The sequence below is a fragment of the Mesorhizobium waitakense genome (assembly GCF_056431085.1).
This window is the reverse complement of sequence record NZ_JBWKME010000069.1, coordinates 1-111637: the sequence shown is the minus strand read 5'-3', so window position 1 is coordinate 111637 and position 111637 is coordinate 1. Positions and strand designations below refer to the sequence as shown.

The 111637-nt window shown below is 60.8% G+C and carries 113 protein-coding genes, 2 tRNA genes, 1 pseudogene and 2 riboswitches (1 of these 118 cut by a window edge); of the genes and pseudogenes, 53 read left to right on the top strand and 63 right to left on the bottom strand.

The genetic code is table 11. The features are described from left to right. The 6 genes from mobB to moaA form a co-directional block, all read right to left on the bottom strand. Positions 1 to 154, bottom strand: partial view of a molybdopterin-guanine dinucleotide biosynthesis protein B gene (gene mobB, locus AC07FD_RS16520; RefSeq protein ID WP_478350707.1) — the beginning only. The gene continues 356 nt to the left of window position 1, outside the view; the window shows 154 of its 510 coding nt (coding positions 1-154); it begins with the start codon at positions 152 to 154; its stop codon lies beyond the left edge, outside the window. After that, the gene (gene mobA / locus AC07FD_RS16515) at positions 151 to 783 is read right to left on the bottom strand and encodes a molybdenum cofactor guanylyltransferase MobA (RefSeq protein ID WP_478350706.1); all 633 of its coding nucleotides are present in this window, start codon (positions 781 to 783) and stop codon (positions 151 to 153) included. Before mobA ends, mobB begins: the two co-directional genes overlap by 4 nt. Before the next feature lie 44 nt (positions 784 to 827). Continuing rightward, positions 828 to 1748 (bottom strand): DMT family transporter, encoded by a 921-nt coding sequence (locus AC07FD_RS16510; protein ID WP_457152140.1) that lies wholly within the window; start codon positions 1746 to 1748, stop codon positions 828 to 830. Between the two features lie 135 nt (positions 1749 to 1883). After that, positions 1884 to 2228, bottom strand: coding sequence for a hypothetical protein (locus AC07FD_RS16505; RefSeq protein ID WP_478350705.1), 345 nt, complete (start codon positions 2226 to 2228; stop codon positions 1884 to 1886). 118 nt (positions 2229 to 2346) lie between these two features. Beyond that, a complete protein-coding gene (locus AC07FD_RS16500) occupies positions 2347 to 2817 on the bottom strand; it encodes a hypothetical protein (protein ID WP_478350704.1) in 471 nt (156 codons plus the stop codon). Positions 2818 to 2873: 56 nt separating this feature from the next. Beyond that, positions 2874 to 3869, bottom strand: coding sequence for a GTP 3',8-cyclase MoaA (moaA, locus tag AC07FD_RS16495; protein WP_477396621.1), 996 nt, complete (start codon positions 3867 to 3869; stop codon positions 2874 to 2876). Positions 3870 to 4068: 199 nt separating this feature from the next. Here moaA and AC07FD_RS16490 point away from each other — a divergent pair, with 199 nt between their 5' ends. Both AC07FD_RS16490 and AC07FD_RS16485 read left to right on the top strand, forming a co-directional pair. Beyond that, positions 4069 to 4422, top strand: a complete 354-nt coding sequence (locus AC07FD_RS16490) for a gamma-butyrobetaine hydroxylase family protein (protein ID WP_095091538.1) — start codon at positions 4069 to 4071, stop codon at positions 4420 to 4422. Between the two features lie 66 nt (positions 4423 to 4488). Further along, entirely contained in the window at positions 4489 to 5100 is a 612-nt protein-coding gene (locus AC07FD_RS16485; protein WP_095091539.1) for a pyridoxamine 5'-phosphate oxidase family protein, read from the top strand. An 18-nt stretch (positions 5101 to 5118) separates the two neighbouring features. Here the strand turns inward: AC07FD_RS16485 and AC07FD_RS16480 are convergent, their stop codons facing one another. Then, a complete protein-coding gene (locus AC07FD_RS16480; protein WP_378916515.1) occupies positions 5119 to 5571 on the bottom strand; it encodes a MarR family winged helix-turn-helix transcriptional regulator in 453 nt (150 codons plus the stop codon). Positions 5572 to 5618: 47 nt separating this feature from the next. Between AC07FD_RS16480 and AC07FD_RS16475 the strand changes: the two genes are divergently transcribed. Beyond that, positions 5619 to 6530: an alpha/beta hydrolase gene (locus AC07FD_RS16475; protein ID WP_478350703.1), complete on the top strand. Its 912-nt coding sequence runs from the start codon at positions 5619 to 5621 to the stop codon at positions 6528 to 6530. Between the two features lie 13 nt (positions 6531 to 6543). Here the strand turns inward: AC07FD_RS16475 and AC07FD_RS16470 are convergent, their stop codons facing one another. Both AC07FD_RS16470 and AC07FD_RS16465 read right to left on the bottom strand, forming a co-directional pair. Beyond that, positions 6544 to 6939, bottom strand: a complete 396-nt coding sequence (locus AC07FD_RS16470) for a rhodanese-like domain-containing protein (protein WP_478350702.1) — start codon at positions 6937 to 6939, stop codon at positions 6544 to 6546. Positions 6940 to 6997: 58 nt separating this feature from the next. Beyond that, entirely contained in the window at positions 6998 to 7612 is a 615-nt protein-coding gene (locus tag AC07FD_RS16465; RefSeq protein WP_478350701.1) for a TetR/AcrR family transcriptional regulator, read from the bottom strand. A gap of 99 nt (positions 7613 to 7711) precedes the next feature. Between AC07FD_RS16465 and AC07FD_RS16460 the strand changes: the two genes are divergently transcribed. Together AC07FD_RS16460 and AC07FD_RS16455 are read left to right on the top strand one after the other, a co-directional pair. Beyond that, positions 7712 to 8458, top strand: coding sequence for a 3-oxoacyl-ACP reductase family protein (locus tag AC07FD_RS16460; RefSeq protein WP_478350700.1), 747 nt, complete (start codon positions 7712 to 7714; stop codon positions 8456 to 8458). A 212-nt stretch (positions 8459 to 8670) separates the two neighbouring features. After that, the gene (locus AC07FD_RS16455; RefSeq protein ID WP_478350699.1) at positions 8671 to 10548 is read left to right on the top strand and encodes a L,D-transpeptidase family protein; all 1878 of its coding nucleotides are present in this window, start codon (positions 8671 to 8673) and stop codon (positions 10546 to 10548) included. 123 nt (positions 10549 to 10671) lie between these two features. Here the strand turns inward: AC07FD_RS16455 and AC07FD_RS16450 are convergent, their stop codons facing one another. The 3 genes from AC07FD_RS16450 to AC07FD_RS16440 form a co-directional block, all read right to left on the bottom strand. Next, positions 10672 to 11154 (bottom strand): hypothetical protein, encoded by a 483-nt coding sequence (locus AC07FD_RS16450; RefSeq protein WP_478350698.1) that lies wholly within the window; start codon positions 11152 to 11154, stop codon positions 10672 to 10674. A gap of 101 nt (positions 11155 to 11255) precedes the next feature. Next, positions 11256 to 11996 carry a lysozyme inhibitor LprI family protein gene (locus AC07FD_RS16445; protein WP_478350697.1) on the bottom strand — a complete coding sequence of 247 codons (741 nt, stop codon included), beginning with the start codon at positions 11994 to 11996 and terminating at the stop codon, positions 11256 to 11258. A 383-nt stretch (positions 11997 to 12379) separates the two neighbouring features. Continuing rightward, positions 12380 to 12637 carry a PepSY domain-containing protein gene (locus AC07FD_RS16440; protein ID WP_457154209.1) on the bottom strand — a complete coding sequence of 86 codons (258 nt, stop codon included), beginning with the start codon at positions 12635 to 12637 and terminating at the stop codon, positions 12380 to 12382. A gap of 114 nt (positions 12638 to 12751) precedes the next feature. On the opposite strand from AC07FD_RS16440, the gene AC07FD_RS16435 reads away from it, so the two are divergent. Continuing rightward, a complete protein-coding gene (locus tag AC07FD_RS16435; protein WP_478350696.1) occupies positions 12752 to 13099 on the top strand; it encodes a hypothetical protein in 348 nt (115 codons plus the stop codon). A gap of 51 nt (positions 13100 to 13150) precedes the next feature. Here the strand turns inward: AC07FD_RS16435 and AC07FD_RS16430 are convergent, their stop codons facing one another. After that, positions 13151 to 14671, bottom strand: coding sequence for a winged helix-turn-helix domain-containing tetratricopeptide repeat protein (locus tag AC07FD_RS16430; RefSeq protein ID WP_478350695.1), 1521 nt, complete (start codon positions 14669 to 14671; stop codon positions 13151 to 13153). Between AC07FD_RS16430 and AC07FD_RS16425 the strand changes: the two genes are divergently transcribed. Next, entirely contained in the window at positions 14671 to 15006 is a 336-nt protein-coding gene (locus AC07FD_RS16425) for a hypothetical protein (RefSeq protein WP_478350694.1), read from the top strand. The genes AC07FD_RS16430 and AC07FD_RS16425 overlap by 1 nt on opposite strands. 48 nt (positions 15007 to 15054) lie before the next feature. On the opposite strand, the gene AC07FD_RS16420 is transcribed toward AC07FD_RS16425, so the two are convergent. Beyond that, on the bottom strand, positions 15055 to 15288 hold the full coding sequence (locus AC07FD_RS16420) for a hypothetical protein (RefSeq protein ID WP_478350693.1): 234 nt from the start codon (positions 15286 to 15288) through the stop codon (positions 15055 to 15057). 451 nt (positions 15289 to 15739) lie between these two features. Here AC07FD_RS16420 and AC07FD_RS16415 point away from each other — a divergent pair, with 451 nt between their 5' ends. Then, complete coding sequence (locus AC07FD_RS16415; protein WP_478350692.1) at positions 15740 to 16093, top strand: hypothetical protein; 354 nt, start codon at positions 15740 to 15742, stop codon at positions 16091 to 16093. Positions 16094 to 16269: 176 nt separating this feature from the next. On the opposite strand, the gene AC07FD_RS16410 is transcribed toward AC07FD_RS16415, so the two are convergent. The 3 genes from AC07FD_RS16410 to AC07FD_RS16400 all read right to left on the bottom strand — a co-directional run bounded on the left by AC07FD_RS16410 (position 16270) and on the right by AC07FD_RS16400 (position 18257). Next, positions 16270 to 16947 carry a peroxiredoxin-like family protein gene (locus AC07FD_RS16410; RefSeq protein WP_478350691.1) on the bottom strand — a complete coding sequence of 226 codons (678 nt, stop codon included), beginning with the start codon at positions 16945 to 16947 and terminating at the stop codon, positions 16270 to 16272. 413 nt (positions 16948 to 17360) lie between these two features. Then, positions 17361 to 17435 (bottom strand) — tRNA-Val (locus AC07FD_RS16405). A gap of 138 nt (positions 17436 to 17573) precedes the next feature. After that, positions 17574 to 18257, bottom strand: a complete 684-nt coding sequence (locus tag AC07FD_RS16400) for a phosphoglycolate phosphatase (protein ID WP_478350690.1) — start codon at positions 18255 to 18257, stop codon at positions 17574 to 17576. Between the two features lie 361 nt (positions 18258 to 18618). On the opposite strand from AC07FD_RS16400, the gene rpiA reads away from it, so the two are divergent. The 3 genes from rpiA to gor all read left to right on the top strand — a co-directional run bounded on the left by rpiA (position 18619) and on the right by gor (position 21453). Then, positions 18619 to 19350 carry a ribose-5-phosphate isomerase RpiA gene (gene rpiA / locus AC07FD_RS16395; protein ID WP_478350689.1) on the top strand — a complete coding sequence of 244 codons (732 nt, stop codon included), beginning with the start codon at positions 18619 to 18621 and terminating at the stop codon, positions 19348 to 19350. Continuing rightward, positions 19337 to 19945 carry a DUF2059 domain-containing protein gene (locus AC07FD_RS16390; protein ID WP_478350688.1) on the top strand — a complete coding sequence of 203 codons (609 nt, stop codon included), beginning with the start codon at positions 19337 to 19339 and terminating at the stop codon, positions 19943 to 19945. The genes rpiA and AC07FD_RS16390 overlap by 14 nt, the downstream gene beginning before the upstream one ends. A 116-nt stretch (positions 19946 to 20061) precedes the next feature. Then, on the top strand, positions 20062 to 21453 hold the full coding sequence (gene gor / locus AC07FD_RS16385) for a glutathione-disulfide reductase (RefSeq protein ID WP_478350687.1): 1392 nt from the start codon (positions 20062 to 20064) through the stop codon (positions 21451 to 21453). A 67-nt stretch (positions 21454 to 21520) separates the two neighbouring features. Here the strand turns inward: gor and mgtE are convergent, their stop codons facing one another. Both mgtE and AC07FD_RS16375 read right to left on the bottom strand, forming a co-directional pair. Beyond that, complete coding sequence (gene mgtE / locus AC07FD_RS16380) at positions 21521 to 22885, bottom strand: magnesium transporter (protein ID WP_478350686.1); 1365 nt, start codon at positions 22883 to 22885, stop codon at positions 21521 to 21523. A 271-nt stretch (positions 22886 to 23156) separates the two neighbouring features. Beyond that, on the bottom strand, positions 23157 to 25049 hold the full coding sequence (locus AC07FD_RS16375; protein WP_478350685.1) for an ABC transporter ATP-binding protein/permease: 1893 nt from the start codon (positions 25047 to 25049) through the stop codon (positions 23157 to 23159). A gap of 596 nt (positions 25050 to 25645) precedes the next feature. On the opposite strand from AC07FD_RS16375, the gene AC07FD_RS16370 reads away from it, so the two are divergent. Further along, the gene (locus AC07FD_RS16370) at positions 25646 to 26074 is read left to right on the top strand and encodes a hypothetical protein (RefSeq protein WP_478350684.1); all 429 of its coding nucleotides are present in this window, start codon (positions 25646 to 25648) and stop codon (positions 26072 to 26074) included. A 38-nt stretch (positions 26075 to 26112) separates the two neighbouring features. Here the strand turns inward: AC07FD_RS16370 and AC07FD_RS16365 are convergent, their stop codons facing one another. Both AC07FD_RS16365 and AC07FD_RS16360 read right to left on the bottom strand, forming a co-directional pair. After that, positions 26113 to 26793: a DsbA family oxidoreductase gene (locus AC07FD_RS16365; protein WP_478350683.1), complete on the bottom strand. Its 681-nt coding sequence runs from the start codon at positions 26791 to 26793 to the stop codon at positions 26113 to 26115. An 18-nt stretch (positions 26794 to 26811) separates the two neighbouring features. Next, positions 26812 to 28632 (bottom strand): extracellular solute-binding protein, encoded by a 1821-nt coding sequence (locus AC07FD_RS16360; RefSeq protein WP_478350682.1) that lies wholly within the window; start codon positions 28630 to 28632, stop codon positions 26812 to 26814. 232 nt (positions 28633 to 28864) lie between these two features. Here AC07FD_RS16360 and AC07FD_RS16355 point away from each other — a divergent pair, with 232 nt between their 5' ends. Next, positions 28865 to 29494: an invasion associated locus B family protein gene (locus AC07FD_RS16355; protein ID WP_095091562.1), complete on the top strand. Its 630-nt coding sequence runs from the start codon at positions 28865 to 28867 to the stop codon at positions 29492 to 29494. 73 nt (positions 29495 to 29567) lie between these two features. Here AC07FD_RS16355 and hspQ read toward each other — a convergent pair whose 3' ends face one another. Continuing rightward, positions 29568 to 29891, bottom strand: coding sequence for a heat shock protein HspQ (hspQ, locus tag AC07FD_RS16350; RefSeq protein ID WP_167392389.1), 324 nt, complete (start codon positions 29889 to 29891; stop codon positions 29568 to 29570). Between the two features lie 178 nt (positions 29892 to 30069). Then, positions 30070 to 31278 carry a UbiH/UbiF family hydroxylase gene (locus tag AC07FD_RS16345; RefSeq protein WP_478350681.1) on the bottom strand — a complete coding sequence of 403 codons (1209 nt, stop codon included), beginning with the start codon at positions 31276 to 31278 and terminating at the stop codon, positions 30070 to 30072. A gap of 113 nt (positions 31279 to 31391) precedes the next feature. On the opposite strand from AC07FD_RS16345, the gene AC07FD_RS16340 reads away from it, so the two are divergent. The 8 genes from AC07FD_RS16340 to AC07FD_RS16305 all read left to right on the top strand — a co-directional run bounded on the left by AC07FD_RS16340 (position 31392) and on the right by AC07FD_RS16305 (position 39598). Next, positions 31392 to 32288 carry a DUF2182 domain-containing protein gene (locus AC07FD_RS16340; protein ID WP_478350680.1) on the top strand — a complete coding sequence of 299 codons (897 nt, stop codon included), beginning with the start codon at positions 31392 to 31394 and terminating at the stop codon, positions 32286 to 32288. Between the two features lie 14 nt (positions 32289 to 32302). After that, positions 32303 to 32917: a DUF1326 domain-containing protein gene (locus AC07FD_RS16335; protein WP_095091806.1), complete on the top strand. Its 615-nt coding sequence runs from the start codon at positions 32303 to 32305 to the stop codon at positions 32915 to 32917. Continuing rightward, a complete protein-coding gene (gene pcsA / locus AC07FD_RS16330; protein ID WP_478350679.1) occupies positions 32914 to 33720 on the top strand; it encodes a phosphatidylcholine synthase in 807 nt (268 codons plus the stop codon). The genes AC07FD_RS16335 and pcsA overlap by 4 nt, the downstream gene beginning before the upstream one ends. 22 nt (positions 33721 to 33742) lie before the next feature. After that, the gene (locus AC07FD_RS16325; protein WP_478350678.1) at positions 33743 to 34723 is read left to right on the top strand and encodes a quinone oxidoreductase family protein; all 981 of its coding nucleotides are present in this window, start codon (positions 33743 to 33745) and stop codon (positions 34721 to 34723) included. Between the two features lie 132 nt (positions 34724 to 34855). Next, the gene (locus tag AC07FD_RS16320; protein WP_478350677.1) at positions 34856 to 36433 is read left to right on the top strand and encodes an ABC transporter ATP-binding protein; all 1578 of its coding nucleotides are present in this window, start codon (positions 34856 to 34858) and stop codon (positions 36431 to 36433) included. Beyond that, on the top strand, positions 36430 to 37560 hold the full coding sequence (locus AC07FD_RS16315) for an ABC transporter permease (protein ID WP_478350676.1): 1131 nt from the start codon (positions 36430 to 36432) through the stop codon (positions 37558 to 37560). Before AC07FD_RS16320 ends, AC07FD_RS16315 begins: the two co-directional genes overlap by 4 nt. Next, positions 37560 to 38480 (top strand): ABC transporter permease, encoded by a 921-nt coding sequence (locus tag AC07FD_RS16310; protein ID WP_095091569.1) that lies wholly within the window; start codon positions 37560 to 37562, stop codon positions 38478 to 38480. Before AC07FD_RS16315 ends, AC07FD_RS16310 begins: the two co-directional genes overlap by 1 nt. 50 nt (positions 38481 to 38530) lie before the next feature. Further along, positions 38531 to 39598 (top strand): BMP family ABC transporter substrate-binding protein, encoded by a 1068-nt coding sequence (locus AC07FD_RS16305; protein WP_457153392.1) that lies wholly within the window; start codon positions 38531 to 38533, stop codon positions 39596 to 39598. Positions 39599 to 39646: 48 nt separating this feature from the next. On the opposite strand, the pseudogene AC07FD_RS16300 reads toward AC07FD_RS16305, so the two are convergent. The 7 genes and pseudogenes from AC07FD_RS16300 to AC07FD_RS16270 form a co-directional block, all read right to left on the bottom strand. Further along, a pseudogene (locus AC07FD_RS16300) lies at positions 39647 to 40752 on the bottom strand (acyltransferase family protein). Between the two features lie 99 nt (positions 40753 to 40851). Further along, the gene (gene rimO, locus AC07FD_RS16295) at positions 40852 to 42165 is read right to left on the bottom strand and encodes a 30S ribosomal protein S12 methylthiotransferase RimO (protein ID WP_478350675.1); all 1314 of its coding nucleotides are present in this window, start codon (positions 42163 to 42165) and stop codon (positions 40852 to 40854) included. Positions 42166 to 42312: 147 nt separating this feature from the next. Further along, the gene (locus AC07FD_RS16290; protein ID WP_478350674.1) at positions 42313 to 42972 is read right to left on the bottom strand and encodes a TerC family protein; all 660 of its coding nucleotides are present in this window, start codon (positions 42970 to 42972) and stop codon (positions 42313 to 42315) included. 184 nt (positions 42973 to 43156) lie between these two features. Further along, on the bottom strand, positions 43157 to 43585 hold the full coding sequence (locus AC07FD_RS16285; protein WP_457154815.1) for a DUF930 domain-containing protein: 429 nt from the start codon (positions 43583 to 43585) through the stop codon (positions 43157 to 43159). A gap of 56 nt (positions 43586 to 43641) precedes the next feature. After that, positions 43642 to 44340, bottom strand: a complete 699-nt coding sequence (locus AC07FD_RS16280) for a DUF2161 domain-containing phosphodiesterase (protein ID WP_478350673.1) — start codon at positions 44338 to 44340, stop codon at positions 43642 to 43644. A gap of 356 nt (positions 44341 to 44696) precedes the next feature. Next, entirely contained in the window at positions 44697 to 45500 is an 804-nt protein-coding gene (locus tag AC07FD_RS16275; RefSeq protein ID WP_478350672.1) for a sterol desaturase family protein, read from the bottom strand. A gap of 59 nt (positions 45501 to 45559) precedes the next feature. Then, positions 45560 to 46483 carry a class I SAM-dependent methyltransferase gene (locus tag AC07FD_RS16270; RefSeq protein WP_478350671.1) on the bottom strand — a complete coding sequence of 308 codons (924 nt, stop codon included), beginning with the start codon at positions 46481 to 46483 and terminating at the stop codon, positions 45560 to 45562. A gap of 31 nt (positions 46484 to 46514) precedes the next feature. Between AC07FD_RS16270 and AC07FD_RS16265 the strand changes: the two genes are divergently transcribed. Genes AC07FD_RS16265 through AC07FD_RS16255 form a run of 3 tightly spaced genes read left to right on the top strand, consistent with a single transcriptional unit; the run spans position 46515 to position 50076 of the window. Next, positions 46515 to 47384, top strand: a complete 870-nt coding sequence (locus AC07FD_RS16265; RefSeq protein ID WP_478350670.1) for a TylF/MycF/NovP-related O-methyltransferase — start codon at positions 46515 to 46517, stop codon at positions 47382 to 47384. A gap of 14 nt (positions 47385 to 47398) precedes the next feature. After that, positions 47399 to 49426, top strand: coding sequence for a glycosyltransferase (locus AC07FD_RS16260; RefSeq protein ID WP_478350669.1), 2028 nt, complete (start codon positions 47399 to 47401; stop codon positions 49424 to 49426). Next, the gene (locus AC07FD_RS16255) at positions 49423 to 50076 is read left to right on the top strand and encodes a class I SAM-dependent methyltransferase (protein WP_478350668.1); all 654 of its coding nucleotides are present in this window, start codon (positions 49423 to 49425) and stop codon (positions 50074 to 50076) included. The genes AC07FD_RS16260 and AC07FD_RS16255 overlap by 4 nt, the downstream gene beginning before the upstream one ends. A 96-nt stretch (positions 50077 to 50172) precedes the next feature. Here the strand turns inward: AC07FD_RS16255 and AC07FD_RS16250 are convergent, their stop codons facing one another. The 10 genes from AC07FD_RS16250 to AC07FD_RS16205 form a co-directional block, all read right to left on the bottom strand. Continuing rightward, a complete protein-coding gene (locus AC07FD_RS16250) occupies positions 50173 to 51537 on the bottom strand; it encodes an HlyD family type I secretion periplasmic adaptor subunit (protein ID WP_478350667.1) in 1365 nt (454 codons plus the stop codon). Continuing rightward, on the bottom strand, positions 51537 to 53330 hold the full coding sequence (locus tag AC07FD_RS16245; protein WP_478350666.1) for a type I secretion system permease/ATPase: 1794 nt from the start codon (positions 53328 to 53330) through the stop codon (positions 51537 to 51539). The genes AC07FD_RS16250 and AC07FD_RS16245 overlap by 1 nt, the downstream gene beginning before the upstream one ends. 17 nt (positions 53331 to 53347) lie before the next feature. After that, the gene (locus AC07FD_RS16240) at positions 53348 to 54838 is read right to left on the bottom strand and encodes a beta strand repeat-containing protein (protein WP_478350665.1); all 1491 of its coding nucleotides are present in this window, start codon (positions 54836 to 54838) and stop codon (positions 53348 to 53350) included. Positions 54839 to 55011: 173 nt separating this feature from the next. Beyond that, positions 55012 to 57111, bottom strand: coding sequence for a CAP domain-containing protein (locus tag AC07FD_RS16235; RefSeq protein WP_478350664.1), 2100 nt, complete (start codon positions 57109 to 57111; stop codon positions 55012 to 55014). 196 nt (positions 57112 to 57307) lie between these two features. Further along, positions 57308 to 59941 carry a matrixin family metalloprotease gene (locus AC07FD_RS16230; protein ID WP_478350663.1) on the bottom strand — a complete coding sequence of 878 codons (2634 nt, stop codon included), beginning with the start codon at positions 59939 to 59941 and terminating at the stop codon, positions 57308 to 57310. Between the two features lie 180 nt (positions 59942 to 60121). Continuing rightward, entirely contained in the window at positions 60122 to 62818 is a 2697-nt protein-coding gene (locus tag AC07FD_RS16225) for a M10 family metallopeptidase C-terminal domain-containing protein (protein ID WP_478350662.1), read from the bottom strand. An 85-nt stretch (positions 62819 to 62903) separates the two neighbouring features. Further along, a complete protein-coding gene (locus AC07FD_RS16220) occupies positions 62904 to 63062 on the bottom strand; it encodes a hypothetical protein (protein WP_167392394.1) in 159 nt (52 codons plus the stop codon). 641 nt (positions 63063 to 63703) lie between these two features. Continuing rightward, positions 63704 to 64222: a hypothetical protein gene (locus AC07FD_RS16215; RefSeq protein WP_478350661.1), complete on the bottom strand. Its 519-nt coding sequence runs from the start codon at positions 64220 to 64222 to the stop codon at positions 63704 to 63706. 326 nt (positions 64223 to 64548) lie between these two features. Continuing rightward, complete coding sequence (locus tag AC07FD_RS16210; protein ID WP_478350660.1) at positions 64549 to 64728, bottom strand: hypothetical protein; 180 nt, start codon at positions 64726 to 64728, stop codon at positions 64549 to 64551. Between the two features lie 156 nt (positions 64729 to 64884). After that, entirely contained in the window at positions 64885 to 65040 is a 156-nt protein-coding gene (locus AC07FD_RS16205) for a hypothetical protein (RefSeq protein WP_478350659.1), read from the bottom strand. Between the two features lie 563 nt (positions 65041 to 65603). Between AC07FD_RS16205 and AC07FD_RS16200 the strand changes: the two genes are divergently transcribed. Next, positions 65604 to 65921: a terminase small subunit gene (locus tag AC07FD_RS16200; protein WP_478350658.1), complete on the top strand. Its 318-nt coding sequence runs from the start codon at positions 65604 to 65606 to the stop codon at positions 65919 to 65921. A gap of 308 nt (positions 65922 to 66229) precedes the next feature. Here the strand turns inward: AC07FD_RS16200 and AC07FD_RS16195 are convergent, their stop codons facing one another. Both AC07FD_RS16195 and AC07FD_RS16190 read right to left on the bottom strand, forming a co-directional pair. After that, entirely contained in the window at positions 66230 to 67444 is a 1215-nt protein-coding gene (locus tag AC07FD_RS16195) for a tyrosine-type recombinase/integrase (protein WP_478350657.1), read from the bottom strand. After that, positions 67444 to 68178: a hypothetical protein gene (locus tag AC07FD_RS16190; RefSeq protein WP_478350656.1), complete on the bottom strand. Its 735-nt coding sequence runs from the start codon at positions 68176 to 68178 to the stop codon at positions 67444 to 67446. The genes AC07FD_RS16195 and AC07FD_RS16190 overlap by 1 nt, the downstream gene beginning before the upstream one ends. 176 nt (positions 68179 to 68354) lie before the next feature. Here AC07FD_RS16190 and AC07FD_RS16185 point away from each other — a divergent pair, with 176 nt between their 5' ends. From AC07FD_RS16185 to AC07FD_RS16105, 17 genes are all read left to right on the top strand, one after another. Beyond that, positions 68355 to 68543 (top strand): hypothetical protein, encoded by a 189-nt coding sequence (locus AC07FD_RS16185; RefSeq protein WP_478350655.1) that lies wholly within the window; start codon positions 68355 to 68357, stop codon positions 68541 to 68543. A gap of 212 nt (positions 68544 to 68755) precedes the next feature. Continuing rightward, positions 68756 to 69304, top strand: coding sequence for a hypothetical protein (locus AC07FD_RS16180; RefSeq protein ID WP_478350654.1), 549 nt, complete (start codon positions 68756 to 68758; stop codon positions 69302 to 69304). Continuing rightward, complete coding sequence (locus AC07FD_RS16175) at positions 69301 to 69597, top strand: hypothetical protein (RefSeq protein WP_478350653.1); 297 nt, start codon at positions 69301 to 69303, stop codon at positions 69595 to 69597. The genes AC07FD_RS16180 and AC07FD_RS16175 overlap by 4 nt, the downstream gene beginning before the upstream one ends. Positions 69598 to 69601: 4 nt before the next feature. Then, the gene (locus AC07FD_RS16170) at positions 69602 to 71863 is read left to right on the top strand and encodes a YfjI family protein (RefSeq protein ID WP_478350652.1); all 2262 of its coding nucleotides are present in this window, start codon (positions 69602 to 69604) and stop codon (positions 71861 to 71863) included. 509 nt (positions 71864 to 72372) lie between these two features. Next, positions 72373 to 72741 carry a hypothetical protein gene (locus AC07FD_RS16165; RefSeq protein ID WP_478350651.1) on the top strand — a complete coding sequence of 123 codons (369 nt, stop codon included), beginning with the start codon at positions 72373 to 72375 and terminating at the stop codon, positions 72739 to 72741. 279 nt (positions 72742 to 73020) lie between these two features. Next, a complete protein-coding gene (locus AC07FD_RS16160; RefSeq protein WP_478350650.1) occupies positions 73021 to 73482 on the top strand; it encodes a GFA family protein in 462 nt (153 codons plus the stop codon). A gap of 241 nt (positions 73483 to 73723) precedes the next feature. Beyond that, positions 73724 to 74551: a recombinase family protein gene (locus AC07FD_RS16155; protein WP_478350649.1), complete on the top strand. Its 828-nt coding sequence runs from the start codon at positions 73724 to 73726 to the stop codon at positions 74549 to 74551. Between the two features lie 530 nt (positions 74552 to 75081). Next, complete coding sequence (locus AC07FD_RS16150; protein ID WP_478350648.1) at positions 75082 to 75447, top strand: hypothetical protein; 366 nt, start codon at positions 75082 to 75084, stop codon at positions 75445 to 75447. Between the two features lie 172 nt (positions 75448 to 75619). Next, on the top strand, positions 75620 to 76033 hold the full coding sequence (locus AC07FD_RS16145) for a hypothetical protein (RefSeq protein ID WP_478350647.1): 414 nt from the start codon (positions 75620 to 75622) through the stop codon (positions 76031 to 76033). A 296-nt stretch (positions 76034 to 76329) separates the two neighbouring features. Further along, positions 76330 to 76617 carry a hypothetical protein gene (locus tag AC07FD_RS16140; RefSeq protein WP_478350646.1) on the top strand — a complete coding sequence of 96 codons (288 nt, stop codon included), beginning with the start codon at positions 76330 to 76332 and terminating at the stop codon, positions 76615 to 76617. 157 nt (positions 76618 to 76774) lie between these two features. Further along, positions 76775 to 76874, top strand: a riboswitch (SAM-I-IV-variant riboswitch). Between the two features lie 31 nt (positions 76875 to 76905). Then, positions 76906 to 77478, top strand: a complete 573-nt coding sequence (locus AC07FD_RS16135) for a hypothetical protein (protein ID WP_478350645.1) — start codon at positions 76906 to 76908, stop codon at positions 77476 to 77478. 550 nt (positions 77479 to 78028) lie between these two features. After that, positions 78029 to 78934, top strand: a complete 906-nt coding sequence (locus AC07FD_RS16130) for an SMP-30/gluconolactonase/LRE family protein (protein ID WP_478350644.1) — start codon at positions 78029 to 78031, stop codon at positions 78932 to 78934. Next, the gene (locus AC07FD_RS16125) at positions 78931 to 80178 is read left to right on the top strand and encodes an alpha-hydroxy acid oxidase (protein WP_478350643.1); all 1248 of its coding nucleotides are present in this window, start codon (positions 78931 to 78933) and stop codon (positions 80176 to 80178) included. Before AC07FD_RS16130 ends, AC07FD_RS16125 begins: the two co-directional genes overlap by 4 nt. Next, entirely contained in the window at positions 80175 to 80864 is a 690-nt protein-coding gene (locus AC07FD_RS16120) for an RraA family protein (protein WP_478350642.1), read from the top strand. The genes AC07FD_RS16125 and AC07FD_RS16120 overlap by 4 nt, the downstream gene beginning before the upstream one ends. 914 nt (positions 80865 to 81778) lie before the next feature. After that, entirely contained in the window at positions 81779 to 83752 is a 1974-nt protein-coding gene (locus AC07FD_RS16115; RefSeq protein ID WP_478350641.1) for an AAA family ATPase, read from the top strand. Further along, positions 83752 to 84723 carry an HNH endonuclease family protein gene (locus AC07FD_RS16110; RefSeq protein WP_478350640.1) on the top strand — a complete coding sequence of 324 codons (972 nt, stop codon included), beginning with the start codon at positions 83752 to 83754 and terminating at the stop codon, positions 84721 to 84723. Before AC07FD_RS16115 ends, AC07FD_RS16110 begins: the two co-directional genes overlap by 1 nt. 12 nt (positions 84724 to 84735) lie before the next feature. Beyond that, entirely contained in the window at positions 84736 to 86442 is a 1707-nt protein-coding gene (locus AC07FD_RS16105) for a patatin-like phospholipase family protein (protein WP_478350639.1), read from the top strand. Positions 86443 to 87195: 753 nt separating this feature from the next. Here AC07FD_RS16105 and AC07FD_RS16100 read toward each other — a convergent pair. The 6 genes from AC07FD_RS16100 to hxsD form a co-directional block, all read right to left on the bottom strand. Continuing rightward, entirely contained in the window at positions 87196 to 88119 is a 924-nt protein-coding gene (locus AC07FD_RS16100; protein ID WP_478350719.1) for a DUF6615 family protein, read from the bottom strand. 626 nt (positions 88120 to 88745) lie between these two features. Next, complete coding sequence (locus tag AC07FD_RS16095; protein ID WP_478350638.1) at positions 88746 to 89558, bottom strand: hypothetical protein; 813 nt, start codon at positions 89556 to 89558, stop codon at positions 88746 to 88748. Positions 89559 to 89610: 52 nt separating this feature from the next. Beyond that, complete coding sequence (locus tag AC07FD_RS16090) at positions 89611 to 89967, bottom strand: hypothetical protein (protein WP_478350637.1); 357 nt, start codon at positions 89965 to 89967, stop codon at positions 89611 to 89613. Positions 89968 to 90047: 80 nt separating this feature from the next. Continuing rightward, positions 90048 to 91208: a His-Xaa-Ser system radical SAM maturase HxsC gene (gene hxsC, locus AC07FD_RS16085; protein WP_478350636.1), complete on the bottom strand. Its 1161-nt coding sequence runs from the start codon at positions 91206 to 91208 to the stop codon at positions 90048 to 90050. Between the two features lies 1 nt (position 91209). Further along, entirely contained in the window at positions 91210 to 92628 is a 1419-nt protein-coding gene (gene hxsB / locus AC07FD_RS16080; protein WP_478350635.1) for a His-Xaa-Ser system radical SAM maturase HxsB, read from the bottom strand. Between the two features lie 31 nt (positions 92629 to 92659). After that, positions 92660 to 92992, bottom strand: a complete 333-nt coding sequence (gene hxsD, locus AC07FD_RS16075) for a His-Xaa-Ser system protein HxsD (RefSeq protein ID WP_478350634.1) — start codon at positions 92990 to 92992, stop codon at positions 92660 to 92662. An 896-nt stretch (positions 92993 to 93888) separates the two neighbouring features. On the opposite strand from hxsD, the gene AC07FD_RS16070 reads away from it, so the two are divergent. Then, positions 93889 to 94065, top strand: a complete 177-nt coding sequence (locus tag AC07FD_RS16070) for a hypothetical protein (protein ID WP_478350633.1) — start codon at positions 93889 to 93891, stop codon at positions 94063 to 94065. 49 nt (positions 94066 to 94114) lie between these two features. Here AC07FD_RS16070 and AC07FD_RS16065 read toward each other — a convergent pair whose 3' ends face one another. From AC07FD_RS16065 to AC07FD_RS16005, 13 genes are all read right to left on the bottom strand, one after another. Further along, on the bottom strand, positions 94115 to 94462 hold the full coding sequence (locus tag AC07FD_RS16065; RefSeq protein ID WP_478350632.1) for a hypothetical protein: 348 nt from the start codon (positions 94460 to 94462) through the stop codon (positions 94115 to 94117). Continuing rightward, positions 94456 to 95211, bottom strand: coding sequence for a thermonuclease family protein (locus tag AC07FD_RS16060; RefSeq protein WP_478350631.1), 756 nt, complete (start codon positions 95209 to 95211; stop codon positions 94456 to 94458). The genes AC07FD_RS16065 and AC07FD_RS16060 overlap by 7 nt, the downstream gene beginning before the upstream one ends. An 88-nt stretch (positions 95212 to 95299) precedes the next feature. Further along, positions 95300 to 95629, bottom strand: a complete 330-nt coding sequence (locus AC07FD_RS16055; RefSeq protein ID WP_478350630.1) for a DUF4236 domain-containing protein — start codon at positions 95627 to 95629, stop codon at positions 95300 to 95302. 10 nt (positions 95630 to 95639) lie between these two features. Next, positions 95640 to 96140, bottom strand: a complete 501-nt coding sequence (locus AC07FD_RS16050; protein WP_478350629.1) for a hypothetical protein — start codon at positions 96138 to 96140, stop codon at positions 95640 to 95642. Between the two features lie 294 nt (positions 96141 to 96434). After that, positions 96435 to 96575 (bottom strand): hypothetical protein, encoded by a 141-nt coding sequence (locus AC07FD_RS16045; protein WP_478350628.1) that lies wholly within the window; start codon positions 96573 to 96575, stop codon positions 96435 to 96437. A gap of 71 nt (positions 96576 to 96646) precedes the next feature. Continuing rightward, on the bottom strand, positions 96647 to 96892 hold the full coding sequence (locus tag AC07FD_RS16040; protein ID WP_478350627.1) for a hypothetical protein: 246 nt from the start codon (positions 96890 to 96892) through the stop codon (positions 96647 to 96649). Between the two features lie 174 nt (positions 96893 to 97066). After that, the gene (locus AC07FD_RS16035) at positions 97067 to 97306 is read right to left on the bottom strand and encodes a hypothetical protein (RefSeq protein ID WP_478350626.1); all 240 of its coding nucleotides are present in this window, start codon (positions 97304 to 97306) and stop codon (positions 97067 to 97069) included. A 264-nt stretch (positions 97307 to 97570) separates the two neighbouring features. Further along, positions 97571 to 97972, bottom strand: coding sequence for a hypothetical protein (locus AC07FD_RS16030; protein ID WP_478350625.1), 402 nt, complete (start codon positions 97970 to 97972; stop codon positions 97571 to 97573). A 345-nt stretch (positions 97973 to 98317) separates the two neighbouring features. Then, the gene (locus AC07FD_RS16025; protein ID WP_478350624.1) at positions 98318 to 98737 is read right to left on the bottom strand and encodes a hypothetical protein; all 420 of its coding nucleotides are present in this window, start codon (positions 98735 to 98737) and stop codon (positions 98318 to 98320) included. A 17-nt stretch (positions 98738 to 98754) separates the two neighbouring features. Next, complete coding sequence (locus tag AC07FD_RS16020) at positions 98755 to 99369, bottom strand: excalibur calcium-binding domain-containing protein (RefSeq protein ID WP_478350623.1); 615 nt, start codon at positions 99367 to 99369, stop codon at positions 98755 to 98757. A gap of 289 nt (positions 99370 to 99658) precedes the next feature. Further along, complete coding sequence (locus AC07FD_RS16015; protein WP_478350622.1) at positions 99659 to 100645, bottom strand: AraC family transcriptional regulator; 987 nt, start codon at positions 100643 to 100645, stop codon at positions 99659 to 99661. 290 nt (positions 100646 to 100935) lie between these two features. Continuing rightward, positions 100936 to 101148, bottom strand: a complete 213-nt coding sequence (locus tag AC07FD_RS16010) for a helix-turn-helix domain-containing protein (protein WP_478350621.1) — start codon at positions 101146 to 101148, stop codon at positions 100936 to 100938. Between the two features lie 119 nt (positions 101149 to 101267). Continuing rightward, positions 101268 to 101831: a hypothetical protein gene (locus AC07FD_RS16005; protein WP_478350620.1), complete on the bottom strand. Its 564-nt coding sequence runs from the start codon at positions 101829 to 101831 to the stop codon at positions 101268 to 101270. 187 nt (positions 101832 to 102018) lie between these two features. After that, positions 102019 to 102116, top strand: a riboswitch (SAM-I-IV-variant riboswitch). Between the two features lie 35 nt (positions 102117 to 102151). Between AC07FD_RS16005 and AC07FD_RS16000 the strand changes: the two genes are divergently transcribed. Genes AC07FD_RS16000 through AC07FD_RS15985 form a run of 4 tightly spaced genes read left to right on the top strand, consistent with a single transcriptional unit; the run spans position 102152 to position 103990 of the window. Beyond that, complete coding sequence (locus tag AC07FD_RS16000) at positions 102152 to 102724, top strand: hypothetical protein (protein ID WP_478350619.1); 573 nt, start codon at positions 102152 to 102154, stop codon at positions 102722 to 102724. Beyond that, on the top strand, positions 102724 to 103167 hold the full coding sequence (locus tag AC07FD_RS15995; protein ID WP_478350618.1) for a hypothetical protein: 444 nt from the start codon (positions 102724 to 102726) through the stop codon (positions 103165 to 103167). The genes AC07FD_RS16000 and AC07FD_RS15995 overlap by 1 nt, the downstream gene beginning before the upstream one ends. Continuing rightward, the gene (locus tag AC07FD_RS15990) at positions 103164 to 103505 is read left to right on the top strand and encodes a hypothetical protein (protein ID WP_478350617.1); all 342 of its coding nucleotides are present in this window, start codon (positions 103164 to 103166) and stop codon (positions 103503 to 103505) included. The genes AC07FD_RS15995 and AC07FD_RS15990 overlap by 4 nt, the downstream gene beginning before the upstream one ends. Further along, entirely contained in the window at positions 103502 to 103990 is a 489-nt protein-coding gene (locus AC07FD_RS15985) for a hypothetical protein (RefSeq protein WP_478350616.1), read from the top strand. The genes AC07FD_RS15990 and AC07FD_RS15985 overlap by 4 nt, the downstream gene beginning before the upstream one ends. A gap of 323 nt (positions 103991 to 104313) precedes the next feature. Here the strand turns inward: AC07FD_RS15985 and AC07FD_RS15980 are convergent. Together AC07FD_RS15980 and AC07FD_RS15975 are read right to left on the bottom strand one after the other, a co-directional pair. Further along, positions 104314 to 104403, bottom strand: a tRNA-Ser gene (locus tag AC07FD_RS15980). Between the two features lie 222 nt (positions 104404 to 104625). Continuing rightward, positions 104626 to 104949 carry a site-specific integrase gene (locus tag AC07FD_RS15975; protein ID WP_478350615.1) on the bottom strand — a complete coding sequence of 108 codons (324 nt, stop codon included), beginning with the start codon at positions 104947 to 104949 and terminating at the stop codon, positions 104626 to 104628. 207 nt (positions 104950 to 105156) lie between these two features. On the opposite strand from AC07FD_RS15975, the gene AC07FD_RS15970 reads away from it, so the two are divergent. From AC07FD_RS15970 to AC07FD_RS15945, 6 genes are all read left to right on the top strand, one after another. Continuing rightward, positions 105157 to 105354, top strand: coding sequence for a hypothetical protein (locus AC07FD_RS15970; RefSeq protein WP_478350614.1), 198 nt, complete (start codon positions 105157 to 105159; stop codon positions 105352 to 105354). A gap of 60 nt (positions 105355 to 105414) precedes the next feature. Further along, entirely contained in the window at positions 105415 to 105639 is a 225-nt protein-coding gene (locus AC07FD_RS15965; RefSeq protein WP_478350613.1) for a hypothetical protein, read from the top strand. Positions 105640 to 105683: 44 nt separating this feature from the next. Beyond that, positions 105684 to 105959, top strand: a complete 276-nt coding sequence (locus AC07FD_RS15960; protein WP_478350612.1) for a DUF768 domain-containing protein — start codon at positions 105684 to 105686, stop codon at positions 105957 to 105959. Then, a complete protein-coding gene (locus AC07FD_RS15955) occupies positions 105956 to 106555 on the top strand; it encodes a c-type cytochrome (RefSeq protein WP_478350611.1) in 600 nt (199 codons plus the stop codon). Before AC07FD_RS15960 ends, AC07FD_RS15955 begins: the two co-directional genes overlap by 4 nt. Positions 106556 to 108800: 2245 nt before the next feature. Then, positions 108801 to 109007, top strand: a complete 207-nt coding sequence (locus AC07FD_RS15950) for a hypothetical protein (protein WP_478350610.1) — start codon at positions 108801 to 108803, stop codon at positions 109005 to 109007. 490 nt (positions 109008 to 109497) lie between these two features. Further along, the gene (locus tag AC07FD_RS15945) at positions 109498 to 109800 is read left to right on the top strand and encodes a DUF1330 domain-containing protein (RefSeq protein WP_478350609.1); all 303 of its coding nucleotides are present in this window, start codon (positions 109498 to 109500) and stop codon (positions 109798 to 109800) included. Positions 109801 to 111637 lie beyond the last annotated feature (1837 nt).

The window sequence follows — 111637 nt, the reverse complement described above, 5'->3', positions numbered from 1 at the left end:
CGGCGCCCGGCTTGTCGATGTCGAAGTCATGATGGGCGTGTTTTACCGTCGACACCTTCCAGCCGCGCCGGACAAGTTCGGTGACCAGCCTTTCGGTCAATGTCGTCTTACCGGAATTCTTCCAGCCGGTGATGCCGAAGACGCGTCTGTTCATGATTTCATGCTCCGCAACAAACGTTCGGCCTGAACAAGATCACCGGGCACATTGATGTTGAAGAAAGGGTCGACCGGTTGTCCTGCGGATTGCGGAACCGGGAATTCCACCTCGACAACTCCATGCCGGTCGATGAAGGCCGAAACCCGCCTGATATCCTCATCGACCAGAAAGTGCCGCAAGGCGTCGCGACAGTCCGTCGGCCACAGCGCGAAGGTCGGATGCCGCTTGCCGGCGGAGCATGCAACGGCAATCGAACCGGGACGCTGATCGGTGGCTGTCGCCAGTCGTTCGACAAGATCCAGCGGCAGGAAGGGCGTGTCGCCGGCAGCGGTGACGACAGTCTTGCAAGCCGTGTTGGCCGCGGCCCATTCGAGGCCGGTCAGGATTCCGGCAAGCGGTCCGGCAAAACCGGTCACAATGTCGGCAAGCACTGGCAGCTCGTAGCGTGAGAAGCGTGTGGCGTCGCCGTTGGCGCTGAGCGCCAGGGGGGCGACCTGCGGGCCAAGGCGCGACACGACCTGGTCAAGCACGCGACCGCTGCCAAGCGGCAACAGGCTCTTGTCGCCACCGCCCATTCGTCTTGATTGGCCGCCGGCCAGAATGACCCCTGCAACATCTCGCTTCATGCCACCGAGCCTGTACGCCAGCCGTCGGAAATCACAAGGGCCGACTAGATTCCATCCGGGACCATGCTTGGCCCGGTGCTCTCGGCAACGATCTTACGCCGGCCGACCACTCGCTCGCGGTAAAGCGCATAGAGGCCGGAGCCGATGATGATCGTGGCGCCGACGATCATCGGCAGATCGGGAATATCGGCGAAGACGAACAGGCCAAGCAGGATCGACCAGATCAGGGCCGTGTAGCGGAACGGCGCGATGAAGGAGATGTCGCCCGCCCGCATCGCCATGATGATGAACTGGTAGCCGATGAGCACCAGCACCGCGGCGAGCGCCAACAAGGCTGTGCTGTTTCCCGTCATCGGCGTCCAGCCCCCCATCGGCGAAAGCAACGCGGCTCCCAGGATCGTCATGGCAAACGCGGTGGCGGTCGACACCAGCAGCGTCGGAATGGCCTTGGGAATCCGCTTGGTGGCAAGATCGCGTACCGCACAACAGGCAACGCAGGCCAGCGCCACCAGCGAGTAGACGCTGAACCCCTCGAAACCTGGCCGCACGATGACCAGCACACCGGCAAATCCGATGGCGATGGCCAGCCAGCGCCGCCAACCGACGCCCTCGTTGAAGACCAGTGCCGCGCCCATCGTCACCGCCAGCGGTAGCGCCTGGAGGACAGCCGAGACACTGGCGATAGGCAAATGGGCGAGCGCGATCAGGAACGTCACCGTGCCGCCGGCTTCGCCGAGGACGCGCAGCGCCACCATTGGCTCGAGCATCGAGCGTAGTCGAACGAGGGCACCGCGCTGCCAGGCAAGCGAGCCGACGAACAGGGTGGCAAACGCTCCCCTGATCAGCATGACTTGCGCCATGTTCATCGATTGCGACGAGTATTTGGTGATGGCGTCGTTGAGGGTGAAGCCGGCCATCGCCACCACCATGAACAACGCGCCGCGAAGGTTTGGAGAAAGGGGCAAGATGACCACCGGCTCTGCTTTGCTTAAAGCCTGTAGCAGTCGGGCATGAAACAGCAACAGCAAAGGGCTGGGCCACAGGATTGTCCGGTGCCCAGAATATCGCCTGCCATGGCGGCGGACCTTATTTCTTCGGCGTCAGAATTTCGGTGCCGTTGCCTTCCTTGCCGGCGATCGTCCACAGGCCGTGCAGCGACCCGTCATCCTCGACCTTGAGACGACAAGGCCGATGTCCTTACCCATCACATAGCCGGCCGAGAAGGCGTCGTCGTTGCGCATGCAGATACCGTCCGAGGACGAGCCGCCCGTCTCCCAATGGATCGCGCAGGTTGTCCCGCTGGTCAGCGTGATGGTGGCTTCGCCACCATAGGCAGAGCCGTCGAAATTGGTGCCGGCGACCGTATACGTGCCGCCGATCGACTGGGCCGCAGCGGGCAAGGTGGCGAGGCCAAGCAATGCGAACGAAAGAAGAAGTTTGCGCATGGTGTATTCCCCCGGAGCGAAAGACCGCTACGAGACGGAGGCTAAGCGGGAAAACGCCACCGGTAAATCAGGCGAACATTCGCGTGCGGAGATTTGTCCACGGTGTGGCCGAAAATGCTCATGGTCCCTTGAGGCTGCCGGCGATGGCGCCGACCAGCGGATCGTATTTCGATTTCAGGGCCGGCGGGTAATCGATCCAGACCGTTCGGATGACGCCATCCCGGCCGAACAGACGTCGCTCGTAAAAGATCTTTCCATCCTTCAAGCCCGACAGCACGGCCCAGTCCTTGCCGGCCTTGCTGTAGGTGACCTTGTAGCCAGCTTCATCGCTGTTCTCCGCCGCCACGAAACCCTTCGGCGTGTCGTGGTCGATGTTGAGGATGCCCGAGCAGATCAGGCTGGCGCCGTCGCCACTCAGCCATGCCTGTCCGTCGCCATTGTCAGGCTCGGGCTGGCGGTCGGTGAAGATGTCGTCGGGAAAGGTGCAGACGGTGCCGAAGCGCTCATTGGTGTAAGTGAATGGCGCGGCAATGGCGTTTGTCGCTGCAATTGTTGCGATAACCGCCAGAAATGAGGAACGACTCAGCATATCCCGCCTCGAAGCCAATGACCCGGAGGCGATCCTGCATGAATTTCGCGAAAAGATCAGCCGCCGGTGACGCTCATGTGCCGGGAAACGGAGGGACGGCTGGTGCGGCGGTCGATGATGAAGTCATGGCCCTTCGGCTTGCGGCCGATCGCTTCGTCGATGGCCTCGGCAACCAGCTCATTGCCTTCGGACGCACGCAAGGGCGCGCGCAGGTCGGCGGCATCCTCCTGGCCGAGGCACATATAGAGCGTGCCGGTGCAGGTCAGCCGGACGCGGTTGCAGCTTTCGCAGAAATTATGCGTCATCGGCGTGATGAAGCCGAGCCGTCCGCCTGTCTCGGCGACATGCACGTAGCGGGCCGGGCCGCCGGTCTTGAAGGGAATATCGGCCAGCGTGAACTGGCGTTCCAGCGACGCGCGCAGCAGCGACAGCGGCAGGTACTGGTCGGTGCGGTCGGCGTCGATCTCGCCCATCGGCATGGTTTCGATGACCGTCAGGTCCATGCCGCGGCCATGCGCCCAACGCATCATGTCGGGCAGTTCGGCGTCGTTGAAATCGCGCAGCGCCACCGCGTTGAGCTTGACCTTCAGCCCGGCCGCAAGTGCTGCATCAATGCCTTGCATGACCTTGTCTAGATGGCCCCAGCGGGTGATCTTGTGGAACTTGTCGGCATCGAGCGTGTCGAGCGAAACGTTGATGCGCTTGACGCCGCAATCGGCGAGCTCGGCGGCGAAGCGCGACAGCTGCGAGCCGTTGGTGGTCAGCGTCAATTCTTCCAGCGCGCCGCTTTTGAGATGCCGCGACAGCTGGCGCACGAGGTGCATGATGTTCTTGCGAACCAGCGGCTCGCCGCCGGTGAGGCGCAGTTTCCTGACACCTTTTTCGATGAACACCGTACACAGCCGGTCGAGTTCTTCCAGCGACAGCAGGTCCTTCTTCGGCAGGAAGGCCATGTCCTCGGCCATGCAATAGGTGCAGCGGAAGTCGCAGCGGTCGGTGACCGACACCCTGAGATAGCTGATGGTGCGCCCAAAAGGATCGATCATGTCCATGCTTCAAGCAATTCCCGTGGCCGTGAGCGGCATCGTTATATACCGCTATGTGATACGATCCGGCCTGCCATTCAAGATACCGCTTCTCGATCTTTGGTAACATTCCCTGGCCGACATCGCATGTCGGCTCACCTCAACGGCCTTTTCCCTTCCGGCGAAGCAGCGTAGGGAAGGGTGGATTGCCACGGGATCGAACATCATGACCGCACCCAGGGAACTCCGGGTCTCGAAGGACCGCAAACTGCTGTCGGTCACCTTTCCCGATCATCGGCCGTTCGAACTGCCGGCGGAGCTGTTGCGTGTCGCTTCGCCATCGGCCGAAGTGCAGGGCCATTCGCCGGACCAGCGGGTGACGGTCCCCGGCAAGCGCAATGTGGCGATCCTGAAGATCGAGCCGGTCGGCAACTACGCGGTGCGCATCACCTTCGATGATTTCCACGACACCGGCATCTTCACCTGGAATTACCTGCACACGCTCGGCCACGAGAAGGACGAGCGCTGGAATGCCTATCTCGCCGAGCTTGCGGAAAAGGGCTTGAGCCGGGACCGCTAGGCCGTCGCTGTCGTCAAAACGTCATCGATGTGGGGTAGCGCCGGCAAAGGTTTGGAGACGAGGAAGATGTCGGTCATCACCACGGTCGAGCAGCTCGAGGCGCTCTATGGCGTTCCTGGCGAGGCGTCGTTGGTCAAGGAACTCGATCACGTCATTCCGGAATACGCAGCCTTCATCGAGGCCTCGCCGTTCGTTGCGCTGGCAACCAGCGGACCAGAGGGCCTGGACTGTTCGCCGCGCGGCGATCTCGCCGGTTTCGTGCGCATCGTTGATCCGAAAACGCTGATGATGCCGGACCGTCGCGGCAACAACCGCGCCGATTCGCTGAAAAACATCATCCGCGACCCGCGCGTCGGTCTTTTGTTTCTCGTGCCGGGCTCCGGCACGACGCTGCGCATCAACGGTCGGGCCCATATCACGACGGATACAGCGCTGTGCGCGTCGTTCACCGTGGACGGCAAGGCGGCGCGCTCGGTCACTGTCGTCGATATCGATACGGTCTACTTCCAATGCGCCCGCGCCATTGTCCGCTCCGAGCTGTGGAACCCGGCGAGGCATGTCGACCCGAAGTCGCTGCCGACGCCCGGACAGATCTTGGAAATCACCAGCCGCAGGAACATCGACGGCGAGACCTACGACAAGGAATGGCCGGAGCGGGCGAAGAAGACGATGTGGTAGGTTTCGGGGCTGAAAGGGCTAGGCGTCTTTCAGCACATCATAGATCTTGCGCATCTGCTCGCCGATCATGTCGCATTGTTCCGGTGTCGACTGGCTCATCGCCTTCTCGATCAGCGCCATGTGCACTTTCAGCGCCTGCATCAGCAGCGCCTCTCCGGCTTCGGTCAGTGCAAGCCGCAGGATGCGCTTGTCCTTCTCGTCGCCTTCGCGGCGCAGCAGGCCACGCGCCTCCAGCTGCGGCAAGAGCATTGTGATGTTGGAGCGGCCGACGAGCAGCTTGCGGGCAAGGTCGTGCTGCGACATGCCGGGGTGGCGATAGAGGTTCATCAGCACGTCGAGCTGCGCCGGCTTCAGGTCGAGCGGCGCCAGTTTCGTCGCCAGCGTGCGTTCAAGCACATGGCAGGCGCGCGCCACCGCGACCCAGTTGCGAAAACGCGGGTTGTCCCAAGGTAACTCTTGTTTATTGTTCATCTTTGAACTATTATGTTCATGCTTGAACGTATGGATGGATTCTCACTATGGCATCAATCGGGCTGAAGGTCATCCGGCGGGTGTTTGGTGCGGCCGAGCGTATTGCGCCGCGCCTGACCGGACGCGCGGCTTTCGAACTGTTCTGCCGCACGCCGAATGTGAAGGCGCTCAGCGATGGCGAACGCCGCGCCGTCGACCGAGCGGCTGCGTTCATGACCGAGGCACGCCATCACCGGCTGAAGACCGCGACCGGCTGCGTCATGGTGCACGAATTCCGGCCGGAGCCGGGCAGGGCGGCCGCCGGCACGGTGCTTGTCGTGCATGGCTGGCGTTCGCGCACCGAATATATGCGGGCGCTGATAGAAGGCTATCGCGCGGCCGGCTACAGGGTGGTTTCGCTTGACCTGCCTGGCCACGGCCAGTCGCAGGGCCGACGGCTGAACATGGTCAATGCCGTGGATGCGGTGCGGGTCGCCGGCGAATGGTTCGGCCCTTTCGTGGCTGTTGTCGGCCATTCCTTCGGTGGCGCCGTCGCCGCCAATGCCCTCGCCGGTTCGGTCAAGAACATCCCGCCGCTGGTGGCCGGACGCCTGGTGCTGATCGCGGCGCCCAGTTCCCTGCCGGCGATCTTCGCCGACTTCAGCCGCATGCTCAATGTCGGACCTCGCTCACAGGCCGCCATGGCGGACCGTGTCGAACATCTTTCCGGCCGGCCGCTGCACGAATTCACCGGCGACCGCCAGCTCGCCCACGCGCCGGTGCCGACCCTGGTCATCCACGCACCGGACGACCGTGAAGTTCCGGCCGACCATGCAACACGCTATGCCGGCGCCGGCGGCCATGTGCGGCTCTACTGGGCCGACGGGCTCGGCCACCGCCGCATCCTTGCCGACAAGGGCGTGGTCCGACGCGCGGTCGGTTTCGTCGGCGAGCATCGCGAGCCGTCGTTGCTGCACTGAACGGCCATCGAGGCTATTTCTTCTTCCCGCCGGGCTCGACCGGCAGTCCGGCCGCCTTCCAGGCGGTGTAGCCGCCAAGGATGTGCTTGACCGCCGATAGTCCCATGTCCTGCGCCGTCTTGGTGGCCAGCGCCGAGCGCCAGCCGCCGGCGCAGAAGAAGACGAAGCTCTTCCCCGAAGCGAAGAACGGTTTGTGATAGGGGCTTTCGGGGTCGATCCAGAATTCCAGCATGCCGCGGGTGACATGCTTGGCGCCGGGAATCCTGCCGTCGCGTTCGACCTCGCGCGGATCGCGCAGGTCGACGAAGATGGTGTCTTCATCGTCAAGCAGCCCGGCCGCTTCCTCCGGCGACACCACCTCGATCTCGGCATTCGCCTCATCCAGCAGTTCGCGATACCCTTTTTTCACAGGCTTGTCCTCCCGACCGGCTAGCTGTCTGGATTTGCAGCACAATAGCTGGCGTTTGTCACGCTCTGTCCGTGCCGGCCATCGTCTGCCACGCCGCCATCGCGCCGGCCACGGTTGCCAGAAGCGCCGAATGCGAGGCGCCGTCGCGGGCCTGGATCGACATGCCGTGCTGGACCGTGGCGTAGAAGGTGGCGGCAGCGCTGCAGTCGAATCCGACCGGCAGTTCGCCTTCGGCAACGCCGCGTTCGAGACGCGTGCGCAGGGCGGCATGATTTTCGGCGCGCCGACGGCGCAGATCGTCGCAGATCGCGCCGCGGCTGGAGTCCTGATGCAAAGCGCCGAGCGTTATCAGGCAGCCCTGCGGGCGATCGGTCTGCGCGTAGGCTTTCGCCGTGAGGCATAGAAATTGTTCGATCGCCTGCCGCGCGGTCGGTGCTTCCTCAAGCGCCAGCCAGATGTCGGCACCCTCGGTGCGCGAATAGAAATCGGTCGCCTCGAGGAACAGCGCCTCCTTGCTGCCGAAGGCGGCGTAGATGCTGGGCGAGTTGATGCCCATGGCGGCGGTCAGCTCACTCATCGATGCGCCTTCGTAACCGCGAGCCCAAAAAACCTCCATCGCGCGGTGCAGGGCTGCGGTTCGATCGAAGGTGCGGGGGCGGCCTCGTTCCGACATGACGCTCTTTTCTGTGTTGATCGATACATAATTCAGTTAACGCGGCCGGGCAAGACTGACAGTTATTTATGTATCGATCATTACAAAAAGGAGAATCAAATGTCATCCGACAGCTTGAACGGCAAGGCCGCGCTCGTCACCGGCGGCAGTCGCGGCATCGGTGCGGCGATTGCGCGACGGCTTGCCGCCGAGGGCGCCAGCGTCGCGCTGACCTATGTGCATGGCGAGGAGCAGGCCCGCTCGGTCGTTGCCGAAATAGAGGCCAAGGGTGGTCGCGCCATCGCCATCAAGGCCGACAACCGCGATGCGGTGGCCTTAGACAAGGCCGTCGATGACGCCGTGGCCGTATTCGGCCGGCTCGACATCCTGGTCAACAGCGCCGGCATCTGGCGTGCCGCACCCATCGATACCCTGTCGCTCGCCGATTTCGACGAGACCATGTCGGTCAATCTCAGGGCGCCGTTCATCGCCTCGAAGGCGGCGGCAGTGCACATGGGCGAGGGCGGCAGGATCATCTCTATCGGCAGCAATCTTGCCGAGCGGGTGACCGACACCAGTCTTGGCGCCTATTCGGCCAGCAAGGCCGCGCTCGTCGGCCTGACCAAGGCCTTGGCGCGCGACCTCGGCCCGCGCGGCATCACCGCCAATGTCGTCCACCCCGGTTCGACCGACACCGACATGAATCCGGCCGATGGCCCGCACGCCGAACACCAGCGCCAGAAGATGGCAACGCCGCGCTTTGGCAAAGCCGAGGACATTGCCGGCATGGTCGCCTGGCTCGCGGGACCGGAAGGCCGATTCGTCACCGGCGCGGCGCTGACCATCGACGGTGGCGCCAACGCCTGATCCCTGGAGGATTTCCCTCGGCCGGAGCGGAGACACTTCGCTCCGGCCGTCACGATGTTGTGAAACCGTTCTGCAACAAGCGTTCCAAAATTTATGGAAGCTTAACGAAATCAGTATGAATCAGTATAGTCGCGCCTTACATCCGCCATGCGGTGAGCGAGATCGTCTTAACGGTGCGGAACGGGAACCGGTTACAGCCGGGCGGGTGATTCATGAAATTCCTCCGAAACAAAGCAACCGTGATGCCGCTGGTGGCGATCTCGGCAACGCTGGCCTTCGGTGTGCCACAGGCAGGCGCGCAAGGGCTCTTCGACATGCTTTTCGGGGGTGGCGTCAGGCACGAGCCGCAGGGTGAATTTCCACCCGCGCCGCCCAAGCACAAGCCGAAAGTGCCGGGTGGCGGCGGCGTAAAAATCAGCAGCCCGTCCTACTACACCTACAAGGCCGATCGGCTGGTGCGCATCGACTTTTCGGCGCTGGCCGCGGCGCCAATGCCGGCGGCCCCGCAGGATGCCGCTTTCGTGCCGTCGGCCACGGGGGCTGCGTTCCACGACGCGATTGCCGGCTTGAGCGACTACGAACTCTATGCCGAGCCCGATATCGCCAAGGCGCTGATCGCCTACTACTCGGCCAATCCGGATTTCATCTGGGTGACGGGCACGGGCCTCAACAGCCGCGCGCAGGATGCGGTGCGGGTGCTGGGCGAGGCAGCGAGCTACGGCCTTGAACCGGCCGACTACACGGTCAACGTGCCTGCTGCCAGCGCCTCGCCGGCCGACGCCAATGCACAGCTGAAAGAGCTCGTCCGCTTCGAGATGGCGCTGTCGGCACGCGTGCTGCGCTATGCCCACGATGCCCAGAACGGCCGCGTCGAGCCCAACCGCATGACCGGCTACTATGATTTCCCGGCCAAGCCGCTCGACTTGCAAGGTGTATTGAAAACGCTGGCGCATACACAGGAGGTGCGCACCTATCTCGAATCGCGGCATCCTGAGAATGCGGAATACCAGGCGTTGCGCGTCGAGCTGGAAGCGCTGCAGGCCAGCGCCGAGAACGAGATCGTCGTCGATCCCAAGCTGTTGCTGAAGCCGGGCGAAACCAGCCCCGAACTGCCGAAGCTGCTGACCCTGATCGCCCGCAATCTCGATGACGAGATGGGTGGCGCCTATGGCGAGATCCTGGCGAGGCTGGCCACCAGCGACGTCTATGTCCCGGAACTGGTTCCGGTGATCGAGGCCGTGCAGAAGAAAGCCGGCATGAAGGGCGACGGCGTCATCGGACCGCGCACCGTCGCGACGCTGGCAGGAACGTCCAAGGCCGACAGGTTGCTGAAGGTTGAGGTGGCGCTGGAGGAACTGCGCTGGCTGCCTTCCGATCTCGGCAGCCCGCGTGTCTTCATCAACCAGCCGGCCTTCACCGCGAGCTACATCGACAATGGCGAGGAAAAGCTGAAGACGCGTGCCGTCATCGGCCGGACCACCAACCAGACCGCCTTCTTCTACAACCAGATCAAGCAGGTCGACTTCCATCCTTATTGGGGCGTGCCGCAGTCGATCATCGTCAACGAGATGCTGCCCAGGCTGCGCAGCGATCCCGGCTATCTCGACCGGGCCGGCTACGAGGTCACCGATTCGCGCGGCAAGCGCATCCCTTCGTCGGCGGTCGACTGGGGCGCGTATGGCGCCAACATTCCCTACAGCGTGCGCCAGCAGCCGAGCGAGGCCAATGCGCTCGGCGAGCTGAAGATCCTGTTCCCCAACAAGCACGCGATCTACATGCACGACACGCCGCAGAAATCGTTCTTCAACCAGGACATGCGTGCGCTCAGCCATGGCTGCGTGCGCCTGCAGGATCCGCGCGGCATGGCCGCCGCCGTGCTCGGCACCTCGGTCGACGATATCGTCGAGAAGCTGAAGCACGGACATTCGACCGAGGATGTGACGCGCAAGATCCCGGTCTATGTCGCCTATTTCACCGCCTGGCCGGATATGTCCGGCAAGGTCGAATATTTCGGCGACGTCTACGATCGCGACACACGGCTGAAGCAGGCATTGGACGCCACCGAGGCGGTGCGCTCGCCGTCGAGTTGAGCAACGGCCTTTCTCGGCTTCCGAAGCGTGTCGGCTGAAACGGATTCAGCCGACACGCCTTAAGTCTTTGTTCTTATGCATGTCGCTGTCCCAAACCCGCTGCGCAGTTTTGGGCGACATGCATCAACGCTCAAACAGGGGGCGGCGGAAACCCGCGTCGCGTCCGGCGATCAGCCAGTAGACCAATCCGGCGACAAGGCCGGCGGCGGCGATGATGCCGATGTCGGCCCAGCGCTCGGGGTCCATGTCCTCCGCTGAAATTGGCCAGATCAGGAAGAACCCGCCGGCGGCGGCCGCGGCGCCGAAAAACATGTGCAGCAGGAAATTGCGCAACGAGAAGCGTTCGGCAATCAGCGCGAAGATGAGCGTCTGCAGTGCGGTCACGACAATCGTCAGGAAATAGACGAACATGCCGAGCGGCGGAACCACAAGGACGGCGATCGGCGAGACGCCCATGACGTCGAAATAGGCGGGCGCGTTGGGTAGGGAACTGAGCGCGGCGTAGATCGCCACGACAGCGATCAAGCCGACCAGCACCGATACGAGGTAGCCGGCCAACATCATCAAAATGCGCTTCAGCACGTGCTTCGCCGTCGCCATGCCCATCCCCCATGCGGCGCCTATGGGCCGCAGTCAGCCATCAAAGCGAGACTGACGCAAGGGGAGGGGTAGAGGCACCTCTCCGCCAAGATTTCGTAAGCGGCAACTCAAGCGCCGCCGCACATATGCTCCGAGTCCGGCAGCGCCCATGACGCCTTGATGGCGAGATCGATGCCGTAGTAGGCGCGGCCGCGCTCATCGTGCTTGGGGCAGTCCCTGGGAATCGAGATCAGGCACATGACGGCCGCGTCGCCGACCTTCGAGGCGGCTAGGCCAGGGTCGCGATCATAGGAGACGGCGCCGCCGTCATTGGTGAATGTCGCGGCACTGCCGCCATCCGGGTTGGCCGTTTCCAGCGGATCGTCGCCAAGCCGCGTGGTCAGCGTCTTGATATGGGTGGAGGCGCATTGGCCGATTGCCGAGGGCAGCGGCTGATCGGTCTCTTTCGGGTTTCGCGCCGCGGCTTCCAGCGCCTTCTTGCCGACCAGCGCGATGTTGTAGTCCTGCACCCATGGCGGCGCGGCGCCATAGGTTTGCAGCGCGTTGTTCAGCGCGCTGACGATGCAGGCGGTGTCGCTCTTGCAGGCATTGCGGTCGGCAATCAGCCCTCGGGCGATCCTGCGCTTGTCGCCGCCGAACGCCGGCTCGAAATCCTTGAACGCCTTGGCGACCAGCAGGTCGATGGCCGACAGCTGCGGATCGGCGCAGATCACCTTTTCCGCCGGCCGGCTTGCCTTAGCACAGTCGAAGGATGGCCCATCGGCCCGCGCCGGAGCGGCCCCAAGGATGCCGCCGGCCAGAAGGGTGGCCAGCACGGCCAGAAGACGGGTTAGAACGGAAGATCGCATGATTGCCCCCAAGCCACGATTGCCCAAGGCGCGGCCCACGCCCTGGCATGCATGTCATACCTCAAGAATGGACAATTTTGGGCGGGGCCAGGGCAAAAGCCCTGACCAATGACAAGTTCGACTTGAGGCGAAGACCACCAATTGTCGAAGTCGGCGCCGCCCCTCATTGCCCTGCCGGGCATTTCTCCCCGTAGGACGGGGAGAAAGAGGCCGGCCGCACCGCTGGCGCTTTTTCTGCAACGCTGGAGATTGGCGAAATCGGCGATGAAGGCGTCCCTCTCCCCGTCACTATACGGGGAGAGGATGCCGGCAGGCAGGTGAGGGGCGGCGCCAGCGCCAGGAAAGGCCAATAGACCTAAATTCAAGGCGCGTGCCGACGCACTCTATTTTGGCTCGGCGGTCACGGGATCATAGGTGATTTCGACCTTGGCCTTGTCGGATGTGTAGTAGGTGACGACGTAGGCGCCGCTGTCCCAGTCGACTTCCTTGACATAGCGAAAGCCGTCGCGCTTCTCGACCTTGGCGAGGATCTCCGACAGTTTCTTGGCGTTGGGCGGCGGCAACAAGGGCTCATCCGCGGCAAAGGCCGGCCCGCCGGCGAGAAGAACGGCGACGCTTGTCGCCAACAGAAATCTGGACATGGCTTTCCCTCAAGTTCTCGTCGGACAGAAACTCGCTGCCAGGCCGGTTTGTTCCGCAGCTGAAGTGCGTGGCGATTGAGTTCACCGATTTACAGTTTTCGGAAGAAGAACCCCATGCGCCAAAAAAACCACGATGCGCCGCTTCAGTATTCATGGCCATATGATGTTGGCGGTTCATTGGGGGTCACTATGCGCGCGCGTCATGTCGTCTTGCTTGCACTGTCAGCACTTTCCATCCCGGCCGTATGCATGCCCGTGCAGAAAGCCAAAGCGCTGGAACCTGAACGCTACACGGTCTACTGCGCCGACGACCGCATCGAGGTTTCGTTCTGGGATCTCGACCAGATGAAAGTACGGAACGGCTCCGACGTCTGTCAGTTCCAGAGCTATACGAGCTACAGCAGCGCCCTGAATTTCGCCCAGAAGAATTTTGGCGGCGAAGGGGCGGACTGCAGCTGCTAGCTCTGTTGCATTGGATTGCGATGTTGAGGAAAGCAGGCCCGGGTGGCGGCCCTAGCCTTGGTCCTCATAGGCTGCGAGTGCCTTGGCGACGCCGGCAATGAGGTGTTCAGCATCACTCGCATGTTCGAAGGCGATTCCGGTTTGCGCAAATTCAAGTGGCGAGTAATCAGGCGCTATCCGCTTGACCTCTGCCATAATGCGCTGAGCTTCCTTCAGTTCGCCGAGTTGAGCGTGACACCCCGCCAGCCTTGCCAGTCGCCAGGGGGTCCTCGGGGGGACCTTGGACATGCTGACAAGCGCTGCCTTGTAATCTCCCGCCGAGTATTGGGCGATGGCGCGATCATAGTGGTACCAATCAGGATGGATCGGGTTGATCCGTATCGCACTGTCAATCGCCGCGAGTGCTTCAAGCGGCCTGCCTCTCATCGTGAGCAAGTACCCCATTTGCGCAATCGTATCGGCGTCATATGGATTGAGGTCGAACGCGCGTTGAAGGTGATGTTCGGCCGCTTCGAACCGACGGGCAGAGATCAAGGCCTGGGCAAGCACGCGATGGCAACGTGGCTCTTCCGGCGCAAGCGTCACCGCACACTCCGCACGGTCGATCAATGAACCAAGCAACGCCGGGGATGCCTCGGCATAGCCACCGATAATGAGATCGGCCAGCGCGGTGTAGGAATGCGCCAAAGCATAGGTCGGGTCCTTGTCGACCGCAGCCTGAAAGAGATCGCGCGCGGCCTGATTGTCGTCATCGCCATAACCGCGCAGCCGGGCCAGTCCACGCAGGACAAGCTCATATGCGGCCAGGCTATCGGGAGGCTTCGGAGTTGCCTGCTTGATACCCGCGTCGTCAAGCCGAGCGACCAGCCGGTTCACCACACGGCTGGCGATTTCTTCCTGCATGTCGAAGATCTGGCCGCCAGAAGCAGAAAACGTATCGCTCCAGAGGACTTCACCCGTCGAAGCGGTCATGAGACTGACGGTGACCCGCATGCCGCCTGCGCGGGTCGTCGCCCTGCCGCGGACCAGATAGGTTGCGCCGAGGCTGTCGCCAACAGCACGCCAATCGGAAGCGGAATCCGAGACAAATGCAAATCCGGAATTGCGCGCCAGCACAACGACCGTTCCGAAGCGAGCCAACGCATTGACAATGTCCTCGGCGAAACCGTCAACCAAAGGGGAGTCGTCCGGCGCACCTTCATTGCTGAAGCGCAGTACCGCAACGCTCGGCTGTCCAGAGCGCTCTTGTCTTGGCGTATCGGGAAGAGAGAGGACGTAGCCGCGTTTGGCAACCGTGCGGATAATGGTTTGGCTTTCGTCCTGCAGCGCCTTTCGCAACTCCCTGACCGCCTGCGTCAGTGAGTCCTCGGTCACGAACACATCGGGCCATACCGCTGACATCAGTTCAGACTTGGTCGCGACACGCCCGACATTCCTGCTGAGGTAAGTTAGCAGATCAAACGCCTTGCAGCGCAGAGCAACAGGTTTTCCATCGCGGACAAGCAGCCCGCGGGCAAGATCAAGCTCGCAACTGCCAAGTGCCAGTATGGGCCCACCGTTTTCTTGCGACATTGAATGCCGATCTGACCAGCTCGACCAAACGCAGCCTGATTGGGGTCTCAATCGGCTCGGACGTCAAGCGATCAGAGGAATTTGACCTGCCGTCACCTTGGTTGGAAGTCATCCGCCTCTCCACGGCGATGATCTCCAGCATTTCGAACATTGTTCCAGGCATGGGCGCACAAGGGGACCCAACCATGACGCTGGACGCAAATTCCAGCAGTTCCTGCCGGGCGGCTTGGCGCGTGTTCTCATTCAGCGACATCTTCGACCTCATCCGGTTCGTTCTTCAGAACAATGCAGCCTGGGAACGGCCGCGTACCGGAAGATTTCTGAAATTCTGCTGAATCTCTCCCCTTGTCGCGCTTGCGGTCGGGGAAGGCCGCCCGCTTAACTTACGCGGCGCGTCGTTGAGCGGGGTGGAGACCTGAACGGGTTCGACGAGGGTCGACGGCGGTCACGATGCTGTGGTGGTGATCGCAATAGACGCGATCCGGCGAAGTTGGCCCAGCACAAAAACGGTAACCGCCAGGTACTGACGCGTCTTCGCTCACCGGGAAGCGGCACTGATAGACGCCTAGCTGAATGAGAGGGACGTCTCTCGAAGTTGATCTGATATTTTCAGGCATGGTTTTCAGGTTCCTAGTTCATGGCCATCTCCGGCTGACGGCCGCAGTGCGATCGCGTCAGGGCGAGCTTCTCTCGTTTTGGAGGGCTGTGGATCACCATATGGTGTTGGTTGCAGCATCAATGAAGCCCGAGGCCCTGCTTTCGGAAGCCAGTTATTGCGACTTAAGGCCACACTTACCGCTAGGGTGCGGTTGACAGCGCGAAGGCATCCGGCGGGCGATGTTGTCGCCCCCGGGTTAATCGGCAGGCGGGGTGAGGGGTGGCTTGTGGCCCCCAAGCGCGCGGCGCTTTCGGTTTTCAGGGCCCTCAACCGGCCAGCCCGGGAGGGCGATCTGCGGGTGCGAAAACATTTTGTCAGCAGACAGGATGGTCGCGTCCCAGAGCATCTCTCCGAACCGTTGCGCCGGTGCTATAGTGTGCCCGCATGATCAGACAGCAGGGATATGAGGCATGCCCGAAGTCACCCGCCGTACACTTCTCGCGTTCGCCGCCGTGGCCTCGGTCGTTGAACCGACGCTTGCTGAAGGGGAAGGCGCCTCGCCCGAATTGCGGTCGCTGATCGGAGCCCATGAAGCCACCTATGCCGGGCTTTACAGGGTTGTTCATCAAGCGGGCAGTAGCAGCCACGAATGCAAGAGGGCAGACCGGATTGAACAGGACGCATTGCTGGCCATCTGCTCCTATCCGGCGATCAGCCGAGGCGACCTACGGGCTAAGGCCGAGTACCTGTTGACCGCTGAGGCTCGGGGCGAACTCGACCTGGAAGAGCACATGCAGGCCATCCTGCACTCGATGAAGCGCTGATCGCGGGCTCGACGCCATTGTCTTTCCGCGCTGGCGCGTGGTTGGTCGCTCATACTGGAATTTCCACCGCACTCAGCCCGTCGTCGAAGCGACTGCCCCAAGCGTCGCGAGCCCGGCTCGAACTGACGTTTGCAAAACACCTGCTGTCCGTGCAGCCGATGTCCGCAACCGCGCCGCTACTGACCAATATGCGACGCGACCGACATCATCGCCTCAGAATTCGGGTGGGCGCCCAAGCCGCCATCGAAAACTTCGGAGAACGTCCAGCGAACGACGCCGTTGCGGTCGAGCAGGAACTGGCCGGTGAGCTGGCCCACGCCGGTCGCCATCATTTGCTGGTCCGCTTCGGTGATATCGTAATTGTCTTTTTTGTTCAGATATTCGAGCGTGGCAAACGGATCCATCGGCTCAGGCATTTCGCCCGGCACGTTGAGCCGCATCGCCTTCACGTCGTTCATCGAGACCTTGTGCGGCAATGCGCTCTCGCCCTCAGTTACTATTTGCATATTGGGCAATCCAAAGGCGCGGTGTGAAACGCGCTCCGGATCGGATGCAGCAAGCAAACCAACCATCGGATGGTACCGGAGATAAAGGCGCGCCCGCTCGATGGGCGTGTTCACCACCGTGAGGCTTTCGATGCCCTTTGCGTTAAGGGCTGGTGTGAGCAGCGAAACCGTCGCGATATGACGCCTGCAAAACGGACAATGCAGACCTCGATACAGCCCAACCAGCACTGGCTTCTCGCCGCGGAAATCGTCGATAGCTATCTTGCCCTCGCGAGTAATTGCGTCGAGTACGAAGTTGGGCGCACGTTCGCCAAGTTGCAGAGGGCCTACGTCGGCGCGGTCAGACATGCTTGATCCTCCTCGCGGCTCAATCCAGTAACGAAAGCGCGGCGGTAGTTCCGGCTCCAGCCCGTGTTCGGCACACACTTGCTGAGCGTGTTGAAATTGCAATGTAGCACAGAGATGGGCGGACGTTGAGGCGCTACCTAAGGCTACGCCTTGCGGAGCCGCTCCTGGCGCGCAGAAGCAAACGGCTGGCAATCAAGGAATCGATTACACGTTGGAGCCTACAAACGAGCGGCGCATTTCGGGGCTTCGGGACGGAATACCGCCGTGAAAGAGGCGAAGCCAGCTGCTCAGTTCCCGAAGCCGGTGTCGAAAACAATCGTCGAATTGGTGGCGACTTAGTGGCGAAACGAAAAAGGCCTAGATCGACGATTTTGGCCAACACGCTAGTAAGCTGCTGACTTTCCTAGGGATATTGGTGGGCGATGCAGGGATTGAACCTGCGACCCCACCCGTGTGAAGGGTGTGCTCTCCCGCTGAGCTAATCGCCCGCTCGTTGCCCGAAGGCCAAGCGAGCCGCGATATAAGGGAGGCAGGTGCGGGAAGTCAAGGCGGTGTCAGGCGTTCCGGCAAGGATCGGATTGTTGTCCTGTGGACCCATCTCCGACGTGACGCCGGCTGCTTTCCGGTCAGTTCCCCGCGGCGGCGATCAGCCTTTGCGCCAGATCTAGCGTCAGGGCGTCGAAATGCGAGATCACCGCCGAGGGTTCGAATTCGCGCACATGGCGGTCGGTGTAACCGAAATCGACCGCCACGACAGGAATGCCGGCGGCCTTGGCGGTGTCGATGTCGGTCTGCGAATCGCCGACCATCAGCGCGCGATGCGGATCGCCGCCAGCCAGTTTGATGGTTTCGATGAGATGACGCGGGTCGGGCTTACGGAACGCGAACGTGTCCTGCCCGGCGATTGCGGCAAAATGCTTCGTCAGGCCAAGCGCCTCGATCAGCGCCAGCGAGTTGGCCTCGTATTTGTTGGTGCAGATGGCCAGGAGATAGCCGGCGTTCTCGAAGCGGGCGATGGCCTCGACGACGCCGGGGTAGGGGCGCGATTTGCCGGGGATGTTGAGGGTGTAGTGGTCGAGGAAGAGTTTCAGCAGCCGGTCGTGCTCCTCGACATCAAGCGATCGCTGCTGGGCGGCATGGGCCCGTTCGATCATCACGCGGCCGCCGTGACCGACAAAGCGCCTGAAGCCGGCCTCATCGACCGCCGCGATGTGGCTGGCAGCAAGGCTGTGGTTCAGGCTGTCGAGCAGGTCCGGCGCTGTATCGACCAGCGTACCGTCGAGGTCGAACACGATGATCGGGCGAGTCATGGTCAGTCCTGGGCCAAGTTCATGCAAGTGGCAGGCGATAGCGGCTGCGGCGCGTCAAGGCAAGCGGCGTGGGGCAAGCGGGGCGGGTCGTTCTGAGCGGCCTGCCACCGGACATGAAAAACCCGCCATGGCGGCGGGTCGTTGGCGCAAATCAGCACCATGGACAAATATGTAGCATAGCTGCCATCAGTAGGTCAAGAAAAAATTCCTATCGGAGATCCCTGACGCATTGCCCCTGACCGCGCGTTGCGCAGAACAGCCATGCTGCTCGTCACCAGGGCGTACGCCGCTGCCAAAGGCTTTGACCCGACCAGCAAAAATGCTAGGAGCCCAGCAGCGAATTTCCGAGGCAGCAAGCGGCATGGATGCAAGACAGTTGAAGGTCGAAGCCGCGCGGGCAGCGCTCGCTTATGTGAGCGACGGCATGCGGCTCGGCATCGGCACCGGCACCACCGCCGAAGAGTTCGTGCGGCTGCTGGCCGAGAAGGTCGCCACCGGCATGACCGTCATCGGCGTGCCGACTTCGGAGCGCACCGCGTCGCTCTGCCGCGAGCTTGGCGTGCCGCTGTCGACGCTGGAGGAAACGCCGCAGCTCGATCTCACAGTCGATGGCGCCGACGAGGTCGATCCGGCGCTGACCCTGATCAAGGGCGGCGGCGGCGCGCTGTTGCGCGAGAAGATCGTTGCCGCGGCTTCCCAGCGCATGATCGTCATTGCCGACCAGTCGAAGATGGTCGAGACGCTCGGCCGTTTTCCGCTGCCTATCGAAGTCAATCAGTTCGGCCTGCGCGCAACCGAAATCGCCATCGGCGCCGCAGCTGAAAAGCTCGGCCTTTCCGGTCCGGTTATATTGAGGATGACGGGGGGCCAGGCTTTTGTTACAGACGGCGGCCATTTTATCCTCGATGCATCTTTTGGCCGCATTCCGGATACAAGAGCGCTTTCGAATGCTCTCCACGCCATTCCGGGCGTGGTCGAGCATGGTCTTTTCATCGGGCTGGCGTCAGCGGCCATCATCGCCGGCGGCGACGGTATCCAAACTGTCCATGCCGCCCGAAAACCAGGGAGTTCTACCGATCATGATGTTGCATAACCGGGTTCGCAGCCTTTGCGCCGTTCTGGCGGCTACGGCCGTTTTCGCCCTCTCTTCGCCGGCGTTTTCGCAAGAAGTCACGGACTCGCACCTGAAGGCCGCCCGCGCGGCGGTCGCGGCGATCCACGCGACCGACCCGTTCGACAACATCCTGCCGCAGGCGGCAGCCGCGCTCGAATCGCAGCTCATCCAGAAGAACCCGGACATGCAGGAGCTGATCGGCAAGACCATCAACGAGAAGGCGCTGGCGCTGGCCTCGCGCCGCGCCGACCTCGAGAAGGAAGCCGCCCTCGCCTACGCAAAAGTGTTCTCCGAAAAAGAACTGACCGATATCGCCGCTTTCTACAGTTCCGATTCGGGCAAGAAGCTGCTGGATAGCGGCCCGACCGTGACCCGCGAACTGGTCAAGGCAGCCGACATCTGGCAGAACGGCCTTGCCCGTGATCTCGCCCAGCAGGTCGGCGAGACGCTAGCCGCGGCCGCCAAGGCCAAGGCGCCGGCAGCCCCTGCCGCAGCGCCCGCGGACGGAGCCGCGCCTGCGGATGGCGCCGCGCCCGCCGACGGTTCGGCTCCCGCAGACGACACGCAGAACTGATCTTGCGTTTCCAAATGGCCTTGCGGCCATCGATAAAGCCCGGCTTGTCCGGGCTTTTCTTTTGCTGCCTGGCGGCCTACCTGTCACTGGATTTCTGAAGCTTGAGGAGCCGCCAGATGGCCGGTTACGACTACGATCTTTTCGTCATCGGCGGCGGCTCGGGCGGGGTGAGGGCGGCGCGCGTCGCCGCCGCACTCGGCAAGCGCGTCGGCATCGCCGAGGAATACCGCTATGGCGGCACCTGCGTCATCAGGGGCTGCGTGCCGAAAAAGCTCTATGTCTATGCCTCGCAATTTCCCGAGCATTTCGCCGACGCCGCCGGCTATGGCTGGACGGTGCCGGAGGCAAGTTTCGACTGGAAGACGCTGGTCGCCAACAAGGATCGCGAAATCAGCCGGCTCGAGGCGATCTACCAGAGGAATGTCGAGGGCGCCGGCGGCGAGGCCTTTCACTCGCGCGCCATGATCGTCGATCCGCATGTCGTGCATCTTCTGGGCGACGATCGCACCGTCACCGCCGACCAGATCCTGATCGCCACCGGCGGCCGCCCGGCGCCGCATCCGGCGCTGCCCGGCCATGAGCATTGCATCTTCTCCAACGAGGCTTTCGATCTCAAGCAGCTACCCAAGGCGATCATGATCGAAGGCGGCGGCTACATCGCCGTCGAGTTCGCCAACATCTTCCACGGCCTCGGCGTCGACACCACGCTGGTCTACCGCGGCAAGGAGATCCTCAGCCGCTTCGACATGGACCTGCGGCGCATGCTGCACGAGACGATGGAAAAGAAGGGGATAACGATCCTCTGCCATTCCGTGTCCGAATGGATCCGCAAGCGACCGGACGGCCGGCTCGACGCAATCGTCACCGGCGGCAAGGTGCTGACGGTCGACCAGGTGATGCTGGCCATCGGCCGCATCCCCAACACCGAGAACATGGGCCTGGAAGGCATCGGCCTGGAGATGACCAAGATCGGTGCGATCGCCGTAGACAAATACTCGCGCACCAACATCGACAACATCTGGGCGATCGGCGACGTCACCAACCGCGTGCAGCTGACGCCGGTGGCGATCCATGAGGCGATGTGTTTCATCGAGACCGCCTTCAAGGGAAATCCGACGGCGCCCGACCACGACACGATTGCGACCGCCGTCTTTTCACAGCCCGAAATCGGCACGGTCGGCCTGTCGGAGGATGATGCCGTCAAACGCTTCCCCGACATCGAGATCTACCGCGCCACATTCCGGCCGATGCGGCACACGCTGTCCGGCCGCGACGAGAAGATGCTGACCAAGCTGGTGGTCGACGGCGCGTCGAAGCGGGTGCTCGGCGCGCACATCCTGGGACCGGATGCCGGCGAGATGGCGCAGCTTCTCGGCATTCCGCTGAAGGCCGGGCTGACCAAGGATGATTTCGACCGCACGATGGCGGTGCATCCGACCGCCGCGGAAGAGCTCGTCACCATGTACAAGCCGACCTATCGGGTGAAGGACGGCAAGCGGGTGGATTGACCTGGCAAATGCCGGGATGTAGCTCCACCGCGGCAAGGTTCTTGCCACGGCGGAGATCTGGGAATTGCTACAGCAGGGTGCCGCGCAGGATCACCAGTGCCACCGAGAAATAGATCACCAGCCCGGTGACATCGACCAGCGTGGCGACAAACGGGGCCGATGCGCTGGCCGGATCGAAGCCGATGCGTTTCAGGGCGAACGGCAGCATCGACCCCGACAGCGAGCCGAAGGTGACGATGCCGACCAGTGCCGCGCCGACCGTCGTGGCGATCAGCGGCCAATGCGGCCCATAGTCGTAGAAGCCCATATATTGCCAGAGCGCGATACGGCCGATGCCGACCACGCCGAGCATGGCGCCGAGCACGAGGCCGGTGGGCAGTTCACGCAGCGCCACCCGCCACCAGTCGCGCAGCCCAATCTCGCGCAGCGCCAGCGCCCGGATGACCAGCGAGGTCGCCTGCGAGCCGGAATTGCCACCTGAGCTCATGATCAGCGGGATGAACAGCGTCAGCACGATCGCCTTTTCCAACTCGCCCTCATAGCTCTGCATGGCGTTGGCCGTCAGCATCTCTGAGATGAACAGCGCGCACAGCCAGCCGCCCCGCTTCTTGATCATGGCGAGGAAGCTCATCTTCATGTACGGCTCGTCGAGCGCCTCCATGCCGCCGAAACGGTGCACGTCCTCGGTCGTCTCCTCGATCATCGCGTCGATGATGTCGTCGATGGTGACGATGCCGAGGATCTTGCCGTGGTCGACGACCGGGACAGCCATCAGGTCGTATTTCGAGATCGTTTGCGCCAGGGTTTCGCGATCGGTCAGCGGGCTGACGGTCACCGGCGCGCGATCCGGCGCCACCGTCATGATCGAGTCCTCCGGCTCCCCGGTGATCAGCCGGCGCAGGCCGGTCGAACGCATCAGGAGATGCGTTTGCGGATCGACGATGTAGATCGCGTAGACGGTTTCGCGCGTCCGCTCGACCTTGCGGATGTAGTCGAGCGTGCGGCCTACGGTCCAGTCCGAAGGCACGCTGACGAACTCCGTCGTCATGATCGATGCGGCACTGCCTTCGGGATAACCCAGAATGGCAAGCAGCGTCGCGCGCAGCGACGGCGCAAGCCCGCCGAGCAGCTCAGAACGAGCCGGCTCGTCCAGCTCGCGCAGGATGTCGGCGGCGCGGTCTTCCGACATGGCGGTGAGCAGCTTGCCCGCCTTGGCGCGCGGCAGCGCCTCCATGAGTTCGGACGCGCGGTCGAGTTCAGGCTGGTCGAAGATCTCGACCAGCCGCTCGAACGTCACTTCACAAAGCAGTTCCGTCGCGCTTCCTCGCGGCTCCCTGTTCAGGGCCTCGACAATGTCGGCGACGTGATCGTTGGCTAGGATACGGGCGATCGCGACGGCCTCGTCGCTCGCTACGGGGGTAAATTCGTTCATGGCTCACTCCTTGCCGTCCGGCAGGACATGAACCATTCAGGTCACGTCTAGGCGGACGGCTGTTGCGTTCGACTGTGACTGTCGCCAGGCATGGCGCTGTGACCTTTCCGCTTGCGGGTTCGCGTTTGACTGTCTGCAAGCCGGCGCAACGTAGGTGCGCGCCTTGCCGAGTCAATCGTGGTGAGGATGAAAAACGGTGCCGAATGGCACCACTCGCGAGACTGTGATCAGCGGCCGCCGCATGGCGCGGCCGGCCGAGATCCAACTGCCGCTATTTCTGCTTCAGCCGGCGCGAGAAGCGCAGCCACTTGTCCTCGACTGGCCTTGGCTGGACAAGAATCGTGGTGAGTTCGACAGGCAGGGTCGGAACCAGGGGCTTCTTGGTGGCGACGCCATCGGCGATCGCCACGATGCTGTGGTAGAATTCGGCGCCGGTCAGCGATCTCGGCGCCACCGCCTCGTGCATGACGCTGATGACGGTGACATCGGGGCAGTTGTCCTTGATGGCCTGGTGGAAGGCAATCTTGCCCTCGGGGTCGAGTGCGCCCGTCGCCTCGTCGAGGAACAGCAGCCCCGGCTGCTGCAGCACGATGCGCGCCACCACCAGCTTCTGCTTCTGGCCGCCCGACAGAACCTGGTCCCAGCTTTTGCCTTCGCGGCTTGCGTCGGCCAGATGCGAGATGAAGTCGCCAAGGCCGGCCTTGTACAGCGCCGCCGCGACATCCGCGTCGCTATGATTGTGCTCGGAGCCCGGCAGGCAGACCAGCTGTTTCAGCGTCACCTGCTGCAGCTTGACCTCCTGGGCGGCATAGAAACTCTTCACGCCCTCGGGGAAGACGATGGTGCCATGGCCATAGGGCCACAGGCCGTTGATCGCCTTGATCAGCGAGGTCTTGCCGCAACCGGATTCGCCTTTCAGGAACGTCCACTCGCCGCGCCGGAAGCGCAAATTGGCGGCGCTGAGGAACGGGGTTGCGTCCTCGCCCTGATGCGCCAGTTCGAGCTTCTGGATGGTCAGGCCGAAAACCGGGTTCTGGCTGGCGTAGTGGAAGTCGGAACGGCCGGTCTGACTGTAGAATTCCTGCGGATGCTGGACGTTCTCAATCGCATTGGCCAGTTCGGTCACGCGCTGGCTGTTGGCGCGCAGCGTGGCGATGGCGGGCATGACGTGGATGAACCACGAACATTGGCCGATCAGCGAATTGACCAGTTCGGAGCCGGTTATGTAGCCCTTGAGATCGAGACCATTGTGAATGAACGGCACAAGGCCCGGTCCGTAGGCGACGATGCGGGCGCCGATGAAATTGTAGATCAGTTCGAACGACATGTAGACGGTGTTGACGATGTTCAGCCGCGTCCATGTGCCGTCGATGTCGACATAGAGCCGGCCATGCATCGTCCTCTGCACGCCTTCGCCCTGGGAAGCCGCGACATGGAAGCTGCGGCGCAGGAACGTCGTCAGCTCGCCGCGATAGCTGCCTTCGGCCTGCTGCATCCTGACGTTGAGGCGCTCGAGCAGGCCGCCGAGCTTGACCGCGATCCAGGTGTTTAGCGGCACATAGGTGGCGACGGCCAGGAAGGCGAGGACGGCGCTGCCATAGCTGCCGAGGAACTCCAGCCCCTTCACCTCGACGGAGTTTTCGAGCAGCTTCTGGCCGACGAAATAGAGCGAGGTGGCGACGCCCAGCACGCCCATGGCGAGCCCGATGGCGCCGCCGGTCATGTCCTTGATGGACTCCTGGACGCGCTGGTCGATGTTGTCAGGCGCCGGTGCGCCGCTGCCGGTCGACGCATGCTGGGCATGAAAATGCGTGTGATTGTTGTCCAGCAATGCTTCGTTGAAGCGGCTGTCCAGCCAACCGCGCCATTTGCGGTGCAAGGTCGCCGAGACAAGATTGCGGATGCCGGTAAAGCCGGCGTCCTTGAGCAGGACCAGCAGCACGAGGATGCCGGCATTGACCAACAGCGTGCGAAGCGGCGTGGTGTTGGCGGCGTCGTGGAAGAAGGCGATCGAGTTGACCAACTCGCCGGAGGCTTCGGCGAACCAGACACCGGCCTTGCTCGACAGCGCCGTGAGCAGCGCGATCACCAGCGTCAGGGTCCAGGCTTCCTTCCACCGGTCCGAGAACCAGTAGGCCCGCATCAGGCCCCAGAAGGTACGCATCGACGATACCGGCGTCAGAAGCGATGGCCGTGCGGCATCGCGAGGTGTTTTTTCCGGTACTGACTCTTGCGTTGGTCTACCGACCCGAATCACGATCCCGCCCAAACCTTTTTTGTTTTGTTACGGATGGTAACACCAATTGATCATTTTCTATTAATTTTTAAAGCTGGCCAAAGGGATTACCCGGCGGACCGTTGCCATGAGGCAACAGATTGCAGGACTGAACCGCTGTCAAATCGATTGAAGAAAACAGAATATCGCTATTGATTTCAAATTGTTGATGGACGCGGGAGGGCCATCGGCGAAGTTTCCCTTAGGGAAGGTTTTCACACGGGTTTGTGAACTCGAAAATCTAATTGACTGGTAAATTTCCTGACTGCGGACTGACAGAATCTTCGGAAATCTTCCGTTCGTGACCTCGCCAGAGGCAGAAAAGTGACCCGAAACGGTCGTTGCGGCAGGCGTGCCGGGCGGCACATCCGAGCCCGTTGGGTGAGGTCAGGAACCGCGTTTGACAATTGCTTCGTTCGGGATTGAACCTTGCCGGGCACTGTCGGCACCCATGCATGTCCGGTTCTCCAACGAGGAAGCTTCCAATGCTTGTACGCGCAGCCGCAGCCCTGTTCCTCCTTGCCTGGCACCCCCTGGCGCAGGCCGCCGAGCAGAGCATTCCGGCGGGCGCCGAGGGCCAGATCGAGTTCAACACGCCGTCCGGCAACATTGGCTGCATCTACACCCCGAAGGGCGGCACCAGCACCTATGAGCCGCAGGACGGTGGCCCGGAACTCAGCTGCTCCCGCGTCGCGCCGAGCTATGTCACCATCATCCTGGGACCCAAGGGGCCGGCGACTTTGATCAAGAACCCCGGCGAGCAGTCATGCTGCAGCGATGTCACCAAGCTCGCTTACGGCAAAAGCTGGAGCGCAGGGCCATTCTCGTGCGAATCGTCAACCAAGGGACTGACCTGCACGGCCACGAATGGCCACGGATTTTTCATCAGCAAGGCCAAGGTGACCGTGAAGTGACGCCGGCTCCCGCCGCATAAGGGCAGGGGCAGCCGGTCTCAGCCGGCCTTTTCCAATTCGCCGCGCGCCTTGGCGGCGGCCACCTGACGGATGGCATCGGCCAGGGTATCGGCATCCTGTGCGCCCATGACCGCGTATTTGCCCTCGATCAGGAAGCACGGCACGCCTGTTATGCCCATGCGCGAGGCGGTGGCGATCTCGGTGCGAACCGCCTCGACGTCGGCCTCGGTCGGCAAAAGAGTCGCAACCACGGATGCGTCCATGCCGGCCTCGCGCGCCGCTTCGACCAGCACGGCATGGTCGCCGATGTCAGCGCCTTCTTCGAAATTCAGCTGGAACAGGCGGCGCACCAGCCGGTTCTGCACGGCTTCGCCGGCGGCGCCGGCCCAGCGGATCAGGCGGTGCGCATCGAGCGTGTTCGGCGCCACCTTGATGGCGTCGAACGCAAACGAAATGCCTTCTGCTTCGCCCAGCGGCTCGATGCGGGCATGAATTTCGCGGATGCGCTCGTCGCTGCCGAACTTGGCCAGCATATAGTCGCGGCGATCCTTGCCTTGCGGCGGAATGGTCGGATCGAGCTGGAACGGCCGCCAGCGGACATGCACCTCGGTGTCGCCGACAGCTGATATCGCCCTGTCGAGCCGCTTCTGGCCGATGAAGCACCATGGGCAGACGACGTCGGACACCACGTCGACGGTGACGGCGTTCAGCTCACTCATCTCGATCTCCCGAAATCCTCAGTTCGGCTTGCGCCACCAGCTTGGCAGTTGATACCCAAATATGGGCGTCTTTTGCGGATGTTCCAGATAGTTCCAGTAGGCGATCCATTGCTGCGTGTTGTACTGCGTCGGCACCATGTAGTTGCCGGAGATCAGCAGCCGGTCGAGAACCCTGACAGCCGCGACATAGTCTTCCTTTGAACGCGCGCGCAGCATCGCGTCGATCGCCGCATCAACCGCCGGATCGGCGACACCGGCCAGATTGAACGAGCCTTCGGCCTTGGCCGCTTCGGATCCCCATCGGCCAAGCTGTTCAATGCCGGGCGACAATGAATTGTTGAAGCCGCTCGATCCGATCAGCGCCTCGAAATCGAAGCGCTGCTTGCGCGACTGGATCTGATCGCCGTCGAGGCTGCGAATGGTGACGTCGATGCCGATCTTCTCAAGCGTGCGCTGATAGATGCCGGCAAGGCGCTCCTCATCCTGCGAAGCAACAAGAATCTCGAAGCCAAAGGGTTTGCCGTCGGGATCGAGCATTGTCCCGACCTGCACGTGATAGCCGATGCTTTTCAAGAGATCGAAGGCCGCTTTCAGCACCTTGCGATCCTGCCCTGAACCATCGGTGACCGGTGGCCGGTACGTGCCATCCATGACATCGGCCGGCACGCGGCCGGGGTAGGGCGCCAGCAGCGCCTTTTCCCTCTCGTCAGCCGGATGACCAAGCGCGGAAAGCTCCGAATTCTGCCAATAGCTCATCGCGCGCGCGTACTTGCCGCCAAACAGGTTCTTGTTGGCCCATTCGAAGTCGTAGAGCATGCCGAGCGCACGCCGCACGACCGGGTTGGCGAACTTCTGCAGCCGCATGTTGAACAGGAAACCGGTCACCACGGGCGGAATGCCGGTGTCGAAGGTTTCGGCGACCACCTCGCCCTTGTGGAAGGCCGGAAAATCGAGGTCGCGCTCGCGCTTGACCGGATCGCTGTCGTCGTCGATGGCGCAAAGGCCCTTCTTGAAAGCTTCGAGCTTGGCGTTGGCGTTGAGGAAATACTCGATGGTGATCTGGTCGTAATTGTCGAAGCCGCGCTTGGCCGGGATGTCCTTGCCCCAATAGTCCGGGTTGCGCTTGAAAACGATGCGTTGGCCAGGCTGTACCTGTGCAACGGTGTAGGGGCCACTGCCGATCAGTGGCTTCAGCGTCGTCTTGTCGAACGTGTCCTTGTCGAAGGCATGCTTGGGTATGATCGGCGTCAGCGCGATGATCAGGGGCGTCTCGCGATTGGCCTTGTCGTTGAATGTGAAGCGCACGCTGTGGTCACCGGTCTTTTCGAGCTTGGCGATCAGGCTCATGCGGGCGCTGTAGGGTGGACGGCCCTTGTCGGTATAGACATCGTAGGTGAACAGCACATCCTCCGGCGTCACCGGCTGGCCGTCGGACCATTTGGCCTTCGGGTTGAGATGGAACTCGATGCTCTTGCGCTCGGGATCCATCTCGGCGGTGTCGGCGAGCAAGCCGTACAGGCTGAAGGGCTCATCGTAGTTGCGCTGCATCAGCGGCTCAAAGACGAGATTGCCGTAAGTCTGGTCCATCATGCCGCGCGCCGTCGTGCGCAGGCTCTTGAGGATGAACGGATTGAGATTGTCGAAGCTGCCGACGACGCAATAGGTGATCGAGCCGCCCTTCGGCGCGTCCGGATTGACGTAGTCGAAATGCGTGTAGTCGGGCGGCAAAGCCGGTTCGCCCTGCATGGCGATGGCGTGCTTCGGCTCCGACGCGGCCGGCTGATGCGAAAGGGCGAGAAGCGATATCGCGGTGATCAGCCAAACAAGAACGCGGCCCATGACCGTCTCCTTACTGGGTCAACTTGATGATTCGGTGCGCACCCTAGCATGAGGCAACTGCGTGCCGGCCAATGGCGTCATCAAGAATTACAGGTGGCGGGCTGGATTCGACATCGCTTGCAGTGTAACACGCCCCCCGAAGTCATTCTGTTGCCTCATTTTGGCAACAGGTAGCTGGACCACACGGCACGAAGAAGCCGGTCCCGGGATCATTTGAGAGGAAGTGCACGACATGACGAGCCTGAACAGCAACGCGTACCGCCTGTCGGTCATGGCCGCTGGCGTGGTCGGCTTTCTGGGCGCAGGGCTTCCCGCTGCTTCCGCACAGCAGCAACAGCAGATTCCGCAAGGCTGGTTCAAGGCTTGCACCAAGCAGGAAGACGTCGACATCTGCAACGTCCAGAACATCACCACCGCCGGTAACGGCCAGCTGATCACCGGCGTCAGCCTGATCGAGCTGAAGGGCAAGGTGAACCGCAAGGTGTTCCAGGTGACGGTGCCGACCGGCCGTCTGGTGCCTCCCGGCATTGGCCTGCAGATCGATACCGGCAAGGCCGTGAAGCTTGATTACGTCATTTGCTTCCCGGATCGTTGCGTGGCCGAAGTGCCGCTCACCGACCAGCTCGTCGGTGCCTTCAAGAAGGGCCAGGCGATCACGCTGACCTCGGTCAATTTCCAGAACCAGCAGAACCCGATCAAGATCGCCCTGCAGGGTTTCAGCGGCGCCTATGACGGCCCGCCGCTGCAGCAGTCCGATATCGAAGACCGGCAGAAGAAGCTCCAGGACTTCGTCGCCAAGAACAACCAGGATTTCGCCAAGAAGCTCAAGGAAGAGCAGGACAAGGCGAAGACCGCCAACTGATTAGCCGGTTTTTGTCGGCCTAACAAAAAAGCGGGGTCATGCCCCGCTTTTTTTGCGCCTGTCGTCTGGTCGGTTAATGCCTCGATTGCCGTTTCGGCTCGTAGCGCCCGTCCGGCCTCTTGTCGAACATCTCCTTGATCTGCGGATGCCGGACCGGCTCGCCCGACTGATCCTCGAGCAGGTTCTGCTCGGAGACATAGGCGATGTATTCGGTTTCCGAATTCTCGGCGAGCAGGTGATAGAAGGGTTGATCCTTGCGCGGCCGCACGTCGGCCGGGATGGCTTCGTACCATTCGTCGGTGTTGGCGAACTGCGGATCGACGTCGAAAATGATGCCCCTGAAGGGAAACAGCCGGTGGCGAACCACCTGTCCGATTGCGAATTTGGCTGTTTTCATCGTACTCACCACTGAATTCCTTGAACTTATTTGGCGCAGACTGGGCATCAATTCAATCCCGAAGCGTTTTGAGCGTGCCTTGAAGCTACGCAGGATGCGGGGAAAAGGTTTTGCCGCAGGCCGCCGATGTCGACATTCGCCGAGGACGCGGATTGGCGGAATGTTCGGAAGATCGCTATCAGCGCGCCGGCTTTCGCAGGCCGCCGGCCAGCTCCGCAAAGCCGCTGCCGGGACGAAGCCCCTCGCGCATGAAGAAGGCGCGAAGCGGCGCGAAGCCACCCAGCACGCCAAGCCCGGCAACACGGGCCATCTGCGCCGGCAGCATGTCGGAAAGCAGCGACATGTTGAGCAGATTGACCGCACTGCTGCGCGCCAGAATATCGGGGCGGCGTTTGAAATCGTAGGCTGCAAGGGCCTTCGCAGCGCCGGGGTCGGTGCGATTTTCTCCAGCGATACCAACGAGATCGTCGATATCCCTGATACCGAGATTGAGGCCTTGGGCGCCGATCGGCGGAAACACGTGGGCGGCTTCGCCGACAAGCGCCACACGGTCCCGCGCGAAACGCAGCGGCGTCACCGCCGAAAGCGGATAAATCTGCCGGCCCGGCTCGACCGTCACCCGGCCCAGCATCGACTGCATCTGCTGTTCGACCCGCACGGAAAGCGTCGCATCGTCCAACGCGGCGAGGTCCGTTGCTGTCTCGGGCTTCACCACCCAGACCAGGCTCGAGCGATTGCCGGGCAGCGGAACCTGCGTGAACGGACCGGTCTCGGTGTGGAATTCGGTCGAGGTGAAGGCATGATCGCCGCTGTGACGGAAATTGAGGACAAAAGCTGCCTGCGGGTAGGAGCGGGCCGAGGTCGAGATGCCGGCCGCCTGGCGGGCCGGTGACAGCCGCCCATCGGCGGCGACCGCCAGGGAAGCATCCACCGTGCTGCCGTCGGTCAGCACGGCACGGGCATGTTCGGCGTCGAGATGCCAACTCGCCACCATCGACCTTCGCCAGTCGATGCCGGTATGCGTAGCAACCGTGCGGGCGAGTGCCGGATTGAGAACGCTGTTGGGCAGGTTCAACCCGAACTGGTCCTCGCCGATCTCGCTGGCGCGGAAGGTGACGACGGGGCTACGGATCAGCCGGCGGGTCGCGTCGACGATACGCATCACCTTCAAGGGCGCCGCCTTGGGCTTGATGTCTTCAAGCACACCAAGCCGCGCAAGCACCTGCAGAGCGGGGTTCATCAGGGCCGTCGTGCGGCCGTCGGGGGCAGAAGTTTCGGGCCCGACAAGCGTCACCGGGAAACCGGCCTCGGCGAAAGCGAGCGCCGCGATCAACCCTGCCGGCCCCGTGCCAGCAACCAGTATCCGCGCAGTGTCTCGATGCTCCAAGATCGGCTTCCGGCTTGCAATGCGAGGCAGCCCACCCGACCTGCCAGTCGATCCAGCATATAGGTCAATTCATGCCGCTTGATCAACGCGGCGATTCGGCTCATTCGGATGTCATGACCGGCCAGCAAGACGACTTCAGCCATCTCGACCGCGCCGGCCGCGCCATGGCGAACATCGCGCGCAGTCCCCGTGTGACGGCAAACGTCGTTGTCGGCGCCTGCATCCTGCTTGCCTGGCTGTTGCTTGCCGCGATGGCAATCCGCAGCGCCGAAGGGCGGATTGCGGGCCTCAGCGCCCCTGGCGACGCGCTTCTGCGCAACCTGCCGCGACTGCCGCTACCGGATTTCCTGGAACGGTTCTTTGCGCTCTGCCTGTCGCCGACGCCGCTGGACGGAAGCCTCGGCCTCAAGGCCAGCGCGCTCGTCTTGATGTGGTTCCTGATGGCGATCGCCACCATGCTGCCTTCGGCCGCAGCGATGATCCGCACCTATTGCGAGATTGCCGACACGGCTCGCATCAAGGGCGAGCCGGTCGTCCATCCGCTGGTGCTGGTTGCTGGTTACCTCAGCGTCTGGCTCGCTGCCTCGATGATGTTCGCGGCGCTGACCTTGGCCATTCATGCATCCGCCTCGTCCAACGGGTTGCTCGACCCCGTCATCGGTATTGCCGGCGCGCTCGCTCTGCTGATCGCTGGCCTCTACCAATTCAGCGGCCTGAAGGAAGCCTGTCTGAAGAAATGCAGGAACCCGTTCTCGATCCTGTTCGCGAATTGGAGCGCGAGGCCCGTCCGCGTCTTCCGGCTTGGCGTCGCGCAAGGCCTGTGGTGCCTCGGCTGCTGCTGGGCGTTGATGCTGGTGATGTTCGCCGTCGGGGTGATGAACGTCTTCTGGATGGCGTTGATCGGGCTGTTCACCCTGATCGAAAAACAGACGGCGAGCAGGGTTCCAACCCGGCTGGCCGGTGCGATACTGCTTGTCTGGGCAGCAGCGCTGCTAGTAGTCTCGCGATGAGTGGGGGAAAGTCGATGTCAGACCAGAGCTGGGCGATGAAGGGAGAGCTCGTACTCTCCTGCAATTGCACGGTTTTTTGCCCCTGCGTGCTGTCGCTCGGCAGTCATCCGCCGACCGAAGGCTATTGCCAGACCTGGGCCGGCTTCCGCATCGACGCCGGCCATTTCGGCGAGGTCGACCTGTCGGGGCTCAATCTCGGATTGATCATGGAAATCCCCGGCTATATGAGCCGCGGCAACTGGACCGCCGGCCTGTTCATCGACAAGCGCGCATCGGTCTATGCGGTCAAGGCGCTGACCAAGATTTTCACCGGCAAGGCGGGCGGGACCACCTCGTTGCTCTCCATCCTTGTCGGCAAATTCCTCGGTGTCGAACAAGTGCCGATCACCTATGAGACGCGTGACAGGACACGCATCTTCCAGATCCCGAAGATCATCGACGGGGCGGTAACGCCGATCCCCGGCAAGGACCGCGACAAGGATACGGTGATCAGCAATTCGGAATACTGGATCGCGCCTGAGATCATCGTTGCCAGGTCCGACAAGAGCAAGATGCGGGCTTTCGGCCGAAACTGGAATTTCGCCGGCCGGTCGGCCGAAATCTGCAAGCTGGATTGGCGGGGCCCGTGAGCAAGAACACAACGGCCAAGAAGATCAGGGACCGGATTCCGCGACCGAAGAAGAAAGTCACCTGGCCGCAGGCGAGGGCGTTCTCCGTCCATCTGCTGACCGCCTCGGGCTCGTTCCTGGCCTTCCTGTCGCTGGTGGCCGCGAGCGAAGAGCGCTGGACCGCGATGTTCTGGTGGCTCGGACTGGCCTTGTTTGTCGACGGCATCGACGGGCCGATCGCCAGAAAGCTCGAGGTCAAGGAGATCCTGCCGACCTGGTCGGGCGAAATGCTCGACAACATCATCGACTACGTGACCTATGTCCTGATCCCCGCCTTCGCGCTTTACCAGCGCGGCTTCATGGGTGAGGGACTGTCTTTCCTGTCGGCGGCGATCATCGTCGTCTCCAGCGCCATCTACTACGCCGACACCGGCATGAAGACGAAGGAGAATTTCTTCAAGGGATTCCCCGTGGTCTGGAACATGGTGGTGTTCACGCTGTTCGTCATCGAGCCGGGACAATGGGTTTCGTTCGCGGTGGTGGTGGTGGCCGGCATTCTGACTTTCGTGCCGATCAATTTCATCCACCCGGTGCGGGTGGTGCGGCTGCGGCGCATCAACCTCGCGATGACGCTTTTGTGGTGCGCTTTCGGTGCACTGGCGCTGGCGCAGGCGGCACTCGCTGCCTTCTACGATCAGATCGGCGTGCTGGGCGAGCAGGTCAGCACCTTCACCAAGATCGGCATCAGCATTACCGGACTCTACCTTGCCTGCATCGGCGGCGTCATGCAGTTCTTACCAAATCTCGGTGCCAAAAAAGTCTGATCAGCCCAAGGAAGTTCCGCCCATGTCCAAAGCGATCCGCATCCACGCCAATGGTGGCCCGGAAGTCCTGACCTATGAGGACACCGATCCCGGCCGTCCGGGATCGGGGCAGATCCTGATCCGGCATACGGCGATCGGCCTCAATTTCATCGATGTCTATCACCGCACCGGCCTTTATCCGCCGCCTGGCGGATTTCCACTGGTTCCGGGCAGCGAGGCTGCCGGCGTGGTGCTGGAAGTCGGCCAGGACGTCGACTGGCTGAAGCCGGGCGACCGCATTGCGTATGCGACGAATGTCGGCGGCGCCTACGCCGAGCAACGCGTCATCGCGGCCGACCGCGTGGTCAAGGTGCCGGATGGCATCAGCGACGAACAGGCGGCCGCGATGATGCTGAAGGGCATGACCGCCGAGTATCTGCTGCGGCGCACCTTCAAGGTGAAGGCAGGCGACACGATCCTGTTTCATGCCGCGGCAGGCGGCGTTGGGCTGATCCTCGGGCAATGGGCTAGATATCTCGGCGCGACCGTCATCGGCACGGCCAGCTCAGCCGACAAGATCGAGCTCGCCAAGGCGCACGGCTTCGATCACGTCATCAACTACAAGGAGCAGGATTTCGTTGCCGGCGTCGCCGCCATAACCGGTGGCGGGAAATGCGACGTCGTCTACGATTCGGTCGGCAACGACACGTTTCCGGCGTCGCTCGATTGCCTCAAGCCGCTCGGCATGTTCGTCAGCTTCGGCCAGTCCTCGGGATCGATCCCGCCGTTCAGCATGTCATTGCTGGCCCAGAAGGGCTCGCTGTTCGCCACAAGGCCGACCTTGTTCGTCTACAATGCGAAACGCGAGGACCTCGAGGCCTCCGCCGCCGCCTTGTTCGAGGTCGTGCTCAGTGGCGCCGTCGAGATCAAGATCAACCAGCGCTATGCGCTCAAGGACGCCGGCAAGGCGCATTCCGACCTCGAGGGCCGCAGGACAACGGGGACGACGATTCTCATCCCTTAGTCCTTCTGCCTTGCTATCCCTTGAATTTCCGCTGAAATTCTTGAAGCTCTTTCAAGACGCGAGCCGCTTTCCGATGAGAGCAGGCCGCGCCTACCATGCTTGCGGGAACACAGAACATATCTGGCTAACCAGATGGGAGGCACTGTGAGTGCAAATCAGGACGGCACGAACCTGCTCGAGGTCCGTGGTCTTACCAAGATATTCGGCACACTGACGGCGTGCGATCATATCGATCTCGACATCGCCAAGGGTGAAATCCACGCCTTGCTCGGCGAAAACGGCGCCGGAAAGTCGACGCTGGTCAAGATGCTGTTCGGTTCGCTGGAGCCCAATTCCGGCGAGATTTTCTGGAACGGCCAGGGGGTCAGGATTTCGAGCCCGGGCGCGGCAAAAAAGCTCGGCATCGGCATGGTGTTTCAGCATTTTTCGCTGTTCGAGGCGCTGACCGCGGCCGAGAACATCGCGCTGTCGCTCGATGACGGTTCACCGATCAGCAGCATCGCGGCGAAGGCGAGGGCGCTTTCCTACAGCTACGGCCTGCCGCTCGATCCGGAATCGCTGGTCGGCGACCTGTCGGTCGGCGAACGCCAGCGCATCGAGATCATCCGCTGCCTTCTGCAGACGCCGCAGCTCATCATCCTGGACGAGCCGACCTCGGTGCTGACGCCGCAGGAGGCCGACAAGCTGTTCGAGACGCTGGAGCGTCTGCGCTCGGAAGGCAAATCCATCCTCTACATCTCGCACCGGCTTGAAGAGGTCAAACGCATCTGCGACCGCGCCACCGTGTTGCGGCATGGCAAGGTGGTCGGCCACTGCAATCCGCGCGAGGAAACAGCCTCGTCGCTGGCCCGCATGATGGTCGGCAACGAAGTGCAGGCCGTGGTGCGTGCGCCGGTCGAGGGGATCGACAAGGCGCAGCCGCTGCTCGAGATCCGCAACCTCACCCGCAAGCCGGCAACGCCGTTCTCCATACCGCTCAAGGGCATCAGCCTGAATGTCCGCGCCGGCGAGGTGATCGGCATTGCCGGTGTCGCCGGCAACGGCCAGGGCGAGTTCTTCGAATCCGTTTCCGGCGAGATGCTGCAGCAGGATGGCGCCTCGGTGCGCATTCGCGGCAAGGATGCGGGTGGCCTCACCATCACCGGGCGCCGCTTGCTGGGTGCTGCCTTTGTGCCCGAAGAGCGCCTCGGCCATGGTGCGGCGCCGCGCATGAAGCTTTCCGAGAATCTGCTGCTGTCGCGCCATGCCACCGACGGCAAGGCCTTTGTCGGCACCGGTGGAGTGGTCAGGAGTGGCGCCATCTACGCCGCCTCCCAACGCATCATCGAGGCGATGGACGTGCGCAAGAGCGCGCCGGATCCTGAGGCCGCGGCGCTTTCGGGCGGCAATCTGCAAAAATTCATCGTTGGCCGCGAACTCGACCGCCGGCCAAGCGTCATGGTGGTCAACCAGCCGACCTGGGGCGTCGACGCGGGCGCTGCCGCCCATATAAGGCAAGCCCTGATCGAGCTGTCGCGCAGCGGATCGGCGGTGCTGGTTATCAGCCAGGATCTCGACGAGCTGTTCGAGATATCGGATGCCATCGCGGTCATGCACAATGGCCAGCTGTCGAGGCCGATGCCGATCGCCGAGGCAACCTTCGAGAAGGTTGGCTTGCTGATGGGTGGGGCCGAGCCCGGCCACGCCGAACATACGCTGGAGACGGCATGATGCGCCTCGAACTCGTCAAACGCCCGCAGCGCTCCGTGCTGTTCTCGGCCCTGTCGCCATTCATCGCCTTCGCGCTGACGATCATCGCCGGCGCCATCATGTTCGCGCTGCTCGGCGTCAACCCGTTGACCGCATTCCGGATCTACTTCATCGAGCCGATCAGCCAAGTCTGGCAATTGCATGAACTGGCGATCAAGGCAGCGCCTTTGATCCTGATCGCTGTCGGCCTGTCGGTTTGCTACAAGGCGAACATCTGGAACATCGGCGCCGAAGGCCAGTTCATCCTCGGCGGCATTGTCGGCTCGATCATTCCGGTGCTGTTCCCTGAGTTCGAGGGCCCTCTGGTGCTGCCGCTGATGCTGTTGCTAGGCATGGTCGGCGGCGCGGTCTATGCGGCGATCCCGGCTCTGCTCAAGACCCGCTTCGGCACCAACGAGATCCTGACCAGCCTGATGCTGGTCTATGTCGCCCAGCTCTTCCTCGACTGGCTGGTGCGCGGACCGTGGCGCGATCCGCAGGGCCATGGTTTCCCGCAGACCATTCAGTTCAGCGACTCGGCCGTGCTGCCGGAGCTTATGCCCGACGCCGGACGCGCAAACTGGGGTTTCGTCTTCGCGCTGGTCGCCGCCGTGCTGGTCTGGATCCTGATGAGCCGCATGCTGAAGGGTTTTGAGGTGCGTGTGCTGGGCTCAAGCCCACGGGCAGGGCGTTTCGCCGGCTTCGGCCTCAACCGCATGGTGTTCTTTGCCTTCCTGCTGTCGGGCGCCTTGGCCGGGCTTGCCGGCATCTCGGAAGTTTCGGGCGCCATCGGCCAGCTGCAGCCTGTCATTTCGCCCGGCTACGGCTTCACCGCCATCATCGTGGCGTTTCTTGGCCGCCTCAATCCACTCGGCATCGTCGCCGCCGGCCTGGTGCTGGCGCTGACCTATCTCGGCGGTGAAGCCGTGCAAAGCGCGCTCGGCATCTCCGACAAGGTGGCGCGGGTGTTTCAGGGCATGCTGCTGTTCTTCGTGCTCGGCTGCGACACGCTCATTCACTACCGCATTCGCCTGATCGGCCTGGCGCTGACCAAACCGGAAAGCGCTGCGAAACTCGAAGCCGCGCCAAAGTTGAAGGAAGCCCGTTGATGGACATCACCATAAACATCCTTCTGACCATCGCCACGGCGGCAACGCCGCTGCTGATCGCCGCCATCGGCGAACTGGTGGTCGAGCGCTCCGGCGTGCTCAATCTCGGCGTCGAGGGCATGATGATCATGGGCGCCGTCGGCGGCTTCGGCGCCAGCTATCTCACGGGATCACCCTGGATCGGCCTCCTGGCGGCTATCGCCATGGGGGCGGTGTTCTCGCTGCTGTTTGCCGTCATGACGCTGTCGCTGGCCACCAACCAGGTGGCGACGGGCCTGTCGCTGACGCTGCTCGGCCTCGGCCTCTCCGGCATGATGGGGACGAGCTTTGTTGGCCAGCCCGGCGAACGGCTGCCCAACCTCGACATCCCCGGGCTGACCTCGATCCCCGTCGTCGGCAGATTGCTGTTCGGGCAGGATCCGATCTTCTACATCTCGATCGCGCTGACCGCGGCCGTCATGTGGTTCCTGTTCAAGACCCGTACCGGACTGACGCTGCGCTCGATCGGCGACAGCCACACGTCAGCCCATGCCCTGGGCATCCAGGTCATCCGCTATCGTTATCTCGCGGTGATCTTCGGCGGCGCCTGTGCCGGTCTGGCCGGCGGCCACCTCTCGCTTGTCTACACGCCGCAATGGGTCGAGAACATGACCGCCGGCCGCGGCTGGATCGCGCTGGCGCTGGTGGTGTTCGCCTCGTGGCGGCCATGGCGGGTGCTGGCCGGCGCCTACATCTTCGGCGCGGTGTGGATCGGTCAGCTTCATGCACAGGCTTTTGGCATTCCAGTGCCGTCGCAGTTTCTTTCTTCGCTACCCTATCTGGCAACCGTCGTGGTTCTCGTTCTAATCTCGCGCAACAAGCGTCTGACGATGATGAACACGCCGGCTTCCTTGGGGCAGCCATTCGTTCCGGATCGTTGACAATAAAAACAAACGGGAAGCTCCAAGGCTTAACACAGAGAGGTAACACAATGAAAAAACTGCTTATTGCCCTGATGACCACGACAGCGGCAGTTTCGCTGGCGGCGTCCGCAGAGGCAGCCGACAAATTGAAGGCTTGCTGGGTCTACACCGGCCCGATCGGTGATTTCGGCTATTCCTACCAGCACGACCAGGGCCGTCTCGAGGTGGAGAAGGCACTCGGCGACAAGGTCGAAACCGCTTATCTCGAAAACGTCTCCGAAGGCCCCGATGCCGACCGTGCTTTCGAGCGTCTGGCGCGCGAAGGCTGCAAGATCATCTTCGGCACCTCCTTCGGCTTCATGGACCCGGAAGTGAAGGTCGCCAAGAAATTCCCAAAGGTGATGTTCGAGCACGCAACCGGCTACAAGACCGGCGACAATCTCGGCATCTACAATGCGCGTTTCTATGAAGGCCGCTATGTGCTCGGCCAGATCGCCGCCAAGGAATCGAAGGCCGGCGTCGCCGGCTACATCGTTTCCTTCCCGATCCCCGAAGTGGTGATGGGCATCAATTCCTTCATGCTCGGCGCACAGTCGATCAACCCGAACTTCAAGGCCAAGATCGTCTGGGTGAACTCATGGTTCGATCCGGGCAAGGAAGCCGACGCCGCCAAGGCGCTGTTCGACCAGGGCGCCGACATCGTCGTCCAGCACACCGATTCGACCGCTGCCCTGCAGGTGGCCGAGGAGCGCAAGCTGCACGGCTTCGGCCAGTCCTCCGACATGATCAAGTTCGCGCCGAACGCGCAGCTGACCTCGCTCACCGACGAATGGGGTCCGTACTACATCAGCCGGGTCCAGGCGGCCCTCGACGGCACCTGGAAGCCGGATAATGTCTGGCTCGGTATCAAGGACGGCGCGGTCAAGCTCGCCCCCTTCACCAACATGCCCGACGACGTGAAGGCGATGGCCGAAGCCACCGAGAAGAAGATCGCCGGCGGCTGGAACCCCTTCACCGGACCTATCGCCAAGCAGGACGGCACGCCGTGGTTGAAGGATGGCGAAGTCGCCGATGACGGCACGCTGCTCGGCATGAACTTCTACGTGAAGGGCGTCGACGACAAGCTACCGCAGTAAGCGGCGCGAGATACCAAAAAGGAGAGGGGCGCCGCAGGGCGCCCTTTTTCATTCCGCTGGTTGCGTCGCGGCCTGGGTGCGACGAAACCTCGCCAACCCGAAATCGACCGCGCGGCCCAGCCAAATCCTGAGCAGTCGCTGCGCCGGTCGCTCGCAGGTGCGCCAGATCGCCCACGAAACAAGGAGCATGAGTGCGATGCAGCCAAGGGCAGCAAACCATTTGCCGACCAGCGGTGCTGCGGCATTGATGACGAGATAACCGATGTTCTGGTGCAGGAGATAGAGTGGGTAGGTCAGCCCACCCAGCGCCAGGGTGAGCGCCGATGACCGCACGCGATGACGCAACAGGACCGCGCCGATCAAGGCCGCGTGCATGACGACATTGGCGACGACGAGAATGGCCGACGAAACGGCGATACCATAGTGATCCTGCATCCAGTGCTGCGTCACGGACAGTGTGCCGCATGAGATCAGGAACGATGCCGCAAGCAGCAGCAAGGCCGGCAGGGAACGGCCATGTGCGTGGAGGTGGTGGACCAGCACGCCGGCGGCGAAGAACGGCCCGAACTCGGTGACAAACAGCACCCTTGCCGCGCCGCTGCCGAGGAAGAATTCGTTCAAGGCCGAGATCGCCAGCCAGATGAAGATCAATTCCAGCTTGTGTCTCTGTAACAGCCCGGTGAACAGGGCCAGCGTCACCCAACCGTAGAAAACCAGTTCAAGAACGATCGACCAGTAGACGCCATCCACGAAAGGCTGGCCGAAGGCTGGCGCGAACATCGTCAGATTGGCGCCATACTGGGCGAACGAGGCCGGAAGCAGCGGTGTGCCGGCAAGCACGACAATCGCGAAAGTGATCGTCATGCAGAGCAGGAAACCCGGATAGAGGCGAACGAAACGTGCGATCGCGAACTGGTCCAGCGGCGGTTTTCCGCCGACCAGGCAATGACGAAACCGCTGATCAGAAAGAACAGATTGACGCCGAGATAGCCATGGATGGCGAACGGTGCTGCACGTGGATACCCCTCGCCAAGGAAGCCTTCGGCGGCCGCGTCGCGAAAGAAATAGTGGAAGAGCACGACCGCCAGCGCCGCCGCCAGCCTGAGCAGGTCCAGCGTCGCGATGTGATCCTGGCTGGCAGGTCTGACGTCCATCCGAATTTCCGCATTTACGGTCTGGAAACCATACTGCGGATCGCGGCTGAACGGGTTAAGCGGGCTGAACTATCGCCAGGTGTAGTAAATACGGCCGCGTCAGACCGCCGAACCGTAGAGGTCATAGGCGTCGGCGCGGTCAATCTTGACGGTGACGATGTCGCCGGCACGCAGCGGACGGCGCGACTGGATATGCACCGAGCCGTCGATCTCGGGCGCGTCGTATTTGGTGCGGCCCTTTGCCGATGTGCCGTGTGCTTCGTCGATCAGCACCGGCAGGCGCTTGCCGACCTTCTTGGCCAGTTGACTTGCCGAGATCTTCTGCTGGCGTTGCATGAAGCGGTGCCAGCGCGCTTCCTTGATCTCTTGCGGGACCTGTTCGAGACCGAGGTCGTTGGAGCGGGCGCCCCGGACCGGCTCGTATTTGAAGCAGCCGGCGCGGTCGATCTTGGCCTCGTCGAGCCAGTCGAGCAGCATTTCGAAATCGTCGTCCGTTTCGCCGGGAAAGCCGACGATGAAGGTCGAACGGATGGCGAGATCTGGGCAGACCTCGCGCCAGCCGCGGATGCGCTCGAGTGTCTTTTCGCCATGGGCGGGCCGGCGCATGTTCTTCAGCACCTGCGGCGAAGCATGCTGGAACGGGATGTCGAGATAGGGAAGGATCTTGCCGTCGGCCATCAGCGGGATGACGTCGGCGACATGCGGGTAGGGGTAGACGTAGTGCATGCGCACCCAGATGCCGAGCTTGCCCAGCTCCTCGGAAAGATCGAGGAATTTCGCTCGCACTTCGCGGTCGCCGAACATGCTGGTCTGGTACTTGATGTCGATGCCGTAGGCGCTGGTGTCCTGCGAGATGACGAGGATCTCCTTGACGCCGGCCTTGGCCAGTTTCTCGGCCTCGCGCAGCACATCGGCCGCGGGCCGCGAGACGAGGTCGCCACGCAGCGCCGGGATGATGCAGAAGGTGCAGCGGTTGTTGCAGCCTTCGGAAATCTTGAGATAGGCGTAGTGGCGCGGGGTCAGCTTGACGCCTTGCGGCGGCAGCAGGTCGATATAGGGATCGTGCGAAGGTGGGGCGGCTTCGTGAACGGCGGCCATCACGCTCTCATAGGCCTGCGGCCCGGTGATAGCCAGCACATTGGGGTGCCTCTCGCGAATGACGTCCGGCTCCGCACCAAGGCAGCCGGTGACGATGACCCTGCCGTTTTCCGAAAGCGCGGAGCCAATGGCGTTGAGCGACTCGTCGCGGGCGGAATCAAGAAAGCCGCAGGTGTTGACCACGACAAGGTCGGCGCCGTCATGCTTGCGTGCGATCTCGTAGCCCTCGGCGCGCAGGCGCGTGATGATGCGTTCCGAATCCACAAGGGCTTTCGGGCATCCAAGACTGACAAAACTCACGCGAGGAGCGGACATATAGGGTTTCCGGGCTTTTCAGGATTGCCGGCGCAGTACCACACTTATTGCGGCATTGGTATGGGCACGCCTTCGATGCGGCAAAACGCACGGCGACTGCGCTTGCGACCATGCTCTTCCTGATCGAAGACGCAGCCGGCAGCCGCCTCAGCTGACCACGTTGTTTACATGCGGCCAGACTTCCACCGCACCACGGTAGACCATGTCCACTGCCACATAGAGAATGATCAGCAGGCCGATATAGGCGATCCAGCGGTGGCGATGCAGCAACTTGGCAATGAAAGTCGCGGCGAGCCCCATCAGCGCAATCGACAGCACGAGGCCGATGACCAACACCGGAAAATGATCGCGCGCGGCGCCCGCGACCGCCAGCACGTTGTCGAGCGACATCGACACGTCAGCGACGACGATCTGCAACGCTGCCTGGCCGAGCGTCTTGCGCTTGGTCTTGCCGGCCACCATCTTGTCGCTGTTGAGATCAGAGTTCGACAGCGCCTCGGTCGCTTCCAGCTCGTCGGCATGCGATGTGCGCAGCTCGCGGTACATCTTCCAGCAGACCCACAGCAGCAAGATGCCGCCGGCCAGCAGCAGGCCGACGATCGCCAGCAGCTTGACGGTAACCGCGGCAAAGCCGATGCGCAGCACCGTTGCCGCCAGCACGCCGATGAGGATCGCCTTCTTGCGTTGTTCGGCCGGCAGGCCGGCAGCGGCAAGGCCGATGACGATCGCATTGTCGCCAGCAAGCACGAGGTCGATGGCGATGACCTGGAGCAGGGCGGTCAGGCTGGCAGCGCTGAAAATGTCCATCGACCGGAAGCCCTTGCTGATTTGCCGAGTATTCGTCGATTATCCAGGAGGGCCCTAACTTGGTGGTCCCTTGGCGTCAAGGGATCACTCACGGCGACGTGATCAAACCATCTTTGCACTGAAGCCGCGTTGAGGGAGCCGCCGCACGCGCCCGTAGCCGGGCAGAACCGCCGCCGACTGCCAATCAATCGTAGAGATTATACTTTGCCCACTCGGCTTCCGGAATCTCGTCGCCGATCCGATAGCGGAGCTGCAATACTTCCATATGGTCGGGCGCCGTCTGGCATTTGAATTTCAACCGGTACCATTGCCCCTTGCTGCGAAATGCAGCACCCGGACTTCTGATTGCATCGGCGCCCATCTCGGGCGTCGCGAACGCGTAGGCAACGACGCGATCCGCCTTGAACTTGCGATCGTCATGGGTGATCCGGTCGAGCACTTCGGCGTCACAACGCTGTTCAAGACGGGTTTGGGGATCGAGTTTCAACAGGCCGGCGCGCAAGGCATTGTCCATTGCGTTGGCCGGGAAACCCAGTGTCACAGACGCAAAACCCAGTGTCACGGACGCCAGGGCCATCATGCAGAGCTTCTTCATGGGTGGGACAAGCATCATATTTTACCGGAAAAATCAACCAAGGGGAGGGCCCCGAAGCCTGCAGGACCCTTCAATCAAATGGCCGGTTCGTTCAAAATTGCGTGTCGAGATTCATCATGCGATGGTTGCGGCCAACGGACCAACGAGGCACGGCCGGCATCCGTGAGATCGTAGAGGCCGCGGTCGACGCGCGCGAACCAACCATAGACATTGTGCCGCAGAATCTTCGGCGCGATCGGCGTCAGCGCCGTCAGATCACGCGGGCGCTTGGGTCCGTCCGCCATGGCGGCGGCGCAGGCAAGCGCGCTTTGGCGATAGGCGGTCATGATCGGATTGCGCGATCCTCCTCCCGCAACGGGATCGCCGCGACGGCGCTGGTGCTCGTCGACCAGGCGAGAGCGCCGGCGCGCATTCTTGCGCGGCGCCACGGCGATCGGGCTGAGAAGCACCTCGACCCGGTCGCTCGCGGTCACGCCAAGCAAGCCGAAGCCAAGCCGGCGGCAGAGATTGCGAAACCGCGCATCGCTTTCGCGTCCCTTGCCCCGGGCCGACATGCGCGCGGCCAGCCACACCTCGTCGCAGGCCGTCGCGCGGTCCACGCCCTGCAGCACGAGTTCAAGATTGAACTGCAGCTTCAGTTCGCAGATGACGACGATGGGCGGCTCTCCGTCGCGCAACGCGACGATGTCGCAGCCACCGATCTCACCCTTCACGACAAAGTCGAGGCTTTCGAGGAACCGCTTCACCGGCACATAAAGTGAGGTCTCGTTCATACACAGGAGACTTAGCCGATTCGGCGCAAAAAGCCTTCCTGCCAGCGCACAGCAGGAGACAGCCTCCTTTGCCGAACAGCTCTCCGTTGAGGACATGGAACCCTGCGAGCTCGACAACGCGGCCTTTGATCATGAAAAGTGGCGCAGCCGTCCGGAAAATTAGAGCCGACTGATGTACTAGTGTCGCATCAGTGTCGCAATCGCGCGATAATTAACCAATGCGCGATTGACGAACGCAGCGTGACGCGTCCTCCCAAGATGACCCCTCTGGTCCCTGCCGGTGGGGTTTTCTCTTTCAAAGAACCATAGTGGCGCTTGCGAAGGTGGAAGCAAACCTGTCTCGACGCCTTACGACGTCAGCCTTCCGCTTCAGTGGTCGGTGCTGCTGGACTAGATAGCTGCTTGCGGGGCTGGAGCGGATAGCCGATCTGACCAAAGTAGGTCGAAGGGACCGGATCATCGACGCCGTACTTCTCCGGCACCTTGTTGCCGGTAGCATTATAGGTACCGAACATCACGTCGAGGAAGGGCAACTGCCCGGCGAAGTTCTTATCATAGGCTTCGCGCTGATTGGCATGGTGCCAGCGATGAAACTGCGGGCTGGCGATCAGCCACTTCAAGGGGCCGAACGGAATCCGCATGTTCGAATGGACCAACATCGTGTGCCAAAAATAGATTATCGAAAAGATGGCGATCGAGGCTTCCGAGAACCCAAGGAAAAAGATTGGCGTCAGCGATATTGCCTTCGTGACTATGATGTCGACCGGGTGAGAGTGGAAGGCACCGAGCCAGTCCAACTCCTTGATGCCGTGGTGAATGGCATGGAACTTCCAAAGAGCAGGGATTTTGTGGAAGGCGCGATGTGCCCAATAGACGCCGAGATCGGTGATCAGGATGATTTCCGCAACCTGTAGCCAGACGGGCTGGCCGCCGACGGCTTGCGTTATCGATTGCGGGACAAGCATTGCCGCCAGGCCGAGGACACCGGCGGCCATCAAAACAACGGCTGCCTTTACGATGAAGCTGTTGAACAGCAGGTAGATCACATCGACGGCAAAGCCCTCGCGGAGGATCTTTTGCGGCCGCTCGGCAAACAGCTGTTCGAACGGAATGAAGATCAGCGCGCAGATCAAAAGCGCCTTGATACCAAAGATATCCATTCACCCGCCTCTATCGCCCTGCTTTCGTGTCACCCGCGGAAAAACGGTGATTCGCTAGTTTAGCGCGCAAAGCCGCGTTTGATGCGATCGACCACCGCCCTTACCGGGGCGGATGCACGCCAGGTCGTGCTGGAGGTTATGGCGTCCTGGCGAGCCTGTGCGTCCCGGCTTGCCTTTCGCGCATGTTCAATCTCCTCGACCAGCCGCGAATTGTCCGAGCGCAGGTGCTCCAGCTCGGCATCGTTTTGCCGCGAGTGCACGCTGGCTATGTGAGACCATAGCTGCCGTTGCCAGCGGTCCAGGGAAGTCTCCCGGTCCAAGGCATGAGGCTGGAGCTGATCCCGGACCGCGGATGCGAGCCTGCCGAGGCCCATGACGGCGACGGTGTCGGGAAGAAACGCAGTCTCATGCTCGATGCCGAGATGATCGAGAAAGCGCTCCGCATTGACAATGGCGTCCGCGATCAGGTTGGCGTCGTGGAAGGAAATGATGCAGTCCGGCTTCATAAGCCGGAGAACGCCGACAAAGTCCGAAAAGCAGGCCGTGTTGGTGTGCTCCGCGTCGATCAGCGTGAGCGTCGCCTTGGTCTCGATCGACTGGGGCGGCACATTGGAGACGTCGCTATCGATAGTGGTCAGCTTGGCCATTGCGTCGGGCGGAAGCTTGTCCGACAGCAAGGCAACCATCCGGGCCGCCGTGTTGTCAGGGTAGTGAAAAACCTCGGCGCGTTCGTCGGGCTGGGTCGCCGGCCGCAGATCGACCGATATCACCGCCTCGCAGGCCGGATCGATCAAATGCGGCAACAGGCTGCCGCCGATGTCTGAGCCAACCTCGAGATAGACGTATCGGCCGAGCGTCGATCGAGTGAAGTTCTGCACGCGCAGGAAACTTGTGCGGTCACTGAGCGTGCTTCCGGTATCGACCTGGAAAACAGCAATGTCGAGCGTCTCGATCATGCCCATCGCTTGATTGGCGGTTAGCATTCAGGGCTCCCATCGGACAATTATTCGCCGCTTGCTTGCATGGCGCGACTGGTTGAATCGAGCAAATCCTGTTGCACTTCGGCTGGATATCCGCAACAGCGTATTTCGCCATGGAACTGTTGAGCGCCTTGAAAGGTCGACGATGAACCGCCTCTATACTGATCTCCTGATCAAGATCATCGCCAACACGATCTACGGCTCTGGTTCGCAGGTGATCGATCCCTCGAAAATCGGAGAGTCGACCCCCTTCAATCGCGAGGATCGCCTCGTGGGTCGCGATTGGCCGACGGTTGCTCACTCCATGGCGGGCGTCAGGCGCCTGACAAATGTCCGCGACCTCGTCCAGCGCGTCATCGACGAGAACGTGCCCGGGGATTTGATCGAGACCGGCGTCTGGCGCGGTGGCTGCTGTATCCTGATGAAAGGTGTTCTGGCCGCCAACGGGATCACGGACAGGAAGGTGTATGTCGCGGACTCGTTCGACGGTTTGCCGCCGCCGGACCCCGAGAATTTTCCGGCCGACCTGGGTGACAGGCTGCACGAATACCGGCAGCTGGCGATTGATCAGGCACAGGTCGAATCAAACTTTGCCGCCTATGACCTCCTGGACGACCAGGTGGTCTTCGTCAAAGGCCTGTTCGGGGACACCTTGCCTGGCCTGAAAGCCGGTCCATTCGCCCTGATTCGACTGGACGGCGATATGTACGAGTCGACGATGGACAGCCTCGAAGCGATTTATCCAAGGCTCTCGCCCGGCGGGTTCGCGATCATCGATGACATGGCGTTTGGGCCATGCCGGCAAGCGGTCGACGACTACCGCGCGCGCAACGGCATCAAAGCCGAGATCCACGAGATAGACTGGACGGGCGGTTGGTGGCAGAAGCCAATGGCTGACAACTGAGCCACGGAATCGCGATGAAAACGAACACCCTGTCCGTCGTTGTTGTCGCTTACAACATTCCCCGAGAACTGCCGCGAACCTTGCGTTCGCTCGCATCGCCCTACCAGCAAGACGTGACGACGGATGATTACGAGGTCATCGTCGTCGACAACGGATCGTCACCGGCCGTTGGCGAGGGGCTGGTTGCGGACTATGGGCCGAACTTTCGCCTGCTGCGCATCGACGACGCATTGCCGTCGCCCGCGGCTGCCGTCAATCGCGGGATAAGGGAGGCGAGGGGGGACAACATCGGCGTGATGATCGACGGCGCGCGGATCGTGACACCCGGCTTGGTGCATTTCGCTCGCATCGGCCTGGGCATGGCGCCGACGGCAGTCGTGGCCGCGCCTGGCTGGTATCTTGGCAGCGACACCCAGGTGAATGCTCGCAGCAATGGCTATACGAAGGCCATCGAGGATTCGCTTTTGCAATCGATCCGATGGCCGGAAGATGGGTACCGTCTGTTCGAGATCGGGACGATGGATGAATCGTCGGTCGATCCGTGGTTCACGCCGATATCCGAAGCCAATGCCCTGTTCATGAGCCGGGAAAGCTGGCAGGCGATCGGTGGCATGGATGAGCGCTTCACCTATCCGGGAGGCGGCTTCGTCAACATCGATACGCTCGAACGTGCGATGGAGATGCCGCGGGCAAAGCTCATCCTCACCCTGGGGGAGGCTACATTTCACCAGTTGCACGGGGGTGTCGCCACCAACGCAAACGTCGAGCAGCCCAAGCATTGGCTCCTCTGGAAGGCCGAAAGGGACGCGTTGAGGGGTCGCGCGGACTTTAGCTTTCACGCCCCCTCGGCTTTCGTGGGATCGCTGCCTCCAGCGCTTGCGCCGCACCTTGCCCGCGCCCTGATTGTGTCTCCACACGGCGCCGGCCCAGCCACGGCCGCGGGCTTCAGGGCGCAACTGAAGCCGTCGGAAGAACCCGCGCCGACCAACCAGGCAGCCGCGGCGCTTGTCGAGTTGGCCAAGGTCGAGTGGGAGCGCGGGAACTACAAGGCGGCGGCAGACGTCGCTCGCATGGCAAGCAGCCATGCACCCGCCGAGTTGGCAACGTCACGCGTGCTTTTGTCCTCCGGCCTTCTTTCGCGGTACAATGAGCATCGGGATGCCGCCTATTTCACGGCGATCGGCGATGCGCACCGTGTCATCGGCGAGAACGAAACCGCCGACATTCAATACCGCAACGCCTTGGCGCTTGCCGCCGATAGCGTGGGTGCCCATGCCGGCCTGGCCAGCACGCGGATGTCGGGGCCTTCCTACTACGACTGGCTGGAGCGTCTTTACGCAGAACTGAAGCCCGCCGTGGTGGTGGAGATAGGCGTCTTTGACGGCGTGTCGCTTTCCAAGGTGAAGGCACCAACCCTCGCAATAGGCATCGATCCCAATCCACGCGCCACGGTGGCGCTCGGCGCGCAAACGCACATTTTTCCGGAGACGAGTGACGCCTTCTTCGATCGCGGTGGAGCGGACTCCCTGCTTGCCGGCCGCCCGGTCGGTGTCGGGTTCATCGACGGTCTGCACACTTTCGACCAGGTGCTGCGCGATTTTGCGAACCTTGAACGCTACTGCGACGCCGGCTCGGTTCTGCTCGTGCACGACACCGCAGCCCTGGACGACGCGACGCAAAAGGTTCCGCCGACGACGCAGTTCCACACCGGCGACGTCTGGAAACTGGTTCCGGCGCTCAAGACGCTGCGCCCCGACCTCGACGTGTTCACCATTGCAACGCCCTGGACCGGGCTCACCGTGATATCCGGCTTCGGCAAGGGCAGATATGATCGTTCGTGGATCGCCGACGCCGGCCAACGCTTTGCAAACATGGAGTTTGCCGAGATCGAGGCAAGGCTTGGCGAAGCGCTTGGCCTGGTCGCAAACGAATGGGAGCCGGTGCTTGCGCGGATCAGGGCCAACCTCGTCGGCAAAGCGGTGGCAAATCACTATCAAGGCGGCTGGCGGCGGCAAATTGCCAAGCTGATGAAGAGGCTATGATGGGCGGGTTCCTGCATCAGTACTTTTTGAACAACAGCGGCAAGGAGATTTACAAGTGGCTGCACTATTTCGACGTCTACGAGCGCCACTTCGAACGGTTCAGAAACCGGAGGCCGGTCGTTGTTGAAATCGGCGTCTACAAGGGCGGATCGCTCGACATGTGGCGTGCTTATTTCGGCGAGGGCGCGCGAATCGTCGGAGTAGACATCGATCCTGCATGCAAGGCGCACGAGTCCGAAGGGGTCGAGGTCTTCATTGGAAGTCAGGACGACCCTCGACTGCTCGATCGGATCGTCGAGAAATATGGCCCCATCGACATCGTCATCGATGATGGCAGCCACATGATGGATCATGTCATCGCGACCTTCGAGCATCTCTACCATCATGTGCAGCCGAACGGCGTCTACTTCGTCGAGGACACGCATACGAGCTATTGGGACGACTATGGCGGAGGGCTGCGCAAGCCGGGATCGTTCATGGAATTCGTCAAGGGAAAGCTCGACGAGATCAACGCGCATCACGCGCGCGGCGCCTTGCCGCCGAATGCCTTCACCCATGCAACAGACTCGATCTGCGTCTATGACAGCATTGTGGTTTTTGAAAAACGGCCGCAGGGCAAACGTCAGTCGCTGTTGACAGGGCAGGGGTAGGCCCGTTCGCGGGCCAGTCTGAAACCGTTGGCCCGGTGCTTCGCGCTGACGATCGGACCGAACTGAAGGTACCCGCGCCAGCGATCTCGAGGGCAATTATTCCCTGAAGGCCCGGGAGAGCTGATCGGTGATGGGTTTCATCAGATAGGACCAGACAGTGCGGTCACCGGTCTGGATATGCAATTCGGCAGGCATGCCCGGAATGAGCCGGGTTGCCGTTTTCAGGCAGACCGCCTCGTCTGTAATGTTGATGCGGGCCTCGTAATAGGCAGTCCGGTTGGCCGTGTCTTTGACCAGATCGGGGGAGATCCGATCGACCGTCCCATGACACTCCGGCGTGGTGTTGCGATCGAAGGCCGAGAAGCGGATAACGACCGCCTGGCCAAGGCTGACGTCGTCGATGCGCAAGGGCGGAACCTGGGCATCGATCACCAGATCGTCCGTCTGAGGCACGATCAGCATCATGGTCTCGCCAGACGCGACAACGCCGCCAACCGTGTGGATCGCAAGCTCCTGCACGACGCCTGATTGCGGGGCCTTTGTCGTCATATGGTCCAACTGGTCCATGGCCACTTGCTTGCGCTCGATCAATTCGGCCTCCTTGCCTTCGGCCTCGCGCAAGTCGGCGTTGGCGCTTTTACGGAAGTCGTTGTCGAGCTGGATGCTGGCCAGCGCATTCTCGCTGATGCGCCCTTCCACTTCGGCGATCGCGGCCAGGAGCCTTCCGGCCTCGCCCTTCTGCTGGATGGTCTGCGTTTTCAAAGCGGTCAGGCGATCCAGCGATGCCAACCTCTTGGCGTAGAGATCCTGGATGATGACGAGGTCAGTGGTCGCCAGGTCAAGAGCTTCCAGGGCCGCGGCGCGCTGGGCCTTGAGGCCTTCGATCTGTTCGCGATATTGATCGTTGCGGGTTCCCAGCTGCGCCTTCTGGCTTTCCAGAAGCGTCATGTTGCTTCGATGCAGCGCGTTTTCCCCCGCGATGAGGATCGCCATTGCGGGATCGCTGGCCCGGGCGGACAGATCGGCCGGGACGATCATCTCGTCGCGGCCAATGGTCTCTGCCTCCAGGCGGGTCATCTGCAGCAGGGCACGGTCCAGCTGTTGGCCGACGATGCCGAGATTTGCGCGTGCCACCATGTCGTCGAAGCGAACCAGGACCTGGCCGGCCGTAACCTTGTCGCCATTTCGCACAAGGATTTCGCGGACGGTTCCGCCAGTCTGCTCCTGTACCTTCTTCACATTCGATTCCACCACCACCGTTCCACTGGCGATAACCGCACCGGCAAGGGAGGTGGTCCCGGCCCAGATGCCGATGCCGCCAACAAGTGCCGCGACAACGACGAGGCCGGATCCAATGGTCCATCGAACTCCGTCACCACGCATCGACGAGCGTTGCAATGCCGGCAGGGCTGGTGCGTGCGAACGCGTCAGGTCGGCCGTTTGCGTGGGTGCGAGGCTCATCATGGCCGCCTGTCATGCAAGGTGACGACGGTTGGTGCGCGTTCGCCGCCCGGGGCCTGTTCCGGCCGGACATTGGCTGGGCGCGTCATCTTTGCCAGCACTTCGTCCCGCGGTCCCATCGCCTGCACCATTCCGCCGGCCATGACCAGCACGGTATCGATATTCGCCAACGCTGCGGGCCGATGTGCGATGACGACGACGATGCCACCTCGATCGCGCACGCCCTTTATGGCTGCGCCGAGGGCGATGTCGCCTTCGCCGTCCAGGTTGGAATTCGGCTCGTCTAAGACCACGAGGAACGGATCGCCATACAATGCCCTCGCCAGACCGACCATCTGACGCTGGCCTCCGGAAAGTGCTGAGCCGCCTTCGCCGATGCGCGTCTGGAAACCGTCGCTCAGCCGGAGGATCATCTGTTTGACCCCGGCAGCTTCGGCCGCCGCAACAACCGCATCCGCGCTCGCGTTGGCGTTGAAGCGGTTGATGTTCTCGGCAACGGTGCCCTCAAACAACTCGATGTCCTGCGGCAGGTAGCCGACGTCCCGTCCAAGCGCTTCTTCATCGAATTGATCGAGTGCGGCCGCATCAAGACGCACAGTGCCGCGGAGAGGGGTCCATGCACCGACGAGCGCACGCGCCAGCGTGGACTTGCCTGACGCACTTGCTCCGATGATGCCCAGCCCGGCTCCCGCCTGCAAGGAGAACGCCACATTCTGGATGATTGGTTTTTGCTGGCCGGGAGCACCGACCGAGACCGCCTCGACCGACAGTGTCTCCCGAGGCCGTGGAAGCGTTAGAGGCGCTTCTCGTGCATCGGCGTTGCGCAGCATCTGTTTGAGCCGGCCATAGCTCTGTCTGGTGGAAACCCAGGGGCGCCAGTTGGCGATGACGAGATCGACGGGCGACAGTGCCCTGGCGAGCATGATCGACGTCGCAATCATGATGCCGGGCGATGCCTCGCCTTCGATCACCAGGTAAGCGCCAAGTCCGAGCATCAGCGATTGCAAGATCATTCGCCACGTCCGCGAGACGGTCCCGGTCGCGCCGACGACATCGGAAATGCGCAACTGATTGGCAAGATACGCTTCGCTCCGATCCTGCCAGAGACCGCTGATGCGACGTCCCATGCCAAGCGCGCGCACCACCTCGGCATTGCGACGCCCGGCATCGGAAAGCTGCTTGCGGGAAATGGACGATTCCATCGCCCGTTTGGCGGGTCCCCGGCTAAGCCCTTCGGCAACCAGTGTCAGCAAGACGCTCACGATCGCGCCGGCCGTCGCGAGCGCTCCAAGCAGCGGGTGGAGGAAAAAGATGCCGACCAGATAGAAGGGCAGCCAGGGCAGATCGAAGAAGGCTGTCGGGCCCGATCCCGAAATGAAGCTGCGTATCTGGTCGAGATCGCCGATCGGCTGAAGGCGTGTGCCTTCCTGACCGGACCTGAGAGGGAGCGAGACCGAGAGAGCGAAGACAGCGGGTTGCAGGCTGGTGTCGAAACGCCTGCCGATCCGTGCAAGCAGCCTGAGCCGCAGGAGATCAAGCAGACCATAGGCGATGTAAAGTCCCGCCATGGCGATCGAGAGCACTGTCAGGGTCGGAATGCTGTGCGAAGGCAGGACACGGTCATAGACCTGAAGCATGTAGAGCGAGCCGGTCAGACCAAGCAGATTGATCATTCCCGAGAAAACGGCAACGCAAACCAGTGCCGCGGCGCACGACCTTAGCGCACGGCTGGGCGCGGACAATCCCGCTGGGGCAGGACGGGAGCCGCCGCGGTTCTGAATCTGAATTGCCACGTGCCCCCGCTTAACGTTCAGACTACGACGAAATCGGCGTTGGTCAGCGCCAGGTTTGCGGCAAGCGTGGCGAAATGGGTGAAACCACCCGCCGCACTGCCGTTGCTGTCATAGGTGAGCCAGCCGGTATCCGTCTCATAGATGATATGATCGTTGCCGTCACCCGCAAGGCCAGTGGTGTTCTTAACGAACTGTTCCGCCGTCAGCGTGCCGTTGCCGCCGAGCGCTGCAAAGATCGCATTGTCGACCTGGATTGTGTCGTCGACCACTGAGAAGTCGGTGATGCGGTCGACATTGGCAGAGGCGTTCAGCGCCGTGGTGAAGACGAAGGTGTCATGCCCGGTGCTGCCGGACAGCGTGTCGTTGCCGAGCAGGCCGTTGATGATGTTGTTGCCCGAATTGCCGGAGATGATGTTGGCGGTCGAGTTGCCTGTGCCATTGATGGAAGCCGCGCTGCGCAGCGCCAGGTTCTCCAGCTCCTGACCGGAAAGATTGAAGCTGACATAGGCCTGGACATTGTCGGTGCCCTGACCGTTGAGCTCGACGACATGGTCGCCGGCATTGTCGACATAATAGGTGTCGTTGCCTTGAGCGCCACTCATGGTGTCGGCACCGGCAAGGCCGTTGATGATGTTGTTGCCGCTGTTGCCGGTGATGATGTTGGCAGCGGAATTGCCGGTGCCATTGATGGAGGCCGCGCCGCGCAGCGCCAGGTTCTCCAGTGCCTGTCCCGACAGGTTGAAGCTGACATAGGCCTGCACATTGTCGGTGCCCTGGCCATTGGCCTCGACGACATGGTCGCCGGCATTGTCGACGTAGTAGGTGTCGTTGCCTTGCGCGCCGCTCATGGTGTCGGCACCGGCAAGGCCGTTAATGATGTTGCTGCCTGAATTGCCGGTGATGATGTTGGCAATGGAATTGCCGATGCCGTTGATGGAGGCCGCGCCGCGCAGCGTCAGGTTCTCCAGCTCCTGGCCGGAGAGATTGAAGGAAATCGTGCTGTTGACTGTATCGGTGCCCTGCCCATTGGCCTCGAGGACAACGTCGCCGGCATTGTCGACCCAGTAGGTGTCGTTGCCGGTACCACCGCTCATCGTGTCGGCGCCGGCGCCGCCATTGATGGTGTCGGCGCCGCCGAACCCATAGAGCACGTCGTGCAGCGGCGTTCCGGTCAGCGTGTCATTGCCACTCAGCGCGAGATTGAGCAGACCCATCGTGTCATTGCTGAAGACGAAGCTCGCAACGTCGGTGGCCGCTACGTTCAGGCCCGTGATCTGCAGCACCGTGCTGCCAGCCACCACATATTGGACGGATGTGACGGTTCCACCGGTAGGGACGCCGGCGTTATAAGTGAATCCAGAGCCCTGAAAGAGCGTGTAATTCGACGCGTCGTCAAAAAATCTTGCATAGAGAGGCTGCGGGTCTTCGAAGTCGTAGTCGACCAGTGCTCCCACCTGCAGCGTATCGAAATTCAGTCCAAAAACCGTACCACCGCTGACAACAGCCATGACGTTCTCCCACCCAAGATTAACAACCCCAACCTATATTTACGAGGTTTCCTGAAACAGCACAACTGACCGTTCTTACTTGTAGTTAGCCAGCGAGGGTTCGGGATGGAATTGTTGCGATGGACTTTGGCGGTGGCGGCAAGGTCCGCTTCGGGCCGACCGGCATGACCTCCTTACACCACGACGAAATCGGCGTTGGTCAGCGGCAGGTTTGCGGCCAGGGTGGCGAAATGGGTTGAGCCACCCGCGGCACTACCGTTGCTGTCATAGTAGAGCCAGCCGGTGTCGGTCTCGTAGATGATATGGTCGTTGCCGTCGGCGGCAAGGCCAGTTGTGTTCTTGACGAACTGGTCCGCCGTCAGGGTGCCGTTGCCGCCAAGCGCTGTGAAGATGGCGTTTTCGACTTGGATGGTGTCGTCGGCGACCGAGAAGTCAGTGATGTGGTCGACATTGGTCGAGGCGTTGAGCGCCGCGGTGAAGAGGAAGCTGTCGTTGCCGGTGCTGCCGCTCAGCGTATCGTTGCCGAGGAGGCCGTTAATGACATTGGCGCCCGAATTGCCGGTGATGATGTTGGCGGTCGAGTTGCCGGTGCCGTTGATGCTCGCCGAGCTACGCAGCGCCAGGTTCTCCAGTTCCTGTCCCGACAGATTGAACGAGACATAGGCCTGGACATTGTCGATGCCCTGGCCGTTGAGCTCGATGACATGGTCGCCGGCATTGTCGACATAGTAGGTGTCGTTGCCTTGCGCACCACTCATGGTGTCGGCCCCGGCAAGGCCGTCGATGACGTTGTTGCCCGAATTGCCGGTGATGATGTTGGCGGTCGAGTTGCCGGTGCCGTTGATGGAAGCCGAGCTGCGCAGCGCAAGGTTCTCCAACTCCTGTCCCGACAGGTTGAAGGAGACATAGGCCTGGACATTGTCGGTGCCCTGGCCGTTGAGTTCGACGACATGGTCGCCGGCATTGTCGACATAGTAGGTGTCGTTGCCAATGCCGCCCTGCATGGTGTCGGCGCCTTCCTTGCCGTCCAGCGTATCGTTGCCGCCGAGGCCGCTCAGCGTGTTGACGCCTGAATTGCCATTCAGCGCATTGGCCAGGCTGTTGCCGGTGGCGTTGATCGAAGCCGAACTGCGCAGTGCGACGTTCTCGATATTGCCCGTGAAGTGGTTGCCGTCGCTGAGGTTGATCGAGATATAGCCATTGACGATATCCGAGCCGTTGGCGCCGGTGGTGCTTTCACTCACGATATCGCCGGCATTGTCGACGAAGTAGGTGTCGTTGCCGGCCCCGCCATACATGGTGTCGGCACCTGCCTTGCCATCCAGCGTGTCATTGCCGGCCTTGCCGTCCAAATGGTCGCCGCCCGAGGAACCATATATGGCTTGGGTGCCGTCGGTGCCGATCAGCGTCAAGGCATTCGTGCCAAGCCCGACGATGGCCGAAATGCCGTTCAGCGCTGTCACCGATACCGACGTGCGGATGGTCGACTGGCCCATCAAATCGATCTTGGCGTTGAAGCCGGCAGCGATCGTCGCGGTGAGAACCACCGGTATCACCTGATCGCCGCCGGCAAACGTGATGGTCTTGAGACCGGCCGGCAGCTCCTCGGAATAGCCGCCGGCGCTGCCGCTGGCCGTGTTCGGTCCGCCGCTGACGGAAACCGTTATGTCGGCGCGCCCTTCGCCGATCGAATAGAACTGGTCGGCGGTCACGGTATCGTTGAAGGCGACACCGGTGAGAAACTGGTGATTGCCGCCTGGCCGGCCGAAATCTTCGGTCAGCATCGTCGCGTTGAGGCCCTGATAGATGCCCTGGGCCTGGCCGACGCCGACCTCCTGATAGTCCGGATCCATCAAATTGACCCGGTGGCCGCGGCCAGGGTAGTTCGAATCGACAAACAGAAGTTGATGGAGCTGCAGAGACATCGCCGGTGTGAGCGTGCCGGAAGTAGCGCTGTAGGCGATGTTTTCGCCTGCCGTATTCCAGTCATAGCCAGCGGCCGTCATCCGCTCGAATGGATCGGGGTCGCCCGCGCCTGGTCCCGTATGCGCGAAGTAGTCTCTATCGATCATGTCCTGGCTATGAGCCCGCGCCACGCCGAGCAGCGTGTCGTTCATCGCCAGCGGCTGCTTCATTGCGGTGGAGATGGTCTCGTTGGCCGGGACCCCCTCATTGAGGCTTATGCCATATCGTGCGGCTTCAGCGGCCGGATCAAGCCGCGCGCGATTGATCAGTTCCAGGATTGCCTGCTCGACAGCACTCTGATTGGCCATGACTTTCCCCATCCAGTATTGTGCGAGTATTATTTTTAGGCAACATGCCGCCAAAACGCCAGCCGGCTGGAAGAAACCAGCTCAAAAGCCGTGCCATTCAAAGCTTGAACGGGCTGCACAGGAGATATGCCCACGCAATCGCAGGCGCCGTAATCGAGCGCCTGCGATTGCGTGGGGAGCTCTATCTTCGAGCGGATCAGACCACGGCGAAATCGGCGTTGGTGAGCGCCAGATTGGCGGTCAGCGTGGCGAAATGGGTGGTACCGCCGGCGGCGCTGCCGTCGCTGTCATAGTAAAGCCAGCCGGTGTCGCTCTCGTAGATGATATGGTCGTTGCCGTCGCCGGCAAGGCCGGTGGTGTTCTTGATGAACTGGTCGGCCGTCAGCGTGCCGTTACCGCCGAGCGCGGCAAAGATCGCATTGTCGAGCTGGATTGTGTCGTCGACCACCGAGAAATCGGTGATGCGGTCGACATTGGTCGAGGCGTTGAGCGCCGTGGTAAAGACGAAGGTATCCTGGCCAGTGCTGCCGGACAGCGTGTCGTTGCCGAGGAGGCCGTTGATCGCGTTCGCGCCACTGTTCCCGGTGATGACATTGGCAATGGAATTGCCGGTGCCGTTGATGTTGCCGGCGCTTCTCAGCGCCAGATTCTCCAGCTCCTGCCCGGAGAGGTTGAAGCTGACGTAGGCCTGGACATTGTCGATGCCCTGGCCGTTGAGCTCGATGACGTGGTCGCCGGCATTGTCGACATAATAGGTGTCGTTGCCTTGTGCGCCGCTCATCGTGTCGGCGCCTGCAAGGCCGTCGATGATGTTGTCACCGGTGTTGCCGGTGATGATGTTGGCAGCGGAATTGCCGGTGCCGTTGATGGAAGCCGAGCTGCGCAGCGCCAGATTCTCCAGCTCCTGTCCGGAGAGGTTGAAGGAGACGTAGGCCTGCACATTGTCGATGCCCTGGCCGTTGAGCTCGATAACGTGGTCGCCGGCATTGTCGACATAGTAGGTATCGTTGCCTTGCGCGCCGCTCATCGTGTCGGCGCCGCCGAGGCCGTCGATGATGTTGTTGCCGGTGTTGCCGGTGATGATGTTGGCAGCGGAATTGCCGGTGCCGTTGATCGAGGCCGAGCTGCGCAGCGCCAGGTTCTCCAACTCCTGACCGGAGAGATTGAAGCTGACATAGGCCTGGACGTTGTCGGTGCCGCCGCCATTCGCCTCGATGACATGGTCGCCGGCGTTGTCGACATAGTAGGTGTCGTTGCCGGTGCTGCCGCTCATCGTATCGGCGCCGCCGAGCCCATTGATTATGTTGTTGCCGGAATTGCCGTTGATGATGTTGGCAATGGAGTTGCCGGTGCCATTGATCGAAGCCGCGCTGCGCAGCGCCAGGTTCTCCAGCTCCTGGCCGGAGAGGCTGAAGGAGACGTAGGCCTGGACATTGTCGGTGCCCTGGCCGTTGAGCTCGATGACATGGTCGCCGGCGTTGTCGACATAGTAGGTGTCGTTGCCGGTGCTGCCGCTCATCGTGTCGGCGCCGGCGAGCCCATCGATGACGTTGTTGCCGGAATTGCCTGTGATGATGTTGGCAGCGGAATTGCCGGTGCCATTGATCGAAGCCGCGCTGCGCAGCGCCAGGTTCTCCAATTCCTGGCCGGAAAGGCTGAAGCTGACATAGGCCTGAACATTGTCGGTGCCTTGGCCATTGGCCTCGATGACAAGGTCGCCGGCATTGTCGACATAGTAGGTGTCGTTGCCGATGCCGCCTTGCATGATATCGGCGCCACCACGGCCGTCGATGACATTGCCAACATTATTCCCGATGACGGTATCGGCATGTGCGCTGCCGATGACGTTCTCGATCGTTGTCGAGAACGCAAGGCCCAGATTTCGCTCCCATTCATAGGCCGGGGTGGTCGGATCAGTCAGGGTGTTTCGAATAAAGTCCCCAAAACCACCAAATTGCGCGGTGAGGTCAGCGATCTGATTCTCGACATTGTAGTAGTCGAGATCCGAATAGGCGCCGGGGCGCAAATCGACGGTCGAACCTCGGGAAAGCGCGGACAGGTCTAGAGTGTCCGTGCCGCCGGCATCGTAGATCGCCTGCCTGCCATTCAAGCCATTGTCGGTAAAGGTGTAGACGGTATTGCCGGTGGCAGTGGTGAGATCTGCGCCGTAGTGGGACTGGATCGCCATGATATCGAGCACCATTGGCGTAAAGGACGACGTTCCCTCGACACTGTAAGCGATGCCCCCGCCGCCGCCGTCTGACCACGTGAAGAAATAGTCTTCCGAGGTGTAGCTCATCACCGTGTAGGTTCTGCTGTCGTATCCCGCCGGCACAGTCGGCGCCTCGAAGGGGTGTTTCAGTCCCAGGGCATGCCCGGATTCGTGGATGAGAATCTGGAAATCAGAGGTATCCTGGGCGAAACTGGATGACTTAAAGGTCTCGTCGACCCAGATGTCGCCGTTGACGGCAATTGCCGTGTTGCCGGGCAGGGGCGGGCCATAGGCATAGGCGGCTATGCCTGAGCCCTCGCGCGCTGTGACGTCGGTGAATGCGACGCGGATTTTCCCGGGGATTGCGTCCGATACCTCAGTTATCGAAGGCGCGATCAACGCGTCCCAAAGGGACAAGGCGGTCCGAAAGCTCGCCGCCTGGGTGCTGTTGAAAGGTCCAGACTGAGCGTCGAAAGGCTCGTCCGACCCATAATCTGTCTCCCAGAGTGAACCGGCGCCTGGAATTGAGTAAGTGATCGTCGAGCCGGACCACTTCGCACCGTCCACGTCAACAAGCCCATTCCGAGCCTGTGCCACGGTCACATTTGTCAAAGTCATCGCGCACCCCCGCGGTTGTTGGACGATAATATCCGGCGACAGTATGGATCATAGATAACGGTGTCCGCTACGCTCGGAGAAATTCCAGGAAAAGTGTGAAACAGTTTCCCGTCCGGAATTGTGTCAAACAAAGAGAAAGAGCGGTTTTGCGTTCAGTGAAACGACGAACCGCTCCTACCTTCACACCACGACGAAATCGGCGTTTGTCAGCGCGAGGTTAGCGGCCAGCGTGGCGAAATGGGTTGAGCCGCCAGCCGCACTGCCGTCGCTGTCGTAGTAGAGCCAGCCGGTGTCCGTCTCGTAGATGATGTGGTCGTTCGCAGTGGCGGCGGCGCCCGACGCGTTGGCTACAAACTGGTCGGCCGTCAGAGTGCCATTGCCGCCAAGCGCCGCGAAGATCGCATTGTCGACCTGGATGGTGTCGTCGGCGACCGAGAAGTCAGTGATGTGGTCGACATTGGTTGAAGCATTCAGCGCTGTGGTGAAGACGAAACTGTCGTTGCCGGTGCTGCCGCTCAGCGTGTCGTTGCCGAGGAGGCCGTTAATGACGTTGTTGCCGGAATTGCCGGTAATGATGTTGGCGGTGGAGTTGCCGGTGCCGTTGATGTTGCCGGCGCTTCTCAGCGCCAGGTTCTCCAGCTCCTGGCCGGAGAGGTTGAAGCTGACATACGCCTGGACATTGTCGGTGCCCTGGCCGTTGAGCTCGACCACATGGTCTCCGGCATTGTCGGCATAGTAGGTGTCGTTGCCTTGTGCACCACTCATCGTGTCGGCGCCGGCAAGGCCGTCGATGACGTTGCTGCCGCTGTTGCCGGTGATGATGTTGGCAGCGGAATTGCCGGTGCCGTTGATATTGCCTGAGCCGGTCAGCGTCAGCTTCTCCAGTTCCTGTCCCGACAGGTTGAAGGAGACAGAGCTGAAGACGCTGTCGGTGCCCTGGCCGTTGAGCTCGACGACATGGTCGCCGGCATTGTCGACGTAATAGGTGTCGTTGCCAGTGCTGCCACTCATGGTGTCGGCGCCGCCGAGCCCATTGATGATGTTGTTGCCCGAATTGCCGGTGATGATGTTGGCCGCGGAATTGCCAGTGCCGTCGATGTTGCCGTTGCTTCTCAGCGCCAGGTTCTCCAGCTCCTGGCCGGAGAGGTTGAAGCTGACATAGGCCTGCACATTGTCGATGCCCTGGCCGTTGAGCTCGATGACATGATCGCCGGCATTATCGACATAGTAGGTGTCGTTGCCGGTGCTGCCGCTCATTGTGTCGGCGCCGGCGAGCCCATCGATGACGTTGTTGCCGGAATTGCCGGTGATGATGTTGGCAGCGGAATTGCCAGTGCCATTGATCGAAGCCGCGCTGCGCAACGCCAGGTTCTCCAGCGCCTGGCCGGAGAGGTTGAAGCTGACATAGGCCTGGACATTGTCGGTGCCCTGGCCGTTGGCCTCGATGACATGGTCGCCGGCATTGTCGACATAGTAGGTGTCGTTGCCGACGCCGCCGCGCATCGTGTCGGCACCGCCTTTGCCGTCCAGTAAGTTGTTGCCGGAGTTGCCGATCAGCGTGTCAATGCCGGAACCGCCGACGGCGTTCTCGATTGTCGCGCCGAAGGCAATTGAAACATTGCGGTGGCCGCCGCCGATGTCGGAGAAACTGCCTGCGGCCAGATTGATGATTTGGGCTTGGCCGAACCCGGACGCATTCAGCGTATCGACACCGCCGGCGTCCCAAATGCAGATAGCCGGCGAGGGGTTCAGGGCGAAGTTGTACACGTTGCCCGCATTGGAACCAAAACCGTAGACGGTATTGCCCGTACGCGTCGTCATATTGGCGCCGTAGAGCTGCTGAACAGCCAGAATGTCATACAACATCAGCGTGTCGGGGTAGTCGTTGTAGTCCGATGCCCCGGTGTTGGTCTCGTCGAAATAGCTCATCACCGTGTATTGGTTGCTGTCCTGGATGAACTGGGCGTCGGTGGCGTAGGTGGGGGTTCCGGACCCGGCGTTGTACTCACCGGGATGTGAGAGGCCGAGCGCGTGGCCTGTTTCGTGCAGAATGGTCTGGTAATCGTAAGAGCCGATGGGCAGATTTCCCGTGTCGACCGCGTCGGTGTTCAAATGCACGTCTCCGGAAATGTCGCCTGGCGCCGTCGTTCCCGGGTAAATTGCGTAGGCTCCTGCAGGGTCCGGCTTCGATGTGTAGTTTCCAAACAGCATCGTCGCGTTGTCGCTGGTGCCAGCGGGGTTGACTTGCGTGAAAGTCAGGCCGCAGACCGACGAATACATGGCAAGCACGGACTTGACGGCAGCGATTTCCGCGGAACTCAACGGGCTGAAGGGGGCAGCAAACCCTTGCGAGTCCGTGCAATTGACGTCCGTCATTCGCACAGCCCATGTCACGTTCACCGGCTGCCCGGGCGCTGTGCTCCAGCTGCTTCCGGGCCTCAGGATCGCGCCGGCCCCCATCAATTCGTCGTAGCTGGCCCGGGTTCCGCTGACTACGGAAACACCATATTGCCCCACGTAATCATCGTTATATGCGCCGGCATTGATGAAGTAATCGCCCGTGGTCAAGGCCGTGTAGGTGATCGTCGAATAGCGGTACTGGCCCGGGACGACGTCATCGTTGGACGCAACCAATGTTCCGGATGCGTTCATGAGGGCCATGAACGTATCCTCGACATTGTCGCCGACGGTCGGACTGACACGCGCACCTTCACCGACTTCCGCGAATGTGTAGGTCTGGCCCGCCACCAGGTGCACCCGGTACCAATCATGGTCGCCGGCCGAAGACAAATGGCCAGTCGCTGTCTGGCCGACTGCCAGGGTGTAGCTCGTGGCGATGGATGACGCCGCATCCGTTGTTTCGGTGACGTTTGGCATAGCCTCCCCCTCTGCGTTTCCCGCGGCCGCGCCGCTTATTATCGATAATGGAGCACGAGGCTGACCACCCGCATGACTGGCTGGCCTATTTGCCGTCGTTCACTTTGTCCTTGCCGCATAGCCGTTCTGCCACTTCGAGTGCCCTGCGAAGGACTTCCCGATTTTCCGCTGCCGAAATGATCGGGCTTCCAAGGCGTGCTTCGTGCAGACGCGCCAGCGCCTGCTCGCAGGTTTTGGCATTCATCGGGCGCTGCGGATTTCGAGGATAGGATTGTACTGGCTGAGGTCCGATAGTGGATGCCACCACGATAGCTCCTACGCATAGGAGGTTCCGAGTCATGAGCCTTTTCCGTGACCGGTCTGTCTTTGACCAGGCGGCCGTCCAATTCTCGGCTTGGTGACAGCCACCCATGCCTGTCGCCATCATGATCGGCCACAACCACCTTCCAAAGATACAATCGCCTTCCGCGGCTTCGCGCCGACAGGTCAATTGCGGAACATTTGTTTCCGAAATCCTATGCCCACGCCCCTAGATTGATACTCTATGTCACGGTCACGACTGTATTCAACGCTGTTCTTGAGGACCAGCTAAAATTCCTGCTTGAATTCCGTATGTACCGCGTTGCTTTGTTGGCATGGGTGCATCTCTCCTGGCATCGGACTGGACTGCTTTGGGTGCACCCAGGCGACAAGGTACGGATCGCAGCCGCGGAAATATCGGTGTTGCCGCCGGCCAGTGCGAGTTCCGCCGCCCTGGTTTGCATGCTGGTGCTGAGTTCCTTCAATTTCAGGCGCAGATCCTCGTCCATGACTTTCCTCCGTTAGCTGGAGGCCTAACGCGTCGATGAGGGGGAAGTTGCCCCACGCGCTTCTAAAAGACTGATTTTAGCCGTTTAGGTCTTTGGTTTTCACAAGGACCTTCCTTGGCTTCCCGTAAAGCGCGTGTAGCTTGTCCGCGACCTCCATAATCGCAGAGAAAGCTGCATTGAAGGTCGTCATGGTGTCGCCTGCAAGGCCGTTACGAGCAGCGTAGTCCTCCAAGGCTTCCTGCGAAACGGTCAAGGTGAAGGTGCCACCATGTCGGTCCCAGACTAGAACCTCTACACCGCCGGCATGTGTGTAAGGTTCATTCTTACGCCGATGATCCAGCAGGGTAGCACCATATTGCGCCCACAGTCGCTCGCAGTCGTTTGCCCTCAGGCTTGGCGTTCCCGGTTTGCCATAGAATACCATCGCCGCCCGGACGTCATATCCAAGCACCTCTGCATTGGCGACGAACTGGATGGCGTCCCCGAGGCGAGTGGTGCCGAGCTTGACCTCCGTCTTGCTCGCGAGGTCGATCACACCAATGATTTCGGCTTCGTTATTCCTGGCAGCCAATACCGCACATACAGTCGCGAGCATGTGAGCCTCCGCTAATATCTAAGCTCCCAAGAGCCGGCTCGTTCCTCGCCGCGACCAGCCGATCTGCAAACCAAAACGGACAGGCAGCCCAACCGGACCGCTGATACCGTCGGCGAGAGAGAATGCCCGCACTTGTTAAAAAAATACCAAAAAGCCTGAAAGGCCCTGGTCCAGGTCGGCCCAAAGGGACGCCGAACAAAACCATGGCACTGCCTATGGAGCTATTCTGAAAGCAGCGGCGGGATACGCCTGACTGCGCGGGGCTTCAGAGTCACCAGCCGGGGCGCGATGAGGGGAGCTTCGCCGCCCCAACCCCTGAAGAAGTTTTACCCAGCGCTGGGTGGCCCCGCCTTCAGCATCTCGGCGAGTTCGATGACCATATTCGCCAGTGCCGGGGTGAGGATCGCAGGATCCCGCTTTTTGAGCGCCAACAGAAGCACGGCAAACTCTGCCGCCTGGATGTGAACGCCCCGCACGTGCGAACGGCCGGAAAACGATATCCTCATAAGTTCGCAGGGGCACCTGCATAGCCGCTGCCATCTCGGCCTGGGTGGCGCCAGCCTTGCTTTGGAGGATGATCAAACTGTTGCCATCCATAACGACAGCGTCGGTTACGTCACGTTTCATCGAAGAAACCCTTCGTTTCCGCACCACCCTTTCCCTTACCGAATTCGGGATTTTATAGTGCTGATTTCGCGCTCCAAGTCACTCACGGCTCTGGCAAGATAGTCGACAGCTTCGGCAAATTTGTCGAGCTTGTCCTCCGCGCTTCGCTTGTTCTGAACCTCTCGCGCCATTGCAGCAGCACTTGCGGACATTTTTGGTTCTCCTCCCCAATGTTTGAAAACAATCAAAGGTAATCAGACGTGGGTCGCGGTGGCAACTGAAACGACCTCAAAGCGGCAGTACTCAATTCCTAAACACGGACAGCCTGCCGGACGGCGGCGCTGATGCCGCAGAGGGTGAGCATCCCAGGCAGATACATTCGTCGTGGCTATCTCGGCGAGTACCGGCCGGGTTTTGGCTCTTGGTCCAAGAACAGGAAGTTCTTCGCGAACCCTCTGTTGTCGGGTAGGGGGACGGCCGTGACCTTCCTACTGGCAAACGCAGCGGAGTAGATTTGCTCCTCCGTCATCGCCAAGTTGGACATGAGATGGAGGATAGTTCGCATCCCCTGATCTCCTCCTTGGGATCTCTCTCCGTCAAGGTTTCCAGTCTCCATCGCCTCCGCTTTGTGTTCCAGAGGTATCGGCCCCAAGCCCATATGGCCACGACGGCGGTGGCAACAGCCGCCAAATCGGCCAGCAGAGACGCTATTTCCTTCACATTTTCTGACATTGCGTTTGCCCCTTGCACCGCTCAGAACCGGGAGATCCAGTCCATGCCAGAATTGACCCCGAAGCAAGCGCGCTTCGTCGAAGAATTCTTGATCGACCTGAACGCCACACAGGCGGCAAAGCGGGCCGGTTACAGCGAACTGACAGCACAGGTGCGGGGATCGCGCCTATTATCGAATGTTATGGTTGCTGAAGCGATTGTAGCCCGGCAGGCGGTCATCGCAGCAAAGCTTGGTGTCCTATGTCGTCTGGAGTTGCCGAGTGTTGCAGGAAACCTTGGAAAGCAACATGTGAACAGGCAGCGAACAAACTGCTACGATTTTTGCAACGCAATGCTACGGTCTGAGACGGGACAGCTTTAGCATCGTCGAATGACGTTAGGATCGGAGTTAGGAAGAGAATGAGGCTACGGAAAATAATGTTGCAATATCAGCATGATAATAGAAAAGATGGCGGAGGAAGTGGGATTCGAACCCACGGTGAGCTTGCACCCACGCCGGTTTTCAAGTCCGGCGCGACCTGCTTCTTGTCGTTCCGTTTCGGATTATGATGTGCCGTTAACCCATTGAGACGCTAGCACAATCCGTGGTTTATTGTGCCGTCCCGTTCCACATCTTTTTGGCCTGTTTCCCGCCGTGTCGGAACGTTCTGTGATATTTACGTGATAATTTCAGCCCTTCGTGAGCGCCGAGAAATGTGCCCCGATCACCTCTGCGGCGGCCCGATCGCGCACGTCCTCTGGATGCACATAAAGATCATTGGTGATGGCGGTGGTCGAGTGGCCGAGGCGGGTCGAAACGGTTTTGAGGTCTACTCCGTTGCGGATCATGCTCGTCGCCATCGTGTGGCGCCAGCCGTGACAGGGTTGGATCTTCTCGACGCCAGCACTGATCATGATTGAGCGCAGCCGTCCGGTCCAAGTGCGCGGGTTCGGCATGGCACCCCCATGTTCCGGAAAAACAAAAAACGGATCGCGTTGGTAGTCGCGGCCATAGGCGATAACCTGGCGCATGATCATCGCCTTGTGCTGGCGAAGCCGCTCCACGACGGCCGAGGGAAGGGTTATCGGACGCGCGCTACTTTTGGTTTTCGTTGCCGCGCGAAGCTCGACCCCCGTGTTACTCTGAATGAGCGTCTGCCGGATCTCAATGGTGGCCGCATCGAGGTCGACGTCATCCCAGCAAAGCCCCAGAAGTTCAGAGCGCCGGATCCCGCAAGTGAGCAGAAGCATGACGGCGGCGTCCAGACCGGGATAGCCATTCGCGCGCGCCTGCGTCTTCAAGGCGGCCTGCCAGACGCGGCTGGCTTCTTCGTCGCTCATGCTTCGCGCCTTCGACTTTTGCGGGGAGGGCGGCGATGCGTCGTTCGCTACATTTTCACCGATCAGTTTCCACTTTCGCGCCTGCTTGAGCGCATTCGAAATTACACGATGGCAATGGTGCACCGTCCTTGCGGCCAGGGGCACCCGCTCCCGTGGTGCGCCATCCTTTCCGGGCCGGTGCGACCTGCCACCACGCTCAAGAAGTTCTGCATAGGCCTGATCGAGAAGGCGCGCGTCCAGCTTGCGCAATTCAACGCTACCGGCGAACTCGGCGACGTGATCGCAACTGCGTCGATAGAAGTCGATCGTCGTGGGACTTTTCTGACCGGTGCGATCCACCCACTCCACCCAGTATGTCAGATACTCGCCGAGGGTATAGCGACTATCATGGACGCCGGCGCCTTCGACCTCCTTCGCCATTTGCGCGGCGAAGGCCTTTGCTTCTTTCATTGTAGCGAAGCTCTTCGATGGCTGGCGACGTGTCCCATCGAGATCGTGAACGCTCCAGAGTGCCTGATAAAAAACCGAGCCGTTCTTTTTCCTTAGCTTGCGAACTGATGCCATTAATCGTTGCTCCTGGTACCCCGCGACAGTGCGTTCCGACACGCGTCGCTGCATGTTTTCATGTTGGTCCGCTCGAAGGCAAACCAGTGCCTGCAGAAGGCGCAACGCTTCAGCGGCATCCGCCGGAACAGATGTTGCACGGCGCTGGCGACCATGAAGTCGGCCAAACTAGACGCATCGAGACGGAGGCCGGTCAGGCTGTCGAAGCGACCTACAATCGGCCTCCAGGGGGCCAAATCGCGCTCGATCAATTGCAGAACCTTCTCGGACGGTTCGCCGTCTCGCACATGGCACACGCCGTCAGAGCCGGACGCTTCCGCCCCGTCGTCCCTCGGTACCCAACCCTGCTCCTTCTGCCAGCAGTCGCCGATCAACCGGAGCACTGTGGAAAGTTCGCCCCAGTTGTGGGTGGAGAACATCCGGACGGGCGGCGATGTTTGCCCGTCGGGTAGGTCGTCTGGTTTCTGGTGCGGAGCCCCATAACGCATTACGAAATCCAGGACCTCTGGCGGGTTCCAAGTATCTATCTCGCTGAAGGTCCTCCAGAGGCCAAGCGCCTTCGTGGCCTTCCAACGGCGGCCATCGCCGCGGGTCTCGACCCGGGAGACGGATACTGTGTGGTAGCCGTCCGGGTCGTCCGCATCGGGCACATGCACATGCGAGACACCCACGGTGACGATAGAGGCGGCGGGCCACCGCCTGCCAGTGAAATGAATCGGATAATGTTCCAGCATCCCCACGTGTCCCATTTCGTTGCGTTACGTTCCCTACCGCGTCGCGGCACAAAATGCAACATTGCATAAAGAGGCGGATTATGCCGGAACAAACTTGTATCATGATGTGCCTCGCGATATAATTTTGGCCAAGTCGGTGACGGAAGGCGAACCGATGGGTGATGGAGGAGAGACCGATGTCTGATGGAAAAGAGACCGAGCGCCGCAGCGGCGTTTCGATCCGTGATGCAGCCAGGGAAACAGGAATTCCGGAAAAGCGGCTTCGTCGCGCTGCCGAAAACGGGGAAGTTAAGACCGTCGAGTTCGGTGGCGTCGAAAAGCTTCCCCTCTCGGAAGTCGAGCGTCTGAAGAAGCTCTACGCATAACCATGGCTCGCCGACGCCAGTTGGATCGGGTGCGCCGGGCCGTGGTTGCTAGGATGCCTATAACGAAGTGCATCGTACACCGAAGCCCGTGCATCATAAACAACGCCGGCGGAGCCTGAACAGGGGACCGCCATGCTGTTTCTAGCTCTTGGCCAAATTGCACGCTTGCGCCCCCGCCTCGGCGATGCCGAGCATTGCCGCCGGAGGCACTGATGGGCCGGCTCAACACAAAATTCGTTCCCATCCCCGCAGATTTCTACGCAACGCCGCCGCAGGCTGTCCCGCCCCTTCTGCCCTGGCTGGATCCGCATACGCCGTTCTGCGACCCAGCCGCCGGCGATGGCGCGTTGGTTGACCATTTCTCCCGCCATGGCCATCGCTGTATCGCGGCATTCGATCTGATCCCCAGGCGCGACGACATTGTCGCCCGAGACGCACTCGACCTCGGCGAGGCCGACATTGGCGACGCGATGATCTTCCTGGCCAATTTACCATGGTCTTGGCCGCTCTTCCCGCAACTGATCAAGCACCTCATTGCGCTACGCCCGCTGTGGACGCTGGCGCCGGCACGTTTTGCGCATGCCGCACGCTCGGCGGCGCTGATGAGTCAATGCAGCCATATTCTCTGTGTGCAGCGTCTGAAGTGGTTTCCCGAAAGCCCGCATGCCGGCACGCAAGACACCGTTTGGCGTCGGTTCGACAAGAGCCACCAGGACGGCCCTCACTTCTATCCGCGTGAAAAGGAGAGGTCACGGCAATGATCGATTTTGCCGCCATCAACAATGCCGCGCTTCCGATGTTGCCATCGCTGCTGGATCGGTGGGCGCCCGGTGGCCGCACTCTGGGCCGCGAATATGTCGTCTTGAACCCCAGGCGGAAAGACCGCCGCATAGGCTCGTTTCGGATCAACCTCGTTACAGGTCGCTGGGCCGACTTCGCGACCGGAGCCGCGGGTGGCGATGTAATTGCGCTGGCGGCCTATCTTCACAATCTTAGCCAGGCCGAAGCGGCGACGCGCATCGCCCATATGCTCGGCATCGCGCAGCGGACATAGGGCGATGAGCGAGGACCCGTTCGCGCCTCTCAACGACGAGCCCCTGCGCCCAAGTGCAGATTCCGCGCCGAAGTCTGATTGGGTACCGCTCCTACCGGCCCCGGAAGATGCGCCGGAGCTCACGAAGGCCCTTGTTGAACCGTTCACGCCGGACGGTGCAACTTTCACAAAAGGCTGGCACTACCGTGATGCCGACGGCAGGTTGCTAGGCTATGTCGCGCGCTACGATCGCGCCGCGAATGGCGCGAAACCCAAGAAGGAGTTCCGGCCCTTCACCTTCTGTCAGAGCCCGGAGGGAAAGCGCGAGTGGCGATGCAAGGGTTTTCCCCAGCCACGGCCCCTGTATGGGCTTGATCGTCTCGCATTGAGGCCAGACGCGACAGTGATCGTCACCGAGGGCGAGAAAGCGGCAGACGGCGCCGCCGTACGCTTTCTTGGCTTTGTAACCATTTCCCCACCCAACGGCTCAAAGGCTGCAAAGAAGGCCGACTGGAGTCCGCTCGCGGGGCTCGATGTGATCATCTGGCCCGACGCCGACGCTCCCGGCGCGGCCTTCGGAGATGACGTGGCCGAGATGCTCCGCCAGGTAGGAGCATCATCAATTCGCGCAGTCCGGCCTCCTGACGGCCTGCCCGACGGCTGGGACCTCGCCGACGGTCTACCCGGCGGTTTGGACGAGGCCGACCTCGCCGCCGCGTTGGCGCAGGCGGAAACCGCCACCGATGGCTGGCAAGGCATCCAGCCGATCGTCACAACCTTGCCGCCCGTTCCGCCGCTCACCCATGAAATGCTACCGGGCGCTGTTGGTGCCTATGTCTTCGACATCTCCGAACGGCAGCAGGCACCACCGGATTTCGCCGCAGTAGCCGCCTTGTGTGCAGCAGCCGCTGTCGTCGGCAACCGCGTTCTTGTCGCACCGAAACAGAAGGACAACTGGGAGGAGGCCCCGAACATATGGGGCGCCCTCATCGGTCCGCCCAGCGTGGGGAAGACCCCTTCCCTGAAGGCCGCATTGGCGCCGGTCTACGCGATCCAAGACCTCATGCGCGAAGCCTGGCAGCAAGGAGTAAAACTTTCGGACGTGGATGAGATGCTGGCCGAGCTCAGCAAGAAGGACGTCGAAGCAAAAGCCAAGCAGGCCTTCAAAAAAGGTAATCGTGACGAGGCCAAGGACCTCCTGGCCGGCATTTCAAACGACGAAAGGGATGACAAACAGTCCTGTCCGCGCCTCGTCGTCAACGACGCCACCGTGGAAAAGCTGGGCGAGCTGCTGAAGGAAAACCCTCGGGGCCTTCTCCACGTCCGTGACGAGCTTTCAGGCCTACTCTCCCGCCTGGAAAAAGATGAGTTCCAGTCGGAGCGAGCGTTTTACCTGGAATGCTTTAACGGCATGGGCAGCTACACTTTTGATCGGATAAGCCGAGGCACAATCCACATTCAGAAATGCACCCTTAGCATCATCGGTGGCGTCCAACCCTCAAGATTGGCGCCGATAATCCGCGCCGCGACCACAGGTTCCAACAATGATGGCCTGATCCAGCGCTTTCAGTTGGCTGTATGGCCCGACCCATTTCCGCAATGGAGATGGGTTGACCAACATCCCGACCGGTCGGCGCGTGAAGCCTACGAAACCTGCTTCCAGCGACTTCACGAGGATCCGCTTGGCAGCACGGACAACCCTACGGTCTACCGCTTCTCAGCTGCTGCGCAAGATATGTTCCGGCAATGGATGGAAGAGCTCCAGGGCGAGATCCGCAACGGCCAGCACTCCGAAATTATGCAAAGCCACCTGATGAAGCTGCCAACGTCCATAGCTCGCCTGGCACTGTTGTTCGAGTTGATCGACGGCGGCCGTTTCGAGGTTGGACAGAAAGCAACTGCTATGGCGCTGACCTGGGGCAAATATCTCCACCAGCATGCCAACCGTATCTATGGGGCAGGCGCTGCGATGGCCGAGGATGGGGCGAGGCTCATCATCGAGCGGCGTGACCAGTTGGCTGGGGAGTTCGGCATAAGGGACGTCCAGCGCAAGAACTGGGCAGGCTTGTCGGACCGGGACGCGGTGGTGGCGGCGATCGAGCTTCTGGTGACAACCAACCATTGCCGAGAAATCCCCAAGCCTACCGGATCCTCAGGCGGAAGGCCGACATCAGCATTCGAGTGGAACCCTAGTCTGGAAGGAGGAACAACCCGAAGAAAACCAAATACTGCCAAGGAAGATACTGACAAAACCGACAAAACCTCCACGCCTCCTGGAATTGGATAGTTTTGTCAGTTTTGTCACCCTCGTCTCGAGGGTTTTTTGATTTGTTGGAGCCGACGATGCCAAAACGGCGAAGCTGGACCTGCCCGAAATGCAGGCGCACGACCTACCATCCCGATGATATCCGCTGGCGCTACTGCCCTTGGTGCAACGATTCCGACGAGCGCCGGCCTCGGCTACGTAGCCCCACGCCACGGCCATTGCCACCAGGTTCGCCAGAGTCTCACAATGAGGAGGAATTCGCATGACAACCCGTGCATGTCGTCATCTCCGGTAGTTGGGCCATGGGATCGTGATGTGGCAGAAGGTCTCGTATTGAGGTAAGCTCGGTGATGCCAATCCTTCGAAACCCACGCCATGAAGCCTTTGCCCAAGCCCTAGCCAAGGGGAAGACGCAAGACGCGGCATATGCCGATGCAGGGTACAAGCCGCATCGCCCTAGCGCGTCGAGGCTACGCACAAATGCTAACATCCAAGCAAGGCTCAACGAGTTGCTCGGAAAGGCCGCCGACATGGCTCTCGTGACCATAGAGCGCATCGCCGCCCAGCTCGACGAAGATCGGGCGCTTGCCCATAAGCTGGGGCAGGCAAGCGCTGCCGTGAGCGCCAGCGTCGCGCTGGCGAAACTCTACGGTTTGGTCACCGACCGCCACGAGATCGAGACCGCCGTTCGCAAGCCGATGCGTGAGCCCGGAGCGTTCCGGCAAATGAGCTTGTCAGAATGGGAGCAGCGGTTCAGGCCGGGGACACCAGCATCGCAGCCCGAAGACGACGCGAGCGCCGCTCGACCGGAGAATGCTGAACCGGCGGAAGAAGTCGGGATCGCTGAAGCCATCCGGCGTTCCGAGGCGGCCCGACGGGCAAGGTCGACCTCGCCTTAGGGCCGCCGTTTTCGAGACCCGCCTCAAAGGCCGCTCAGGCGGGCCGTGGAGGTCCGAAGCGGCCGTTCGCGCGAGCGGGCCGACCAAGGCGGTCGACACCGAGCGGCCTCTGGTAGGCCCGATGCCGGCCGATTTCGGGTTCGCTGGCAGCGAGTTCCAAGTTTCACTGTCCCCCGTGGAAGAGGAGCGCAAATGTCTGCTCTTCTTGTCGGGCTTGCAGGAGGTGCGACTGCCAAATAAATTGTCATCGGATGCATCAACTCTTCGTAGGAGGCGCAGGTGAGGCACGAAACGACGAAGGTCACTGGAGGATGCCTTTGTGGCAATGTTCGATATGAGGCGGAGGTTTTTCTTCATAATGGATATATCTGCCATTGCACCATGTGTCAGCGTAGCACGGGTCAACCAGCCGAGATAACGGTCTTAATTAAGGCGGGTACTCTTAAATATCTGAAGGATCAACCGAAATACTATGTTTCATCAGAGGATGGGAAACGTGGGTTTTGTGGTCATTGCGGGTCCCGTATTGTATGGCAGGCATCGAAGTCGGAGGATGACTGGTTGACAAACATCACCGTCGGCACCTTGGACAGACCGGCAGAGGCTAGGGTAACTCGACATATCTACGCCGACACTCAGCTGCCTTGGTATCATGTGTGTGAGGATCTGCCGAAGCTAACCGAGAAAGATTCTGGAATGTTGCTTGAACTCCTCAGGCATGAGCTACAACCCGATTCCTGATTCGTTAAGGCGCCACCAATGGCCAAGATGCATCTCCGTCCATGGCGCGACCTCTCGTTCTGGCAGATCAGCCGATAGCCAAGTTCAGCCCATCTTGGGCTAGTGGCGGCAAGTCCCCCGGCTCGTCGTCTGTGCGTCAAGCTGCAAGCATTTTGCATATCTGGCCTTGATTTGCCGTGGCATGCAGGCCACATATTTATCAATTGCTGAAGCAAACGACAGCAGAAACGGGCGGCAAGCTATGACTAGCAAGGCTTTTAGGCAGGCAGTGGCCTATCTTCGCACTTCGTCCGCCGCCAACGTTGGGGCCGACAAAGACAGCGAGAGGCGCCAGGGCGAGGCGATCGGGGCATTCGCCAGATCAACCGGTTACGAAATCATCGAGAGCTACTACGACGCGGCAGTGAGCGGCGCCGACGCGGTTACAGCGCGCCCCGGTTTTTCTGCGATGCTCGAACGGCTCCTGTCCAATGGCGTTCGCACCATCCTCGTCGAGACCGCCTCCCGCTTTGCCCGCGACCTGATTGTTCAGGAGACCGGCTACGAGATGCTGAAATCACGCGGGATCGAACTGATCGCCGTCGACAGCCCCGACAGTTTTGTCGGCGATACCCCGACGGCGAACTTGATCCGTCAAGTGCTCGGCGCGGTTTCGGAGTTCGAAAAGGCGATGCTGGTGGAGAAGCTCAAAGGTGCCCGCGAGCGCAAGCGCCGCGAGACCGGCAAGAAAGTCGGTGGGCGCCGAAACTATGCCGAGATTGATGGCGGACTTGAGCTGATTGCTCTCGCAAGAAAGCTGCACCGTTATCCGGTCAATGGCCGGCAGCGGACTCTGGCTGATGTAGCGAAGGCGTTGGCGGACGCGGGGTATCTGTCGAGTGCTGGAACCCAGTACACACCGACTGCAGTCTCGAGAATGCTGGCAAGAAGCGGAAATGCGCCCGCGAGGCAACGAAAGGTCGAGGCCAAATCATCGCCTTTGACCCTCGAACCAATCGTTGTGTTGCAAGATGAGACGAGAGTGGTTGCTGAGCCCGAAATGAATACACCGCTCGGATCGCGCTGGTAACAGGCCCCGGCCCCGCCGGGGTTTGTCGGTGCCGGGGTGGGGGGGTGGCTTGTGGGGCCCCAAAGGACGCCCGCCGTCGGAAATTAACAGAGACGTGGGCCGAGTGAAGTCGACAGTCAAGGCGGGGAAGGGCCCGGCGGACCAACGCAGGGGCCAGGATAGCCATGTGGGACCCCACATTGATGCGCTCCTAGTCCTGCATTGCCTGCAATTCTGCTGCATGCTTTGTTCTGAAAATCGCGGCAATCTGCGCATTTAATGTTGCCCGTCCAAATCACAGATTGAAGGAAGCACCGCGCAGAAGAAAGTCTGTCTCCTTTTATCCTTTAATGCTTTGATGCATTAATGCTTCAATGCGAAGAATTGGGTTCCCGCGATGCGGACGAACAGCTCGGCTCTGGTAACGCAGATCATCAAATAAAAAAGCTCCGGCCCGCGCCCGCATCGCCGTCGGGCAATGGCGAAACCAGCAGTGCTTCACTGTCCTGAGAACCGGGCCGTCTGCCCAATGCGATAGGAATGCAATGAGATTGATTGCCGCCCTGGGCGCACCTCTACTGGTCCTGTTGGGAAACTCGCTGGCTACTGCCGAGACGCTCCGTTGTGACATCACGTCCAAATACATCTGTCAGTCGTCCGGCTGCCAGCCCGCGAAAACGACGGTATTCGATGTCATCGATCTCGACCGAAAGACCATTGCCCGATGCGACTCAACGGGTTGCGATAGTTATGACGCCACTATTTCTGTGAGCGGCGCCTTCCTGAATATCGCCGTTCCGTCCCATAGCATGATGGCCAAGGTTGCTGCAGCCGGCGATTTCGTCGAGGTCGTGACTTTGGTCGGCCAAGTCTACACGAGCTTCGGATTGTGCAAGGGTAATAAGGGTGCACAATGAGAATCTTGTATTTGACTAGAACCGCGCGAGCGCATCATACGCGAAATTTGGCACGACTGGCTGCGGCCATGAACAGTACCTTGCGTCCCAATGACTTGTGTAAGCTGGTCCTGCCGGAACGGGCGTGAAGAACGTGAACCTTTTCAGAAGTGCAGGTCACGGAGTCCAAACGATGAAAAAACTGATATTCGCGGCGGCGCTTGCCTTTGGCTTCACCGACGTGGCGCGCGCCACGACGACCATCATGGAATGCGGCCCGTCCAAGGGACAAGCCTACTACAAATCCGGCTGGACTGAGGACGGGATCAAAGAAGGTCGGCTGGCGCTGATCCGCAGCGATGACGGAACGCTCGACGTTACGATCGGCGACGCCACCGGCACACATTTCACTGCAAAGCAGGATGGCGCAACGGTTATCACTCTGCTGGATGGACCGACGGAATGGGCGGTGCTGGCGGCCTACCCGCTCAACGTCACGGAAATCTACGTCTTCAACCGGATCGCCGGTGAGGTCACGTGGGTCCAGCAGAAATACGGCGTCGCCCCGATTAGGAAGGCGGCGGCATTCCGCGCGTCCTGCCAATGAACGAAATGCTTGCGGACAGGCCAGTAAGGACGCGGGCGGCATGGCCCGGCAACCGGCACGGCAGTGCTGTCGCGAGCGGCGAGCCGGGTTGAGGGGGTAGCGTTGTGGAGAAGCGTCTGATCGTCGCGTTGGCAGCGATGGTGATGGGTAGCTCGGCGATGTCTGCCGAGGCTGCTGAGTGGAGCCCGACATATTTGGGCTGCGCCTTCACGGAGTCGGCATTTTCGGCTACGGACGACACTTACCCGGACCATCGTGATTAAAAGCGACTGAAGGTAGGCTCGACAAGATTTGAATTGGCGTTCGCTGCTATCGACCTTTCGGCGCACCGTGCGCAGCTGATCGGAAATCAGGGATCGGCGCAGATCATTGCCCAGCGAGGTGGCTTTGAGAGCGTGGTATTTCTGGAGTGGACGCCACTAGGCAGTGTGAATTTGACGACTGTGCTTTCTCCCACGAAAGACGGCACGATCCGAGCGGTGACATCGAGGCACATCGCGGAGCCGTTCAGCGGTTACATGGCCTCTCAGTACTTGGGCACCTGCAAGGATCACATCGGCGAGTTGCCGATGGCTGCGCAGTAGAGTTGTCGCCTGCCCCCTTCGGGAGGCCAAGGCAGGCTGGTTGTGGGGGCCCACTAATCTGCGAACGGACCTTCGCAACCAGATCGGCAGGTCAGGCCGCGCCGCGTAGATCGAGGCAGGCCACTCTTGTTGAGCCGGTTCTCATTTGCTATGCATCAGCCTGCATCCAGAGGGGGCTTCGGCCCCGCCAACCAGCCTTGACCGGCAACGGTGGTGACAATGATGTGGCCTCACTTGAGGCAACAGTAGGTCTCTCTCCAGATGCGTGTGTGAACTCTGGAGGTTTTTATGCTCTCACGACGTGGTTTTTTGATCGGAGCAGGCAGTCTGCTCACCGCGGCGTTCGTCAAGGACGCGCGAGCGTTCGTTGGTAGGACGGGCCAGCCCCTGCTCGCGTCCCCGGCGCAGGTCGCCGAGACCATGTGCTGGTATGACGGTGGCGAACAGGGCTACCTGCTGACTGTCGGTCATTGGACCTTCTGCCCCCCGCCGCCGACCTGGCGGGAGTTCTTTATCAGCGAGGGCATCGCACACGAGGCTGAGGCCGAACGCCGCGCCATTTGGGAGGAACACGAGATCGATCCCGGAGATTACGACGACGACGTCGACGGATTTTTCTGGGAGACCCGGTTCGATCTTGAGACGGGTCCGACAGCCAAGGCCTACCGTCTGCTGAAGAAGCTGGACCTTGGTCCAAAGCTCGAGCGCGGGAGCGATGAGCCCCATCTGGTGTTCTGCGATGGTGACGTCGCCAACGACGATAGCCGGTGGGTCGATGCAAGGGACCAACTCGCGCTCTCCCTCCTGCAGGCTCGGATGATCGATCTGAAGCTACCAATCAGAATTGCAAAGGGAGGTTGAGGGCCGACAAGATAGACGACAAAGTGAGGCCGACCACCAGCGCGCGGACCCCCAGTGTCACATCATATCAGTGTCGGTGCTGCGGCCGGGTCACAGCGGTGCCAAGCGAGGCCAAGGCACGTCTCTGTATGCGTTGTGTCCGTTTTGAGGGTGATGTGCATCCGGCTATGACAGAAGCGCGGATAGCGGCACACAACGCCCGCATTATGGGCATGCTCAAGTGAGGCCCTTTGGCGGTATTGATGACGTGTCAATCAGAGATCCCGGTTGATGGCCGACTATGCTCTCCATCAAGTGAGACCCCTGTCGGCCGAAGAGGACGGCTTGGAGGCGGACTTTCAAAATTTATTAACCTCCGTGGTCGGCACGCCCGGCACCGCGCCCCGCCGGGGTTCGTCGGCGGCGTGGGTGGGCGGTGGCTTGTGGGACCCCATCTAGCCGCACGTCCGGGGAACTGTCTTTCGAGTCGCCGGGTCCGGCTGAACGCCAGATCGCCAGGCTGGATGATACCCGACAAATCTTGGTAGGCTGTCGGTCTGGAGATCGCACGATGAACGAGGTTGAAAAGCTGGCAGTCGAGGTTGTCGCGAGCGGCCTCGGCTGGCCCGAAGGCCCGACGGTGCTCCCTGATGGGCGCGTGGTCATCGTCGAAAGCTATCGCAGCCAGCTGACGGCCATAGATCATGACGGAACTGCTCGCCAGTTCGCATATGTTGCGGGAGCGCCCAATGCCTGCGTTCTCGGATCGGATGGCCTTCTCTATGTCTGCCAGAACGGCGGCACGACCGGACCTTGGCGCGCCGCAGAGATGACAAAGCCATCGATCCAGCGAGTTGCCGAAGGCGGAAAGCCGGAAATCCTGCTGACCGAAATTGCGGGCATTCGGCTGAACGGTCCAAACGATCTCGTATTTGCCGCTGATGGCCGGCTTATCTTCAGCGATCCCGGCACATACAACCCCGGCAATCCGGACCCCAGCTACATCTTTGCCGTCAACCCCGATGGCAGTGCGTACCTTACTCTCGACTTCGACGAGCCGACCTTCCCGAATGGAGTGGCGATCGAGGCCGACGGCTCGATCGTCTGGGCTGAGTCCTACACGGGGTGCGTCAAGCGGCAGCGTCCGGATGGTTTCGTCGAAGACCTTGGCCGCTTGCCCGGGACGAACCCGATCCCCGACGGGCTTAAGATCGGTGCCGATGGCCGCCTTTACGTTACGGATATAGCCGCCAACGGGATTCATGTGCTCAGACCGGACGGCACAGCGGAAGGGTTCTTCGTTTGCGGCAAGGCAACGACCAACTGCGTCTTCTCGGGCGAGATGCTCTGGGTGACAAATGCCGGTGTGCTGGCGACCGGCAGCGAGCCCTCCTTCGAGGGGACGCTCTGCCGCATGCGTGTTCCGGGAGGCGGTGGACCGACGCACCACGGTCGCATCGGTGGTAAGAAGCCGTGAGTAGCTCCTCGACTCTCTCGAACCTAGCCCCTTTGGTCAACGGCGGCGCCCCCGTTGCGGCATCGCATGCTTCGCCGGCAGCGCTGAAGCGCCTGTACAGCGTGGCCGCGGTCCGCGACGCCGCGCGGCGAACTTTGCCGCGCCCGGTGTTCGACTTCGCCGACGGCGGCGCCGAAGATGAGCGAACGCTGCGCCGGAACGAGCGGGCTTTCAACGAGGTTGCCCTTCTGCCGCGACCACTCAATGGAGCGGCAACAAGGGATCTTTCCCTAGACCTCTTCGGAGCGAAGCTTGCCATCCCGCTCGGCATTGCGCCAACCGGCCTGGCCGGTCTGTTCTGGCCCGACGGCGAATGCGCAGCAGCCCGAGCCGCGGCAGCCGCCGGAACCTTCTACTGCGCCAGCCACGGCTCGACCTGCACGCTGGAGGACATAGCGGCCACTGGGAACGGCCTGCGGTGGATGCAGGTATTCGTCTATACCGATCGCGGCTTCACCCGAGAAATGGTGGATCGTGCAAGTGCGTCAGGATACGACGCGCTGGTGCTCACCATCGACAATCAGATGCTCGGCAACCGGGAACGCGACATCCGCAATGGTTTTGCCATTCCGCCGCGCTTCGGCGTGACAGGGACGCTGGCGGCCGCCACCAAGGCGGCGTGGCTGCTGCGTATGCGCACCCGACTCCCGAAGCTGACCTTCGGCAACTACGTGCGTCCCGGCGAGACAGCGACGGTCGGCGCGCTGGCGGGCCGCATGGCCGCACTGCTCGACCCCGGGCTCTCCTGGGCCGACGTCGACTGGTTGCGCACCGTTTGGTCAGGACCGCTGCTGCTGAAGGGTATCCTGCATCCCGCCGAAGCCGCCGAGGCCGTGGCGCGCGGTATCGACGGCATCATCGTGTCCAATCACGGCGGACGCCAGCTCGACGGCGCCGCCGCGTCGCTGGACGCGCTCCCGGCAGTCGTCGCGGCTGTCGCCGGCCGCATTCCAGTACTGATCGACGGCGGCATCAGGCGAGGCTCCGACGTGGTGAAGGCGCTGGCGCTCGGCGCCTCCTGCTGTCTGATCGGCCGGCCGCAACTATGGGGGCTCGCAGTCGCCGGTGAAGAGGGGGTGCGCCACGTACTGGAAATCTACCGCAACGAGATCGACCGGGTCATGGCGCTGATGGGGGCGCGGAGCCTTAGCGGCCTCGGGCCGGAATGTCTTTCGTTTATTCAGGGTATGAGGCCGCCACCATGATTGAAGACCCGCCGTTGCTCACCATCAAGCGCCGTTTCGAACGGCCTGCAGCAGAAATCATCAGTGCCTTTTCCGGTGTGCCCGTCAGCCAGGTCGTGGACGCCATGGGTGGGCGCGGGGCCTTGCACCACGCAATCAAGCCACTGTCGCCAAGTACTGCGATGCTGGCCGGCGTCGCCGTGACCTGTCACTGCGGCCCCGCCGACAATCTCGCGCTGTTTGGGGCGCTGGATGCCGCCGTAAGTGGCGATATCATCGTCGCGGCCACCGACAGCTTTGCCGGTGCCGCGGTGACTGGGGATTTGGTGCTCGGCATGGCGCGCAACAAGGGCGTCGCCGGCTTCATCACGGACGGCCTCGTCCGCGATATTGTCGGTATCGAGGCGGTCGGATTGCCGGTTTACTGTGCCGGGGTAATCGCGAACTCGCCGGCGCGCAATGGTCCGGGCACTGTCGGATTTCCGGTGGTGCTGGGAGGAGTGACTATCTCGCCGGGCGACATACTGATCGGCGACCGCGATGGCGTCGCGGTGGTGCCCCACCTGGAGGCTAAGACAGTGCTGGCGCGGCTCGCCGCCGTCAGGGCAGCCGAGCAAGCTCTTGACGCCCAGGTGCGCCAAGGTCTGGAAATGCCCGACTTTGCCACAGTAGTCCTCAAGTCTGATAGGACGCGCTTCGTCGACTGAAAAGGGTCGCTGAATTGCAATGAGGGTTGAGGGCCGACATGATATACTACGACCAAAGCCCACCGCCGGCGCGCGGATGGCTCAACCCACCAAAATGTAACCTACGCGGCGCGTCGTTGAGCGAGGTGGATACCCGAACGGGCTCGACGAGGTTCGACGGCAGTCACGATGCTGTGGTGGTGATCGCAGTAGACGCGATCCGGCGACGTTGGCCCAGCACAGACAAGTGCCATCGTTGGCTCGGGCACTCGCCCCGGGGTTCTTCGGCGGCGGGGGTGGGGGTGGTTTGTGGGGCCCCTATCAGGCGCGCCTAGCTGTTCACGTTCAGGACCCTGATGGCCGCCGCTCTCGCCCCCAAAACCCAAATTGCTCGGAAAAACGGAGTTCGACCAAACGGTGACCTTCCTCATTGTCAGCGTTGCGAAGGCAGCAATTCGCCTCATTCCGGTCGTTTAAGCAAGCTTTGCCTCTGCCCAAAAGCCGAAGCTCGGCCCGAATAATCTTGCGGGGCCGGTGCGGCTCAAGCCGAACGTTAGCGTCGGCCCTCTTCTTCTGCTGAAGCGAAGATTTTGCTTGGCTGTGTGGATCTTGTCAGGCTAGAAGTTCTTCTTCGAATTAAACTTTATGATTGCATGTCTCTCGCACTCTTTACATGATCATTTTAGTCTACAGGGTCGATAACGCCGACCTCGGACTAATCGCTTTGTCGACTCAACTGAAGCTTGACGTGCCGATACCAAACGACTTGGGGGGAGATCATGCGTTACGTCATGCGGGCACCAAGTCCGCCAGCAGCCCTCGGAGACTCGCTTGCGAGCGAAAGGAGGCAATCCTTTCTTCGATATCTGCAGCTCGATCCCTTGAAGCGCGAACAGACCCGCGTTCCGATCATGCAGTTCGAGTCACGGGAGATCATGGGTGATCTCTCGCACATGTTCCTGGGGAAATGCGCTTTCTGCGAGCAGGCTTCGAAAAGCATGTTCCTACACCGTTTCAGGCCAATGAACGATGCCGAGCCAACGATCGGCAGCGAGGAGGACGGCCGGGCGCGCGATGCCCATCTTTATTACGGTTGGCTGTCGGATGCCTGGATCAACCTCTATCCGATCTGCGGGGACTGCAGGCCGAAGCGAACCACGTACTTCCCGGTCAAAGGTCAGAGGGCGCACATCCCGACACCGGAAGAATACGCCCGGTTCGTCGAGAATGGCGATGGGACGTGGCCGGACCTTGAGCTTGACGAGATACCGCTCCTGGTCGATCCCTGTTCCGACGACATTGCCCGCCATCTCGTCCCGCGCGACGACGGATCACTGGAAGCCGCAAGCCCGCAAGGTGAGGAGACGATCAAGCATTTCCGGCTCAATCGGACACGATTGAGAACCAGGCGAAAGCAGGCCTTCGACGACTACGCAAAACTCGAAGGCGATGGGCCGAACGACACCAATGAATTCGTCGGCCTCTTGCGGATGCTGAGGCGTCAGGCCGATGCCGGCGACGCAGAGATCGCAGCGATCACCGCGTCTGCGAATATCGTCGAGGAAGGCGACATCGCTGGAGCACGGCCTCGCCTGCAGGAAATCCGGCTGACGAACTTCAAGGCGATCGAGACCCTATCGATAAAGCTGCCGGCTGCGCCAGATCCGACCGAACGCATAGCGCAGGCCCTTTTGATCCTTGGTGAGAACGCTACTGGCAAGAGCTCGATCCTGGAGGCGATCGCGCTTGCGCTGATCGGCGCTGGAGCTCGCCCTGATCTGGTCGAAGAACCGGGTAGCCTGAGGTTGAATCCAAGTTTCATGGGTGCCGAGGACCTACCTCAGAAGTCATCGGCCAAGGTCCGGCTTCAATTCGACAACGGACAGGTCTTGACACTTACAGTCGGCGCCAAAGGCTATTCCCAAACCGGCGAGGACCGGTTGCCCCTGGTCTTCGGCTACGGCGCGTACCGTCATTATGTGCGTGACCTGCATGCCTGGAAACCTTCGCGACCGGTGCTCAGCCTGTTCCATACCGACAGCCTGCTCAGCAATCCGGAGAACTGGCTCCTCGGCCTGCCGCCAACCGAGTACAGGGCCGTCGTCCAGGCACTGGGCGTGATCTTCGGGGCGGCCGAAGAGATCGACGTCATCTATCGCGACGAGGCCAAGGGCCGCTGCTTCGTCGAGATGCAGATCGATGCGTCCGGCAAGAAGAGCAGGACCCCGCTTTCGAACGTCTCGTCGGGCTTCCGCACCATTCTCGCATTGTCCTGCGACATCATGCGATGGCTCATGGATCGCGCCATCAATCCCAACTTCACGACGCTGCCCTCGGCGGAGGGGATTGTGCTGATCGACGAGGCGGAGGCCCATCTCCACCCGCGCTGGAAGATCCACATCATGAAGGGCCTGCGCACCGCCTTGCCGTCAATGACCTTCATAGTCACGACCCATGATCCATTGTGCCTCAGGGGAATGCGCGACGGGGAGGTGGTGGTGTTGAGCAAGGTGGCAAGGCAGCGTGGCAGTGGCCAGATCCCGGTAATGGTCGATAGCCTGACGCAGTTGCCGAAGGTGTCGGCACTGACCATCGAGCAACTCCTGACGTCGGACCTGTTCAGCCTTTTTTCCACGGACGATCCCGAGACGGAGGCAAGCCTCGCCCGTCTTGGCGACTATCTCGCGAAGGCCGGAAGTGTGCCGGACCAAGCCGTCAGGGCTGCGATGAACGCGATCCGCAGGCAGGTGGTGGACGCCCTTCCGGTCGGCATGAGCGAGGCTGCCCGGCTCGTGCAGGAGGCCGTTGCGGACTACCTTGTCAAGCGGCGTAACCTTGCCGGCAAGCCACGCGAGGACCTGCGCGACGAAACCAAAAGGCGGATACTGGCCGTCCTGGAGGGCATCTGATGCGGCGCGTCGATCGGGCCATGGTTTCGGCGCCGGCTGTCCTTGTCGGCGACAAGAGCCGCGGCCGCAAGGAACTGGCGAAGGCGAAGATCTTCTTCGAGGCGAAGGCAAAGGCAGAAGCTGCGGGAGCGGCAGCCGGTGCGCTGGCTCCAGCCACGAAAGCAAGGAAGAAGAAGGAAAAGACGTTCGATTTTAGCGCCTATTCCGACGAAGCGGTCAAATACGCGCTCGACAAGCTGTTCTTCGGCAAATGCGCCTATTGCGAAAGCCGATATGCCAACCAGGCACCGGTCGATGTCGAGCATTACCGGCCGAAGGGACGCATCGCCGGCGTTGCCAATCATCCCGGCTACTGGTGGCTCGCCATGGTATGGGACAACCTGCTGCCGAGCTGCATCGATTGCAATCGCCGGCGTTGGCAGGATTTGCCGAAATTCCCGGTAAGCCTCGCGCAACTGCTGTCGGCGCCCGAGATGCAAGGGGTCAAGGCATCGCTTGGCAAGCAGGATCTATTTCCGATCGCCGGCGCGGACAGGGCGACGGCGGACTTTCCCGGCATCGACGAGCAGCCCGACCTGGTCAACCCCTGCGTGGACGATCCGGAAGAGCACCTTGTGTTCCACATCGACCGCGGTGACCCCCTCGGGCTCGTTCTTCCGGCATTCAAGGATAACGTCCCCTCCCGGCGTGGCCTGACATCGATCCATGTCTACGGCCTGAACCGCCTCGGATTGGTCCAGGAGCGAACGCGGATCCTGCGCAAGCTCGATTTCCTGAGCCGGTTGATCGACGAAATCGGCGAGATTTCGGAGACGCTGCTTGCCAGCCTCGATCAGCAGACCAAGACGATGGGCGCGCGGCTCGACCTGTTGGTCAACCAGATCCTCCACGAAATCCGCGCGATGGCGGAGCCGGACCAACCCTATTCGAGCCTCGTGACGGCTTGGTCGAACACGCTTAAAATCAACTGAGGAAGATGAGACATGAGCGCGCCTGAACTGAGCTGCGACCTCGTCATGAAGGGCGGGATCACAAGTGGGGTTGTCTACCCGAAGGTCGTCGTGAAACTTTCGCACAAGTACCGCTTCCGCAATATCGGCGGTACGTCGGCCGGCGCGATTGCCGCGGTGGTCACTGCCGCCGCCGAATTCGGACGCGCCGAAGGCGGATTTGAAAAGATCGAGGCGCTCCCAAAGCAGCTGTCAGCGACGCTTCTGGAAAAATTCCAGCCTCGCCAGGAGCTTCGCCCGGTCTTCAATCTAGTGCTGGCGGCGATGTCGAAAAATATCGCGGGCACAGTCTTCGCACTTTTGAAAGGCTACCCAGTGCCAGCGCTTCTGGGTGCCATCCCCGCCATCATCGTTGCCTTCATGATCCCGTTCACCTGGCATTCGACTGCCGCGGCGATCCTTGCTGTCCTACTGTTCCTGTTCCTGCTCGTTCTCCTGCCGGCCGCCACGGCGAGTTTTGTCGCCGCCCGCGATGTCGCCCGCAGGCTTCCGGAGGTGGATTACGGCCTCTGCAACGGAATGACCCAACCTTACATGCCGGCCGGCCGTCCCGCCCTGACCGAGTGGCTGGCCGATACGATCGATCTCGTCGCCGGGCGTCCGGCCACCGCCGTGCCGCTCGGGGTCAAGGACCTTCAATCCCGCGAGATCAGGGTGCAGACGGTGACCACCGACATCACCTCGCATCGCCCCTACGTGCTGCCGATGGAGAACAATCTTCATTACTTTTCCGAGCGGGACTTCCGGTCTCTTTTTCCGGCCCGTGTCGTCGACGCGATGCTGACGACGCCAAAAGAGGGATCAAGCGACCTCTACCCGTTCAAGATCGACAATCTTCCGCTCGTGGTCCTCGCGCGCATGAGCCTCAGCTTCCCGGCGTTAATATCGGCGGTGCCGCTCTACAGGATCGACTATACGCTGGTCGGCATTCCCGAACAGGACAGGTTGGTGCGTTGCATGTTCTCCGATGGTGGACTGTCGTCGAATTTTCCGGTGCATTTCTTCGACCGCTTCCTGCCGTCGCGCCCGACCTTCGGCATCTCGCTCGGGGAATATGACCATCGGCGGGAGAACCCGGAAAACACCGGGGAAACCCGGGTATTCCTCCCGACAAAGGCAGGACAGGGACAACTCCTTCCGACCCGAGGATTTTCTGGATTGATCGCCTTCGTGTTCGCCCTCTTTGACAGCGCCAAGGATTGGCAGGATTCCCTCCAGTCCATCCTCGCCGGCTATCGCGAACGGATCGCGACGGTCAACCTTAAGCCTGAGGAAGGCGGCCCCAATCTGGACATGCCGCCAGAACGCATCGACCAGCTTACGGGCTTCGGCGAACGTGCCGGCGACCTGATCAACAGCGATTTCAAACTCAACGAACACAAGTGGCGTCGCTATCTGGTCGAAGTCCGCGCGCTTGACGAGATGCTGCGGCAATTTGGGGACGCCTACGCTGAAGCACCCGAACCGGGCTCGCTTGGATACGCAGAGATCGCAACCGAATACGAACCGTCATCCTACAAAGACCTCAAACCAGGCGAGCGACAGACCTTGCGAGAGCGAGCCGAGGCCATCGCCGCGCTCGGAAAAGCGTTCCAGGCGCTACAACCGCTCGATGATTTCGATGAACGTATGCCGAAGAGCCGCAGCCGGATCCGTTCGGTTGCCAGGATGGATTACTGACCGCGACGATTGCAAGGTCGGCAACGCCGGGAACACAACTGAGCCGCATCTCCATGCGGTCAATTGGCCGTTACCCACCCGCCGGGGTCTTTCCGCAGCAGGGCAGGGTGTCTTGTGGGGCCCCACCAGGCACGTTTTCAGTTTTTCAGGCAGGCTCAATCGGCGAGCATAGGCGGGAGGATCAGCTGCGGGAGCGGACACGTTTTGTCAGCGGACATATGATCGCGTTGTCGTGCACCTCTGCGAACCGCTGCGCCAATGCTATACTGTGCTCGCACTCTTCAATCGGCAAGTATTTGAGGAATGCCCGGAGTCACCCGCCGTGCGCTTCTTGCGCTCGCGGCCGTTGCGTCTGTCACTGAATCGACGTTTGAAAAAGGGGAGGGTACCTCTGGTGAGTTGCATGGGCTAATCTCAGCCCACGAGACCGCCTATGCCTCGCTCCATCGGGTTGTTCATAGAGCGGGCAGCAGTTGGCACGACCGCCAGCGGGCAGACCTGATTGAAGAGGAAGCATTGCTCGCCATCTGTTCCTGTCCTGCGATCAGCCGAAGCGACCGCTGGGCCAAGGCCTATTGACCGCTAGGGGCGAGCTCGACCTGGAAGATCACATGCAGGCCATCTTGCACTCCATCATGTATGGCTGATCGGGTCTCGATCAATTCATTACGGTGTTCGACAGAAGTCAGATCCTCCTACCCATTCGCATCGCGGCCTATCGGAAAATGGGATCAGGGTGAAACTCGCGCTCTGCTATCCCTTCCGGTGGCTCAATTCCTGAGCATGCGCATAGGCTGGATCGTCCCGTTTTATTCGGGTCGACAGGATCACTCGGGGGCGTTTCAGCAGCATGCGATCCTGGCGTGTGACCTCGCCTAAAATGGCGCGCTGGATCGTTTCGGGAATGCCGTCCATGGGCGCAATTTTGATGGGCGTGGAACGAACGCCGGAATCGACAGTGGGCAATTCCCGCCTATGGCTCAAGCGCTCCGCCACGAGATCCGGATGAAAGCCGCCGGTCATTATGGGTAAGTTGACCTGTGCGGGCCCCACCATAAATTGCGTCGCGTCCAGAGCATTGGGGTTAGGCGGACCAAGAACCTCCGCCGGCCAACAGAGGATATCGGAAAGCGGCATGAACCGGTCTCGCCAATAGTCAACCTTCTTCTTGTTCTTCTTGCAACCGCCTTTAACGACCGGAGCAATGTCCTGCGCGAAGGCGAGATTGATCCCTTCAACTGCGGGAAGCGTACTTGTGGCGGGAATCAGCGCCGAGGTCGGGTGATAGAGAATATAGAGTGGAAGCGCGGATGCGCCGGCATGGGTGACAAGGGTTTGAGCCTGTTGGCCCGGAGGCGTGCCGTGGTCGAGATGGTGGTAATACCAGTAGCCGCCGCTCTTTAGCTTGGCAAATTGGGCGCGCTTGGCCTGAAGGATCAGGCGAAGGTATCGTCCACCGTTAAGATCGAGAGGGGCGGCAAAAATCCAGTCCATGTCGCCGCCGGTGGTCGGTTCGTCGGGGAAGTCAACGCGAATGCCGAGTGGTTCGAGTCCCACCAAGCTTGCCATCAGAATGTCCGTGACGGATTCCTCGCGAAAATTCCGCTTCAGGCCTCTGTCGCGCTCTAGCAGTTCGGCAACGCGGGGTGGAAAGGAATGCGCAAGTTCGCAAAGCATCTGCAACGATTCTCTGAATGGAGTGATTGTCTGCAGTATCGAAAAACTCGGTGTCTTGCTCCCCTTGGGAAGGAGATACGCTGTTTCTTCAAGAGAATTGTCGCGTTTGACATTCGGCGATGGTGATGTGATCTTTGGGGCTGCCCGTGAGCGAAAAGACGCAAGGCACCAAACTGCATGGCGGGGGAGGCGGAAGTCGCCGCTCCGCGCAAGGCAAAGACGGGACGTGGTGATCGCAGCGGCTTGCTGACGATGCGAAGCCGCGTTCCCAGAGGTAGGGTTCGCTTCGTTTCCAGGAGAGGACCCGAAAACCAACTTCTCAGTAGTTTCCGCCGCAGAACGATACCGATCAGCAAGCGCTGCTTATGGCGGGCTTCTTCCATAAATCAATCGCCGTCGACAGGCTTCACGCCCAACTGAAGAAAGTTACGAGTCGGCAAGCGCATTCACTTCCGCACAGAACTCGGCGTCGGGCTTGCTCATGGTCGCTTCCTGACCGGACCGAAAACGATATCTCCGCTGCAAGGTCGTCATTTCAGATCGATCTAATCCATGCTCCGCCAAAAGATTGCGGTCATCGCAGCCGCGAGAAGATGAGTTTTCTACGGGCCAAAGCGGTCTCCAAGCTACTTCCATTTCTCCGCCCACGCTCCCAATTCGGCCCGAGCCTTGTCCGGCCAATCATGCAGAGGTGGCCGGACCTCTATCTTCTTTTGATCCGGTTTCCAGGCCGCATAGATGCGATGCTCTTTTGCGGACACGAAAACCATTGCCTCCTGAAGGCCGCACATATGCGGGGTGCAAGCCGTTCCGACATAGTCGTCGCCGACGAATTTCCCGGAACCTGTCCCATCGAGGGTTTCTCGGTATGCCTTGAGGTCGGTGCCGAGCAGGTCACTGATAGCGCGGCTTACTTCGCCGTAGGAGAAAAGTTCCGACGGATGTTTGACGGTGCGTTCCCGTAATGTTGCAAAGCCCTTAGCCATGTCCGGTTGCATTTCGACGGACGGCCCCTCGGTAAACCCGGCGGAGGGGGTCCACACCCATATCTTGCCAACCCCTCCGGGGCTTGGGGCTATGGAAAATGTAATCACAGTATCTTCAACCTTGCGGTTTACCAACGCGCAGTCGGTGCCCTCGACAGGCCCGTCAATGCGAGCATTGCTGTCGGGTGGAAACGAAACAACGAAGGGCGATCCTTCGCACGAGGCGCCGCCGGAAAAACTGTTGCCAACCAATGCTGGAATTCCGTCCACCGTGGCGATTTCGTCTATGGTGAGCCTACCGTCTGTAATGGTAGGTTTCCCGTCGAGATGCATCGTCTCCTCGGTCTTGCCGTAAATTTCGACTGAATGACCGAATAGAATGGCGTTGAAATCATCTGCCGGTGCTGGCGCCGCTATCACCAACAACGTCGCCGTGGCGAGAAACTTTTTCACTTCGTTGTGCCCTTCCCCTTGTTTGGCGGGTTCCGATCCCAATGGGCGCGGTTTACTCAGGGGGGATTGCCTCGAAGGGCTCAAAGCCAAGTTGGGAATGAGAAGAGCCACCCTTGATATAGTCGCTGTACCAATTCTCGCAAGGCAGATCGTCCATCAACTTGCCATTATCATCGAACCTCAGTCTCTTCTCCTCGCTCGCATACTGCGCGTCAAACAGATGCGGGTTCGCCTTATAGCTTTTGGCGAGGAACTTTTTCCCTACTAGTGTCAGTTGCAAATGGCAATAATCGGCAATGAACTTCAGTTCGCCTCCTGCGACTGTGCCCGATTTCGTGGCGGCATTCACGCCTGCAGTTGACGTGGTCGTGAAGCTGAGGATGACAATTAGCGCGAGAGAGTTTCTCAAGCTGCCTCGCATTGGACGGCCCTAGTTTTTCAAATTGGAGGTGGGTTTCGTGAAAGCCACTACACACATTTGGTGTTCTATTATTGGAACGCCGCAATGTGAGAGCTTCTTGCGAGGCTGCTGGATGAAAAGAAGCCGCCACACTTATTACGCAGGGAGCAGCTGGCGCACTCATCGGCGTATTCATTTTTCCAATCGCTGATCGAACGTTTTGCATACTGGCGGATCGACCCATCAAGAAGACAAAGCTGGTGATTGTAGACTGAAACATTGATCCTTGCCGCAGCCAGATATTGCACGGCCGCCCGCAGCTCGCGCCGGTAGTCATATGGGTCCATCCAGAGCTTATCCATGTTTGCTCTTGTGTACCCGGTGATCTCGAGACCCATGAATGTGACGTGATCGACAAAGGTCAAATTTCTGAAAATGAAATCCGACAGATCGGCAAGACCGGCATAGGTCTGTTTGTGAACGACAACGCGAATCTCGACCTCTGCGCCAACCGACTTGAGGTTCATGATCCCGCGGATCGTCTCGTCAAAAGCGCCCTTAGACTGAACCACATAGTCGTGCACTTCCGGGTCCGCAGAATAGATTGGGATGCCCACCGAAAGGCGAGGGTGTCCGATCGCGTGATACCGCTCGGTGAAGGCCCTGTCTTTGAACGTCCGTCCATTGGACAGTACGTGAATAGGGGTTGATGGAAGGTGATCACGAGCCGAGGCCAAAATGTCAAAAAAGTTCTCGCCTACCAGCGTGGGCTCACCGCCGGTGATCCCGAGGAAAGGCGTTGTCGTAGGCAGCAGGGGCAGAACATCCAGGATTTCCCGGGCCAGCCAGCGATCATCGACATCTTTCGGTGGCTGGGAGCACATCAAGCAAAGGTGGTTGCACCGTTCTGTCACCAGGAAATAGTTTGCGTTGGCTCCCTTTCGGAATAGGACACGCACTGCTTTTCTGTCCGGCACGAAGCGGATGACGTCTCCCTCGCTGAGATACTCAAAATCGTCTGGAAGAACGATGAGCCTTTGACCGGGACACAATCGCTCAGCCTGCGGACGATGCTTTTCGAAGGTAACAACCCACCGGCACTCAGGATGCGAAGCGTCGCCCCTGAAGAGATGCGCATCATGCTCCGGGTTAGGCACTTGATCAGCTTGGCCCGCAACCAGTCTAAGAGCCACCCGACCCGCGAAGTCACCGACGTTTGCTGACGAGGCGAACCCACTCAGACGCAGCATCCTAGTTCGCCCAGCTTAGAAAGAGTTCTCGGGCGGTAACGTCTCTCTCCATAAGGTCGATCAGCCTCTTGAAGATCGACATGTTGCGATTACAGAATCCCGACCGAGTTTTGAGGCCGACAAAGTCGCCCTGGGTTGCAGTGTGGAATACGGGATCCGACCCACAAAATGGCTCGTAGGCGCATTCGGCGCACATCGGAGCGGACCCGGCAAAGGACTGCTCAATAGGATCGAGGAGAGCGTCAGACCCGAAAATCTCCGCGTACGTGTTTTGGTGGACGTTCCCGAGCAGAAATGTCTTGTCGCCCATCTCAGCCAACATGCGCGCTTCGTCGGATGCGTAGACGCTGGCGTCATAGTTATAGACAACGGCGGAGATACCGATGCCTGCCGGGCTCATCAGGTCCACATATCCCGGCTCGAAAGGCGTGAGCATCTTTGTAAGGATGGTGGCTGCGTAAAACTCCTTGAAAGGAATACCGTTCCGATTCAGTTCAAGGATGTAATTCAGCCCGTCGAAGTAGAAGTCGAGCCAGTGGTCCACGTCATAGGCAGCATACGATTTCGTCTTGACCGCGAAGCCGTAAGGGGAAAGCGGCCGAAGGAATATTCCGGGGAAATCTAGCCGCACGTATTCGTCAATGATCTCGCGCACCAGTGGAAGGCTGGCTTTGGTCGTCGTCATAAGTGCGCTGACGCGTTCATGGCCGAGAGCCAGTCTGGCCTTATCGATACCTGCCACAGCCAATTCATAGCTGTTCTTTCCCGGGCGCGGTCGATTGGCATTGTGAAGAGTGGCCGGACCATCAAGCGACGTAGAAATTAGGACGCTGTGCTCGCGGCAAAACTCCAAGATTTCGTCTGTAACGACAGCGAGATTCGTCGTGATAACGAATTGCAGTGACCGCCCGGCGACCTTGTTGATCGCTTCAGCCCGATGCACGACGTGTTGGATCAACGGGAAATTCAGAAGCGGCTCCCCGCCTTGGAACTCGATCTTGATAGCCGGACTTGGAGACTGGAAAATGAGCGCCAACGCCTTCTCGGCAGTCTCCTCTGACATATCAAAGGCTGAACGATCTTCGCTTTGGCGAGATACCTGACAGTAGGGGCAGGAGTGCTCGCAACGCAGCGATACGACCATTATGTGAAGCGATGTGAAGTTCTCCAGCCTTTTTGCCTTGGTCCGAACCTTCAGCGCCAGCAGCTCCTTGCCGATATTGGAGGATGCATCAAAGAGGAACTGCCTGCTGCGCAGGCGGGAGTAGGCAGGGTGTGTGCTGGGAAGCTCGTGCTTGACAAACGAAGCCAGCACGGCGCGCGGCAATACCAGATATTCGCCCGCTTGGTTGGTCAGCACATACCGCTCGTCGTCCAGCTGGGAAAAACAGAAGTACGCGAGCTGATATGTGTCGTCCAACGGTCGTTGGAACTCAGTTGCCGGAGCAAACTTAGTCATCGGACTGGAGGCCCGATCTGGAAAACGCCAGCGCCAGTATCGCGTTTCTAACCGTGGCGGTTTCGGCGGCGATGCTGCTACGGAGGTCCTGATCCAAGACCTCTAGCCGCAGCCTTTCTACCGCTGCGTCGGCCGAAGTTTGCGCGGCCGCCTTGCTGAAGTTGATCGTGCATACTGCGAAGCCGCCTTCGATCGTGATCTCAACCGCAGCGTTGCCGGTTACCCGATACGCTGCGCGCTTCACACAGTCGAGGCTGAAGACTGACAGATCAAACTTGACTTGGGCAGTCTGGACCAGCTCGCTATCGCGAGAAGTGTCCGCCATCAACAATAGCTGTAGCCAGAGCAGTGAGACCCGTGACTAGCATGACTCGAATGGCTGGTGTGGTACGCCATGATAACGTCCGTACCATTTGAGCGGTCGAGGACCTCACCGTAGCCAAGGCTGGCAGGAGCCGCTCCGGCTTCAGAAACGCCGGTGGACACCGGATCTAGAGGTTCAATAAGCACTGCGGCCTGAACTTGGGTGCCCAGAATCATAGTGGCCGACAAGGCCATTGGTGACAGAAAACTGCGCTTTGACATTTTGAGACCCCCCGGTTGCTGGAGCTGAATACCAAATCGATTTACTTAGGACAAGAGCCATCTGAAATAATTGGTTAAGTCGCTACTAATTTTGTTAGGAGAATACTCCACCTCTGCAATTAACCACGCTCTGCTGCAACCAATCGCAAACGCGCTCTCAATCTCCGAGTGGCGACGCGCGCTTGCCGTCTGCCCCTCTGATGGCGTTGAAGGCAAATAATCGGTAGAATGCTCTGTGGCTGCACAGAATCAACATTACGTCCCGAAGTTCATCCTGCGGCAATTCCTGTCCGACGAGTAAAATAAACCGTAGCGGTATTTGATAAACATAGAGAAAACACGATCGTCAGCTCCATCCGAAATATGATGGCGGAGCGCCGCTTCAACGACTTCATCTTCGACGATGAATGGTTCGATCCTTTGAGCCTATCGTGGTGCTGCCGAGGTTCAGATCCTGCAAGCTAGCGGACCACCACCAACTCAGTGCGATGCCTAGTTAGGTCAGAAACGGCTAACCTCCACCACCAAATCTCACATAGGACTCGTGCTGCTTATCATAGCAGTATTTCACCATCCGCCAGTTCGAACCATTAGCCGTCCCCATTCCTCTAGGTACGTAGACAAAATAGACTTTTCTTGCTCATTAAGAGCGCTGTTGTTGATCCGGACGGGAGCATTGAAATCCTTCACCTGATTGTCGATGCAGTATTCCTGCATTCGGTAATTGCCCTGCCATTCAGCGGCGCAGTCAGCCTTGATAGTCGCCAGGGTGTCTGGTTCGGCGCGGGCCGGCACCGCGAAGAAGAGAACTGAGATGGCGATCTCACCAGGCGCATTTGCATCTCCCAATCTTGCTGGCGGCTCACGGCTGGAGCGAACTGATGCACTCGCCATAGTACGTTGCGGTATCGTTTCCGGGTGCAGAAATTGACACCGAAGCGGGCAGCGAAAATGCAAACTCTTGAATCCCAACTTCGGCGAGCATCAAACTCGAACCGATGCTTAATGGGATCGGCGGCCTTTGGCCGATCTGCAGCGAGTTGTCATCCGCGCCCATGCCGCCGCGGACAATCATTAGCATCGGTGGAAAATGCTCAAACTTGCATGAAATCACGGTGGGTTCGCTCGCCATGCTGGCTGTAACCGCTGCGCTACTTCCGGCACAAAGAAGTAGCGGAGGCGCAAGCCATTTATGCAGCATGCTCAGCATAGGCTCTCACACGGAATGCCGTCTTTGTCGCCATCGAGCTTGCCGCCCCAAGGGCAGTTGGCCAGATACCAGTTCGCCTCGTCGCAGGAACTGATCTGCGGGCAGGTCCGACGCGGTTGACACGAAAAACTCTGCGCTATCTGCCCATGGCTCATGATGCCAAGCGGCTGGCTGACTGCCGGAGCCGTGCCTTCCGCATGCCCGGCGCGCCAATCCCAAGGCGCCTGAAACGTTCCGACCCAGAGCCCAACCTTTGTCGCCTCGGCCTTCGCCTGCTGCCCTGCGTAGGCTCCGTGGCTATATCGGGACCAATCCAAGGCCTGGCCATGCTCGACCATCCATGACGCGACGCTGGCACCGTCTGCACGTCGGCAATCGCCGACAAATCGGTCGTAACGATCCCAGCTGACGAAAGTGCACTGGACCGGCTTCGATGCCGCCAGGAAGGTGCTAAGCGCTTCCGCCGCGCGTCGACCGCAAGGATATTCGAACCCCTTGACGTCGTTGCAGTACTGCTTGCTCTCGGGCGCGTCGATACCGTTGAAGCGTATGCGCTGCCCATGAATCTCGATCGTGTCACCGTCGATGACGGAAGCGACACCGGCAATCGAAGCCGGTGTCGATCCAATCCACTGAGCGACGTTCAAATCCGGGGCTCGATCGCTGTTCTCAAGGACGACCTGCGTCCCCAATGCGCCCGCTGCAGCCAGGGTGACGAAGATCAACCGCTTCGGAATGCCTGCCAGCAAGCGTGCACGCCGTACCTTGGCGCCTGTTCGCATTCGCCACTGGTCAGATCGATTGTTGTATCGAGACCTGTCCACGCTCGAGACCCCGTCAATAGCCCAACAATCGTGCGAGGAGGCCAAGGAGCAATATGCCTGCAACCACCTCGGACGCCCCGACAAATAGCCGGACCAAAAGGCTTGGCCGCGAACCGGACGTCTGGCTCGCATCCTCTCCCACCACAGGCGCCGCACCTTTCCCGCCAATCCTTTTCGTGTAGCTGAGCCCAGTGCCGGGGACACCACCACTTATGCGGCTGCCGGCTGTTCCTGACGTCAGCCCAAAACCTTTGAAGCCGGCCCGAACACTCAAGCTTTTCCGGCCAACGTTCAGTCTAAGGCCAGGGGCGATCTTGAAGCTGCGGCGAAATCGGAAGCTCATCACGTTGCCCTTAGACTGGAGCCGGATTGATGCCGGCGGTTCTCAGCCGGCTGCCAAGCTTTGATCGGGTTGCGCAAGCAGCCTTGTCACCAGCGATGCATTTGTTGTTGGCGGCGGACCAATCCAGCAGGGCAGTGTTTATCCAACTGCCGGGTGCGCGTGCCACGCCATAGGGAGTTGGTGGCGCCCCGTTTGCAACAGCTGCAGCGGCGGCCGCGCCCTTGCCGTGCGGGGCTCGCTTCCAGCCGCTGATGATCAGACAGTTCTTCATGTATTGATCTTCGGCTATCGCATTGTCGAGAGCGTTGCCAAGGCCGGCACCGGCTACAAAGGCCGGCGATCCGATGGCGAGATAACCTTGATCTGCCGACCTCTTCTGCAGCTCACATTGAGCATGGGCAACCTCGAAACTTGGCCCGTATCCAATCTGCATGTAGTCGGCTTGGTTGCTTGTTTGGCATCCACAAAGCAGCGCGGTGGCACCGAGTGCCACAAACAATTTTACTTTCATCCCCCAGCCCTCCCAAGGCCAGAGATTAGCATCTCCTAAAGCGAATATTTCTGCAAGAGATGACAGTTATTCTGGTAAATTTCCGTCGACGTGGATCTCCAAAATTATAGTCTGAGCCACCGGAAGAGGTATACCCGGTTATTATTTTCTCCATCGCAGAGGCGGAATGAGCGGTCGCGAACTGACCGAGAGACTTGGCTGTGGCTGGAGCCTTGGAAATAAGGTCCCGACGATGTCAACATCGAAAAGGTCTGGTGGGCAGCGAGGGTTCTGCACTTCGCCAAGCTGAATGTCTCATGCTGGTTTGATGGTTCCGATCTCGTCGGCATCGAGCATTGGGGATATCGGCAGCCGCAATGGTGCATGCGACAGAAGCCGGCCGCCCGGCAGCCGTTGCCCGAGTTCTACCAAAAAGCGCGCGAAGAGGAGCAGCATGCCGCTGTAGAGCGTTTCCGGACGGGAGCGCAGGCTCGAGCCAGGGATGAACGCGCGCTGGCGGGGCCTGCTTAGGGTTGCATAGGCGGGTTTTCGTCGATCAGAGTATAATAGTCCCGCCCGATCAGTAGCAGCACGAAGCCGCCCAGGAACGTGATTCCGGTCACCGCAATCAATGCCAATGGCCAAAAACTGGGTTCGCGAATGTACCAGATCCAACCGGCCATCTGAAAAATAGGCGACAGCATAAACAGCCACGCGCCGTGGACGCCATCTCGATTAAGGTGACTGGTAGTCACTCGATACTTCGCTGACATGTGCGTTGGCCCTCCCTAATCCCCGGCGTCAGCATCGCGCAGGGCGCAGTCGTGCACAAGCCGGCTTGCCAGCGCCATTGAGATCAGGAATATTATTCTTCGTTGCGGCGGCCCCTTCAACGGAGATCGCCATGACCCAAAAGACCCTCGCAGCCTGGCCGCCCGCGAAACCGTCTATGTCAATTGCGGGCATCCGATGTGCCGCAGATCGACAAAGCTCGACTGATCGAGCGCCTCGGCCCGCAACACGACTCGACGTATCAGGATCTGGTCGGGCTCTTCGGCTGCTCGAAGTGCAAGGCCGAGGGCCGCGACCGGCGACCGGTATTCTTCACATGCATTCCCGATTACGCCGGTCAGCAGCGAGAGCGGAACCGCGACTGGAAACCGACTTTTGAGAAGCGTGAGGATCATCTCCGACAGAGTTGGCCGACGCCTATTGGGCGGGAGGACGGCTGGCGGCCTGCTCGGCGGTGCTCGGCTCCTCGAGCACAATCGGATCAGGCCGCGTTCCGCCGCCGCCGCCGCCGATGGGCAGATCGACCGCGTGATCCAGATTGAATAGCTCGCGAAGGGGTCAGCGTAGTCAATCGTCCCGTGTTTTTGGCTGCGGCGACATCGCACCCCAACCCCTATCGCACAGGGGCTGGCTTCGCCAAGCCAACCCGCGGGTTCAAGTCAATTGCAGCCGAATTGGCTGCAGGCGCCGGAAAAGTAGTTCCCGTCGGAGTCAGTCCCCGAATAGACGCTCATGCCGCCGCCCAGATTTTGCTGCTGCATATGCCAGGCGTTGCCATCGGCATCCAAGCCATTGGTGGTCGTCAGCCCCCCGCCGAGGTGCAGACTGTCCTGCGACCAGGACGAGCCGGTGTCGTAGTTGGAGCCTTGCATGTGTGTTGAATTGCCGTAGCGCTGAACGGTGTAGCTGTTGCCGCTGTTGTCCGAGCACGTCTGGAATGCACCGCTGCCAAAACACATGGCATTGGCGGGAACCGACATAGTCGCGACGATCGCCGCGACGGTAAGCAATCTGAACATTTCGAATTTACCTTTCCTCACTGGTTGTACGGTCAGCATCATTGCTGCCGTATCCTTCCTTCGCCGTCATCGAAGATGTGACGGTGTCGTCATCGCGGAGACTATGCCTCGTTGACGATCTCGTTTGTTGAGTTTAACCGCCCGCGCCCAGCCCCTGACCATCAGTCCGTCGGGTGCAATGCTACAGTTGCCGGTGGGCGGCACAAAAAATTCAGCCCCGAAGACTTCTGGACACCTAGGCGGAGCGGCGTGCAGGAAGAGGATGGCAAGTTTCGATTGGACTCTTACCCAAGGTCTTTAGTCAGCCCCTGTGGCCTTGCACCCCACTTCCAGGAAAATTGCCCGCCGGCAGATGGGACCCGCTTCCGACTCTGCCCGTCTCGCTGCTCAATCCCCAAGCATCTGGTGAAGACGGTATGACCTATCAACCAAATCGTCCAGGATATGACAGGCACCGGACTCGAGCGCGATCTGCCTGAATTCCTCCGACCGCAGGTCGAACTTCTCCTTCACGTACCAGTCTTGCTGGCCGCGCGCGATCCGCCGAACCTCGGCCATCGGAATCCCGTAATAGGCGGTGCCCCTGATCACCGCACGAATCAGCACTCGGTGGTCCTCCTCCGCCAAGTTGCAGGCATGCCCATAGACATCCGCCGTGCTTATCCACACCGCGAATGACCGGGCGCTGATCTCTGGCTGCCCAGCAATAGCCTTCGTGTTCGTACCAGCAGCGCAAACGCCAAGCGCAAGAGCTAAGAGGAGCTTTTTGAATAGGCGGCGGGTTATGCAGGTATTTGAGGTTGCCATGATGAGTTCCTCTTGCTTCACTCGCAAGCCACGCCATCGCCGTCACGGTCGAGCTTCGGCTGATAGCCAGGCTCGCCGGCATGGATCGGCGCCGCGCCAGCGGCGGGGGCGGCTGAACAATTCGGGTAGTAGACATCGTCTTGTGGCGGTTGCTGCGAGGGAACCGCGTTTCGTAATCTGTACTGCCCTGCGACTGCGCGGATGGCCTGGTCGGTAACCGGATCGTTGGCCAGGCGTGACAGAAGATCGGGATTCGGACAGGTGTCCAACTGTTCTGCGGCGTTGCCGCTGTATCCGCTTGGCTGCTGTGAGATCACGGTCGCGCCGAGATACTGGTAGGCGAGCAAAGCCGCCTGCTGCGATTGCTTGATGCACTGCGGATCGTAGCCGCATGCCCTGCGCTGACGAAGATGCTCCCGTGCAATAGCGAGAGCGCCCATCCGATTGATAGCCTTGACCTGATGGAACGAGGTCGAGGCGAGCACGTCCACCGCCGAAAGCTCGGCGCTGGCGCAAATGGTCATCTCGTCGGCAGTGGTCGCCTTGCGGCAATCGAAACTCGCGGCTTGTGCGGATGCGCAAGCGAGGAAGGCGGTCCCGGCCAGCGCAGTGCTGGCGAGCAATTTTCGCATTTCATAGGTCCCTTTGATCTCAGATGTCCTTGTGGTTTCCTCGTCACAGCGCAGCCTCGCGGCGATCCGTGCGACATGCGGACGCGCAGCAGTATTGCCCTGCGGTCCGAGCCGCGGCGGCGTTCCAGCTATGGATTTAGTGCTGCCCTTCAGCCCGCCGGTTCTGGCGTTGGGGCTCAGGTGGGTGGCCAGTGCATTGCCCTCTAGGGTAGTGGCGGTTGACCGCAAGCGGTTGGCAGCGGCGTGCAACACACCGCCTGCAGCGACGGCACCCCACGCTTAGGATCCGCTAGGACGATGACAAGCCACGCCGGTACTGGGACGGAGTCTTGCCGGTCCAGCGCCGCGCGGCATGACTGAAGGCGCTTGGCTGATGGAAGCCCAGCAGCCACGCGATCTGGGAGATTTGCAGGCCCGGCTCCTCCAGGTGGCGAATGGCGAGATCACGCCGGAGATCATCCAGAATGGCCCCGAAGCTGAGCCCTTCTGCCGCGAGGCGGCGTGCGAACGTCCTCTCGCTCAGCCCGAGGCTGCCGGCCACCTTCTTCGCGCTCGCCTCGGCGTGGGGCAGGAGCGGCGCGATGGTGTTCTCGACTATCGTGCGGAACGGGCCCACGTTGGTGGGCCGGGCCGCCATCGCCTGCTCGCAATTCTCGACCATCAGCCGGTTCAGGAATGGATCGGCGGCCACCAGCGTCCGGTCCAGCAGCGCAGGGTCGAATATCAACTCGTCCGAGTCGGCGCCAAAGTTGACGTCGCAGCCCAGCAGGTTCCGCGCACGGCGCAGATCGCCCGAGCGCTGGTGGACGAAGTTCGCGACCAGCGGAGAAATCCTGTGGCCGACGAGTTGCCGGCAGAGCCGGACGAGCGTCAGTGCGAAGGACTCCATTTGGTGTCGGTCGAGGTGCCGCGGCACGCCTGCATAGGAAAGCGCGAGCCGGAAGGTCGAGCCCTTGTGCAGCCGCAAGATCAACGCATGATTCGCCGCCTGGGCGTACCGTTCGAGGCGGCGTAGAGCATCGCCGAGGCAATGCGACGAGGCGGCGACGTAGTAGAGCATGCCGAGTTCGCGCAGATCGAATTGCTCGGCCAGGTTCAGGCCGAGGAAGTCGTCGCCGAGGGTGCGCGAAGCCTGCTCGAGGAATTCGATCTGCGACCTGACATCGATCCGACCGTCGTGATCGGGGGCGACCGCTGACAGTCCGGCGCGGGCGAGCAAAGGGGCCGGATCGATGCCGCGACGATTGAGTTCAGCTACGGCGAGGCGCGTGGCCAAGCCCGCTGCGGTCGGCGCCGCTGTGAGTCGTCGGAAAACAGTCTCATTCTGGTCGGCCACAGTCGCCCACTATCACGACGCACGATTAACGCTTCGTGAGCCTTTGGCGGCTCAGCGCAAATCACTCTCTGGCTGGCAAGGCGCGGGCGGCGCAGGCTCCGTTATTATAAAGGCAGCATTCTAGCGCCGCCGGCCTCAAGCGGCGAAACATCCGTCGCCGCGAGGAACGCGGGGACGGTGCAACTGCGGCTGCATCCGCCGGGTGCATGTAGAAGGTTGTAGCGCGCTGATCAGGGCGCTGGCGCCATTGGTGGTGGCGACGCCTCATGCGAGTTCGTCAGCTTTTCAATCCAGCGGGCTATCGACTCCGGCACGGGCTCGCTACCCTGGGCCCAGCGCCGCACCAGGCGGTCGTCGCAGCGCAGGATCTCCGCTAGGCCGCGCTGCGACCAGTGCAGCACGGCAAGGCACTCGCGAAAACGATCAGGGGTCATAGCCTTCATGCGACAGGTCTGAGGGGGAATGAAATGAATAGCGCTAGCTGCGAACGATCAACGTTCCCGCGATGATGCACAGCACAGCCATGCCGATCAGCATGGCCGCTGAAATTGGGAGCCAGGGGTTAGAAGCTCGACGTCTCGACGTTGCCGGTCGACATGGCGACGGTGCAGTTTGCTAGCTCGTTCATCATCGAGCGTGTGTATTTCAGGTCGAGTACGGCCATGCGCTCGCCACCATTCATGCTGATACCCAGTGCGTCGGCTTCCATGAAGGCGGAAACCATACCCTTACCCATGTCGTCGATGGTGATGGAGCCGTTGAACGTCGATGTGGCGGCGAGGTTTTTCCACTTGTTGTCGAGTTCGATGGTCGGCGCATAGGCCTGGCCCTTGAGGAAGGTGCCTGCCCACCGATTGTCGGCAAGCGTTAGCATGAATTGCGTTGGCGTGCCGATGATGATCATCGACGTGCCGCCGTCAAATTTGGCGGTGGCGGAGCACGACTTGTCATCGGGCAGCGCTGCAATGTCGTACCACCCGACGGCCTTCCACTTGACAACGCGACCAGTGTAGCCGTCGCCGCCAGCATGGGCGGACGTGACAAGGCACGCGCCGGCAAGCAGCGCCAATGCGATGCGTTTCATATAGGCGATCGTTCTTAGGGGGTTGGGGGTGTATCTTTTCATGACTCTCATCATCGGGGTTTCCCTCACGGTCGGCCTGGGACCATTCCCTCGGCCAGCGATGACAGCGATGTGGTGACGGACGGGAATGCCGACTTGCCCCACGCCGCCAATAGCTTGCGGCTGGCAGCCATGTTGCCCGCACCACACCATGGGTGCTTGAAGGGCGAGGCCCCGCGCGGTAGTTCTCCTTTTGCATCCAGAGAGGGCTTCGGCCCCGCCAACCAGCCTGACCGGCAAAGGTGGCAACGACGATGTGGCCCAGAACGGGCAACAGCAGGTCGCCAACCCTCCAGATGCGTGTGTCAACCCTGGAGGTTTTTATGCTTTCACGACGTGGTTTTCTGATTGGAGCGGGCAGTTTGCTCACGGCGGCGTTCGTCAAGGATGCGGAGGCGTTCGTTGGACGAACCGATCGACCACTGCTGGCTTCCCCACCGCAGGTGGCCGAGACGATCTGCTGGTACGAGAACGGCGAGCAGGGATACCTCCTGACCGTCGGGCAGTGGAGCTTCTGCCCTCCGCCGCCGACCTGGCGCGAGTTCTTCGTCAGCGAGGGCATCGGCCACCACGCCCGGTCCGAGACCGAGGCCATCGAGGAGGAGCACGGGATCACCCCTGATGATTACGACGATGAAATGGACGGACGGCTCTGGGAGACCGGCTTCGACCTGGAGAGTGGCCCTTGCGCGCGTGCCTATCGGTTGCTGAAGAAGCTCGACCTTGGCCCGAAGCTCCGGCGCGGGAGTGGCGAGCCGCACCTCATCTTCTGCAACGGCGACGTCTCCAACGACGAGAGCCGATGGGTCGATGCCAAGGACAAGCTCACCATCTCGCTGCTCCAGGCGCGGCTGATCGACCTGCGGCTGCCAATCGCTATCGTGGAGGGTGCGTGATGCTGCGCCGCGGTGCGAAAGTCAGCGGCGAGCGCCCCCTTGTGATCAGGCCGCTGTGCCGCAATTGCGGCGCCACCATCCATCGCCGGTTCACCTACGCCTCGTTCGGCGAAGCGCCGCCCTACGTGCGCCGCTACGGCGAGAACACCTACGTCAACAACTTCCCCGACAGCGTCACGGAGGTCGAGCGCCTGACCGGCAGGATCGCCGTCGAGGTGCGCTGGCGGCAGGATGTCGAATGCTGGATCGACTGGGCGAAGCTCTGGGACGGCGAGAGCTATCGGGATCCGCACTTCTGCGGTCGCCATTGCGCGCGCAGCTACGGCTACCATGCGGCCAACGCCGGTATCGCTCCCACTGCCAACCACGCCGCGGCTATTGAGAAGCAGCGGGCCAGGCTCGCAGCTGCTGCTGCGAGGGTATGTCGAAAGGTGGCGCCATGACCAGTTTCCTGCAATTCTGGGACATTATGGTCGAGGGGGCCAATGCCAGTGAGGAAGGCAAACTGTTCCGCGCTGCGGGGTTCGCCCTGCGGTACGAGGGCGAGGGCCGCTCGGCGTGGGTGAGGCCGGCGATCGACGGCTGGTCGATTGTGATCAATGACGAGGGGCTTAAAGGCCATCTGGTCGAGGACGGAAGATGCTGGGTGGTGGCAGCGTTCAGCGATGACCGCAACCGGCTAGCCGCTCTGGACATGCCGGCACCGACGACTGTGGCCGATGCGCTAATGATCGCGGGGTATCTGACGAACATGCTTCGGGCCAAAGGCGGGCCGCGATGACCGACAGCTTCAAGCCCGAAGTGATCGAGGCGACCATCTCCGGCATGGTGTTCCGCAAGTGCGTCTTCCTCGGCGAGCGTTACCTCTTCGCGTGCCACAGCAAGGCTGACCACCTCGCGGGCCTGCAGCCGATGGTCAGCGCCTGGCAGACTGAGGAGCAAGCCCGCTTTTACGACGGTGAGGCCAGTCGGCTCGGATTCGATTTCCACGGCTGGGCAAGGGCTGAGCCGACGCCCGACGACGCCTACCCTTTCCCGATGTGGATCGTCTTTGAACACCCGGCAGACTTCCCAACCTGCTTCGCTGCCAAGCTTTTCCACATCACCCGCGAGGGCAACACGATCCCGTCGCAGTCACCGGACGATTTCATTACGTCCCCTTACCTGATCCCGCTGCGCGAGCGTCTGATGACCGCAAAGGGCATGACCCAACGCCTTGAGCGTCATGCGGACGACTTACCCCGTGTCGTCGAGTCATGGGTGTAAGGGAGGAACATCGGTTGGAGCCAGATGGCAGAAGACGCGCGGGATCGTTTGGCACGAAGCAGGATGCCAATACCTCAGATCAAGGAGTCGGTTTGTTCATGCTGAGCACACCAAAGCTGCAGCGCATTTCGGGTCCCTTATCGGGACCGCAGATCAGGGATCACAGCTAATGTATTGAAATTACTGGTACGCCCAAGGGGAATCGAACCCCTGTTACCGCCGTGAAAGGGCAGCGCACTAGCCCATATCGGGGCAGGATGGTCCGACCGGTCACATGTCGGTATGGCAGGCTGCGATGTCTAGATCGTCCCCCGTAAGAGCATTGGCGGAGCGAGTGGGATTCGAACCCACGGTACCGTTCCCGGTACGGAAGTTTTCAAGACTTCTGCCTTAAACCACTCGGCCATCGCTCCAGATGTGATATTTTCGTGATATTTTGTAGGTTTCAATCCTCGTCTGATACCGGATTTCTGCCGTTTGTTCCTCTACCAGCAACGGTTTTCAAGACCGGTGCCTTAAACCGCTCGGCCATTCCTCCGTTGTGATTTTTCAATCACTTAGGTAGTGCGCTGCCGCCTGGCTTCGGCCTGTTGGCACCGGATTGGCACCGAAGGCGTTCCCGACTGGTTCGCGCTTCATTCCTGTAGTGCGGCATTGAGGGCCGCGTCAACCACCGCTGCGGCACCTTCCTGCTGTCCTGGGAGCAGGTGCGCATGAATGTTCAGCGTGACTGACGGATTGGCGTGGCCAGCGCGGGCCGACGCGACATGCACAGGAACGCCGCTGCACAACCGATGCGTGATGTGGGTATGCCGGAGGCCAAGGACGGTGACTTGCGGAACGCCTGCTGTTTCTGCTTCCCGAGCGAACTCTTTTGAGAACGGGCGAGGGGTTCGAATGCGACCATCCCACGTCGGAAAAGCCGGATCCTTCTCATCCTTGCCCATGCCAAGCTTCAAGCGATGCTCCTCGCGGGCCGTCGTAGGCGCCATGGTGCTGCATTGAAAGAAAACTCGCCGGGCGAAGGAACCCCATCCCTCAAGCCCGGCGAAAGTTTACTTCCTGATCCCCGATCAGGACCGGTAGGAGGAGGGTACCGGCAATCTATGCAGTGCAAAACCGGTGCCAGCATTTTTGTCCCGAAATGAGACAGGCCAACGCGAGCCATGCGCGACAGCGAACTTACCGAACGCCCTGACCGAGGCTGGACGCGATGGGCCGAGGGCGTAGGCGAATACGAGATTGAGCGGACATGGTGGCAGGCCAAGGTCTTGCACTTCCCCAAGCTCAACGTGTCGGTCTGGTTCGACGGATCTGAAAGGGTCGACGAGCGCCAGGCCGCGCGGGACGCTTCGGCGCTGTAGGACGGCGGCCAGGGGAAACGCTTGCTGGCGAGGCCGTTGGCGCCCTGATACGATCGGCCTGTGGATCAAGAGACTTTAGATCATCATGCGCTCAGCTTGCTGAAGCAGTATCGAGATGTCCTGATCGAGAGCTTTGCGCCCCGTGACGCTGATGGCGTGCCTGAAATCAGGACTCTAGCCCAAAGCACCGACCCTTTAGAAATCGCAGCTCTGAAGGACATTATTGAATTACTCAATGTGGTGATCGGCGCGATGTCAGGCCAGATCGTTCGCAGCTCTATCTGAAAACCGCCCGCTGGAACCTAAGCCGTTGCCGAGCTTATGGCTCAATGAGCACACGCGGAATCGATTTCCTAGATCAATGGATTGCCAACAACGTCCCCGAGACGGCAAAGGCCGATGTCATCACGGTTGACCAGCTCACCCACCAACTGATTGCTGACGCGGCGGTGATCGGAATTCGGGGGATCGAGATCGGCGAAGAGGTCGACAGATGCTGGCGTGCCGGAGTGACCATTCGCCGCTTGCCGGCGAGATCACGCGGCTTGACCTTCCATGTGCTGGAAGGTGTATGGCCGAAGCGTGACTTGGAGGTAGGCGCATGAACATTGGAGTTGCGGCCTGCCCGCACTGGGGAGCGCACAACTCGGTGAAACGCATCGTCCTTGCGGTGGGGCTTGCACTGGCTTGTGTTTCAAGCCTGGCCGCTGCCAAGGTTGGCAGTGAAGCACTCATTGAGGCCCGCCAAGCGTCCATGAAACGAATGGCAACGGCTGCAAAAACGCTTGCTGGGATGTTTAACGGCCAAGTCCCTTACAATGCTGCTGCATTTCGAGACGCTGCCGAAACCCTACGAGATCGAACCGGGAGCCTCGTTGGCGAGTTTCCATCCGGATCACTCGGTCCACTGTCCGGTGCCAAACCGGAAATCGACCAAGACCGACGAAGTTTTGAGGCGCTGGCTCACCACATCGCCACGCTCGCCACTGCACTTGCTAAGGAGGCTGCGAATGTGCCCCCGCAAATCAACGCCGAAATGCGGATGGGGCCTGGAACGATGATGGACGGCGGAAGTCTGCTGGGGAAGCGCACTAACGCGGCTGAACCCGATCCGGCGACGCTGCCCGCAGAACACTTGGTGCACATGATTTTGCAGGATTGCACCAGTTGCCACTCCAGGTTCCGCCAAAAGATTCGGTGACGGTCGTCCACGAATTAATTCTCTGATGATTTTGTCGACGCGCAACTCCTGCTTAGCGGCATGAGTGAACGGGCGCTGGCGGGGCGCAACTTTGCCCTGAAGGCCGGCGCTTGCCGCTGCTCCCGCCGTCGCTGGTACATCCGCAGTCGACGGCGGGTGCCGGACTTAAAGCTTGCACCGGCCATTGCGGGGGAGGTCAGGTCTCCCGCTCGAGTAACTCTACAACCACATCAGAAGTCGCTCAACTAAGGCTAAGTGCGGGTGGCCATCATCCTTTCAGGGGCCTTACCGGGCGCTTGCCGGAACCATCTCAACGACGTCCAACCGCTTATCGACCGGCTCGGCCTGGATCGCGGCTCCATGCATTGGGATCTGGTCTCTTCGGCTGCTCGGATTGTAAGGCTGCAAGGCGCGACCGCCGGCCGGTGTTCTTCACTGTGGTTCCTGATTGCCGGGGTATCCAGGTGCAGCGCAACCGCGACTGGAAACCGAAGTTCTAATAGCGCCAAGCGAGCGGCGCTAGATGTCCCGCCACGGATCAATTGTGCTTGGCACCGAAATTGCTCTGTTGATTAAAACAGCGAGATATTTCTCTAGATGATCGAAAGCGCCCCTAGGATTGTCTGCAATTCGTGCAGAGTGCCCCTTAGCAGCGTCAGTGAGCCTCAAGGGTCCGACCTCCTATCTTGCCCCAATTGCCGGATTTCCGAGACATACGACAACGTCATGCTTGAACTTGGCCAACGCACAGCGGACGCACTTTTGCGCGCGATCTACCGACCTGTTCCCTCGAGGATCTATCGTTTCGCCCTTCTCTTTTCAGAAGGGGGACACCACCCCAAGCCGACAAGGTCGCCCCTGATGAGCACGACTAGTGACGAGGACCACCGTATGCGAATGCGGGTCAGGCGGAGGAAGGATGGTCCGTCCCGTGCCTAAAGAGGCCAACGGAAACGCGAGCTGGTGCTTCACATAAGACCAGAAAGATGGAGTAAGTGGGCAACTCGCATACCGAGGCCCACTGTGAATTCGCCATCGTTGGCAGCAAAGTCCCAACCGAAGAATGCCGCCCAGCCAAAAAGCAGAATGGAGAAGCGCATTAAACGATGCTAAATTAGGCGTATTGAATAAAGGTTAAGGGCTTTAAATGCGACGGTTAGCCCTGAGCCTTCCCCCCGGCCGGGCACCACCATGTTGACCCAGAAATGCCAGTGAAGCCGGTCGCTTTTCCGCCAGGCAATCCGACCCGGCGCCCTGCTTTTAACACTGAACAAACCAGATGGGCGCCGAGCCAATACGCGGCGGCGCTTTGAGGGAAACGGCGCCTAATATTCATCATAGCGCGCTCGCTGGAGGTGTTGGAATACAGCCCTTTTGGACGATGCCCCGCGGTTGAAAATGCCGGCCGGATGCCCGTCCCCAAAAATCCGGGCTTTCTTAAATCCAAACTCTATTCGCTACGGCTGGCCTGCCTCTTAGGTCTGACCCTGGCAAGCGATTGTCGCCTACGAGACGGTCTTCGGACGATAGTTTGGGCGGTATGAAAGGACCCGTAGCGCCGATCTCGCCTAGCCAATCCTCGTAGCCAGTGTTCATTTTGGACACCAGTTCATCGGGATCATGTATCCCGGACTGGAACAGGCTCTTGAGGCGCCGGCCGAAGTGTTCCCATGCCGGATGGCCTTCTGGAATTCCTGCCTCTGTGCAATAGTCGTTGAGAACCTTTGTCAGCATTGCAAGTTGTTCAGAATCGAGATGATCGTCGGATGACATCGCTTTATCCCTCGTGGGGCGAAAGCGTGATCGACTCTTCCAAGCGCCAGGCGCCCGTTCAAATTGGCCAGCGACGTTCCTTCAGTACGCTTTAGTCACGGATTAGCGAGTCAAATCGGGCGTGGAGCAAAGCTTGGGAAATATCTTTCAGCCGACGGAACGTTTGTGCTCGCCCGGTGTTATCACCCTGATCCCCGCATAGGGATCATAAAGGGCCTTGCCCCTCCTGGCCCTAGTTTGAGTCCGCTGTCTCCCCGGCAGCGGACCCGACGCATTTCAGTGATCGTCGGCATCCTGTTCCATAGCCTTACGAATCAGTAAGTCGTCGGTCCGCGCAAAGCCAGATAACCATCACCGTCGGCAGCGAACGGCACTTTGCTGCCCGGCGGGCCTCCACCTGCCGAAAATCAAAGGCCCGCTGCCCGCTCTCAGTCTGCTGGCGGCGGGCTTTTCGCCCAAGGGGGCATTGGTGGTGACTAAGCAGCGGAGGCGGAACGACTATAAGAGCATCGTCCAGCCGCTTCTATCGCCTAGCAGCGAGCATTACCGAGCGCTGCAGCGCACCCACGAAGCGCTGTTGAAGACGGTGAAGGACGTCACCGGCAAGGATGCGCCGTTCATTCAATGGTTCGGGACAGGGCCTGTGCGGCCTCCCAAGGGTGGTAGCGCCATCCCATGACCATGAAAATCCGTTCGTCGAGGCACGCTCGGCAAGAAGCTGCAGATCGGGTCGGGGCTTTCCGTCGACTGCATGACGTGCCGCCGGCATGCCGACCTCGATATCCAAGCGCTGGTTGACCGTCTCGGCGAAGATTACGGCTGCCAACACTGGGATTTGATCCGGGTCCTATTCTGCCAGCCCTGCCGTAACGCTGGGCGCCCTGACCGAAACATCTCGTTCACCAGCCACCCGAAGACACCAGGGCAGCGACGCTCAGACTAAGCGGCCCGGCATCTCCGCACGGCGGGGGGCCAGCAGACTGTCGGGCCTGACCGGCGCGGGTTGGGGAGCGTGCCGGCTGGTGAAAATATACGCTTTCGCTAATATGTTCGGGACCTATCCGTAAGAACGATGGAAGCAGCAAAAGGTGGAGCACAAACCGGTAAAGATCTAAACGGAAGGCCAAAGCGATGGCGAAGGGGTTCGACGACAAAGGGAGGGAGCACAAATGGCCGCCTATCTTATCGCGGATGTAGACATAAAAGACGCTGCCGCGTTCGAGGAATACCGGCGGGATGTTCCGGCCACCGAGGCGCGCTACGGCGGGCGATACTTAGGTCGTGGCGGTGCGACCAAGGTTCTGGAAGGTGACTGGGAGCCACACCGTTTGGTTATTATCGAATTCCCCGATATGGCGTCATTGATGGGCTGGTATGATTCGCCGGAGTACGCCCGCCTGATCGAGATTCGAAAACGTTGCGCCAACACCAGGATCATTGCGCTGGAAGGGATCACAACACCCATTGTCTGACGGTGCTGCGAAGCGGGCCTTTAGGGCCGGCAGAACAAGGACTTCAGTCTTAATTGCGCGATGTCTAATATACGATAAACTTAACAGCGCGGGGGGCTTTTCCCGCCAAGGTGGCCGGTGCGGCTTCGCTTCCCCAAGCATCCCCTGCGCCGGCCATTCGCGTCGATAATCGGGAATTGTCAGATTGGATGCTGCACGCGTTAGCTTCGAGGCCAGGCGACGGGCAGACACGGTTGCGCAATCACATGGCGGGTCCGATCGGCCTAATCACGATTTTTGCGTTTGCGCTGCAGTATCTTCATCTCCGGAGAAAGGAGCGGAAGAACAGTGAGGCCTTTGATACCTATTACATCAGATTGTTGGAACTTGAGAGGGCAAGAGAGAAAAGCTTGGCTGCCGCCAAACCAAGCACCGCTCCCGGTAAGCCCTCATCGCGCCTGGCGCCGCTGCCCCTACATCCTGATCGAGACATACGACAACAGGGTAAATGATCGCGATGGACGCCGTAGCGAGTACGACCCATACTCCTAAGCTGCTCATGCTTCCTCACTTCCCCTGCCTGCAAGCCAATAGAAAACCGCAACGACGCTGCCGGCTATCGCCGCCCCCGCCACACTTCCCCTAATAGGATCAAATCTTGGCGGCGGCGCTTGGAGACCTTTTCCGTCTGGGCCGGCGTCCACTATCCCAACACCCTGCCCAACGAGTGCGCCGGCGCAAGCTAATATAATTGAGATGCAGACGCCTATGGTGTGATCGCGGAACCCATGGCCTAAGCGCTCCCGTCGGTCTCGCTTTCCTCGTCGATCATCCGGACCCGCAATGAAGGCTGATGGCCTGCTGCCAATGAATGTTTCGCGGAGGTGGATCTTCGCGCGCTTTATCGAAATTGCGCTGATTCCATGCACAGATAGCAGTGCGCGCTGCTACATCCCGAACCACGAACGCAATCACCTATGGCGGAGGGAGAGGAACTGGAATCCAACCTTCTCCGTGCGCCGGCGAAACCGGCAGGTGACAGCAGATGGAAGTTCTGCACGTCGAAGACCTAGGTGGCGGCGAAGCGTTGACAGGGGAAAGTGCGGGCAGAGTATTGAGCCGCGTAAAGTTGAACATCCAGGGTGCCGACGCTGTGGAGAAAAGCGGAAGGCAACATGGCGTGGTGCGCCAAGGCGAGCACCATTCCGGCCCTGCGCGGTCTAAGACCTCTTGCACGCACGGAAGCCACCTGCACGGGAACCGGGAGGTCCCTTGGACGGCCGTTGCCGCACTTTTGGCGGCGGCCCGCATCGGGAAGGGTGTACCCGTAATCCGATGATGAACGTCCAGGGGAAGTCGGACCTGCCCATAGTACCTGCGAAGTCGCCGAACAACGCCGTATTGGAGGCCGCGGAGGCGATGGAGGGAAGGGGCGGGGCCAAGGGAAATGCGGGCCAGAGCGGCACGCGCCAGACACAGAGCTGGGAAAGCGTGTCACCCGCACTGGACCGCATACGTGACGCCGCAAGGCGGGACATCCACTTCCCGACGTGCGGTTCCGCGTCATGACCCAAGGTGGGAGCCCGGTGCGGTAGTGCCGCTCGCCGGGATCTGTGCGGGGGGCGACAAGCAATTGTCGTCCCTACCGCGACGTTTTTGTCGGGCATCAGAAAAATAGTCCGAGCGGATCGTGCTAGCTGTAGAACTCCAACAATGCCCGCCCGTTTGCGACAGCACCCGTGGGTATGCATGGCCCAGCAGCAAGTACGATGTCCGCCGATGTCCATCATCGAAGTCGCGGGGCCACTCGTCCGCAACCCGCAGGCCACTGCTCTTTTCGGTTGCATTAGCGTCTGCT

Bases quoted from the DNA above. Each gene is read 5' to 3' on its own strand.
- mobA (WP_478350706.1), bottom strand. From the start codon at position 783: ATGAAGCGAGATGTTGCAGGGGTCATTCTGGCCGGCGGCCAATCAAGA.
- AC07FD_RS16505 (WP_478350705.1), bottom strand. From the start codon at position 2,228: ATGCGCAAACTTCTTCTTTCGTTCGCATTGCTTGGCCTCGCCACCTTG.
- AC07FD_RS16500 (WP_478350704.1), bottom strand. From the start codon at position 2,817: ATGCTGAGTCGTTCCTCATTTCTGGCGGTTATCGCAACAATTGCAGCG.
- moaA (WP_477396621.1), bottom strand. From the start codon at position 3,869: ATGGACATGATCGATCCTTTTGGGCGCACCATCAGCTATCTCAGGGTG.
- AC07FD_RS16490 (WP_095091538.1), top strand. From the start codon at position 4,069: ATGACCGCACCCAGGGAACTCCGGGTCTCGAAGGACCGCAAACTGCTG.
- AC07FD_RS16485 (WP_095091539.1), top strand. From the start codon at position 4,489: ATGTCGGTCATCACCACGGTCGAGCAGCTCGAGGCGCTCTATGGCGTT.
- AC07FD_RS16480 (WP_378916515.1), bottom strand. From the start codon at position 5,571: ATGAACAATAAACAAGAGTTACCTTGGGACAACCCGCGTTTTCGCAAC.
- AC07FD_RS16475 (WP_478350703.1), top strand. From the start codon at position 5,619: ATGGCATCAATCGGGCTGAAGGTCATCCGGCGGGTGTTTGGTGCGGCC.
- AC07FD_RS16465 (WP_478350701.1), bottom strand. From the start codon at position 7,612: ATGTCGGAACGAGGCCGCCCCCGCACCTTCGATCGAACCGCAGCCCTG.
- AC07FD_RS16460 (WP_478350700.1), top strand. From the start codon at position 7,712: ATGTCATCCGACAGCTTGAACGGCAAGGCCGCGCTCGTCACCGGCGGC.
- AC07FD_RS16455 (WP_478350699.1), top strand. From the start codon at position 8,671: ATGAAATTCCTCCGAAACAAAGCAACCGTGATGCCGCTGGTGGCGATC.
- AC07FD_RS16450 (WP_478350698.1), bottom strand. From the start codon at position 11,154: ATGGGCATGGCGACGGCGAAGCACGTGCTGAAGCGCATTTTGATGATG.
- AC07FD_RS16445 (WP_478350697.1), bottom strand. From the start codon at position 11,996: ATGCGATCTTCCGTTCTAACCCGTCTTCTGGCCGTGCTGGCCACCCTT.
- AC07FD_RS16440 (WP_457154209.1), bottom strand. From the start codon at position 12,637: ATGTCCAGATTTCTGTTGGCGACAAGCGTCGCCGTTCTTCTCGCCGGC.
- AC07FD_RS16435 (WP_478350696.1), top strand. From the start codon at position 12,752: ATGCGCCAAAAAAACCACGATGCGCCGCTTCAGTATTCATGGCCATAT.
- AC07FD_RS16430 (WP_478350695.1), bottom strand. From the start codon at position 14,671: ATGTCGCAAGAAAACGGTGGGCCCATACTGGCACTTGGCAGTTGCGAG.
- AC07FD_RS16420 (WP_478350693.1), bottom strand. From the start codon at position 15,288: ATGCCTGAAAATATCAGATCAACTTCGAGAGACGTCCCTCTCATTCAG.
- AC07FD_RS16415 (WP_478350692.1), top strand. From the start codon at position 15,740: ATGCCCGAAGTCACCCGCCGTACACTTCTCGCGTTCGCCGCCGTGGCC.
- AC07FD_RS16410 (WP_478350691.1), bottom strand. From the start codon at position 16,947: ATGTCTGACCGCGCCGACGTAGGCCCTCTGCAACTTGGCGAACGTGCG.
- AC07FD_RS16400 (WP_478350690.1), bottom strand. From the start codon at position 18,257: ATGACTCGCCCGATCATCGTGTTCGACCTCGACGGTACGCTGGTCGAT.
- rpiA (WP_478350689.1), top strand. From the start codon at position 18,619: ATGGATGCAAGACAGTTGAAGGTCGAAGCCGCGCGGGCAGCGCTCGCT.
- AC07FD_RS16390 (WP_478350688.1), top strand. From the start codon at position 19,337: ATGATGTTGCATAACCGGGTTCGCAGCCTTTGCGCCGTTCTGGCGGCT.
- gor (WP_478350687.1), top strand. From the start codon at position 20,062: ATGGCCGGTTACGACTACGATCTTTTCGTCATCGGCGGCGGCTCGGGC.
- mgtE (WP_478350686.1), bottom strand. From the start codon at position 22,885: ATGAACGAATTTACCCCCGTAGCGAGCGACGAGGCCGTCGCGATCGCC.
- AC07FD_RS16375 (WP_478350685.1), bottom strand. From the start codon at position 25,049: ATGCGTACCTTCTGGGGCCTGATGCGGGCCTACTGGTTCTCGGACCGG.
- AC07FD_RS16370 (WP_478350684.1), top strand. From the start codon at position 25,646: ATGCTTGTACGCGCAGCCGCAGCCCTGTTCCTCCTTGCCTGGCACCCC.
- AC07FD_RS16365 (WP_478350683.1), bottom strand. From the start codon at position 26,793: ATGAGTGAGCTGAACGCCGTCACCGTCGACGTGGTGTCCGACGTCGTC.
- AC07FD_RS16360 (WP_478350682.1), bottom strand. From the start codon at position 28,632: ATGGGCCGCGTTCTTGTTTGGCTGATCACCGCGATATCGCTTCTCGCC.
- AC07FD_RS16355 (WP_095091562.1), top strand. From the start codon at position 28,865: ATGACGAGCCTGAACAGCAACGCGTACCGCCTGTCGGTCATGGCCGCT.
- hspQ (WP_167392389.1), bottom strand. From the start codon at position 29,891: ATGAAAACAGCCAAATTCGCAATCGGACAGGTGGTTCGCCACCGGCTG.
- AC07FD_RS16340 (WP_478350680.1), top strand. From the start codon at position 31,392: ATGACCGGCCAGCAAGACGACTTCAGCCATCTCGACCGCGCCGGCCGC.
- AC07FD_RS16335 (WP_095091806.1), top strand. From the start codon at position 32,303: ATGTCAGACCAGAGCTGGGCGATGAAGGGAGAGCTCGTACTCTCCTGC.
- AC07FD_RS16325 (WP_478350678.1), top strand. From the start codon at position 33,743: ATGTCCAAAGCGATCCGCATCCACGCCAATGGTGGCCCGGAAGTCCTG.
- AC07FD_RS16320 (WP_478350677.1), top strand. From the start codon at position 34,856: ATGGGAGGCACTGTGAGTGCAAATCAGGACGGCACGAACCTGCTCGAG.
- AC07FD_RS16315 (WP_478350676.1), top strand. From the start codon at position 36,430: ATGATGCGCCTCGAACTCGTCAAACGCCCGCAGCGCTCCGTGCTGTTC.
- AC07FD_RS16310 (WP_095091569.1), top strand. From the start codon at position 37,560: ATGGACATCACCATAAACATCCTTCTGACCATCGCCACGGCGGCAACG.
- AC07FD_RS16305 (WP_457153392.1), top strand. From the start codon at position 38,531: ATGAAAAAACTGCTTATTGCCCTGATGACCACGACAGCGGCAGTTTCG.
- rimO (WP_478350675.1), bottom strand. From the start codon at position 42,165: ATGTCCGCTCCTCGCGTGAGTTTTGTCAGTCTTGGATGCCCGAAAGCC.
- AC07FD_RS16290 (WP_478350674.1), bottom strand. From the start codon at position 42,972: ATGGACATTTTCAGCGCTGCCAGCCTGACCGCCCTGCTCCAGGTCATC.
- AC07FD_RS16285 (WP_457154815.1), bottom strand. From the start codon at position 43,585: ATGATGCTTGTCCCACCCATGAAGAAGCTCTGCATGATGGCCCTGGCG.
- AC07FD_RS16280 (WP_478350673.1), bottom strand. From the start codon at position 44,340: ATGAACGAGACCTCACTTTATGTGCCGGTGAAGCGGTTCCTCGAAAGC.
- AC07FD_RS16275 (WP_478350672.1), bottom strand. From the start codon at position 45,500: ATGGATATCTTTGGTATCAAGGCGCTTTTGATCTGCGCGCTGATCTTC.
- AC07FD_RS16270 (WP_478350671.1), bottom strand. From the start codon at position 46,483: ATGCTAACCGCCAATCAAGCGATGGGCATGATCGAGACGCTCGACATT.
- AC07FD_RS16260 (WP_478350669.1), top strand. From the start codon at position 47,399: ATGAAAACGAACACCCTGTCCGTCGTTGTTGTCGCTTACAACATTCCC.
- AC07FD_RS16255 (WP_478350668.1), top strand. From the start codon at position 49,423: ATGATGGGCGGGTTCCTGCATCAGTACTTTTTGAACAACAGCGGCAAG.
- AC07FD_RS16250 (WP_478350667.1), bottom strand. From the start codon at position 51,537: ATGAGCCTCGCACCCACGCAAACGGCCGACCTGACGCGTTCGCACGCA.
- AC07FD_RS16240 (WP_478350665.1), bottom strand. From the start codon at position 54,838: ATGGCTGTTGTCAGCGGTGGTACGGTTTTTGGACTGAATTTCGATACG.
- AC07FD_RS16235 (WP_478350664.1), bottom strand. From the start codon at position 57,111: ATGGCCAATCAGAGTGCTGTCGAGCAGGCAATCCTGGAACTGATCAAT.
- AC07FD_RS16230 (WP_478350663.1), bottom strand. From the start codon at position 59,941: ATGACTTTGACAAATGTGACCGTGGCACAGGCTCGGAATGGGCTTGTT.
- AC07FD_RS16225 (WP_478350662.1), bottom strand. From the start codon at position 62,818: ATGCCAAACGTCACCGAAACAACGGATGCGGCGTCATCCATCGCCACG.
- AC07FD_RS16220 (WP_167392394.1), bottom strand. From the start codon at position 63,062: ATGAATGCCAAAACCTGCGAGCAGGCGCTGGCGCGTCTGCACGAAGCA.
- AC07FD_RS16215 (WP_478350661.1), bottom strand. From the start codon at position 64,222: ATGCTCGCGACTGTATGTGCGGTATTGGCTGCCAGGAATAACGAAGCC.
- AC07FD_RS16210 (WP_478350660.1), bottom strand. From the start codon at position 64,728: ATGAGGATATCGTTTTCCGGCCGTTCGCACGTGCGGGGCGTTCACATC.
- AC07FD_RS16205 (WP_478350659.1), bottom strand. From the start codon at position 65,040: ATGTCCGCAAGTGCTGCTGCAATGGCGCGAGAGGTTCAGAACAAGCGA.
- AC07FD_RS16200 (WP_478350658.1), top strand. From the start codon at position 65,604: ATGCCAGAATTGACCCCGAAGCAAGCGCGCTTCGTCGAAGAATTCTTG.
- AC07FD_RS16195 (WP_478350657.1), bottom strand. From the start codon at position 67,444: ATGGCATCAGTTCGCAAGCTAAGGAAAAAGAACGGCTCGGTTTTTTAT.
- AC07FD_RS16190 (WP_478350656.1), bottom strand. From the start codon at position 68,178: ATGCTGGAACATTATCCGATTCATTTCACTGGCAGGCGGTGGCCCGCC.
- AC07FD_RS16185 (WP_478350655.1), top strand. From the start codon at position 68,355: ATGTCTGATGGAAAAGAGACCGAGCGCCGCAGCGGCGTTTCGATCCGT.
- AC07FD_RS16180 (WP_478350654.1), top strand. From the start codon at position 68,756: ATGGGCCGGCTCAACACAAAATTCGTTCCCATCCCCGCAGATTTCTAC.
- AC07FD_RS16175 (WP_478350653.1), top strand. From the start codon at position 69,301: ATGATCGATTTTGCCGCCATCAACAATGCCGCGCTTCCGATGTTGCCA.
- AC07FD_RS16170 (WP_478350652.1), top strand. From the start codon at position 69,602: ATGAGCGAGGACCCGTTCGCGCCTCTCAACGACGAGCCCCTGCGCCCA.
- AC07FD_RS16165 (WP_478350651.1), top strand. From the start codon at position 72,373: ATGGCTCTCGTGACCATAGAGCGCATCGCCGCCCAGCTCGACGAAGAT.
- AC07FD_RS16155 (WP_478350649.1), top strand. From the start codon at position 73,724: ATGACTAGCAAGGCTTTTAGGCAGGCAGTGGCCTATCTTCGCACTTCG.
- AC07FD_RS16145 (WP_478350647.1), top strand. From the start codon at position 75,620: ATGAAAAAACTGATATTCGCGGCGGCGCTTGCCTTTGGCTTCACCGAC.
- AC07FD_RS16135 (WP_478350645.1), top strand. From the start codon at position 76,906: ATGCTCTCACGACGTGGTTTTTTGATCGGAGCAGGCAGTCTGCTCACC.
- AC07FD_RS16130 (WP_478350644.1), top strand. From the start codon at position 78,029: ATGAACGAGGTTGAAAAGCTGGCAGTCGAGGTTGTCGCGAGCGGCCTC.
- AC07FD_RS16120 (WP_478350642.1), top strand. From the start codon at position 80,175: ATGATTGAAGACCCGCCGTTGCTCACCATCAAGCGCCGTTTCGAACGG.
- AC07FD_RS16115 (WP_478350641.1), top strand. From the start codon at position 81,779: ATGGGTGATCTCTCGCACATGTTCCTGGGGAAATGCGCTTTCTGCGAG.
- AC07FD_RS16110 (WP_478350640.1), top strand. From the start codon at position 83,752: ATGCGGCGCGTCGATCGGGCCATGGTTTCGGCGCCGGCTGTCCTTGTC.
- AC07FD_RS16105 (WP_478350639.1), top strand. From the start codon at position 84,736: ATGAGCGCGCCTGAACTGAGCTGCGACCTCGTCATGAAGGGCGGGATC.
- AC07FD_RS16100 (WP_478350719.1), bottom strand. From the start codon at position 88,119: ATGCTTTGCGAACTTGCGCATTCCTTTCCACCCCGCGTTGCCGAACTG.
- hxsC (WP_478350636.1), bottom strand. From the start codon at position 91,208: ATGCTGCGTCTGAGTGGGTTCGCCTCGTCAGCAAACGTCGGTGACTTC.
- hxsD (WP_478350634.1), bottom strand. From the start codon at position 92,992: ATGGCGGACACTTCTCGCGATAGCGAGCTGGTCCAGACTGCCCAAGTC.
- AC07FD_RS16065 (WP_478350632.1), bottom strand. From the start codon at position 94,462: ATGCTGAGCATGCTGCATAAATGGCTTGCGCCTCCGCTACTTCTTTGT.
- AC07FD_RS16055 (WP_478350630.1), bottom strand. From the start codon at position 95,629: ATGAGCTTCCGATTTCGCCGCAGCTTCAAGATCGCCCCTGGCCTTAGA.
- AC07FD_RS16050 (WP_478350629.1), bottom strand. From the start codon at position 96,140: ATGAAAGTAAAATTGTTTGTGGCACTCGGTGCCACCGCGCTGCTTTGT.
- AC07FD_RS16045 (WP_478350628.1), bottom strand. From the start codon at position 96,575: ATGCTGCTCCTCTTCGCGCGCTTTTTGGTAGAACTCGGGCAACGGCTG.
- AC07FD_RS16040 (WP_478350627.1), bottom strand. From the start codon at position 96,892: ATGTCAGCGAAGTATCGAGTGACTACCAGTCACCTTAATCGAGATGGC.
- AC07FD_RS16035 (WP_478350626.1), bottom strand. From the start codon at position 97,306: ATGATCCTCACGCTTCTCAAAAGTCGGTTTCCAGTCGCGGTTCCGCTC.
- AC07FD_RS16030 (WP_478350625.1), bottom strand. From the start codon at position 97,972: ATGATGCTGACCGTACAACCAGTGAGGAAAGGTAAATTCGAAATGTTC.
- AC07FD_RS16025 (WP_478350624.1), bottom strand. From the start codon at position 98,737: ATGGCAACCTCAAATACCTGCATAACCCGCCGCCTATTCAAAAAGCTC.
- AC07FD_RS16020 (WP_478350623.1), bottom strand. From the start codon at position 99,369: ATGCGAAAATTGCTCGCCAGCACTGCGCTGGCCGGGACCGCCTTCCTC.
- AC07FD_RS16010 (WP_478350621.1), bottom strand. From the start codon at position 101,148: ATGAAGGCTATGACCCCTGATCGTTTTCGCGAGTGCCTTGCCGTGCTG.
- AC07FD_RS16005 (WP_478350620.1), bottom strand. From the start codon at position 101,831: ATGAAAAGATACACCCCCAACCCCCTAAGAACGATCGCCTATATGAAA.
- AC07FD_RS16000 (WP_478350619.1), top strand. From the start codon at position 102,152: ATGCTTTCACGACGTGGTTTTCTGATTGGAGCGGGCAGTTTGCTCACG.
- AC07FD_RS15995 (WP_478350618.1), top strand. From the start codon at position 102,724: ATGCTGCGCCGCGGTGCGAAAGTCAGCGGCGAGCGCCCCCTTGTGATC.
- AC07FD_RS15990 (WP_478350617.1), top strand. From the start codon at position 103,164: ATGACCAGTTTCCTGCAATTCTGGGACATTATGGTCGAGGGGGCCAAT.
- AC07FD_RS15985 (WP_478350616.1), top strand. From the start codon at position 103,502: ATGACCGACAGCTTCAAGCCCGAAGTGATCGAGGCGACCATCTCCGGC.
- AC07FD_RS15970 (WP_478350614.1), top strand. From the start codon at position 105,157: ATGCGCGACAGCGAACTTACCGAACGCCCTGACCGAGGCTGGACGCGA.
- AC07FD_RS15960 (WP_478350612.1), top strand. From the start codon at position 105,684: ATGAGCACACGCGGAATCGATTTCCTAGATCAATGGATTGCCAACAAC.
- AC07FD_RS15955 (WP_478350611.1), top strand. From the start codon at position 105,956: ATGAACATTGGAGTTGCGGCCTGCCCGCACTGGGGAGCGCACAACTCG.
- AC07FD_RS15945 (WP_478350609.1), top strand. From the start codon at position 109,498: ATGGCCGCCTATCTTATCGCGGATGTAGACATAAAAGACGCTGCCGCG.